Here is a 111,600-nt window from a genome sequence, read left to right as displayed (position 1 = left end):
ATCTCCGGCACGCAACTGATCGCGATGGGATACCACGCCTGTTGAGCCCTGGCTGACACGGAAAGGGCGCTGCCAAGCGGGCCTTTCGCCGTGTCTTTGAGGCGTTGCACGCGGTCAGGCGTTCGCGGCGCGGATCTGGTCGGCGCGGCTCTTGTCATAGGCGATGCCCTTGTCGTCGAAGAGCTTGTCGAGTTCGCCCGAAAGCGTCATCTCGGTAACGATATCACAGCCCCCGACGAATTCGCCTTTCACATAGAGTTGCGGGATCGTCGGCCAGTCCGAGAAATCCTTGATGCCCTGACGCACCTCTGCATCGGCAAGAACGTTCACGTCCTTGTAGGTGACGCCGAGGTAGTTGAGCACCCCCGCGACGCGGCTCGAAAAACCGCATTGCGGCATCTCCCGGGTGCCCTTCATGTAAAGAACGATATCGTTGGCTTCGATGTCTTCCTTGATCTTGTCGATCGCACTCATGGTGATGTCCTTCTGGTCAGGCGGGGAGGGGCGGGTCATTCCGCCTTGGTGGTCAGCGCGAGCGCATGCAGCGGCGCTTCGGGCCCGTCCATCGCGCCCTTGAGAGCAGCGAAAACGGCGCGTTGCTGCTGCACCCGGTTCAGGCCCTTGAAGGAGGCATCGATCACTTCGGCCCCCCAATGATTGCCATCGCCGGCAAGATCGGTGATGGTGATCTTCGCATCGGGGAAGCCCGCGCGGATCAGGGCTTCGATGTCAGTGGCTTCCATCGGCATGGGGCACTCCTTGTTGCTGCTTCAATCTAGGGGGCAAGACCCGGGGCGGCAAGGGGGATGCGGGGACCTCGTGCCAACTGCCGCGTCGGGGTCAGCGCAGCGCGGGCGTGAGCCAGCGCACCGGCGAGGCGGTGGCAAGGGAAAGCAGATCTTCGGCATAGCTCTCGGCAAAGAGCGCATGTTCCTCGATGCTCCAGGGGTCGAAACGCGGAGTGTTCGGGCCGAGCGGGGCCACCCTGCGCGCGCGGCGCAGCGCTACCTTGTGATCGCGCTCTGGATCCTCGGTCATGCGGGTATGGAGGATCTCGGCCGCGCGCTGGCTCAGCCCGGGGCGCGGGGCCAGTTCATAGGGGGTGACCGTCGCGCCAAAGCCCTTCAGCCCGGTCGCCCAGTCGATGATCTGCGGCAGCACCGCGGGATAGTCCTCGTAGGTCCAGATTGTCAGATCATCGGTCGCTTGCAACATCCGGTTGGTCAGCCACAGCCAGCGCGGCAGATCGGGGGGAATGCCCGCGACATAGTCCCGAAACGGTTGCCATGGCGCGTTCAGCAGATGTTCGCTCCAGCAGGAGGCGAGGAAGGTCGCGGGATTGCGGATCGCCAGCCCCACGCGCACCTCGGCGCCGCCGAAACAGGCGAGCGCCTCGCGCAGGCGCCGGGTGGCGAAAGGGTAGATCAGCCCGCCTTCGCCCAAAAGCAGGTTGCGGGCGGTCACGCCCAACGTGTTTTCTTCCATCACCACGACATGCCGCGCGCCGGGGCAAAGCTGGGAGAGCGCGGCGTGCGCGAGCGCCACCGTTTCGATGGGAGAGCGCGTTTCGGGCTGTATCGCGGGGCGCAGGAAATCGCGTACCTCACGCGGGCCGACCACGCCGACGCCCTCGGGCGCGAGCCGCTCGCGCACCGACAGGAGCGTCGTTTGCAGATGCGTCGAGGCGGTTTTATGCGCCCCGACGAGAAGCGTGATCGAGGCGAGATGGGCCATCCGCCCCCTCAGCCTGCCACCGCCGCGGCAAAGGCGGTGCGATAGAGGGTGGAGAGGTCGGCCATCGGTGCACGGTCGGCGCCGAAAATCACCTCGGTTCCGCCGAAGATCCCGACACGTTCGACGGGCACACCCGCAGCCGCGGCAGCGGCCTCGAGCGCTTGCGCGCCCGCCTCGTCGCAGGCCACAAGGTAACGCGCCTGATCCTCCCCGAAGAGCTGGTCAATCGCGGATTCGTCAAGCTGGATGCCAAGCCCCGCGGCTTCCGCCATCTCGAAGGCGGCAAGCGCGAGCCCGCCATCGGCAAGGTCGGTCGCGCCATGCACGAGCCGGCCATTGGCACGCAGGAACGCGCCATGCTTGCGCTCCGCGGCAAGATCCACCGGCGGCGCATCGCCGGCCTCGATGCCGAAGGCCTCGGCGGCGAGCGCCGATTGGCCAAGATGACCCGCGGTGGTGCCGATGAGGAGCGCGATGTCGCCATCGGCAGGCAGGCCCCCGATCAGCTCGTCGAGCGATGTCAAGAGCCCCACCGCGCCAATGGTCGGGGTGGGCAGGATGCCGGAGCCGTCGGTCTCGTTGTAAAGTGAGACGTTGCCGGACACGATCGGGAAGTCGAGCGCGCGGCAGGCCTCGGAGATGCCTTGAATGGCGCCAACGAACTGGCCCATGATCTCGGGTTTTTCGGGGTTGCCGAAGTTCATGTTGTCGGTGGTGGCCAGCGGCAGCGCGCCGACGGCGCAAAGATTGCGGTACGCCTCGGCCACCGCCTGCTTGCCGCCCTCAACCGGGTTCGCTTTCACGTAGCGCGGCGTCACATCGGAGGTGAAGGCGACGGCCTTATTGGTGCCGTGGATGCGCACCACACCCGCGCCAAGGCCGGGGCGGCGCACGGTATCGGCCATCACCTGCGTGTCATATTGTTCGAACACCCAGTTTTTCGCCGCATAGTTGGGCGAGCCGATCAGCGCCTTGAGCGCGGCGATGGGGGTGATTTCGGGCAGGGCCTCAAGCGGCGCGGCGGCGGGCGTCGGCACCCAGGGGCGGTCATATTCGGGCGCGGCGGACGAGAGCTTGGAGAGCGGGATATCCGCCTTGACCTCGTTGCCGTGCAGGATGAGGAAGCGATCCTCGGCGATGGTCTCGCCAACGATGGCGAAATCGAGATCCCATTTCTCGAAGATCGCGCGGGCTTCCGCCTCTTTCTCGGGTTTGAGCACCATGAGCATCCGCTCCTGGCTTTCGGAGAGCATCATCTCATAGGCGGTCATGCGCGCCTCGCGCTGCGGCACGGCATCGAGGTTGAGCTTGATACCCAAGCCCCCCTTGTCGCCCATTTCGACGGCGGAGCAGGTCAGCCCCGCGGCGCCCATGTCCTGAATCGAAATGACGGAGTCGGTCTGCATCAGCTCCATGCAGGCTTCCATCAGGCATTTTTCCACGAAGGGGTCGCCGACTTGGACGGTCGGGCGTTTCTCCTCGATCGTTTCGTCAAATTCGGCCGAGGCCATCGTCGCGCCGCCGACGCCGTCGCGCCCGGTCTTGGCGCCAAGGTAAACCACCGGCATGCCCACGCCCGAGGCGGCGCAATAGAAGATGTTGTCGGTCTGCGCGAGGCCCGCGGCAAAGGCGTTCACGAGGCAGTTGCCGTTGTAGGAGGGATGGAAGCGCACTTCACCGCCCACGTTCGGCACGCCAAAGCAGTTGCCGTAACCGCCCACGCCCTCGACCACGCCTTTCACCAGATGCGGCGTTTTGGGGTGAGAGGTCACGCCAAAGGAGAGGCTGTCCATCGCCGCAATCGGGCGCGCGCCCATGGTGAAGACATCGCGCAGGATGCCGCCCACGCCGGTCGCTGCGCCCTGATGCGGCTCGATATAGCTCGGGTGGTTGTGGCTCTCCATCTTGAAGATGATCGCCTGCCCGTCGCCAATGTCGACCACACCCGCATTCTCGCCCGGCCCGCAGATCACTTGCGGCCCGGTAGTGTGCAGCGTGCGCAGCCATTTTTTCGAGGATTTGTAGGAACAATGCTCGTTCCACATCGCCGAGAAAATGCCCAGTTCGGTGAAGCTCGGGGCGCGCCCGAGGATCTCGAGGAGGCGCTCGTATTCATCCGGCTTGAGCCCGTGGGCGGCAATCAGGTCGGGGGTGATTTGCGGCTCGGTCATCGGTTCCTCCGGCATCGGCGCGTTGCGCTTCCCTTAGTGCATGTGGGCCTTCGGGGAAAGGGGCGGGATGCGAAAAGGCGTGGCGCGCCATTTCGCGCGGAGGTTGTTGGCCTGTGCTGTTCGGGGCGCGAGGTCGGGGAGGGGGGATCGGGGCGGCGAAGGCGCCCGAGTATCCTGCTGCGCAAAAAAATGGCCGAGACAAGCTCGGCCTTAGTCCAACAGGGAGGTAGAAGGTGATGAGAGTTTCCTCGAAGCATCCCCTTCAGCGCTCGATTTATGAGCAGAGTGAAAACCGTTCAAGGGGAATCATGCTGCAGATGCGGCATGGCCGCCATGCGTTGGGGGCATGGCTTCAATGCCAATCCCTGCGGAAAACGCGGCCCACCCGCGGCGGGGCCGGTTTGCCTGCAATCAGGAGTGGAACGGCCAGCTTCCGGGCGCCATGACTCGGGAAGCCCCGGGCTCAGTCGAGCGCGCTATCGCCGGTCTGGGCGCGGCGATAGGCGAGGATCTCTTCCTGTACGAAATCGCGAAACGCGTTCACCCGGCGCGAGGAGCGGAGCTCCTCGGGATAAGCGAGGAAGACCGGCACTTCGACCGATTCGATCTCCGGCAACACCCGTTCAAGAAGCGGGAAATCAGCGGTGAGATAATCGGGCAGGACGCCGATGCCGACATGGTTCAGCACCCCCTGCAGCACGCCGAAATAGTTATTCACCATCAGCGTCGAATGGATGCCCTGCGCCATCACGCTTTGCGTTAGCTGTGCGCCCGCTTGCACCTGCGGCGTGGAGGGGTTCTGACAGATCAGCCGATGCGTGCCCATGTCGGCGAGCCGTTCGGGCCGTCCCGCGAGGTCAAGATATTCGGGGGTCGCGTAAAGCCGCATGCGGATGTTGAGGAGCCGCTTGCGGATCAGGTCGGCCTGCGCGGGCTCCTTCATGCGGATCGCCACATCGGCCTCGCGCATCGGCAGGTCGAGCACGCGCTCCTCAAGCAGAAGGTCGATTTTCAGCTCCGGGTAGCGCTCGTAAAGCTTCACCAGCCGCGGCGCGAGCCACATCGTGCCAAAGCCCACCGTGGTGGTGACGCGCAGCTCTCCGAACACTTCTTCTTCGCTGTCGCGGATGCGCGCGGCGGCGGAATCAAGTTTTTTCGCCATCGTCGAAGTGGCGTCGAACAGGAGCTCGCCCTGTTCGGTCAGGATCAGCCCGCGGGCGTGGCGGTGAAAGAGCGTCGTGCCGAGAGATTCCTCAAGTGCGCGAATTTGCCGGCTGACGGCGGATTGCGACAGGTGCAGCGCATCTCCGGCATGCGTCAGCGAGCCGGCATCGGCCACCGCATGGAAAATTCGCAGCTTGTCCCAGTCCATTCCGTTCACATCGACACCCGTTCATAGCAGTCTTGCGCTCGCTGCATACCTAAACCCTCTCGCCTTAACAAATGACTTTCGCTCAAATTCTCTGTTAGCGCCCGAACTTTTCCCGCGGCGCGACCGATCTGCACCGCTCCGGGCGGTGCTGTCGCTTTCGTGCGCGCAATAGGCGTTTATTTCCGCAGGCGAGAGGCTTAGAACCGGAAAGAGGACCGCTCGAACGGCGGCGAGAGGGAGGCAGGCATGGCGGTTGGGGTGTTCGACAGTGGGCTCGGCGGGCTGACCGTGCATCGTGCGGTCTCGAAGCGTCTGCCCGAAGTGGCCTTTTGCTATTACGGCGACAATGCACATGCGCCTTACGGGGTGCGCGACGCCGAAGACATCTTCAATCTCACCTGCAGGGGCGTCGAGCGGCTCTGGGACGAGGGGTGCGATCTGGTGATCCTCGCCTGCAACACCGCCTCGGCGGCGGCGCTCAAGCGCATGCAGGAGCGCTGGATTCCGAAGGACAAGCGCGTGCTCGGCGTCTTCGTGCCACTGATCGAGGCGCTCACCGAGCGGCAATGGGGCGACAACTCGCCCCCCCGCGAAGTGGCGGTGAAGCATGTCGCACTTTTTGCCACGCCCGCGACAGTGGCAAGCCGGGCGTTCCAGCGCGAGCTGGCCTATCGCGCGATTGGCGTGGATGTCGAGGCGCAGCCCTGCGGTGGTGTGGTGGATGCGATCGAGGCGGGGGATGAAATTCTCGCCGAGGCGCTGGTGAAAAGCCATGTCGAGGCGCTGAAGCGGCGCATGCCGCATCCCGAGGCGGCGATCCTTGGCTGTACCCATTATCCGTTGATGCAGGACACGTTCCAGCAAGCGCTGGGCGCGGAGGTGAAGGTTTACAGTCAGGCCAATCTGGTGGCCGAAAGCCTTGCGGATTATCTTGCGCGGCGCCCCGAATTCCTCGGGTCCGGCACGGTGTCGAAATATCTCACCACCGGCGATCCGGCCTCGGTTTCGGTGCATGCAACGCAATTCCTGCGCCAACCGATCCGTTTCGAGGCGGCCTGACGTCGGGAACGCTCCGGCGCGCACAGGGCAGGCGCCGCGGATGAAGGGCAGGATTTGCGGCACATGTGCCATTTCTTGCCCGCTTCCTGCCGCAATCTCGCCCAATGTCATGGTTAAGCAATCGTCACCAACCTTTTCCACATGCGGTGCAGGGCGCCTGCCCGGACCGCATCGGCCAACGCATGGGGTGTTGTGATGAACATGAAATACTGGATCTCTGCTGCCCTGATCGCGGCGGCACTTCCCGCGGGCGCGGCGACCGTGACCGAGAGCGGCAGCGGTGAATTCTCCTCGGTCTGGACCAGCCCGACGGTGATCGCCGCGGGCACCGACACGGTAACCGGCTCCGGGTCAGGCGGCGACGTGGATGTCATCGAACTCACGGGGCTCGATTCGAGTGTCACCGGCATCACCATCGATTTCTCGGCGGCGAGCTACTACAGTTCGGGCTGGTATGGCGCGGGCGGCTCCGTGCTCTACAGCACCGAACCTTTCGAATGGGCCTGGGACGGAACTTCGGCGGGTGGTTTCTCGATCGGGTATCTCTCGTCGATCTGGGGGACGATTGGCTCGCTTGAAGATACGTTGACGATTGCGCTTTCGGGGGTCACGACGCTTTATATTGCGATCGTCAACACCTATGGCTCGAAGCTGGACTATACGCTGAGCGTGAACTCGGTCGAGAGCGATCAACAAGAGCCTCTCGCTGCCGTGCCGCTGTCGGCGTCGGCCGGACTTCTGCTCACCGGGATGGCGGCTCTGGCGGCCTTCGGGCGTCGCCGCAAGGCCCGGCTGGCCTGACCGGGCAAGACGCCCAATCCGCTCCGCCATGCGGGGGGCACAGTTGCACAAGGCCGGGGCGCCGGGCGCTCCGGCCTTTGGCGTTTGAACTGCCATGCGGATTTGCCCGAAGCCGCCATCCGCTCTGGAAAAATCCGGATCGGCGCAGTATGGGCAGGTGACCTTAATGCATCGGAGCCGATCATGCAGAGCATCGCCATTCTCGGAGCTTCCGGCTATACCGGCGCCGAGCTCGTCCGGATCATCGCCACCCATCCCGGGATGAAGATCGTGGCGCTTTCGGGCGACCGAAAGGCGGGGATGAGCATGGGCGAGGTGTTTCCGCATCTGCGCCACCTCGGCCTTCCCGATCTGTGCAAGATCGAGGAGATCGATTTCTCGGCCGTGGATCTCGCCTTCTGCGCGCTGCCGCATGCCACCTCGCAGGCGGTGATCAAGGAGCTGCCGCGCACGCTCAAGGTGGTCGACCTTTCCGCCGATTTCCGGCTGCGCGATCCGGCGGAATACGAAAAGTGGTATGGCAAGCCCCATGCCGCGGTGGAATTGCAACAGGAAGCCGTTTACGGGCTGACCGAGTTCTACCGTGACGAGATTCGCGCTGCGCGGCTGTGCGCAGGCACCGGCTGCAATGCCGCGGCCGGGCAATATGCGATCCGGCCGTTGATCGAGGCCGGCGTGATCGAGCTTGACGAGATCGTGATCGACCTCAAAGCGGGGGTTTCGGGGGCAGGGCGCAGCCTGAAGGAAAATCTTCTGCATGCTGAGCTTTCGGGCGGCACCATGCCCTATTCGGCGGGCGGCAAACATCGGCATTTGGGCGAGTTCGATCAGGAGTTTTCCAAACTCGCGGGGCGCCCGGTGCTGGTGCAGTTCACCCCGCATCTGATGCCCTTCAACCGCGGTATTCTGGGCACGGTCTATGTGCGCGGGAATGCTGAGGAAATTCACGCCACGCTGGCGGCGCGCTATCAAGGCGAGGTGTTCCTCGAGGTGCTGCCCTTTGGCCAGCTTGCCTCGACCCGTTCGGTTGCGGGCTCGAACTTCGTGCATCTGGGCGTGACGGGTGACCGGCTGCCGGGGCGCGCGCTTGTCACGGTGGCGATCGACAACCTCACCAAAGGTTCCTCGGGGCAGGCAATCCAGAACGCCAACCTGATGCTCGGCCTGCCCGAGACGATGGGGCTGATGCTCGCCCCGGTCTTCCCTTGATCCCGGTCAGGGAATATCTCTCGCATATGTGCCTTTGATCGCGGTGCGAACGGAAGCGGAGGAAGCGCGATGAAGAACCTCAAGAAGAAGCGGCGGATCCAGATCCTGTTGATGACGGGTTTCGCGCTGGCGCTTTCCACCGCGCTCATTGGCTACGGCATGCGCGATGGCATCAACTTCTTCCGTGCACCCTCGCAGATTGCGGCCGAACCGCCCAGCCCCGATGAGGTGTTCCGGCTTGGCGGCTTGGTTGAGGCAGGCACGCTCCAGCGCGGGCAGGGCGAGACCGTGACCTTCGCGGTGACCGATGGCGGCGCCACGATCCCGGTGCGCTTCACCGGCGTGCTGCCCGATCTCTTTGGCGAGAACAAGGGCATGGTCGGCACTGGCTCGATGGTCGATGGCGTCTTCGTGGCCAGGGAGATCCTCGCCAAGCATGACGAGAATTACATGCCCAAGGAAGTGACCGACGCGCTGAAGGAACAGGGCGTCTACCGCGCCCCGAACAGCTGAGCGCACGGCGCGTCTGCGCGCCGTTAATCTGATTTCGCGAGCCTCTCCCCACCAGTTCGGGAGAGAGGCATGAAATCGGTTGAAGAGATTGCACGGGAAATCGTCGTCCGTGAGGGCGGCTATGCGGACGACCCGGATGACCCGGGCGGGGCGACGCATCACGGTGTGACGCTCGCCACGCTGCAGGGGCTCGGGCTTGATCTGACCGGGGACGGCACCGTCGATACCCGCGATCTGCGGCGGTTGAGCGCGGACCAGGCGGTCGAGATCTTCGTCAAGCACTACTACCACCGCCCGAGGATCGACCTGTTGCCGCAGGCGGTGCAGGCGTCGGTCTTCGACATGCAGGTGAATGCGGGCGCGCAGGCGATCCGGATCCTGCAGGAGCTTCTGGGAAGCCTGGGCGAAACCGTGGCGGTCGATGGTGCCGTCGGGCCGAAGACCGTGGCCGCGGCGCGCGCGGCCGCCGCGCCCGACCCCACGCTTTTTGCCGATGCCTACGGGATCGCACGCCGCAACTATTACTACGCGCTCGCCGACCGCCGCCCGGCGAGCCGCAAATATGCCACCACCCGGCGCGGCACCAAGGGCGGCTGGATCCTGCGCGCCGAGGAGTTCATTTCGCCGCGCTTCCATCTGAGCGCGGCCCAGCATCGCGAACGGGTGGCGCAATGGGGCTGATCGGCCGGGTTCTGGGCGGGGGCGCGGCCACAACTGCGCTGGGCGGCGCGGTGACCTCGGTCGCCGAGGTCTTCACGCCGAATGCCACGAAAAAGCTCGAGGCCGATGCGGCCGCTTATCTCGCGGCGCTCAACGAGCACGGGGCGGAGTTTCAATATGCAAGTCCCGGTCTTTTCGACCGCTTCGTGAACGGGTTGAACCGGCTGCCGCGGCCGATGCTCGCGCTCGGTACGCTCGGGCTCTTCGTCTATGCCATGATCGATCCGGCGGGGTTTTCAGCGCGCATGGTGGGCCTCAACCAGGTGCCCGAGCCGCTCTGGTGGCTTTTGGGGGCGATCGTCAGTTTCTATTTCGGCGCCCGCGAGGCCTATCATTTTCGCAACCGCACGCCTGTTGCCGCGGCCTCGTCACCCGCGGCGCCTCCGCCCGGTGCGGAAAACGCCGCGCTTGCAGAGCTGCTGGCAAAAGCGCAGTTCTGATCAGAACTGCCGGGTGGGGCGGTCGAACACTTTCCGCCCCATCAGGGAAGCGACCAGATCGACCATCAGCCGCGCGGTGCGGCCGCGTTCGTCGAGAAACGGGTTCAGCTCCACGAGATCGAGCGAGGAGACAAGCCCGGATTCGTGCAAAAGCTCCATCACCAGATGCGCTTCGCGGAAGGTGGTGCCGCCGGGCACGGTGGTGCCGACGGCTGGCGCGATCGAGGGATCGAGAAAATCGACATCGAGCGAGACATGGAGGAGGCCGTTTGCCGCCGCCACCTTGGCAAGAAATTCGCGCAAGGGGGCGCCGATGCCGCGCTCGTCGAGCACGCGCATATCGGCGATCTCGACGTCTTCGGGGATCAGCGCGGCCTGTTCGGCCTCATCGACCGAGCGAATGCCGAGCATGCAGATCCGCTCTCCGGGCACTGGCGTGGGGAAGGGGGGGAACATCTCGAAGCCGCTGCGCCCCGAGATATAGGCGACGGGCGTGCCATGCAGATTGCCCGACTGCGTGCTGGCGAGCGTGTGAAAATCGGTGTGCGCATCGAGCCAGAGCAGGAACAGCGGCCGCCCGAGGGCCCTGGCATGCGCGGCCACACCGGCGACCGAGCCGAGCGAGAGCGAATGATCGCCGCCGAGAAAGATCGGGAAGCCCTCGGCCGCGGCGGTCTGCCCGGCGGCGGCGAGCACTTCGGTCCAGCCGACCGTCTCGGCCAGATGGTGCACGGCGGGGTTTGCATGCGCCATCGGCGGGTGAGGAACGGGCGCGCAATCGCCGCGGTCGATCACCTTATGGCCAAGCGAGGTGAGCGTCTCGGCGAGCCCGGCGACGCGATAGGCGGCCGGGCCCATCAGACAGCCCGCCCGTTTCTGCCCGCTGTCGACAGGCGCCCCGATCAGGATACAGATCTGGCTCATGGCGCTCTCCTTTGGCTCTGAACTAGAGCGGTCGGGCAGAGAAAAAAGGGGCGCGCCCGCTCAGTCGCGCCGCCCCGCGAACCGTTTGGCCCAGTCTTCCCGTTCCTCGTCGGTGATCTTGCGGAACAGGTTTTCGGGCACGGTGAACCTGTGCCCGGCCGGAAGCGCGCGAATCGCGGTATCGAGATCCTCGGGCCAGGACCAGTCCTCGCAATCAAGCGCGGTCATGATCGCCTGCGCCGCATCGGGAATGAAGGGGCGCGAGAGCACCGCGTAAAGCCGGATCAGATTGAGCGCGAAGGCGATGATGCCGCGCGCGGCCGCCTCGTCGGTCTTCACCACGCTCCAGGGCGCGGCGGCCTGCAGATATTCGTTGCCCAGCACCCAGAGCGCGCGCAGCTCTTCCGCCGAGCGGCGCACCTGAATCGCGTCCATCGCCTTGACGTAAGCCGCGAGGCCTTCGCTGAACTGGGCCATCAGTGCCGTCTCGCGCTCGCCCAGCACCACCTCGCTCGGCACTTCGAGCCCGAACTTCGCGTTGCAGAACTTGGTGACGCGGCTCACGAGGTTGCCGAGCACATCGGCCAGATCCTTGTTCACCGAGCTTTGGAAATTCTCCCAGGTGAATTCGGCATCGGCGCTTTCGGGCGCGTGGGACAAAAGCCACCAGCGCCAGTAATCGGCGGGCAGGATACTGAGCGCCTGATCCATGAACACGCCGCGACCGCGCGAGGTGGAGAACTGGCCGCCGTCATAGTTCAGGTAGTTGAAGGACTTGATGTAATCGACGAGCTTCCAGGGCTCGCCCGAGCCGAGGATCGTCACCGGGAACCCGAGCGTGTGGAAGGGCACGTTGTCCTTGCCCATGAACTGGGTATAGGTCACGTCTTCTGCGCCTTTGTCGGTGCGCCACCAGCGCGCCCAGTCGCCGCCTGTCGCATCGGCCCATTCCTGGGTGCCGGCGATATATTCGATCGGCGCGTCGAACCAGACGTAGAAGACCTTGCCTTCCATGCCTGCCCAGGGGGCGCCCTCGAACTGCGCGGGCACGCCCCAGCTCAGATCGCGGGTGATGCCGCGATCCTGCAGCCCCTCGCCGTCGAAGAGCCATTTCCGGGCAATGGAGGTGGTCAGCACCGGCCAGTCGGTTTTCGAGTCGATCCAGTCCGCGAGCTTTGCTTTCATCGCGGATTGGCGCAGGAACAGGTGCTTCGTCTCGCGCATCTCGAGATCGGTCGAGCCCGAGATCACGGAGTGCGGGTTGATCAGATCAACCGGGTCGAGCTGCTTGGTGCAATTGTCGCACTGGTCGCCGCGTGCGGATGTATAACCGCAGTTCGGGCAAGTGCCCTCGATATAGCGGTCGGGCAGGAAGCGGCCATCGGCCACCGAATACATCTGCTTTTCCGTTACTTCGCGGATCAGCCCCTGTTCGCCCAGCACGCGCGCAAAATGTTGCGTCAGCGCGTGGTTTTGCGGCGAGGAGGAGCGGCCGAAATGGTCGAAGCTGAGCCGGAAGCCGGCGGCGATCTCCGCCTGCACGTCATGCATTTCGGCGCAGTAATCGGCGACCGGTTTGCCCGCCTTGGCGGCAGCAAGCTCGGCGGGGGTGCCATGCTCGTCGGTGGCGCAGATGAACATCACGTCATGGCCGCGCCCGCGCAGATAGCGCGCATAAAGGTCCGCAGGCAGCTGGCTCCCCACGAGATTGCCCAGATGCTTGATGCCGTTGATATAGGGAATCGCCGAGGTGATGAGATGCCGCGCCATGACCTTGCCTCGCAGTTTCGAACCCGTCGCGTCGGCCCCGTTTGGGGTCCGCGCCGCGATGGTTGTCGCCGTTTAGCCTGCAAGCGCGCCCGAGGCCAGCGCCTTTTGCCCGAAATCGGTGCATCAAAGCCACGCCCGCCCCCTGCGACAGCACGTCGGATCAAGAGAACACGAATTCGTTTGCGCTCACGGAGGGAACCAGTCACAACCCTAGAGTGTGCTTGACGAGTGTATCGGACCCCACCCGGATACTTGCAACGGATCCAACATGGATATCACCTGGCCCTTCCGTGGCGCGCCCGCCGACGGTGTGATTGGCGTTGACGCATTCGGGCGAATCGACTTCGCCAATGCCGCTGCGGCGGCCATGTTTGGCTATCTCGAAAGCGAGATGCTGGGACAGATGATCAATGGCCTCGTCCCCGAATGCACAGCCGATCCGCGCGCGGGCTCTCCGGCCGCCGAGCCTTTCGCCAATGCGACCACCCCGCGGCTCAGCCGCTTGCCCTTCCTGCCGCATCCGGCGGCAAAGTCCGGCTATGGCGCGAGCCCCTTGCGGCTGTTGCAGGCGCGCCATCGCGATGGGCATGATTTTACGCTTGAGGTGAGCGTCCGGCACAACCCCGCAAGTGGGCGTCTTTTTGCCTTCGTGCAGCCCGCCGAACCCGCCGAGGGCCGGATCGGGAACGAGATCGAGGCGCAGTCCCGGCGCCCGACCCCGCCCCGGCAGGTCACGACCCGGCTGCCCACGGCAGAGGCGTTGCGGGCCGATCTCGACAGGCTTCTGGAGACCACGAAGACGCGCGGCGATGCGGTCTGCGTGGTTCTTGTCGATGTGGCCCAGCTTGGCCGCTACCGGGCGACGGAAGCGCGGCGCAATGCCGAGATGCTTGACCTCGCCTGCGCCACCCGGTTGCGCGGCGCGCAGACGGAGCGGATCCGACTGTATCAGACTGGGGAAAACCGCTTTGCCTATCTCGTTGCGCTGAGCGAAACCCAGCAAACACCCGAAGCGGCGCTGGCCGCGATCGGTGCGCTCATGCAGGAGCCGTTGCGGCTCGGCGCGCATATGTTGCATCTTGAGGCGGCGATCGGTCATGCCAGCGCCCCCGCGGCCGAGGCCGATGCCGAGGCGCTGCTCTCCGATGCCGGGCTCGCGCTCACGGCTTCACAGGAAAACTGCAACCGTCCCGTAGCCTATGATCCGGCGCTGCGCCGCCGGGTGGAGCATTGCAACCGCGTGCTGCTCAATCTGCGTCAGGCGATCGAGGCCGGCGAATTTGAGTTGCATTATCAGCCGCAAGTCGCGCTTGAGACCGGCGCTGTGGTGGCGGTGGAGGCGTTGCTGCGCTGGCGTCATCCCGACTGGGGGCTTCTGATGCCGGGCAGCTTCATGGAGGTGCTCGGCGCAAGTGATTTGTCCATTCAGGTTGGCGAATGGGTCTTGCGCGAGGCCTGCACGCAGGTGGCGGAATGGAACCGCCGTCTTGCGCATCCGCTGACGATTGCCGTCAATGTCTTCCCGCGCCAGTTCGACCCGGCGATCTTGCCCGCGCAAGTGCGCTCCGTGCTTGCCGAGACCGGGCTTGAGCCCTCCCGGCTCGAGGTGGAAATCACTGAAGACATCGTTCTTGCCAGCGCCGCCGAGCGCGAGGTCGAGGTGCTGGCGGCGCTGCGCGGGCTCGGCGTCGGACTGGTGCTTGACGATTTCGGCACGGGCTATGCCTCGCTCGCCTCGCTTGCGCGCCACAAGGTCGACAAGATCAAGATCGACAAGAGCTTTGTCGATGGACTCGGTGCGGGTATGGCCTATCGCGCGATCCTCGAATCGATGCGCAATCTCGCGGTGACACTCGGGCTCGGCACGGTCGTCGAGGGGGTGGAGAACGAGGCCGCGGCGGCGCAGATGCGCGCGCTTGGCTTTGATGTGGGTCAGGGCTATCTGTGGGGGCGCCCCTTGACGGCACGGGCCTGTGCCCATCGGCTCGGCCTCGTCAGGGGAGGCGCACTCATCGACGTGCAGGACGACGGCTTTCAGGACTGACCCGGGCCCCGAGGGTCAGAACAGCAGCTTGTAGCTGTTCCCGCGCGTATCTGTGACGGTGCCGGTGCCGCTTTGCGTGCCCGAGCCCATCACGAACGTGCCCTCAAGCCGGGAGCCGTCCTTGCAGACCGCGTAGAACTCACCCGAGTTCACACCGCCCACATCGGAGGTGGAATTGGTGTATTTGCCGCCAAGGCTCTTGATCCCCAGCGAGAAGCCACGCTCGTGCGTGGTCACCCGCGGTGCCACGCTGGTCCAGGTGCCGGTGCAGCGCGTTTTCGAGGGTTTGGGAAGGCGGAAGGCAATCTCGCCCGAGGTCTCGGTATTGTTGCTCAGCGTGACCGGGATCAGTTTGGAGGGATTGGCGGCCGCAATCGGGCCAGAAAGCGGGTAAAGCCGCATGTCGTCGCCACCGCCACAGGCCGCCAGAATCAGGATCGGAGCGAGAAACAGGCAAAAGCGGCTGGGGCTCAAGTTATCCTCCTGCATGGACCCGGCCTCCGGCCGGAGGCCCGGGGAAGGTTGGCGCGACTTAGAATTCGATCACCCGGAGCTGTCAACCGTCAAATCCATGTTCCCGCAACCGTGACGATAGCGCCCCGGGCACGGGGTTGATAAGAGGGGGAGGGGAGGTGCGGATGGACCAAGCCGATCAGATGATGTGCGCGATGTTCGAAGCGGCGGTGGCCGCGGCGCAACCTGCAATCTGCCTGCCGCCGTTTCTGCCGCCCTATCCTGCCGCGGGGCGGCTTCTGGTGATCGGTGCGGGCAAGGCCTCGGCGGAGATGGCGCGGGTGGCGGAAGCGCATTATGACCGCCCGCTCGAAGGGCTTGTGGTCACCCGGTATGGCCATGCCGTGCCCTGTGCGGGCATCGAGGTGGTTGAGGCGGCCCATCCCGTCCCAGATGCCGCCGGGGCCGCGGCGGCGGCGCGGATGCTGCAGATGGTGCAGGGCCTGCACCCGCAAGACAGGGTCCTGTGCCTGATCTCGGGCGGCGGCTCGGCGTTACTGGCGCTGCCCGCCCCGGGGGTGAGCCTTGAGGAGAAACAGGCGATCAACCGCGCGCTCCTGCGTTCGGGCGCGACGATTTCTGAAATCAACTGCCTGCGTCGGCATCTCTCGGCGATCAAGGGCGGAAGGCTTGGGGCCGCCTGCGCGCCCGCGCAGCTTGTCACGCTCCTGATTTCCGATGTGCCGGGCGATACGCCGTGCGATATCGCGTCGGGGCCGACGGTGGCCGATGCGAGCACCTGTGCAGACGCGCTCGCCCTTCTTGAGCGTACCGGTATTTCCGTCTCGGACACGATTCGCACCGGACTCGGGACGGGGCGGCTCGAAAGCGTGAAACCGGGCGATCCGCGGCTCGCGGGGAACACGGTGCATCTGGTGGCCACACCTCAGGCCGCGCTGGAGGCGGCTGCCCTGCAGGCCCGCGCGCAGGGGTATGCGGTGCATATTCTTGGCGATGCGATCGAGGGCGAGGCGCGCGAGGTGGCACGGGTGATGGCTGGCATCGTGCGGCAGATCCGCCGCCGCGCGCAGCCGTTCGAGGCGCCCTGCGTGCTTCTTTCCGGCGGGGAAACCACGGTGCGGCTCACCGGTTCCGGCATGGGCACCGGCGGACGCAATGTCGAATTCCTGCTTGCCTTCGCGCTCGCGCTTGAAGGGCTTGCGGGAGTGCATGCGCTCGCTGCCGATACCGACGGGGTGGATGGTTTGGCCGAAGTTGCCGGTGCCCGGATCGGCCCCCGTACGCTTGCACAGGCCCGCGCGCAGGGGCTCGACCCCCGCGCCATGCTTGAGGCAAATGATGCGCACAGCTTTTTTGCCGCGCTCGGCACGCAGTTGATCACCGGTCCGACGCGCACCAATGTCAACGACTTTCGGGCCATCGTGATCGATCCGGCGCCCCCCTGCTGAGCAGCCCCGTCCCGGCGAACTTATCGTTAAGGATCCGCCGCTACTATGGCCCGCGGAACCCTTCGGGAGCGTGATATGTCCATTCTGGTTATCGATGACGAAGCCTCTGTCCGCGAGGCGTTCCGATTGCTGTTTTCCGCTCCGGCCCGAAGCCAGGCCGCCTCGCGCGCGGATGCGCTGGCAGAGGAGTTGTTCGGGGGGCCGGCCGCGGCGGCAGGGCCGGGCGCCGGCGCGACGGAGGAGCCGCCCTTCTGCCCGCCGATCGCCTTTGCCGCGCAGGGCCTTCAAGGGGTGGAGATGGTCGCCGCCGCATTGCAGGCGGGCACGCCCTTCAAGGTCGCTTTCATCGACATCCGCATGCCGCCGGGCATCGACGGGCGCGAGACCGCGCGCCGGATCCGCGCGCTTGACCCGGATCTGAATATCGTCATCGTCTCTGCCTGGTCCGACCATTCGGTGACAGAAATCACCGCCGTCGCCGGCCCGGCCGACAAGATCTTCTACATCTGCAAGCCCTTCGAGGCCGAAGAGGTGCGCCAGATGGCGCGCGCGCTGATCGAGCGCTGGGACAATGACACGCGCCAACTCACGCTTCTGCGCAGCAAGATCGCCGAGCTCGCCGCCAGCGAGGCACGCGCACAGCACATGGCCAACCATGACTTCCTGACCGGGGCAGCGAATCGCATGGCGTTTCAGCGCACCCTGTCCGACCGGCTCGACTTGGGGCCGCGCGCGATGTTCGTGGCCTTCCTCGATCTCGATCACTTCAAGCATGTCAACGACACATTCGGCCATGATGCGGGCGATGCGCTCCTCAAGCTCGTCTACGCCGCGCTCAACGAGGCGGCGCCGCAAGGGACGCTTGTGGCCCGGCTCGGGGGCGACGAATTCGGCATCCTGTTCGAGGGCATGACGCCGGAGGCGGCGCAGGCGGCCTGCGGGGATCTCGTGAGTGCCTGTTCGGGCAGTTTCACCGTGTTCGGAAATTCGGTGCATATCGGCGCCTCCTGTGGGCTCGTCGATTGCGACAGCCATGCCGATTACGAAGCCGCGGACCTGCTGCGCTATGCCGATCTGGCGCTTTTTGCCGCCAAGGCCGATGGGCGGCAGACGGTGCGGCTTTTTGACAAGCAGCTCGATGCCTCCCAGCAGTTCCGCCAGCGCATCGAGGCGGGGCTCTTCTATGCGCTCGCGAATGACGAATTGCTGATCCATTACCAGCCGATCGTGGCGAGCGGTTCGCTCGACGTGATCGGTTATGAGGCGCTTTTGCGCTGGAACAGCGCCGACTACGGCGCGGTGCCGCCGAGCGTCTTCATCCCGATCGCCGAAGAAAGCCCGGTGATCATCGCGCTGGGCGACTGGGTGGTGGAGCGGGTGTTGCGCGAGGCGCGCGGCTGGCCCGACAAGTTCACCTCGATCAACTTCTCGCCGCGCCAGTTCAAGCGCCTCGATTTCGTCGAGCGGCTCGCGGCGCAGGCGCGCGCCAATGGCATTCCGCCCGCCATGATCCAGATCGAAGTCACCGAAACGGCGCTTCTGTCGCATGTCCGGCATGCGCAGAAGATTGTCACCGAGCTGCGCGCGCAGGGCTTCCGCATCGCGCTCGACGATTTCGGGACAGGCTATTCCAGCATCTCGCATCTGAAAGATTTCGCCGTCGATTGCATCAAGATCGACCGCAGCTTCGTGGATGGCATGAGCAGCGACCGTCAGTCTGCCGCGATTGTCAACGCGCTGGCCCAGCTTGCCAACGGGCTCGGGATCCAGATCGTTGCCGAAGGGGTGGAGCGCGAGGATCAGATGGAACGATTGCGGGCGCTCGGTTGCTCGCATCTGCAGGGGTTCCTGTTCGGGCGCGGCGCCGAACCCGAGGCCCTGGGGCTCGACATCCGCGCGCAGGGCGCGTGAGGCAAAACCGATGACCGGGGACCGGAGCGCAGCGACCTCTTCGCGCCGCTGGCACTGGCGGGGCTGGCGTGGCGGCAACCTGCGCGCAGCGCTCCTTGCCGATCTGGCGCTGGCGGGGCTTTTGGCGACCTTGATGATTGCGGCGGTGCTCACCGTGATCGTGCAGCACAGCATTGGTACGCTGGAACGCGCCGAAGTGGCGCGCAGCATCGAGCGGGTGCAGGCCGCGCTGGCGACCGAGCGCATCGGCACCGAAGCCCATGCGCGCGACTGGGCGATCTGGGATGAGAGCTACGATTATCTGCGCGGGTTCGACCACGGCTTCGAACAGCGCAATCTGAACGATGATTCGCTGCGCAACGCCGAGATCAGCTGTGCCGCCTTCGTGCGGTTCGACGGGCGCGGGGCGCATGCGCTGTGCTACGATTTCGCGACAGAAGTGGAAGGGATCGAGGACGAGGCAGAGGAAGAGCTTGTCGATCCGGATCTCACGGCGGCCTTTATGGCGCGGTTGCGCGAGCCCGGCGTGATCGAGACGGCGCAAGCCGGGCCGTCGAACTCTGGGTTCTGGGCCGTGGGGGGGCAGCTTTACAGCCTCGCTTTTGCCAAGGTGCTCCGCTCCGATGGTTCGGGGGACGAGAACGGGTTTCTGGCCTTCGCGCATCTGATCACGCCCGAACATGTGTCCGAAGCCCTTCAGATGAAGGCGCATTTTGTCTTCGACGGCGTTTCCGACCTGTCCCACGAGCACGCGCAAAAGGACTGGTTGCTGGTTTCGACACCCGTGAACGGAAGGGCCGGGCAGCCGATCGCGATGGTCCATTTCGAGATGCCGCGCAGCCTGTTGCACGCGGGTCAGCAACTGCGCAACCTGCTGATTGCGGTGCTGATCGCGCTGATTGCGGCAAGCATGACGCTGCTTGGGCGACGTCTTTCCACTCACGTGATCGGCCCGATCCAGGCATTGCAGACCCATGTTGCCGACAATCGCGCCAGCGGGGTTCTGACGCCGTTCACGGGCCCGCCACGGCGCGACGAGATCGGGGCGCTGCTCGCCGAGTTCAACGCGATGGCGCGCGAGATCGAAGAGCTGCGCACCGCCCATGCCGCGCAATCTTTTGCGCTCGGGCGCGAGCAGAGCATGATTGGCCTGCTGCACAATCTGCGCAATTCGCTCAGCCCGGTGAAGGTGATCTTTGCGACGCTGGGCACCCGGCTCGACACCGGCTTGCCACCTCAGGCGGCGCGGGCGCTCGCCGAGCTCGCCGATCCGCAGACCGCGCCGGAGCGTCGTCGCAGGCTTGCCGATTTTCTGACTCTCGCCCATGAGGAGGAAGCCCAGGCCCGGGCCGAGCTGCGCCAGATGGTGGCGGACGGGGCGCGCAATCTCACCGAGGCGCTGGAGATGATCCGTGCCACCCGCGATCCGGCGCCCCCCGATCAGGCCGAGCGCTGCGATCTGGCGCCGCTTCTGGCGCATGCGGCCACCGTGGCGCGCTTTGCCGATGGGGCGCAGGTCGCGGTGATGGTCGATTGCCCCGACGGGGTGACGGTGCGCGGCAACCGGGTGCTGCTCGGGCAAGTGTTCGAAAATCTTGTCGTCAACGCGACCGAGGCGATCACGGCGGCGGGGCGCGGCAGCGGCCGGATCGAGATCGTGGTGACGCCTGAACCGGAAGCGCGGCGCTGTCTGGTGCGGATCTTTGATGACGGCGACGGATTTGACACCGAGGGCGCAAAGCGGCTCTTCGAGCGGGGGTTTTCGACCCGTTCCCAAAAGCGCGGCGGGATGGGCCTGCACTGGTGCGCCAATACGCTCACCGCGATGGGCGGGCGGCTTGAGTTGACGAGCCCGGGGGCGGGGCAGGGGGCGCTGGCGCGGGTGAGCCTGCCGCTTCTGTCGGCCGGAACCTCGCGGGAGCGGCATTGACCGCGCCGGAGCCCCGCCGCCCTGTTCTCGCATACTTGGAGCCGCCACTTGCCCGGGGACACATTTGCGCGCAGGCTGGCGGTGCAGCTTGAGGTTGTGCCCGCCACGTGACGTGGCGCGGAACCGAGAGGAGGGCGCCGGATGGCAGAGAGGGAAGGCGCCGGGGAGACGGGCCGGGGCACACATATTGTCCGCGCGGTCTTCCTGACGCTCGGGCTTGGTTTCGTCGCGCTTGGGTTCGTGGGTGTGTTCCTGCCGGTGCTGCCGACGGTGCCGTTCCTGATTCTTGCGGCGGGATGTTTCGCGCGTTCCTCCGAGCGGCTTGAGGCCTGGTTGCTCGGGCATCGCCATTTCGGCCCGATGCTGCGAGACTGGCGCGCACGCGGGGCGATCCCGATGCGGGGCAAGCTGATGGCGCTAGCGGGCTCGACGCTCGGCATGGTGCTCTTTGTCACGCTGCGTCATCCCGGCCCGGTGCCGATCGCGCTGGTCGCGGGGGTGATGCTGGGCGGGCTCGGTTATGTCTTCACGCGCCCGACCGCCTGAGCCCGGGCCCGCCGCGCAGTCCCCGCGACAGATCGCGCTCTTGACCGGCCCGCGTGCAACGTGGAGCCATGAGAAAAGGTGTATCCAGGAGAGAGGTCAGGCGATGAAACAATACCTGCTGATGGAGAAATACCCGGTCTTCGATCTGACCGTGCCGAAAGCCGAGACGAGCTGTGCAACGATCGACGATGTGATGGCCAAGCTGAAGGAAAAGATCGACGCGCATCCGAAAGTGGCCTTCATCGCGCTCTTTGACCATTACGCCCATACCACCGCCATCGAGGGCACGATCGACCGCTCGATCTTCGCGGCGCAGAACATCATCTTCTGCTTCGGCGTGGCACTGCCCAATGCCCATGTTCTGGCCGTGCGCCCGCGCGCGATCGGCGTGGCCGATCTTGGCGATGCCTTCCACCTGACCTTCCTGGAGCCGCCGATGGAACTGGCGACGAAGGAAATGGAAGCCTGGTGCAAGTCGCTCGCCGATCTGAAGGCTTGAGCGCAATCGATTTCGGGAGCCCGCCGTCCGGATCTGCCGGGGCGGGCTCACGTTTTTCTCGCTCAGCGGTGATTTGCCCGAAGCCGGCGGCTGGCGCAGTCTGATCCCAACGCTGGAAGGAGTCGCCGATGCCCACCCTCACCGATACTGCCCGTGCCGCGCTGCTCAGCCCGCTCGCTTTTGCGCTCGCCTTCGGGGCCTACGCCGATGAGCCCGCGGCGATGCACATGAACCACGAGATGCCCGCCGCCATGGCCACCGCCGATGCCGCCCCCTCGACGGCGGCCTTTCTGGCGGCGAATGCGAAGATGCATGCGGGGATGGATATTCCCTTCACGGGCGACGCCGATGTGGATTTTGTCCGGGGCATGATCGCCCATCATCAGGGCGCGATCGACATGGCGCAGATCGAGATCGACAATGGCGATGATCCGCAGGTGCGCAAGCTCGCGGAAGGGATCATCGACGCGCAGCAGGCAGAGATCGACTGGATGGTGGACTGGCTCGAGAAACACGGCCAGCCCTGATCAGCTCAGGCCTCGGCGGCGATCACCGCGGCCGCGGCCTGAATGCCGCCTGCGCCATGGGGAATGGCGAGGGCCTGCATTCCCGCTTCCATCACGGCAAGCACGCCGAGCGTCATATGCGCGTTGACATGGCCCATATGGGCGACGCGCAGGAAATCTCCCGCCTCTGCGCTGCCCGGCGCCGCCATGCCCAGTCCGATCCCGAGCGTCACCCCCGCGCGGTTCTCGCACCAGGCGCGCAACCGCTCGGCACCGCCCGCGCCGATCCGCGCCGCCGTGACCGAGGCCGCCCGGCAAGATGGATCGGCGACATTGAGCCCGATGTCCCCGTCTTGTCCCCAAGTCTCGAAAGCGGTGGCGACCGCGCGGGCCAAGGCGCGATGGCGCGCCCAGACCTGCGGCAGCCCCTCTTCGTCGAGGATCATTTTCAGCGATTCCGCCATGCCAAACAGATGATGCGTCGGTGCGGTGCCGCAAAAGTGCTGGTAATAGAATTCGGGCGCGAGCCGCGGGCCCCAATCCCAATAGGGGGTGCGCAGATCCGCCGCACGCGTTTGCGCAAGCGCCTTTTCCGAGACCCAGAGGAAGCCGAGCCCGGGGGGCACCATCAATCCCTTCTGGCTCGCCGCCAGCATCACATCGACGCCCCAGTCGTCGAACCGGAATTCGTCGCAAGCCAGCGAGGCAATGCAATCGACGGCGAGAAGGGCAGGGTGCCCGGCCGCATCCAGCGCAGCACGCACAGCCGCCACATCGTTGCGGATCGAGGTTGCGGTATCGACATGGGTGAGGAACACGCATTTGATCTCATGGCCCTTGTCGGCGCGCAACGCGGCCTCGACCCGGCCCGGATCGACCGGGGTCTTGAGCCCGAAATCGAGCGCTTCGACCGTCACTCCCATGGCCGCGGCATGCGCGGCCCAGCCATGGCCGAAGCGACCGGTCTGGAGCGACAGAACCTTGTCGCCGCGCGAGACCAGGTTCGCGACCGAGGCCTCCCAGGTGCCGTGTCCGTTGGTGATATAGATCGCCACATGGCCCGTGCTCATCGCCACGCGGCGCAGATCCGCGACCACCTGTGCGGTCAGGTCAACCAGATCGCCTTCATAGATATTGGGGGCAGAGCGGTGCATGGCCGCCAACACCCGCTCGGGCATCACCGAGGGGCCGGGAATGGCAAGATAGGAACGACCATGCGCGAGGCTCATCTACATTCTCCGGTTTGGGATGGACCAGCCCTAGTCCTGCGCGCCCGGAGGGTCAACGGCGCGGGTTGTAACCGTCACAAAGCGGCGTAAGGCCCGCGCGCCTTGCTGGGAAAGCGCATTCGCGCTATGCCCGTCGCGATCCAGCCAGGCCAGAGGACAGCGTGACCGATCAGACCGACCCCGCCTATGGCTCGCGCGCGCTCTTCTCGCGGATGTGGCGGGGCTATCTGGGCCGCCACTGGCCGAAGATGGCGCTTGCGACTGTGCTGATGGCAATCGAGGGCGGGTGCCTTGGTGTGCTCAGCTGGATGCTTGAGCCGCTGTTCGACAAAGTGTTCACGCAAGGGGAATCGGGGCTGATCTGGCTTGTCGGCGGCGGCATCCTCGGGCTTTTCCTGCTGCGAGCGATCACTTCGGTTGCCTCCAAGGCGCTGCTCACCGATGTGGCGCAGCGCTCCTCGACGGCCATGCAGGTCGATCTGCTGCGCCATATCCTCAAGCTCGATCAGAGCTTCTTTCAGGAAAACCCGCCCGGCGCCCTGATCGAGAGGGTGCAGGGCGACACGCTGGCGGTGCAGGGCGTGTGGTCAACTTTCATCACTGGGGCGGGGCGCGATATCGTGGCGCTCGTGTCGCTTTTCGCCGTTGCCGTGGCGATTGACTGGCGCTGGACCGCCGCCGCGCTGATCGGCGCGCCGCTCCTGATTGTGCCGACGTCTCTCGCGCAGCGCTATATCCGTCGCAAGACCCGGCAGATGCGCGCCGAGGCGGGGGCCCGTGCGACCCGGCTCGATGAGGTTTTTCACGGCGTCGCGGCCGTGAAACTTTACCAGATGGAGGCCTATCAGATCGACCGGTTTGACCATCTGGTCGCGCGGATCCGCCAGCTGATGGTGAAGATGGCCGTGTCGCAATCGATGGTGCCGGGGATGATCGACGCGGTGACCGGGCTCGGCTTCTTTGCGGTGCTGATCCTCGGCGGTCCCGAGATCGTCGAGGGCAAGCGCACGGTGGGCGAGTTCATGTCCTTCTTCACGGCGATGGCGCTCGCCTTCCAGCCATTGCGCCGTCTTGGCGGGCTTGCGGGCACATGGCAGACCGCGGCGGCCAGCCTTGAGCGGCTTTACCGCGTGTTCGATATCTGCCCTGCCGTCGCTTCTCCGGCGTCTCCCGCCCTGCTTCCCGCCACCACCGCGGTGCGGTTCGAGAATGTGCGCTTCGGCTATGGCGCAAAACCCGTGCTGCGCGGCCTCAGCTTCACCGCCGAAGCGGGCAAGACGACGGCGCTCGTCGGTCCCTCGGGGGCCGGGAAATCGAGCGTGTTCAACCTGCTCACCCGGCTCGTCGATGCACAATCGGGCTCGATCTCGGTGGGCGGTGTGCCGGTGACGGCACTCGCTTTGCCCGCCCTGCGCCAGATGTTCGCCACGGTGACGCAGGATTCGGCGCTTTTTGACGAGACCATCCGCGAGAATGTGCTTCTGGGCCGCAAGGATGTCGATGAGGCGACGCTCGCGCGCGCCCTCGACGTCGCCCATGTGAGCGAATTCGTCGCCGCCCTGCCCGAAGGGCTCGACACACCCGCCGGGCCGCGCGGCTCGGCGCTGTCGGGGGGGCAGCGCCAACGTGTGGCGATTGCACGCGCGGTTCTGCGCGATGCGCCGATCCTGCTTCTCGACGAGGCCACCTCGGCGCTCGATACCGCCTCCGAGGCGAAGGTCGCGCAGGCGCTTTCCGAGCTCTCGCAAGGCCGCACCACGCTGGTGATCGCGCACCGGCTCTCGACCGTGCGCGATGCCGACAAGATCGTGGTCATCGTCGAGGGGCAGGTGGTGGAAGAAGGCACGCATGACGCGCTGCTCGCCCGCGGTGGTGCCTATGCGGGGCTGTGCCGGATGCAGCTTGTCGAATGAACGCCCCGTGCCATATCGGGTGGAGGAGGTATCCATGCGCAAGATCTATGATATCGCTGGGGCGGACCGCGCGCATTTCCTGCAAGGTCTCGTCACCAATGACGTGAAGAAACTGGCCGAGGGGCCGATTTACGCCGCACTGCTCACGCCGCAGGGCAAATATCTGGCGGATTTCTTTCTGGTGCCGCGAGGCGATGTGGTGCTGCTCGACATCGACGAGAGCATCGCCGAGGCGACCGTCAAGCGGCTGATGATGTATAAATTGCGGGCCGATGTCACGATCACCCCCTCCGCGTTTCAGGTGTTTCGGGGTACCGGCCCGGCGCCCGAAGGCGCGGTGACGGATCCGCGTGCCCCCGCGATGGGCTGGCGGCTCTATGGCGCCGAGGCGGGCGAGGATGGCAGCGACTGGGACGCGCTGCGCGTTGCCAATCTGATCCCTGAAACCGCGATCGAGCTCACTCCCGAGACCTATATCCTCGAGGCAGGGTTCGAGCGGCTCCAGGGCGTAGATTTTCGCAAGGGCTGCTATGTCGGCCAGGAGGTCACGGCCCGGATGAAGCACAAGACCGAGCTGCGCAAGGGACTTGTCAGGCTGGCCATCGAGGGGGCGGCGCCGGTCGGCACGCCGATCGAGGCGGAAGGGCGGGTGGTTGGCACGCTGTTCACGCAGGCGGCAGGGCATGCGCTTGCGCATATCCGCCATGACGCGCTTGCAGGCCCGCTTGCCGCGGGGGCGGCACAGCTGCAAGCGGAGGCTGCATGAGGTTGTCACATTCCCGTGAGATCGGGGCGCGCAGCCTTAACAGGCTCTTGCATCCGCGCGCACACGTCCGCGTGAAGGCGTTCCGGCCTGGCACATCTTTTGTCGTCAAAAACCTTGAACGACTGGTCAAACATACCATATATGCGCGGTTGTTCTCGTTAACAGCCGCTAAATAAGGCCTCTCCCCATCACAGCTATGCGTTTTTCGCATGGCGGCCATGCCTTCTAGGGCATATCGAATCGGCGCCCAAGCGCCCTACATGGCCGCCACGCCAGGAAACGCAAGAGCAATAAGAAGGACGAAAAATGCGCGATTTCGTTGACGGCTCCGCATTCAACTATGAGCAAGGACAGCGGGCGCGAAAGCTCTTCGCCGCCGTCGTTCTGGCCGCGCTCGATGATGCGATTGCCGATGACAAGAAATACGGCAACGGACCGGAGCAGATCGCCCGCTGGGCGCGCTCGCGCGATGGGCGCGAGGTGCTCTCCTGCGCCGGGATCGATCCGAACGAACGCGTGGTGAAAGGCCTGATGGAATTCGTGTCGAAGGGCGTGCGCACCTCTGTGGCGCTCTCGCGCGAGGAAAGCGAACGGCGCATTGCGGCCGAAGAGGCCGAGGCGGCCTGAGGCCTGCTCGGATCTCAACAGACGAATGGCGCGCCTCAGGCGCGCCATTCGTGTTTTCGGGGAAGAGGTTCGGAGCCGGATCAGTCGTAGGCCTGACCCGTCAGCGCGCGCTGAATTTCGCGGCGCACGAGCTTACGCACGTTCTGGGTGATGCGTTCGCCGAGCGTTCCGCGCAATTCCTCGCGCACCAGCTGCCCGACCATCGCCCGCAGCGCCGCCTCGTCGAGCCGGGGGGCAATGGCCGCCGGCGCCGGTTCCGCTTCGTGCGTCGGGGGATCCGCCGCGATCTCTTCGGCAGTAATTTCGTCGACCGAAAGCGTCGCTTCCGAAAGCGTCTGCTCCTCCGCGATCTCGCGGGCGCACTCCGCCTCGGCGGCGATCTCCGCCTCTACCTCGGCGTAGATCTCGTCTGAGCCGTCCGCCTCCAGGCTTTCGTCGAGATCGTCATAGTGCGACGGGTCTGTGACTTGTTGATCCAGCACTTCCGCCTCTTCGAGCGCGTGCAGAGGCCCCGCCGCGCCGCGCGCAAGGTTCAGTGTCGCTTCCGCCCAGTCCATGCCAACCGAGGTTTCCGCGCCCCAGGCCGCATCGCGCAGATCCGGGTCGACGCAGCCTTCGGTCTCGGCATCGGCCTCGGCGGCGCAGTCCTCGATCTCAAGCTCTTCTGTCTCGACCGCTTCCACTTCAAGCTCTTCTGTCGTTACCGCGGCCTCTTCGGCGCTTTCTTCGACGGCCCAAGCAGCCTGCGCCTCCTCTTCGGCAGCGGTCTGTTCGGCCAGCGCCACGAGCATCGCCTCGGCCTCCGTCTCGGTCGGCAAATCATCCACCACAGCCGCCAAATCCGCATCTTCCGGCTCCGGTTGGGCGCTGACCTGCAACACCTCCTCGTCGAAAGCCTCGGGCAGTTCTGTCAGCGGCGCCGCCCCCTCGGCGACGAAGGGATGCCCTTCCTCGGGCTCGAAGTCGATGCCGCTCTCGGCAACGGCCGCTTCAAGCTCGGCGATGGTGTTTTCGAGCCGGCTCAGCTCGTCACCCAGATCGAGCGGCCCGGCCTCGGGCTCTTCCTCCGGCGCGGCCGCTTCGGCGTCGAGCGCGCTCGAGGCATCTTCGAGCACCGCACCGGTTTCGGCCAAAGCGGCTTCCGCCTCGGCCAGCAGCTGCTCCGCCTCGGTCATGGGCCGCGCCGCTTCGGGCGCTGCCTCGACGCGCAGCGAAGGCGTCAGAACCAGGAAATGATCAGGTGCGGGCGGGGCGGTCACCGCTTCGGCGCTTTCGTCATCCGCACCGTCATCATCCGCAATTTCATCCGATTCGGCGGCCATCTCGATTTCGGCGTCCGCTTCCGCCTCGGGCTTCGCGTCCGCTTCCGCTTCCGGCTCGGCGTCGGTTTCGGCCGGTTCGGAGAGCGCCGGACCGGCCAGATTCATGGCCGCGCCGGTCTCCTCGATCTCTTCCGCCTGCGGAGCGACGACGGGCGCCACCTCGGCAGGAGCGGCGTCGGAGAGATCCGGATCGGCAGGGGCATCCATCAGGGCCGAAGCTTCCAGCGCCGCGGCCTCGGGAGCCGGGGCTTCGGGAACCGGCATCGCGGGCATGATCATTTCGGAAACGGGCGCCTCGGACACCGGCCGCTCGGCGAGCAGAACCCCGCTCAGCGCCGCTCCTGGCGCGAGATCGGGGGCGATCTCCTCGGGGAGCGGGCGCCGGGCCACGGCGAGCGCGCTGCGATGGGTTGTAGCGCCCGCAGCGCGGGGCGCGTCTCGCGACACCAGCCGCCGGATCGACGCCAGCACATCTTCGATTTCGATATTCGTCTCGGTTTCCGACATCATGCCCTCAATCCTGCGATCTGGCTGCACTTCTGTCCAGCCCGTTGATGAAAGCAGAATCCCTCAGATTCGGGCAGTTGCCCGATCGGCCCAGGTCGGCACCCATGATGCGCACCTCCGCGCAAGCATCACTGCTTGCCGATGGCTCGCAAAACGCGATCAAGGCGTTCGCCCTGGACGCTCAGAGGCGCTTTCTGCACCGCATTGTAGTAGGCTGCGGGGTCATAGGTGGGGATCCCGAGCTTGAGGTCTTCTACCGTCAAGAGTCCCATATCGGATAAAAGTTGATAATATCCTACCTGCAGATCAGCTTCCGCCGTAATCAGCGAGGCGCGGGCATCCAGAAGGTTCTGTTCGGCATCAAGAACGTCAAGCGTGGTGCGTGCGCCGAGTGTCGCTTCTTCCTTGACGCCACGATAGGCGATATCGGCGGCGCGGATCTGTTCCTGATAGGCGCCGATCTGGGCGCGGTAGACATCGATCATCGCATAGGCATTGGCGACCGCTTGCGCCACGGTCACCCCCTGTTGACGCAAGGTCGCGCGCGCGCCCTCGCGGTTGACGATCGCCTGACGGCGCGCGGAGGAAATAGCGCCCCCCGAATAGATCGTCTGGCTCATCGTCACGCTGGCCGCACCGGAATGGCCATAACCGTCGATATTGCCATAGCCGAGCGAGCCGGTGATCGTCGGGTTGCGCTGCGCATCGGCGAGCGCCACGCCGAGGTCATAGGCGGCGACCTGGTGTTGCGCCTGTTTGATCGCGGGGTGCAGCCGCAGCGCGGTCTGCGCGGCCTCGTCGGCGGATTTGGGCAGCTTCGGCGCGCGCGGCAGGCCCGAGAGCCGGTCCGGGTAATGGCCGATCGCAGCCTTGTAGGACTCGCGGGCGGCTTTGTAATTGCCCTGCGCGGCCGAGAGCGAGGCGCGAGCCCCCGCGAGCGACGCTTCCGCCTGCGCCACATCGGTGCGCGTCACCTCGCCGACGTCGAACTTGTCCTGCGTGGCCTTGAGCTGTTCGCCGATCACCCGCACCGAATTCTCGTTGATCGCCACCTGCTCGGCCGTGGCCTTGGCGTCGGCATAGGCCGCGACGGCGGACAGCAACACGCTTTGCTCGGTGGAGCGCAGCGCCTCGCGGGTGGCGAGCACGGTCTCTTTCTGGATACCGATGTTGAACTGGGTGCGGCCGAAATCATAAAGCGTCCAGCTGGCCGAAAGCGTCAGCGTAGTCTCGATATCCGTCCAGTCGCGCATATAGGCGCAGGAGGTGGTCTGATAATCGCAGCGCTGCGAGGCGAATTCGAGGCCCCATTGCACCACCGGGCGCAGATCGGCGACTGCCTGGGCGACATCCTCATCCGCTGCGGCCAGCGTGGCGCGGTATTGCTCGATCAGATGCGAGTTGCGATAGGCCGAAACCAGCGCATCGGCCAGCGTTTCGGCGCTTGCCGCACCCGGGCCCACAATCAGCCCAAGCCCCGCCACCGAGGCCAGGAGAAGGGGTTTCAAAGTCTTGCGCGTCATGCTCGGTCCTCGCTCTGTTGCCTGTGCCGCGTTACGGCCGGCTTTGCCCCGGTGCCACGGAGAGATATTCAGTTCCGTCGATGTGATCCGGATAACACCGTTTTGCAATCAGAGTACGAATTCTTTCGCCAAAGTGAAGCCTTCGAGCACAGGTGCTGCCGCATTGAAGATATCGCGCCACACTACCACGCCGTCGATCTTGCGACCGAGCCGGGCGGTGCCAAGCGCGCCTTCCATGAAGATTGCAACGATCCGGCCCTCTTCCTTGAGCTGCGCCGCGAGGGCGGCCGGCACCTGCTCGACGCCGCCTTCGATCACGATCGCGTCATAGGGGCCGTGCTTGGGCGCGCCTTCGGCGAGCGCACCTACCACCACCGCGGCGTTGTCGACATCGTGGATGGCAAGCTGCGCCTCGGCCTTGGGCGCCATCTCGGCGCTCTCGACGGCGACAACCGCCTCGGCCATGCGTGCGATCACCGCCGCCGAATAGCCCATGCCGGCGCCGATATCGAGCACCAGATCGCCGGGCTGAATATTGATTGCGTCGAGCATCTTGGCGAAGTTGCGCGGCTCAAGCAGCACCCGCCCGCCCTCGAGCGGCAGGGTCTCGCCCACATAGGCCGCCTCACGCCGCGCCGCGGGCACGAATTCTTCGCGCGGCACGCTCAGCATCGCCTCGATGATCGGGAATTTGGTCACGTCGTTCGGACGCACCTGGGTGTCGACCATCATGGTGCGGCGGGTGGCGAAATCCTGCATGGGTCAACTCTCTCATTGGGTTGCGTTGCGCGGTTTTGCCACAGAAACCGGGGCGGGGCAACGGCGGAGCGGCGCGCTGCGGCGCTTTTGCATACCGTGGTGCACCGGGTCTTGCCGCGCCTCAACAGCAGTGATGTTCGAGATGATAGAGCAGCGCCAAGGCCTCTTCGTCGTCCTCTTCCTCGAAAAAGCTCATCAGCGCATTCACCTGCGCGCCGACAAAACGCAGCATATCATGCCCCATGCGCTCGTTCTCGGTCAGTTTCTTCTCGAAATAGGCGACCCAGCGCGAGTCGTTTCCCGCCATTCGCGCTTGCAGCATCTGATAGAGGCGGTCCGCCTTGGCGTCGCAATCGAGGCCGAGAAAGGTCACATAGCGGTCGGGCGTCTCGTCGTTCATCTCGCAGTCCTGTCATGCTCGGCCCGGCCACGGTTGTCGCGGTGCGGGCGCGGATTCTGTCGGCTCCGCGACAATTTCCCCGCGCATTGGGGGGAGGTGTCGCATCCCGCGGAGGGCGCAGCAAGAACCGCGCCAATCGGGTTCAGAGATAGCGCCCGCCGCGTTCGAGCACCTCAATCTGGTAACCGTCTGGGTCGGCGATGAAGAAGAACCGCGCGATCACCGCGCCCGCAGGCGCGAAATCGACGATCTTGCGTGGGCTGAGGCCCGCGGCTTCCAGCCGCGCATGCTCTGCGGCCACATCGGGGACCGAGACCGCAAGGTGCCCATAACCCTCACCGAGCGGATAGGGTTCGGTGCGGTCCTTGTTCACGGTGAGCTCCAGCTCGAAGCTCGTCTCTTCATTGGAAAGATAGATCAGCGTGAAGGTCGGAAAATCGAGCCGGTCCGCGACGGTGAGCCCGAAAGCGGTTTCATAGAAGCTGAGCGACCGCGCCTCGTCGAGAACGCGGATCATCGAGTGGATCATTCTGGCCATGCTGCCCTCCGTTTGAGGCGAGCCTCGCAAGCGGGGCGCGCCGATGCAAGAGGGAGGCGCGCGGGTCAGCCGAGGAAAGGGAGCGCAAAGCCAAAAGCGCTCGCCAGCAGCACGAAATTGAGGCTGAGCACCAGCGCCGCGCCGATCCCGGCCACCGCAAGCGTCGCCTGTCGGGGCACGAAACTGCCCATCACCTCGGGTTTGCGAATGAGCCACAGAAGTGCCAGCATCGGCACCGGCAGCGCGATGGACAGCACCACCTGGCTCATCACCAGCGCCTGCGTGGCATTGACGCCTGCGAGCACCACCGCGAAGGCGGGCACCATCGTCACCGCGCGGCGTATCCAGAGCGGGATGGTGAAGCGCAGGAACCCCTGCATGATCAACTGCCCCGCCATCGTGCCAACGACTGAAGACGAGATCCCCGAGGCGATCAGCGAGACAAGGAAGGCCCCCGCGGCAGCCGCGCCCAGAAGGGGGGTGAGCGTGTGATAGGCGGTCTCGATCTCGGCCACCTCGGCATGGCCGTTGTGGAAGGCAGAGGCGGCCATCATCACCATGGCCATATTGATCATGCCCGCCACAGCGAGCGCCACGACGACCTCGGTGTTGGAGATCTTCACTACCCGGCGGCGTTCCTCGTCGTTATGGAGCACGGCGCGGTTTTGCGTCAGGCCGGAATGGAGGAAAATCGCATGCGGCATCACGGTCGCCCCGATGATCCCCACTGCAATCGTGAGCGCCTGTGCATCGGGGAGGTCGGGGCTCACAAGGCCGATCCCGGCAGCTTCCCAGTCGATCGGGGCAATCAAGATCTCTGCCATGTAGCACAGCCCGATCAGCCCGACGAGCGCACCGATCACGATCTCCATTGGCCGAAAGCCCCCACGCTCCATCATCAGGATCGCATAGGTGATCACCGCGGTGATCGCCATGCCCCAGACGAGCGGAATGCCAAGCAGCAGCGAAAGCCCGATCGCGCCGCCGAGAAATTCGGCCAGATCCGTTGCCATCGCGGCGATCTCGCTGACAAACCACATCGCCAGCACGACCGGGAAGGGCAGATGGTCGCGGCTGAGTTCGGCAAGGTTGCGGCCGGTGACAATGCCGAGGCGGGCGGAAAGCGCCTGAAACAGCATCGCGATCATGTTGGCGACAAGCACGACCCAGAGCAGCGTGTAGCCATAACCCGCGCCCGCCTGGATGTTCGTCGCGTAGTTCCCCGGGTCCATGTAAGCGACCGAGGCGATCACCGCCGGACCAACGAAAGCCAGGAAGGCGAGCGGCCCCCGACGTTCGCCGCCGATCACCGCCGCCATCGTGGCGCGGGTGCGTCCGCTCATTGTGCGATCGTCGTTCATGCCGGTTCCCTTCGTGTCTGCCCCAGATTTATAGCCTTGGCTACATTTCTGTCAAACGGCATCGAAACGCATCTTTGTGAACAGTTTGCAAAACATCGGCAAAGTTGTAGAAAGGCCACCGGAGGACGCAAGATGACTGAGGACACCCCGCTCGAGGGGCCGAATGACGGACCGACTGCGGAGCGGTTCTGCCAGGCACGCGCGGCGCAGAGCGTGGCGGTGCTGGAGGATTATGCCGAGATGATCGATGACCTCGCGCAGGAGATGGGTGAGGCGCGGATTACCGATATTGCCGCGCGCATGGGGGTGACGCATCCGACCGCAACCAAAGCCGTGGCGCGGCTCAAGCGCGAGGGGCTCGCCGTTTCGCGACCCTATCGCGGCGTGTTCCTGACCGAGGCGGGCACGGCGCTCGCCGCGCGCGTGCGAATGCGCCACCGGGTCGTGGTCGATCTCTTGGTCGCCGTCGGCGTGCCGCAGGACACAGCCGAGATCGACGCCGAGGGGCTCGAGCATCATGTGTCGGACGTGACCCTGCGCGCGTTCGAAGCGTTTCTGGCGCGCCGCTAACGGCCCTCCCGCTGCGCCGAAATTGCCCGAAGGCGACGTTGCAGCTTTGGCCCCGGAGCGGCCGCTTCGGCGGCCCGCATCGCCGCCACGCGCTCGGGGGCGGTGCGGATGAGATCCGGGATCAACGCGGCTTCGGGCAGGTTCTTCCATGTCTTGCGCGGCATATGCGATGTCATCGCGTTCACCATCAGCCGCGCCGGGTTGAAAATATTGGCAAAATAGACCCGCCACAGATCCTCTGTCGCATCCACGGGCGGTGTGGCGCGGTTTGCGGTTTCAAGGATTTCGAGTTCTCCCGCCTCGAAACGCGCGGTAAGCGTGGGCGTGGCGATCAGCCAATCCATGTCGCCAAAGCGGCGCGCAAAGAAGGGGGCTGCGGCCTCAAGGATGTGATGCGCGGGCTCGAACCACGCGGCGAAGGCGCGCCGGTTCGCCCCCGGCGGGGTCACCTCGCGAAACCGCACAAAGCCATGCATCTGATGAATGTCACGTCGGACGGCCTTCTCCTGTTCCAGAAGGCGGTGCAGGGCCGGGTCGGATCGGTCGCCCCAGATGGCCTCCTGCCGCGCCAGTCGCAGAACCAGCACATAAGCGCGTGCGAAACGCTCCGGGTCGGCATGCATCAGTGCGGTCTCGATGCTCTCCACCGCTACCCGGGGCAGCCGGAACGCGACCGAGGCGGCGCGCGGGGCAGGGCTCGCTGCAAAGAGATCGGGTGCGGCCTCGCCCACCGACCAGAGCACCGTCTCGGGCAAAACGCCTGCGGCAGCCAGCCGACGTGCCTCTGCTCGCCAAGCGGCCACAGTGCCGATGCGAGGCAAAACCACCTGCATCAGAACAGGCTCAACTGTTCCGGCGGTGGCGCAAAGCGCGCCCGCAGGTTCTCGGCATCGGGCAAGGCGCGGGGGGACCAGCCCGGCAGGCTGATGAACGGTTCGGCCTTGCCGATCACGCAACCGATCGCCTTGAGATCCTCGTAGCGCAGGCTCCGGTAGCGACGCGCGGCCAAAATCCGCGCCACGCTGCGCGGGCCAAGCCCGGGCACGCGCAAGAGCAATTCGCGTGGCGCCCGGTTCAGATCGAGCGGAAAGAGCGCGCGATGGGCCAAAGCCCAGGCCAGCTTCGGGTCGATTTCGAGGTCGAGCATCGCCGTTTCGGGCGTGATTTCGTCGGCCGCAAAGCCGTAATTCCGCATCAGCCAATCGGCCTGGTAAAGCCTGTGCTCGCGCATCAGCGGCGGGCGGATGAGCGGCAGTGTGCGGGCGGCATCGGGGATCGGCGAGAAAGCGGAATAATAGACCCGGCGCAACGCGAAATCGCCATAAAGCCGGGCCGAACGGCGCAGGATCTGGCCATCGGTCGCGGGATCGGCGCCGATGATCATCTGTGTCGATTGCCCGGCAGGCGCAAAGCGCGGCGCACGGGTGCCGCGGGCGGTGCAGTCTTTCGCCGCCTCGCCGCGCGCCTTCACCTCGGCCATCGCGCCATGGATCGTTCGCAACGACTTTTCAGGCGCGAGCCGGGTGAGCGCCGTCTCGGTCGGCAGCTCGACATTGATCGAGAGCCGGTCGGCCCATTTGCCCGCCGCGGCAATCAGTTCGGGAGCGGCATCGGGGATGGTCTTGAGATGGATATAGCCGCGGAAATGCTCGCGCTCGCGCAAGGTGCGCGCCACCCGCACCATTTCGGCCATCGTCTCGTCAGGCGAACGCAGGATGCCCGAGGAGAGAAAGAGCCCCTCGATATAGTTGCGGCGGTAAAACTCGACCGTCAGCGTGACGACCTCATCAACCGTGAACCGCGCGCGGGCCACCCCGCTTGAGGCGCGATTGATGCAATAGGCGCAGTCGTAAATGCAGAAGTTCGTCAGCAGGATCTTGAGAAGCGATATACAGCGCCCATCGGGGGCCCAGGCGTGGCAGATCCCGGCGCCACCGGAAGAGCCGAGCCCCGAGCCATCGCGCGACTGCCGCCGCTCGCCCCCCGACGAGGCGCAGGACGCATCGTATTTCGCCGCATCGGCGAGCAAAGCAAGCTTTTCGGAGAGTGTTCGCGGGGCCATATGTTCACATTATGTTCTGATCACCCCCGAGGCAAGCGTGATCCTGCACTTCGCGCCAGGTAACTGGAAGATGAAGTTTTCATGACATCCTTATCCCGTTCAATCTTGGTTTACGGCTCGCCGTCACCCTGCGCGCGAGCGACACTTTCCCTTCTTTGTCTTCAACCGTGCAAGGATTGCCATGTCGGCTGTGCAACATTTCTTCGGCAAGATCGGGGTTCAGGTCGGGCTCTGCGCCGCGCTTTTCGCGGTGCTGCTGTCCGTGCTTGGCTGGACTTCGCATGACGGCTTTGCCGGGCTCAAGCACCAGAGCGCCGTATTGGCGGAGGTTCAGGTGCCCGAGTTGCGGCGCAGCTCTGCGATAGTGGCGCAGATTTCCGAGCTGCCGCTGGGCTTTGCGCGGCTTTTGCAGTCGGAGAACCCGGCGGCGCTCCGTCAGGCGCAGGCCGCGCTTGCCGCGCGGATCGACCGCTTCGCCGCGGATAACGGGCAGGGTGACGGGGGGCAGATGGGCGCACTTTTTGCGGCGCTGCACGGCGAGCTTGATGCATTGGCACAGACGCTCGGCGCACAGATGCAGGCGAAGGCAGATCTGCAAGCCGCACTCACGGATGTCGACAAGGTGCTCGCCACGGTAGTGACCGGCTTCAACACTTACGAGCCTAAAGATGTGATCCGGCTGCGCTCGGAGATCATCCGCATCCTGACAGAGACCGACCCCACCGCGTTCGGGCCGCGGCAACGCAAGTTTGCCGAGGCCGCGAAACGGGTGGCCGCCTCGGTGCCGCAGCGCAATGCGGACGGGCAGGCGCGGCTTCTGGCGCTGGCAGAGCCCGAAACCGGGTTGGTGGCGCTCCGGCTGCGCGAGCTTGAAACGGCGCAGGCGGGCGAGGCGCTCTCGGCCGAGGCGCTGCAGACGACGCAGAAGATCACTGCCACGGTCTCGGAGAACGGGCTCGCCGTACTCGAGACGGTGAAGGGCGGGATCGACCGGCTCGACACCACCGCGGCGCGCACGAACCGGCTCTTCAGCGCGCTTCTCGGCCTTGCCGGAGGCGCGCTCGTGGTGGTGCTGTTTTACCTGCGACAAATGATCGTTCTGCCGCTGCGCCGACTTGCAGAGCGCACCCATGCGCTCTCGCAGGGCGGGCGCACGGCGCTGGACGGTATGCGCCACCGGCACGGCGAAATCGGCGCGATGCAGGATGCCTTGCGGGTGTTCCGCGCCAATATGGAGGAAAACGACCGGCTTGCGGAGGCGGCACAGGAAGCGGCCGCAGCGCGCGAGGCCGAACATCTGGCCCGGCTGGAAAAAGAGCGCGCGGTCGAGCGCGTCGAGGCGGAGCGGCGTGCAGCCGAGCTTGCGGCCGAACGCGCCGCCGAGGCGGACCGTGCCCGCGCCGATCAGGCGATGGCGGCGGAGCGCGCAGATCAGATCGCCGCGCAGCAGGCGGTGGTCGCGGCGCTCGAAACCGGGCTGCACCGGCTGGCCACCGGGGATCTGACGGCCGAAATTCGTGTGGCTTTCCCGCCGCAATACGAGGGGTTGCGGGCCAATTTCAACGCGGCCCTTTCCGGTCTGGCCGCGCTGGTTGCCACGATCCGCGACAATACCGAGGGCATTCTCGCGACCGCGACCGCGCTCGATGGCAATGCCGCCGCGATGTCGGCGCAATCGGCGCGTGCAGCGGCCACGCTCGAAGAGACCGCGGCCGCGATGACCGAGCTTGCCGATTCTGCCTGTACCGGCGCCGAACGCGCGGGCGCCACGGCACAGAACACCGAGGCGATGCGGCGCGACATCCTTGCCGCGCGCACCGCTGTTCAACGCGGGGTCGAGGCGATGGGGCGGATCTCCACCTCCTCCGAGGCGATCGCCCGGATCATTGATGTGATCGACGAGATCTCGTTTCAGACCAATCTTCTGGCCCTGAACGCCGGGGTGGAGGCGGCGCGGGCGGGCGAGGCGGGGCGCGGCTTTGCCGTTGTCGCCTCGGAAGTGCGCGAGCTTGCGCAGCGCACCGCTTCCGCGGCGGGCGAGATCACCGGGTTGATCGCACAGTCGCGCGGCAATGTGGGCGAGGGGGAGAAGCTGGTGAGCGCGGCCGATCGCGGGCTAGATGCGGCAGTGGCGGTGATCGATACGATCGCCGCTCATGTCGCTGAGCTGGCGCAGGTGAGCCGTGAGCAATCGACGAGCATCGCCGAGGTGACCGCCGCCACCGAGGGACTCGATCTGACGACGCAGCAGAATGCCGAGATGGTGGAGCGCACCGCGCAATCCGGCCGCGGGTTGCTGGGGGCGGCCGAGGCGCTTTCGCAGGCGATCGCGCGGTTCCAGCTTGTTTCCGCGCGCCGCGCCGCGTGAGCCACCCCGCGCGGCTGAGTCCGGGGCCGAGCTGCGGGGTCCGTCGCCTCGGCCCTGCCGAGGCGACGCCGCATAATCAGAGGGTCACATGGCGCACCCGCGCGCCCCATTCGATCGCCACGGCATGCAGCCGGTCGATCGCCAGTTCAGAGCGCACTTCCTCGAGCATCCGCAATTCCGGTTGATGCAGGATCCCGTCTGCTGCCGCCACATCGCAGGCGAGCGCATAGGCGGTTTCAAAATATTTCGCGGGCAGCGCCTCGCGCACGAGGCCGAAAAGCGCTTCAAGCCCCTCTTCCTCCTCGAACAAAGCATAGACCGTCTGCGCCACCACCGCGATGCGGTCGATGTCGTAGCTGGCGAAAATCGGCATGTGGTTGACCATGCGCTCGATCGCGACCAGTTCCGAGGTGCGGATCGTCTCGTCTGAGGCCGAAACCGCCACCATCACGGCGACGAGCGCATCTTGCGGCGAAAGCGAGGGAAGGGTGTCGGACACGGTTGGGTTCCTTTTACTGTGCCACCAAGAATTATTGACCTTGGCGCGCCCGTTCAATAGGTCAGGCGCGGGGCGCATGGGGCGCCCGGATGAGGACCAATCATGACCACCCTGCGCGACGCTGCGATGAACTCCAAAGCCTGGCCTTTTGAGGAAGCGCGCCGGGTGCTCAAACGCTATGAAAAGGAGCCGCCGAAGAAGGGCTATGTGCTCTTCGAGACAGGCTACGGTCCCTCGGGCCTGCCGCATATCGGCACCTTCGGCGAGGTGCAGCGCACCACGATGATCCGCCGCGCCTTCGAGATCATCTCGGACATTCCGACGAAGCTTCTGTGTTTCTCCGACGATATGGACGGGATGCGCAAGGTGCCCGAAAACGTGCCCCAGCAGGATCTTTTGAAGGCCAATATCCAGAAGCCGCTGACCGCTGTGCCGGACCCGTTTGGCGAATTCCCGAGCTTTGGCGATCACAACAACGCCATGCTGCGCCGCTTCCTCGACACTTTCGGGTTCGAGTATGAATTCGCGTCTGCCACCGAATACTACACATCCGGCAAGTTCGACGACATGCTGATGCTCTGCGCCGAACGCTACGAGCAGATCATGGCAATCATGCTGAAGTCGCTCCGCGAGGAGCGCCAGCAGACCTATTCCTGCTTCCTGCCGATCCACCCCGAAACGGGGCGTGTGCTTTATGTGCCGATGAAGAATGTCGACGCGAAAAACGGCGAGATCACCTTTGACGACGAGGACGGGCGCGAATGGACGCTGCCGGTCACCGGCGGCAAGGTGAAGCTGCAATGGAAGCCCGACTTTGGCATGCGCTGGGCCGCGCTCGATGTCGATTTCGAGATGTATGGCAAGGATCACTCGACGAATACGCCGATTTACGATGGCATCTGCCGGGTGCTGGGCGGGCGGGCGCCCGAGCATTTCACCTACGAGCTTTTCCTCGACGATCAGGGCCAGAAGATCTCCAAATCGAAGGGCAACGGCCTCACCATCGACGAGTGGCTGACCTATGCTGCCACCGAGAGCCTCGGATACTTCATGTATCAAAAGCCGAAAACGGCGAAGCGGTTGTGGTGGGACGTGATTCCGAAGGCGGTGGATGAATACCACCAGCAATTGCGTGCCTTCCCCGATCAACCGGTGGAAAAACAGATCGACAACCCGGTTTGGCATATCCATGGCGGCAAACCCCCGGTCTCGAACATGGTGGTGCCCTTCGCGATGCTGCTCAATCTCGCCTCGGTGGCCGGCGCCACCGACAAGGCCGGGCTCTGGGGCTTCATCAAGCGCTATGCGCCCGAGGCGAGCCCCGAAACTCATCCCGATCTCGACGCCGCGGCGGGCTTCGCTGTGCGCTATTTCCAGGATTTCGTGGCGCCGGGGCTGACCTTCCGGCTGCCCTCTGATCAGGAACGCGCGGCAATGGAAGACCTGCTCGCCCGACTCGAGGCGCTGCCCGCGACCGATCTGCACGAGCAGTTCGAAGATCCCTCCGAGGGGCTGCAAACCATTGTCTTTGCCGTGGGCAATGAGCACGGGTTCGAGCCCCTGCGCAGCTGGTTCACCGCGCTTTACGAGGTGCTCCTTGGCCAATCCCAGGGGCCGCGGTTTGGTGGCTTCATCGCGCTTTACGGGCTTGCCGAGACCATCGCGCTGATGAAACGCGCGCTGGCGGGCGAACTTGTGAAGGGCTGATCAAAGCCCACCCTTCAGGCAGTCTTCGCGCCAGAGCGCATACCATTTGCCCCAGCGCGTCGCGAGCGCCTCGGGCGGCTCGGCCAAAAGGCGCGCGCCCTGCGCGAAGGCGCGCGCTTCGAGCGTGGCCTTGCGCGTGGCGATCGCCGCGCCGAGCGCCTGCGCCGCCTCCGGCGAAAGCGGGCCGGGGAGCGTTGCCTGAAGTACGCACAGGTCGTGGTGATCACCGAGCATTTCGCCCAGGGCATCGGCGGTGCTGACATGGGCGCCCATCACCTCGGGCCAGATCGGCGTGAGCAGCCGCGCATGGTACCAGTGATGCTTCACCCGCGAGCGCCAGGCGTGCAGATGTTCGGGGCTCGGCTTCTTCGCCGCGGTCTTCATCCGGCGCTGCGCCTGATGCAGCGTCCGGGTGAGGCCGGGGGCGAGCGCCTCCCAGCCCTCGGCCTCGAACCGCCACTGCGGGAGCCGTGCGAGCACCGCTTCGATCTTGGCCGCGAACTCCGCGAGCGCCTGCGGATCGGGCTGCACAACCGGCGGCGGAAGCGCGGCGGCCAGGGTGCGCGCGGCATCGCCTGCCGCATTTTCGCCGGTGAGCCGCGCCAGTGTCACATGCAGCACCTCGGCATCGCGTAGCCCCGAAATACCCAGAGCCGCCTCACGCAAGGCTATGTTTTCAGAGTCGAAATCCGGAAATACTGGGGCCACGAGCCGCAGCAGGCCGCGGGTTTTCTTGATCCGCTTGCGCAGGGCGTGGAGTGGCGAGAGATCGGCTGCGGGTGCGCGCGCAAGATGCAGCGCGGCGGTCAGTTCGGTCTGGGCGAGCGCGCGGATCGCCGAGGTGACGGGCAGCGTGTCGGGGGGCAGCATGAACGCCATGTCTCTTCCTTTGACGATGATGCATCTGCAGCATGGGGATGCGACAGCGATGTGACAAGATCCGCGAAAGCCGCAACCCGAAGCAGCGCGCGGCCCTCTCAGCGGTTCTTCAGCGATCCGGGCTAGCTCTGACCCTTCGCGAGGGGGCCTGTCCGGCGGCGACCGGCGGGCCGAACGGAGGACACGGATGAACATCGCAATTACCGACGGGGTGAGCCTGATGCCGCCCGCCTTCGAGGATGGGCTCGATCTGTGGTCGAGCGAGAACGGCACGGCGGGATCGGCCAGCTATGACGGCGCGAGCAACGCGGCGCTGGTTCCGGCGGATGCCGATTTCGGCGCCTGTCTTGAGATGACGAAGACGCAAACGACGCAAAAGCTGCGCTCCATGGGGCAGACACCGATCCGGCCCGGCATTTATCTGCAGATCCGCGCAAGGGTGAAGGCCATCGCGGGCAATCTGCCGGCGGTGCGGATCGCGGGTTACGCGATGAGCGCCGCGAATGTCCATGTGGGCGGGCTCGTCGAGGGGGGGCCGAGCGTGGCTCTGAGCGCTTACGGCAAGGTCGAGACGATCACCGCCATCGTCGGTTCGGGCCCGCGCGGCGGGGTCGACATGGTCTGGGGCACCGCGCCCGCCTATGGCCATTTCGGCCTCGATCTGACCGGGCAGACCGGCGGCGTGGTGCGGATCGAGGATCTTGAGATCATCGACATCACCGAGGCCTTCCTGCGCGAGATGATGGACAGTGTCGATGTGCGCGATTTTGGCGCAGTGGGCGACGGGGTGACGGACGACCGCGCCGCCTTCGCCGCTGCCGACGCGGCCGCCGCGGGGCGTACCATCGTGGTGCCGGAGGGGCGGTATCTCATTGGTTCCTCGATCCTGATCGAATCGCCCATCCGCTTCACCGGCACGCTCACCATGCCCGTTGCCGCCCGGCTCGCGTTGCAGGGGAATTTCGACTTTCCGAGCTATACGCGCGCCTTTGGCGACGAGGAACTGGCGCTGAAGAAGGGGCTTCAGGCGCTTCTGGGCTATACCGATCACAACAGCTTCGATCTTTGCGGGCGGCGGGTCGAGCTTTCCGGCCCGATCGACGTGGCGGCGATTTCTCCCGATGTGACAAGCTTTTCCAACCGTCGGGTGCTGACGAACGGGCAGATCAACGTGATCGCGAGCAGCGCCTGGACAAGCGCGGTCGTCACCTCGCAAGCGACTTATGCGGTGGCGCAGCCCTACCAGCTCACCGGCGTCGCGAATATCGCCAATATCCCGGTGGGCGCGCGGATCACCGGAACGGGCGTGGGTCGCGAGGTCTATGTGCGGGCGAAAAACCTCGGCGCGGGCTCGCTGACCCTCTCCGAGCCGTTCTATGGCGGCTCGGGCACGCGGACCCTCACCTTCACTCGCGACCGTTACATTCTTGATTTCTCGGGCTTTGAGGCGCTTTCTCGCTTCACGGTCGATAATATCGAGTTCCTCTGCAACGGCTATGCCAGTGTGGTGATGCTGGCGCCTGCGGGCGAGAATTTCCAGATGCGCGATTGCTGGGTGGTGAAGCCGAAGGACCGGGGGATCACCTCGCCCGGGCGCGGCTGCCAGAACCTGACGGTGGACCGGTGCAACTTCCTCTCGAATGAAATGACGGTGCGGGCGCAGGATCGCAGCTCGGTTTGCCTCAACGTCAATGCCAATGACGCCAAGATCCGCGAGTCGATCTTCGTGCGCTTCGGCCTGACCATGATCTTCAACGGCTCGGGGCATCTCATCGTCGGCAATCACTGGTTTCAGGGCGATGATGAAAGCGCCGCCACGCGGATGCCCGGCCTCGTCTTTTGCCAGACCAATGTGCAATCGGCGGTGACGGGGAATTACATCGACGACAACATCATCGAATGGACGAATGAATATTCCCCCGACCCCGATTTCGGCACCGGCTATTCCTTCGGCGGGTTGAGCGTCACCGGCAACACCTTCGTGCATATCAACTGCGCGCCCTGGGTGACCTGGTTCTCGGTCAAGCCCTATGGCTCGGGGCATTTCCTGCATGGGCTGAGCGTGACGGGCAATGTGTTCAAATCGCTCAACGGGTCGATCGAGCGCATCGAGAAGGTCGATACCACTTTCGCCGCGCTCGACAATGCGCGCATGCGCAATGTCGTCTTCGAAAACAACATGTTCAATGCCGTCAACCAGATGACCGTGAACCCGGTGATGGTGCAGGCGACAATCTCGAGCGCGCAATCGGTCTGGACCGTGGATGGCGCAGCCTTCCTGCCCTTTGGCGGCTGGGCGCGCAATGTCGAAAGCGTGGTGACAGTGGGGGCAATCACCAACAGCGGCGGCGGCAAGGTCTATACGCTGCCCTACGCCACAGTCGAACAGGGCGCGACCAAGGATCAGATCACGCTGAGCTGGTCCGAGGCGGTGAAGGGCAAGGTGAATGTGAGGCTGCGCATGGACACGCCGAACTGACCCGGCGGGCAGACGCTTGACAAGGGGGGGAGCGGGGCGTCTTGTCTCCTCATCCTGAACCAAAGAGATGCCATGCGCGAAGCACGCCTGCCCAAGGGGGAGGGGAGCGAGCCCCTGTTGCCGATGTCCGCCACCGTACTGGGTGAGGGCTACGGCCTCGCCGGGCTCCGCGCCGATCTGCTCGCGGGGCTCACTGTTGCCATTGTTGCCCTGCCGCTGTCGATGGCCATCGCCATCGCATCGGGGGTCGGGCCGGAGCGGGGACTTTATACCGCGATCGTCGGCGGCTTTCTCGTTTCGGCGCTCGGGGGCTCGCGGTTCCAGATCGGCGGGCCCGCGGGCGCCTTCATCGTGCTGGTGCTCGCCTGCGTGCAACAAACGGGTGTGAGCGGGCTGGCGCTCGCCACCTTCCTCTCGGGGGCGATGCTCGCCGTTCTGGGGCTTTTGCGCCTCGGCCAGACGATCCGCTACATGCCCTACCCGGTTACGGTGGGGTTCACCGCGGGCATTGGTGTGATCATCTTTGCGAGCCAGATCAAGGACATGATGGGGCTGCATCTCGCCAGTGCCGAGCCCGGACCGATTATCGAGAAACTCGCCGCACTCTGGGCCGCACGTGATACGCTCTCCCCGGCCGCCGTCGCCGTGGCGCTGGCGACGGTGGGGGTGATCGAGGCGCTCAAGCGCTTTGCGCCGCGCTGGCCCAGCCTGCTTCTGGGGATTGCGCTGATCACGGCTCTTGCCACGCTCCTGCATCTTCCGGTCGAGACGATCCAGTCGCGCTTTGGGGCCTTGCCGCGGCTTCTGCCCGCGCCGCATCTGCCCACCTTCAGCCTTGAAGCGATCCGCGCGGCGCTGCCTTGGGCGGCGAGTTTCACGTTGCTCGGCGCGATTGAATCGCTTCTCTCCGCGATGGTGGCCGATGGCATGTCGGGCAGCCAGCACCGCTCCAACACAGAGCTCGTGGCGCAAGGCGTGGCCAATATGGGCGCGGCGCTTTTCGGCGGTTTTTGCGTCACCGGCACGATCGCGCGCACCGCCACCAACGTGCGCGCGGGCGCGCATGGACCGGCGGCAGGGATGTTGCATGCGCTCTTCGTGCTGGCCTTCCTGCTCGTGGCCGCGCCGCTGGCGGGCTATATCCCGCTTGCCGCGCTGGCGGGGCTTTTGGGCATCGTCGCCTGGAATATGGTCGAGCGGCACGAGATGGCGGCCCTGATCCGCGCCTCGCGCGGAGATGCGCTGGTGCTCATCGTCACTTTCCTCGTCGTCACTTTCCGCGATCTCGCCGAGGGGATTGTGATCGGCTTTGCGCTCGGCGGGCTCGTCTTCATCCGCCGCATGGCGGAGATGACGCGGCTCGCGCCCGGCGCGCCGGTCGGAGCGGCGGATGCGCAGCGCGCCGATGTCGTCACCTATCATCTGCGCGGTGCGGTCTTCTTCGGCTCGGTCGCCCGGCTTGGCTCGGTGCTCGATCACATCGTACAGAGCCCCCGCGCGATCTTGCTCGACGTCTCCGAGGTGGGCTTTGTCGATTCGACCGGCGCGCGGATGATCTTGCAGCTTTCGCAGAAGATGACGCGCAAGGGGGGGCGGTTGATCGTGGTCGGCGCGACGGCGCCGCTTGAGGCGGCGATGCGCGCGCAGGGGCTCACCCCCCCGGCGCTGACCTATTGCGCCGATACCGCCGCGGCGCTGGCCAGCCTCGACGCCTGAGGCTCGAATCACCCGATTTCGCTGCTTTGCAGCATGTGCCGCCTCCGAAAGCCGGGGCAGGTGCGGTGCGCTGCCGCAGCCGGGCGGGCCGCCGCGCCTGATGGCGCTAACGCGCCTGCCGGGCCCGCCCCAAGCAATTGAAACCATGCGCCAAATCCCCGCCTCTGTCAGGAAATTTACATAGTTATCGCCCCCAGAGTAAAGTAATTTACAAAAAAATCCATTACAAATAGGGGGTTATCAGGTGCCTCACAAATGGTTTACACTGTCTTCGGGGTAGAGTGCTGCGGGGGTGACTTCGCGGCGAGAGGCGGCCGGGAGCCGCGATGATCTTGGGAGGAGAGGCCATGAACACCCAGTCGCAACCTGTTGCCGCGCCGGAAATGCGTGACGTGCCCGCGGGCTTTGAAAACGCGCATGCGAATAACCAGAAATATCTGGAGATGTATCGGGAATCGATCGAGAACCCAGATGCGTTCTGGGGCCGCGAGGGCAAGCGTCTGGACTGGATGACGCCTTACACCAAGGTCAAGAACACCGATTTCACCTTTGGCAAGGTCTCGATCAAATGGTTCGAAGACGGGGTTCTGAACGCCTCGGTCAACTGCATCGACCGCCATTTGCGCGACCGCGCGCTGCAAACCGCGATCATCTTCGAGCCCGATGATCCGAGCGAACCCGCCCAGCACATCACCTACAAGGAGCTCTCCGAGAAGGTGAACCGGATGGCGAACGTGCTGCTCAGCCAAGGCATCATGCGCGGCGACCGGGTGGTGATCTATCTGCCGATGATCCCGGAAGCGGCCTATGCGATGCTCGCCTGTGCCCGTATTGGCGCTATCCATTCGATCGTCTTTGCCGGCTTCTCGCCCGACGCGCTCGCCAACCGCATCAACGACTGCGGCGCGAAGCTTGTCATCACCGCCGATACCGCGCCGCGCGGTGGCCGCCGCACGCCCTTGAAAGCGAATACCGATGCCGCGCTGCTGCACTGCTCGGACAAGGTGCGCTGCCTCGTCGTCAAGCGCACCGGCGACCAGATCTCCTGGGTGCATGGCCGCGACGTCGACCTGCTCTACCTCATGGAACACGTCTCGCCCGAATGCCCGCCGCGCCCGATGAACGCGGAAGATCCGCTCTTCATCCTCTACACCTCGGGCTCGACCGGCAAACCGAAAGGCGTGGTGCATACCACCGGCGGCTATCTTTGCTATGCGGCGATGACGCATCAATACACCTTCGACTATCAGGACGGCGATGTGTTCTGGTGCACCGCGGATGTGGGCTGGGTCACGGGCCACAGCTACATCATCTACGGCCCGCTTGCGAATGGCGCGACCACGCTGATGTTTGAAGGCGTGCCGACCTACCCGGATGCGGGCCGGTTCTGGGCCGTGTGTGAAAAGCACAAGGTCAACCAGTTCTACACCGCCCCCACCGCGATCCGCGCGCTTATGGGGCAGGGCACCGAATGGGTCGAGAAATATGATCTCTCGAGCCTCAAGGTGCTCGGCTCCGTGGGGGAACCGATCAACCCCGAAGCCTGGGTCTGGTATGACAAACATATCGGCAAGGGCAAATGCCCGATCGTCGACACGTTCTGGCAGACCGAGACCGGCGGCCACATGATCACGCCGCTGCCCGGTGCGACGCCGACGAAACCGGGCTCGGCCACCAACCCGTTCTTCGGCGTCAAGCCCGTCGTGCTCGACCCGCAAACGGCGGTCCGTATCGGTGAGGTGGAATGCGAGGGGGTGCTGTGCATCTCCGACAGCTGGCCGGGCCAGATGCGCACCGTCTGGGGCGACCATGACCGCTTCCAGGAGACCTATTTCGGCCAGTATCGCGGCTATTACTTCACCGGTGACGGCTGCCGCCGCGACAAGGACGGCTACTACTGGATCACCGGCCGCGTCGATGACGTGATCAACGTCTCGGGCCACCGGATGGGCACGGCGGAAGTCGAAAGTGCGCTTGTCGCGCATCAGCAAGTGGCCGAGGCCGCCGTGGTGGGCTACCCGCATGACATCAAGGGGCAGGGCATCTACGCCTATGTCACGCTGATGAACGGGGTCGAACCCAGCGAGGAACTGCGCAAAGATCTCGTCAAATGGGTCCGCACCGAAATCGGCCCGATCGCCTCGCCCGACCTGATCCAATGGGCGCCGGGCCTGCCGAAAACGCGCTCGGGCAAAATCATGCGCCGCATCCTGCGCAAGATCGCCGAGAACGATTACGGCGCGCTGGGTGACATCTCCACGCTGGCCGACCCCTCGGTGGTGCAGGAGCTGATCGACAACCGCATGAACCGGGCGTGAGCGATGGAAGCCCTGGTTGACCGTCAACAGGGCGCCGCCACCATCCCCGCCGTGCTGATCCTGCTCGGGCCTCCGGGCGCGGGCAAGGGCACGCAGGCGCGGATGCTGGAAGAGCGCTTCGGGCTGATCCAGCTCTCCACCGGCGATCTGTTGCGCGCGGCCGTCGCCGCGGGCAGCGAAGCGGGCCTTGCCGCCAAGGCGGTGATGGAAGCGGGCGGGCTCGTCTCCGACGAGATCGTGCTGGCGATCCTGAAAGACCGCATGGCCGCGCCCGATGTGAAGGCGGGTGTCATCCTTGATGGTTTTCCGCGCACCGCAGGCCAGGCTGCCGCGCTGGATGCGCTTCTGGCCGAAGCGGGCCAGCGCGTCACCGCCGCGATCAGCCTCGAGGTCGATGACCTCGCGATGATCGCGCGCGTCGCAGGCCGCTATACCTGCGCCGACTGCGGCGAGGGCTATCACGATGCCTTCAAGCTGCCCGAAACCTCGGGCACTTGCGACAAATGTGGCGGCACGGCCTTCAAGCGCCGCGCCGACGACACTGCCGATACGGCGCGGGCCAGGTTGGAGGCCTACCACGCGCAGACGGCGCCGCTGATTGCCCATTATCGGGCGCTCGGCGTTCTGGAGACGGTCGACGCGATGGGCTCCATCGATGCGGTCGCTTCCGATCTCGGGTCGATCGTCTCGCGCGTCTCGGCCTGAAGGGGAGGAACGGGCCTCTGGAGGGGGGCCCGTTCGGAGAAAAACAAACAGGGAGTAACGCTCATGGCGGACAATTCTTCGTCCAATGCCTATTGGAAAGCGAACATCCAGACGATCCTGATCTTTCTCGTGATCTGGTTTGTCTGCTCGTTCGGTTTCGGCATCTTGCTGCGTCCGATGCTGGCTGGCATCGGCATCGGCGGCACCGATCTCGGCTTCTGGTTCGCCCAGCAAGGGTCGATCCTCGTCTTTCTCGTGCTGATCTTCGCTTACGCGTTCCGCATGAACAAACTCGACCGCGAACACGGCGTGGATGAGTAAGGGAGGTTATTGAAAAAATGGATCAATTTACCCTCAACCTGATCGTTGTGGGCGCCACTTTCGCGCTCTACTTCGGCATCGCGATCTGGGCCCGCGCGGGCTCGACCGCAGAGTTCTATGCCGCGGGCGGTGGCGTCCACCCCGTTCTGAACGGCATGGCCACCGGCGCGGACTGGATGTCGGCCGCCTCTTTCATCTCGATGGCCGGGATCATCGCCTTCGGCGGTTATGACACCTCAGCCTATCTGATGGGCTGGACCGGCGGCTATGTGCTCCTTGCCATGCTGCTCGCCCCCTATCTGCGCAAGTTCGGCAAGTTCACTGTGCCGGAATTCATTGGCGACCGCTTCTACTCGGGCACGGCCCGCGTGATCGCGGTGATCGCGCTCCTGATCATCTCGATCACCTATGTGATCGGTCAGATGTCGGGTGTGGGCGTGGCCTTTTCGCGCTTCCTTGAGGTGAAAGCCTCGACCGGCCTCTATATCGGTGCGGCGATCGTGTTCGCCTATGCCGTGCTCGGCGGCATGAAGGGCATCACCTACACGCAGGTGGCGCAATATGTCGTGCTGATCATCGCCTACACGATCCCGGCGATCTTCATCTCGCTCAACCTGACCGGCAACCCGATCCCCCCGCTCGGCCTGTTCTCCGACGCGACCGCGACCGGCACGCCGCTCCTGGAAACGCTCAATGGTCTGCTCGCCGATCTGGGCTTCAAATCCTACACCGCGCAGTCGGACAACACGCTGAACCTGTTCCTGTTCACCGTCTCGCTGATGATCGGCACCGCGGGTCTGCCGCATGTGATCGTGCGCTTCTTCACCGTGCCGAAAGTGGCGGATGCCCGTTCCTCGGCCGGCTGGGCGCTCGTCTTCATCGCGCTTCTCTACCTCACCGCGCCTGCGGTGGCGGCGATGGCGCGCGTGAACCTGATCAACACCTTCTTCCCGAACGGCCCGCAAAACGCGCCGCTCGCGATGGCGGACACGCCGGAATGGGTGGACAACTGGACCAAGACCGGGCTGCTGAAGGTCACCGACCTGAACGGCGACGGCATGATCCAGTACTACAACGACGGTGCCACCAAACAGGCGACCGCTCTGGCCGATGCCAAGAAAGCCGGGGATGAAGCCGCGATCGCCGCTGCGCAAGCTGCGTTCGACGAAGCTGCCGCCGCTGGCGCTGCGAAACTTGCCGCCACCAACCCGCAGGCTGCGAGCTGGAAAGGCAACGAGCTCACCGTGAACAACGACATCATGGTGCTTGCCAACCCCGAGATCGCGCGGCTTCCGTCCTGGGTGATTGCGCTTGTGGCCGCCGGTGGTCTGGCCGCCGCGCTCTCGACCGCTGCGGGCCTTCTGATGGCGATCTCGTCCGCCGTGTCGCACGACCTGATCAAGGGCCAGATCAACCCCTCCATCTCGGAAAAAGGCGAGCTGATGGCCGCCCGGATCTCGATGGCGGTGGCGATCGGCGTGGCGACTTGGCTCGGCCTCAACCCGCCCGGCTTTGCCGCGCAAACCGTGGCGCTCGCCTTCGGTCTGGCCGCCTCGTCGATCTTCCCGGCGCTGATGATGGGCATCTTCTCGAAGAAGGTGAACTCGACTGGTGCGATCGCGGGCATGCTCGCCGGTCTGATCGCGACGGTGGTCTACATCTTCCTGCACAAGGGCTGGTTCTTCGTCGCCTCGACCGCCTCGTTCTCGGACTCGGCGCCGCTCTTCCTCGGCATCAAGTCGACCGCCTTCGGGGCCGTGGGCGCGCTGATCAACTTCGCCGTGGCCTTTACGGTGACGGCGATGACCCGGCCGGTTCCGGCGAACGTGGTCTCGCTCGTCGAGTCGATCCGTGTGCCGAAAGGTGCCGGTGCGGCGACTGGCCACTGAGCCAAATCCTGAAAACCGCGGGCGGGGATCTTTCCCGCCCGCACCCCGCCCGCTACAGCTGCGGGGATCCCCTGCGAGGAGATTGTCATGGAAACCGATCGTCAGGCCATCATCGCCTTTCTGGAAACGGTGCACCCCTACGACACCCTGCCGCGTGACGAGCTGGCCGATGTGGCCAGTTCCTTCCGCCGCATGGAATTTCGCCCCGAGGCGCTGATCTATGTCTACCAGACCCCGATCGGGGGGCTTTACCTGATCAAGCAGGGCGCGGTGGAAATCACCGATGGCAATGGCGGGCTGGTCTCCCTCCTCGGTCCGCGCAACTCCTTTGGCGAGCGCGGGATTTTGCGCGACGGGCTTGCCGCCACGCAGGCGAAGGCAAGCGAGCAGACGATCTGCCTCGTCCTGCCCACGCCCACCTTCAAGCGGCTGATCGAGACCTATCCGTCGTTCGAGCGCTTCTTCAACCGCAAGCGCGGCGAGAAGGTCTCCAATGACATCGCCACCCAGAAAGTGGCCGATCTGATTGCCCGCAAGCCCTTGTTCTGCGGGCCGGAAACCACGGTGGTGAGCGCCGCGCAGATGATGCGCGATGCGCATGTCTCCTCGCTGGGCGTGGTGGCGGAGGCGGAGCGACTTCTGGGCATCATCACCGTGCGCGATCTGGCGAACAAGGTGCTCGCCTCCGAGATGCCCGGCACCACCCCGGTGGCCGAGGTGATGACCGCCGATCCGGTGAGCCTGCCGCCCACCGCGCTCGGCTCGGATATCTTGCATATCATGCTTGAGCGGCGCATCGGCCATCTGCCGATCACCGAGCAGGGCCGCTTTGTCGGCATGATCACCCAGACCGATCTGACGCGCTTTCAGGCGGTCTCCTCGGCGGTGCTCATCCGCGACGTGGTGAGCGCCGAGACCGTGGCCGAGATGGCCGCCGTCACCGCGCGGATCCCGCAACTGCTCACTCAGCTTGTCGGCGGGCATCACAGCCACGAAGTCGTCACCCGCCTTGTCACCGATATCGCCGATGCGGTCACCCGCCGCCTTCTGGTGATGGCGGAACGCGAACTGGGCGCGCCGCCCGTGCCCTATCTCTGGCTCGCCTGCGGCTCGCAGGGCCGGCAGGAACAGACCGGCGTTTCCGATCAGGACAATTGCCTGATTTTCGACGATGCCGCGACAGCGGAAGACATGGCCTATTTTCAGGCGCTGGCCAAGATCGTCTGCGACGGTCTTAACGAATGTGGCTACGTCTATTGCCCCGGCGAGATGATGGCGATGAGCCCGCGCTGGTGCCAGCCGGCGCGTGTCTGGCGTGACTATTTCCTCGGCTGGATCAACACGCCCAACCCGGAGGCGCAGATGCTCGCCTCGGTGATGTTCGACCTGCGCCCGATTGGCGGAGGTGGCATTGCCATGTTCGAGGCGCTCCATGCCGAAACCCTCGCCATGGCTGCGAAAAACTCGATCTTCGTGGCGCATATGATCTCGAATTCGCTCAAGCACACGCCGCCCCTTGGCCTCATTCGCGGCTTCGCCACGATCCGTTCGGGCGAGCACCGCAACCATATCGACCTGAAGATGAACGGCGTGGTGCCGGTGGCCGATCTGGCGCGCATCTATGCGCTGCAGGGCAAACTGCCCCCCGCCAACACCCGTGCCCGGCTGAAGGCCGCCGAGGAGACGGGCGTGATCTCGCCCTCCGGCGCGCGCGATCTGATCGAGGCCTATGATCTCATTGCCACGATGCGGCTTGAAAATCAGGCCACGCTGATCCGCGCGGGCCGCAAGCCCGACAATTTCCTCGCCCCCTCCGATCTGAGCGATTTCGAGCGCTCGCATCTGCGCGACGCTTTCGTCGTGGTGCGCACGATGCAATCGGCGGTTGGGCACAGCAAGGCGGTGGTGAGCTGAATGGTCAATGACTTCATCACGATGATCGCGGCAGGCCTGCTGGCCGGGCTGATGGTTTTCGTGTTGCGCCACGCCACGCGCAAGCTCTCCGGGCGCGAGTTGCCGCGCTGGCTGATGCCGACGGCGGCGGGGCTTGCGATGCTCGGCGTGACGATCTGGGGCGAATATGCCTGGTTTGCCGAGGCAAAATCGCGCTTGCCCGAAGGGGCGGTGGTGGTGCAGGCCAATGCCGAGGCGGAGGCCTGGCGCCCCTGGACTTATCTCTGGCCGGTGACGAACCGGTTTGTTGCGCTCGACACCGGGGCCGCCACCCGGCCCGAACCTGATCTTGTTGCGGTCAACCTCTATCTTGTGGCGCGCTGGCAGCCCGTGCAACCGGTTGCCGTTGTTTACGATTGTGCGGGGCGCCGGCAGGCGATCCTGGGGGGGGGCGGGCTGGATGCGGCCAACTGGATGGCCTCGTCCCAGAACGATGCCGGGCTCCAGGCCGCCTGTGCGGGAGGTTGAGATGAATGAGCCGGGCAGAAAGCGGCGCGTGCTGATCATCGAGGACGAGGACAATATCGCCATCGCGCTCGACTATCTGATGAGCCGCGAAGGGTTCGACCATGACCGTCTCGCGACCGGCCGCGGAGCGCTTGACCGGATCCGCGCCGAACAACCCGACCTCGTGCTTTTGGACGTGATGTTGCCCGAGGTTTCGGGCTATGAGATCTGCCAGGAGGTTCGCGCCGACCGCGGCCTTTCCGAAGTGAAGATCCTGATGATGACAGCGCGCGGCTCGGCGATGGAGCGGCGCAAGGGGCTGGCGCTCGGCGCCGATGGATTCATCGCCAAGCCTTTCGAATTGAAGGAATTGCGCGACGAGGTGCACCGGCTGCTCGACGCGGGAGGGGCGTGATGCGCCTTGCCCGTCTCAGCCTGCGCCTGCGCGTCTTCCTGTTTTTCGCGGCGCTGGCTCTGGGCAATATCGTCGCGCTGGTAGCGGGGCTTGTGTTCGGCTTCGAGAAACTGGGAGAGCCCGAAGCGCTCGATGGCTTCATCATCGGCGGCGTGGTTGCGGGCTTCGTCATCACCGGGTTGATCACGGCGGTCTGGTTTCTCTTCGACGAAAACGTGGCCAAACCCATCGAGCGGCTCGCAGGCGGGATCCGGGCGCGCACGCATTCCCAGATCGAGACCGATCTCGACGCCGAGGCGGGGCGCTATCTGGGCGATCTTGCCCCCGCCGCCGCCGCGATCACACGCCATCTGAACGAGACCCGCTCCGCGCTCACTGAATCCGTGCAACGCGAGACCACCCGGCTTGCGCAGGAAAAAGACCGGCTCGAAACCCTGCTCAGCGATGTGCCGGTGGGCGTTTTGCTCTGCACCGCGGCGCATCAACTTGTGTTTTATAACGGTCAGGCGACCGATCTTCTGGGCGGCACCCATGCGCCGGGGCTTGACCGGCGGGTGTTCGATTATCTCCACCCGGCGCCGATCCTGCATGCCTATGCGCGGCTTCTGGAGACCGACGACCCCGACGCTGCCTCCGATCTTCTCTGCGCCACCACCGCCGATGGCAAGACGCTCGCGGCGCGGATGCGGCTCATCTCCGAGGGCGAGGATCACCACGTCACGCGCCGCGCGGGCTATGTGCTCACGCTGCGCGACGTGTCGGCCGACATGCGCGCGCACGCCCGGCGTGAGGCGCTGATGGACGAGCTTTTCGACCGCATCCGCCGCCCGGCGGCGGCGCTGCAATCGCTCACCGGGGTGCTCATCGCTGATGACGGGCCGAGCGAACCCGCGGCGCGGGCCCGGTTGCGCGGTGCCGCGCGTGAGGAGGCGGCCAATCTCGGCGCGGCGATCCATACGCTGTTCGAGCGCCACGAGGCCATGCGCAGCGACTGGGGCGCGCTCTCGATGGTGCGCGCCTCCGATCTGGGCGAGGCGGTGCGGGCGCGGCTCGCCGCCTCGGGCGAGGAGATCACGCCGGTCACCGCGCCGCTCATCCTGCGCATTGAAGGCTTCGAGATGGTCTCGCTGCTGGCAATGCTCGGGCGCGAACTTGGCCCCGAGCGGCATGAAAAACGGCTCGAGATCATCGAGGAGGGGGCGGGGGCGCTGATCGCGCTTGAATGGCGGGGCGAGCGGGTGCCGATCTCCGTTCTCGAGCGCTGGCTCGACCAGCCGCTCGAAGTCGGGATGGAAGATGTGACCGGGCGGCGGGTGATTGCGGCCATGCCTCCGAGATCTGGCCCGAGGATCTGGGGCCGGGCCGCGGGCGGATCTGCATTCCGTTGCGCGAGGCACGCCGCGCTTCGAAACGGCCGCCGCCGGTACCGCGCGCGGTGGTCTATGATTTCGACCTGCTGGGCCGGGCGCGCGAGGGCGAGGTGGCCCAGACCCCGCTCGACCGGCTCACCTTCGTTGTCTTCGACACCGAGACGACGGGGCTTTTGCCCTCCGAAGGCGATGAAATCGTGCAGATCGCCGCGGTGCGCATCGTCAATGGCCGGCGTGTGGAGAGTGAGGTGTTCGACACCTTGGTCAATCCGGGACGGCCGATCCCCGCGGTCTCGACTGCGGTGCACGGGATCTCGGAAGCGATGGTGGCCGAGGCGCCCGGTATCGTCGAGGTCGGGCGACGGTTTCACAAATTCGCGGAAGGGGCGGTGCTCGTCGCCCATAACGCGCCCTTCGATCTGGAATTCCTGCGCCGCAAGGAGGGGGTGATCGGGCTCAGCTTCGACCATCCGGTGCTCGATACGGTGCTTCTTTCGGCCGTGGTTTTCGGGCAGTCCGAAGGTCACAGCCTTGACGCGCTCACCCACCGGCTCGGCATCACCATCCCCGAAGAGGCCCGCCATACCGCGATCGGCGATACGGTGGCCACGGCGGATGCCTTCCTGAAACTGCTCCCCGCGCTCAAGGCGCGCGGGCTCGTGACCTTTGGCGATGTCGTGGCAGAAGTGCGCCAGCACGGGCGGCTGCTCAAAGATCTCAACGGGTGAGGGGCCGGTCGCTGGCGGCAGTGTGCGCCCCTGAGAGGTCAAGGCCGGAGCTTCCGGGTCTTGCCCGGTCGTAGCCTCTTCATGTGGCCGCGGTCTCGCGACAGAGCCTTCCCCACCGGGGTACGAATGCCGGTTTCCAAAAGCGGTTGTTCCCCGTAAATACGCAACAGGTGCCGCAAGGCCACTGGTCACCGGCCGCGGATCCGTCCGGTGACCAGAGTTCTTCCCGCCCTTTCCCTGTGTTTTCAATTCGATCGTCTGCCCCGTGACCCCTGCTGCCCAGCTCCAAGCCACCCTTGATCTGATGTCTGAAATCGGCCTGACCGCGCGCCCCGCGGATGCTGTCGTCTCTGCCTGGTTCCGGGCACGCCGCCAGATTGGCGAACGAGACCGGGGTGAGATCATCGCCTTGCTGCAGGCGCTGCTACGCCATCATGCGCGGCTGGGCTGGTGGCTTGAGAGACACGGGCGCCGGGACACGCCCCGCAACCGCCTTCTGACATGGCTGACGCTTGCCGAGCGCAGGTCGCTCACGCAAATGCAGCGGCTCTTTTCCGGCGCGAAATTCGCGCCCGCCGCGCTGACGGAGCCGGAACAGACGCTCATGGTCAAGCTGCATGGCGGCACGATCAACCACCCGGCCATGCCTGAAGAGGTGTGCCTCGAATGCCCGGACTGGGCGGCCGAGGCGCTGCGGCGGCGTTTCGGAGAGGATTTCGCGGCCGAGATGACGGCGCTGTTGACCCCGGCGCCGCTCGATCTGCGTGTCAATACGCTCAAATCGACGCGCGCGGCGGCGCTGCGAGGCTTGCAGGAGCTTGGCCTGAGCGCCGAGCTTTCGCAGCGGGCCCCCCATGGCATTCGGGTGCGGGAGCGCCCCTCTCTCGCGCGTCTTGTCGCGCTCAAGAACGGCGAGATCGAAATTCAGGACGAGGGCTCGCAGCTGGTCGCGCTTCTGGTTGATGCCCGGCCCGGCGATCGCGTGGTGGATTTTTGTGCGGGAGCGGGCGGCAAGACGCTGGCGATGGCGGCGCAGATGACGAACAAGGGCCGGATCATCGCCTGCGACATCAACGAGGGTCGGCTGAAACGCTGTGCCGAACGCGCCCGGAGGGCCGGGTTGCAAAATGCCGAGACCCGGCTTCTGACGAGCGAGACAGACCGCTGGGTGAAGCGCCACAAGGGCAGTTTCGACCGCGTTCTGGTCGATGCTCCCTGCTCGGGCACCGGCACCTGGCGGCGCAATCCCGATGCCCGCTGGAGCACTCCGCAGGAGCAGGGGCTCGACGGGCTCGCGGCCTTGCAGGCCCGGATCCTTGCCAGCGCGGCGCGCCTCGTGAAGTCGGGCGGGCGGCTCGTTTACGCGACCTGTTCTTTGCTGTCGGAGGAGAACGAGGTCCAGGTGGCTGCGTTTCTCGCGACGCATCCGGAATTTCGGGTCGTGCCACTGTCGGAGGCCGCGCCGCAGATCAGAGGCTCGGCGCATCCGGACTATCTGTCGCTGACGCCCGCCCGCCACGATACCGATGGCTTCTTCGCCGCGGTGTTGAGCCGGCAGGTGCAGCCCGAGGCCGGGCCTGCCTGATCCGCCGGAGCTCATTTCTTCGGAAACGGCACGCCCTTCGTGGTGAAAGTCTTCCCCCCCGGGCCGGGGCGCGAGGAGCTGCGCTTGGGCGCCGCCTTTGCGGTTCCGGGCGGCTGATGGGCGGGCACCAGCTGGTGAGCGCCCGGGCCGATCAGGTCGGCGCGCCCCATCGCTTTCAGAGCCTCGCGCAGAAGCGGCCAGTTCTCGGGGTCATGGTAGCGCAAAAAGGCCTTGTGCAGCCGCCGCTGCCGTCCACCCCGCACCGTGCCCACCGGCTCGGAGGCGCCGCGGCGCACCCCTTTGAGCGGGTTGACGCCAGTGTGATACATCGCCGTCGCCGTCGCCATCGGCGAAGGCAGGAAGGTCTGCACCTGATCGGCGCGGTAGCGGTTCTTTTTCAGCCAGAGCGCGAGGTTGAGCATGTCCTTGTCGGTCGTGCCCGGATGGGCGGCGATGAAATAGGGGATCAGATAGTATTTCTTGCCCGCCTGCTTGGCTGCCGCATCGAACATTTCCTTGAACCGGTCATAGGTGCCGATGCCGGGCTTCATCATCACGTCAAGGGGGCCCCGCTCGGTATGTTCGGGCGCGATCTTGAGGTAGCCGCCCACGTGATGCGTGACGAGTTCCTGGATATATTCGGGGCTGCGCACGGCGAGATCATAGCGCACGCCCGAGGCAACCATCACTTTCTTCACCCCCTTCACCTCGCGCACCTTGCGGTAAAGCCGGATCAGGTCGTCATGCGAGGTGTCGAGGTTGGGGCAGATCTCGGGAAAAACGCAAGAGGGCAGCCGGCAGGCCGCCTCGATCTTCGGATCCTTGCAGGCCATCCGGTACATGTTGGCGGTAGGGCCGCCGATGTCGGAAATCACCCCCGCAAAGCCGGGCGTCTTGTCGCGGATCTGTTCGATCTCGCGCAGGATCGAGGCCTCGGAGCGGCTCTGGATCTTACGGCCCTCATGTTCGGTGATCGAGCAAAAGGTGCAGCCGCCAAAACAGCCGCGCATCACCGTGACCGAGGTCTTGATCATGTCCCAGGCGGGAATCTTTGCCGCGCCATAGGAGGGGTGCGGTGCGCGGGCATAAGGCAGGTCGTAGACCGCGTCCATTTCCTCGGTGCTCAGCGGGATCGGTGGCGGCGTGAGCCAGAGGTCGCGGTCGCCATGACGTTGCACCAGCGGGCGGGCATTGCCCGGGTTGGCCTCGCGGTGCAGCACCCGCGAGGCGCGCGCATAGGCCTCGCGATCGGTCTCGACCTGCTCGAAGGAGGGCAGCCGGATCACCGTGTCGCCAGAGGTGCGGCTGGCGCCCTCGTCTGCGGAATCAAGATCGTCGGCGGGCAGTTCGGTGACCGTTTCGGGCACGGGGCGGAACAGGGCAATGCCCCGGATGTCGCACAGATCGCGCGGCGCCTCGCCGGCAGCCAGACGATTTGCGACCTCGACGACCGCCCGCTCGGCATTGCCATAGATCAGCAGATCCGCCTTGGCATCGGCAAGGATCGAGCGGCGGACCTTGTCCGACCAGTAGTCGTAATGGGCGATGCGGCGCAACGAGGCCTCGATGCCCCCCAGAACCACCGGCACATCCTTGTAGGCTTCGCGGCAGCGCTGGGTATAGACGATGGTACAGCGGTCCGGCCGCTTGCCGCCTTCGCCGCCCGCCGTATAGGCGTCGTCATGGCGCAGCCTGCGGTCCGAGGTGTAGCGGTTGACCATCGAATCCATATTGCCGCCAGTGACACCAAAGAAGAGCCGCGGACGGCCCAGTGCCCGGAACGGCTCGGCCGACTGCCAGTCGGGCTGCGAGATGATACCGACACGGAACCCCCGGGATTCGAGCAGACGCCCGATGATCGCCATGCCGAAGCTCGGGTGGTCGACATAGGCATCGCCGGTGACAAGGATGATGTCGCAATCTTCCCAGCCAAGCGCCGACATCTCGGCGCGGCTCATCGGCAGGAACGGCGCCGCTCCCGCGCCACAGGAAGGCGCGCATTCGCGCGACCGGAGGGGGGAATTTTCAGAGGAAGTGATCATTGCCCTTTTTAAGCTGTGCTTGCGCTGAATTCAACTCGACTCGCAGCGGGCTCGGAGGCGCGCCGCGCGCCCGCTGCGGCGCGCCGGTACACAGGGGCTGCACCGGTTCCTCCGGCCCGTATAGTCGGACGTTCAGGGGCGGGCGCGCAAAATTTGATCATCTTTCGCCAAGCGGCAAAAACGGCTACTCTGCAGGTGATCAACAGCCCGAAAGGACACAGGTGGACAACCTTGTCGTACGAGAGCCCGCGCATTTGAGCGTCTATCGCGGTATCCGCGACCTGATCCTGTCGGGCGATCTGGCGCCGGGGCATCCGGTCACGATTCAGGGGCTTGTGGCGCGGCTCGATGCCGGGGTCACGCCGGTGCGCGAGGCGATCCGGCGGCTGACCTCGGAGGGGGCGCTGCAGTTTCATGATAACCGCCGCGTCACCGTGCCGGTGCTGAGCGTCGCGCAGGTGGACGAGCTGATCTTCGCGCGCAATGCGCTGGAACCCGAGCTCGCGCGGCGTGGTGCCCTGCGGGCCGCGGCCTCAGACATCGCTTTGCTCGCGCGTATCGACGCGGCCCATACTGCCGCCATCGCTGAGGGCAACACGCGCCAATACATGGTGCAAAACCACCGCTTTCACATGACGCTTTATGCGCTGGCGGGGACCGAAGTCATTTTGCCAGTGGTCGAGGCTTTGTGGCTGCGCTCGGCCCCGGCGCTGCGGGTGATGTGCGGGCGGTTCGGCACCTCGAACCTGCCCGACATGCATCAGGCGGCGCTTGCCGCGATGCGGGAGAACGACCCGGCGGGCGTGGCCGAGGCGATCCGGCTCGACATTCTGCAGGGGATGGAAAACGTCCGCGAGCTTCTCGCCGCGGCGCAGCCCGGCTGAGGGCCGGGCCGCCGCCCTTGCCTCAGGCGCTCTTGTTCAACCCTTCCTCAGTGATGCGCTCAAGCGTTTCATCGAGAGATTTCAAGGCTCTCTCGATCAGAATGTCGATCTCGGCGGGGGTGATGACAAGCGGCGGCGAGATGATCATGCGGTCGCCCACATGGCGCATCACGAGGTTGTTGGCAAAGCAGCGCTCGCGGCAGATATAGCCCACCGTCCCCGATTTCGCGGCAAACTTTGCGCGGGTTTCTTTGTTCGGCGTCAATGCGATCGAGCCCATCATGCCGATGATCCTGGCCTCACCCACGAGCGGATGCGCGGCGAGGCTCTCCCATTTCGCCTTGAGATAGGGCGCGGTCTCGGCGCCGACGCGGGCGACGATGCCCTCCTCGTCGAGAAGCCGCAGGTTCTCAAGCGCCACGGCCGCCGCGACCGGATGGCCCGAATAGGTGTAACCATGCGCGAATTCATCCGAGCCATTGATCACCGCCGCGACCTTGTCCGAAACGATCGAGGCGCCCATCGGGATATAGCCCGAGGTCAGCCCCTTCGCGACGGTCATGATGTCGGGGGTGATGCCGAAGGTCTGGCAGCCGAACCAGTTGCCGGTACGCCCGAACCCGGTGATCACCTCGTCGGCAATCAGAAGGATGTCATATTGGCGGCAGATGCGCTGGATCTCGGGCCAGTAGCTCGCGGGCGGAATGATCACGCCGCCTGCGCCCTGCACCGGCTCACCGATGAAAGCCGCGACGTTCTCGGCCCCGATTTCGAGGATCTTTTCCTCAAGCTGACGGGCGCGGGTGAGGCCGAACTCTTCCGGGCTCATCTCGCCGCCCTCAGACCACCAGTCGGGTTGGTCGATATGGACGATGCCCGGGATCGGCAACCCGCCCTGCGCATGCATCCCCTTCATGCCGCCGAGGCTGGCCGCGCCCATGGTCGAGCCGTGATAGCCGTTCCAGCGTGAAATGATCACATTTTTTTCGGGCTTTTCGAGCACCTGCCAATAGCGGCGCACCATGCGGAGATTGGTGTCGTTCGAATCCGAGCCCGAGCCGTTGAAGAAGACATGGTTGAGATCGCCCGGCGCGAGTTCGGCCAGCCGCTTCGCCAGCTGGATCGCGGGGATATGCGAGGTCTGGAAGAAGGTGTTGTAAAAGGGGAGCTGGCGCATCTGCTTTGCGGCCACCTCGGCCAGTTCTTCGCGGCCATAGCCAACGTTGACGCACCAAAGCCCGGCCATGCCGTCGAGAATTTCCTCGCCCTCGCTGTCGGTGATCCAGACCCCTTTGGCCTTGGTGATGATCCGCGCGCCTTTCTTCGCCAACCCGTCGCCATCGGTGAACGGGTGCATGTGATGCGCAGCGTCGAGCGCCTGCAGTTCAGCGGTGGGGAGGTGGTTCTCGAACATCGGCTGTCCTTTCCGGTCTGGAGGCCGCCGGGCGGCTCTTCTCAAGATATGATCAAATTAAGAGGCAACGTCAATCCGATCCCGGATCGCGGGGAAAACCGCGTTTCGTGCGCAGACGATTCGTCCACCGCCGCTTCGGACCCGGCTCTCGCCCGTGACGCTGCGCAGACCCGGGGCGGTAGTGATGAAATTATGTGCATTCGATCAAGGATTTCGCGTCAGGCGCAAGAAACCCTTGCCAGCACGCCGGATCGCCACAAAACTCGACTCAATATGATCAAATCCGAAGGGATCTGGTGTGGCCAAACACATCATCTCGGCACGCAATCTGGTGAAGGCTTTCGGCACGGGCGAATTCGCGGTGCGCGCGCTCGACACCGTTTCGCTCGACATCCGCCCCGGCGAATTCTTCACGCTTCTTGGCCCCTCGGGCTGCGGCAAGACCACGCTTTTGCGTCTCTTCGCGGGGTTTGAGATGCCCAGCGCCGGTACGATCCTGCTCGATGGCGAGGATGTGACGGTGCTGCCGCCGAACCGGCGCCCGATCAACACGGTGTTTCAGAGCTATGCGCTCTTTCCGCATCTGACCGTGGCCGAAAACGTCGGCTTTGCGCTGAAGATGCAGGGCAAGCCCCGCGCGGAGATCGAGGCGACCGTGGCACGGATGCTTGCGCTGGTGCGGCTCGAGGCGATGGCCGGGCGCAAGATCACCCAGCTTTCGGGCGGGCAGCAGCAGCGCGTGGCGCTCGCGCGCGCGCTGGCCCCGCATCCGAAGGTGCTGCTCCTCGATGAGCCCCTTTCCGCACTTGATCTCAAGCTGCGCAAAGAAATGCAGGTCGAGTTGAAGCGGCTGCAGAACGAGACCGGGATCACCTTCATCTTCGTCACCCACGATCAGGAAGAGGCGCTGACGATGTCGGACCGGATCGCGGTGATGAGCGCGGGCAAGTTGCAGCAGGTGGGCACGCCAAAGGAGATCTACACCCATCCGATCAACCGTTTCGTTGCGGCCTTCATCGGTGAGACGAACTTTATCGAGGCCGTGGGCGAAACAGGCGGCGCCCGGCTGAAGACCGGCGATCTGATCCCGGTCGAGGGCGTGTTGCACGGACCCGTCACCGTGGCGATCCGGCCCGAGCAGCTGCGCCTTGTGCCGCCAGAGACCGAAGGCGCCATCGCCGCCACCGTGCGCGATCTGGTCTATTTCGGCACCGGCACCCATTGCCACATGGCTCTGGCCGACGGCACCGCGCTCACCGCGCGGCTGCAAAGCCCGGCGAGCGGCGAGATCGGCCTGGCTCTGGGCGAGAGTGTCGGCGTTTTGCCCACCCCGGGCGCCGCACAGCTTTTGAGGGAGTGAGATGAGCGCCGCAGAAGAGGCTGAGCGCGCCCGCACCACCCGAAACGCCTGGGCGCTTGTCACCCCCGCGCTGATCGTGCTGATGGCCGCGGCAATCGGCCCGCTCGTTCTGGTGTTGATCTATTCCTTCCTCACGCCGGGCGATTACGGCAACGTGGTCTGGAGCTTCTCGCTCGAAGGCTGGCAAAAGGTCGTGGTCGAGCGCGACATTTTTGATGAGACCCTGCATCTGGCGCAGGCGCATCTGACGATCTTCTGGCGCTCGGTCAGCCTGTCGCTCGTGACCACGCTGCTCTCGTTCTTTGCGGGGTTTCCGACCGCATGGTTCATCGCGACCCGCCCCGCAAGCCAGCGCGCCTTCTGGCTCTTCCTGATCACCCTGCCGTTCTGGACGAACCTGTTGATCCGCACCTTCGCGATCAACCAGATCATCCGTAACGAGGGGCTTTTGAACACGATCCTTCTGAAGCTCGGGATCATTTCGGCGCCGTTGCAGATGACCTATACCGAGGGCGCGCTTCTGATCGGCATGGTCTATGTCTACCTGCCGCTGATGGTGCTGCCGCTTTACGCCGCACTCGAACGCTTCGACCGGCGGCTCCTTGAGGCGGCCTATGATCTTTACGCCTCGCGCTGGCAGGTGCTCCTGCGCGTTGTGCTGCCGATTGCGCGGCCGGGCATCGTGGCGGGCTCGATCCTTGTCTTCGTGCCCTGCCTCGGCGCCTATGTGACGCCGCGCATCCTCGGCGGCGGCAAGCTGATGATGATCGGCAATTTCATCGAGCTGCAATTCGGTCAGGGGCGGAACTGGCCGCTCGGCGCGGCGCTCTCGATCGTGCTGCTGGTGATCGTGATGGCGGCGCTTCTTATTTATGTGCGGGCAATCAACGGGGAGAAACGCGGTGTCTGAGCAGCGCTCCTTCGATGTTGCCGACCTGCCGGGTGTCGGCCCGACCGCGCTTCTGGTCTTTGCCGGGCTCTATGCGCCGATCGTGACGCTGGTGGTCTATTCCTTCAACGCCGCCCCCTCGGTCGCCACCTGGGATGGCTTCACCTTCGATTGGTATCTGAAGGCCTGGCACAACAGCACGGTGATGAATGCGGCCGCCAATTCGCTGATCATCGCCACCCTGGCCGCGCTCTTTTCGACCGCGCTGGCCACGCTGGCAGCCCTCGGCACCACCCGCCGCCCCGCCTTTTTCGGCATCACCGCGATCTATGCGGCGATCAACCAGCCCTTGATGGTGCCCGAGATCGTCACCGCCGTGGCCCTTCTGATCGTGATTGCCGCGATCAAGGCCGCCACCGGCTATGCGGGGCTGGGCTATCTGGTGATCGCGCATACGGCCTTTTGTATCCCCTTCGCCTATCTGCCGATCCGCGCGCGCCTCGAAGGCATGGATCTGACGCTCGAGACCGCCGCAGCCGATCTTTACGCAAGCCCGTGGCAGAGCTTTCGTTTCGTCACTCTGCCGCAGCTCACGCCGGGCATTCTGGCAGGCTGGATGCTCGCCTTCGTCACCTCGCTTGATGACGTGGTGATCACCGAATTCATCAAATCCCCCGGGCAGGACACCCTGCCCACCTACATGCTCGGCCAGCTGCGCCGCGCCATGACCCCCGACATCAACGCGCTCTCGGCGGCCCTTCTGGGGCTGACGCTGGTGCTTTTGTCGGGATTTTTCCTGCTCAGCCGCCGCAAGAGCTGAGACGCATGAACGAACCAACCGGGAGACTGACAATGAAAAGACTGCTTGCCGCCTCCGCGATGCTTCTGTGCAGCGCGACCCTTGCCGCCGCCGAGGGAGAACTCTTCCTCTACAACTGGGGCAACTACACCAGCCCCGAACTGATCAAGAAGTTCGAGGAGACCTACGACGTCAAGGTCACGATCACCGATTTCGACAGCAACGATACCGCGCTGGCCAAGGTCGAGGCGGGGGCCTCGGGCTTTGACCTTGTGGTGCCCTCGGCGGGGTTTGTCGGGATCTATGCCGACAAGGGGCTGATCGAGAAGCTCGACCTGAGCCGGCTGCCCAATCACGCCAATATCGCCGCGCAATGGATGAATGTGGACTGGGACAAGGGCCGGGAATGGTCGATCCCGTGGCTCTGGGGCTCCACCGGGATGACCGTCAACACCAAGGTCTATACGGGCGACATCAACACCTCGGCGATCTTCATGGACCCGCCGGCGGAGCTTGAAGGCAAGGTCAACGTGATCCCCGAGATGGGCGACGTGATGGCGCTTGCCACGATGTATGCGGGCGGCAATGTCTGCTCGGACGATCCGGCGGTGATGAAGAAGGTGCGCGATCTGATGGTCGCCGCGAAGCCGAAATGGCTCTCGATGGATTATTCGACCGTCGAGAAGATGACGAACAACGATTATGGCGCGACCGTGGACTGGAACGGCTCGGCGATGCGCGCGCGGCTCGGCAACCCCGATGTGGCTTACGGCTATCCGAAGGAAGGCTATGGCCTCTGGATGGACAACGTGGTGCTGCTGAAAGACGCCAAGAACGTCGAGAACGCCTATCTCTTCATGAACTTCATCATGGAGCCGGAAAATGCGGCGATGCTCTCGGCCTTCGCGCGCTACGCAAACGGGATCACCGGCTCGGAGGCATTCCTGCCCGAGGACATGAAGGGCGCGCCCGAGCTGAACCCGCCGGCGGAATTTGCCAATAACGGGCAGTTCGTGACGATCTGCACCGGCAAGGCACTCGACTACCAGAACGCGATCTGGACCGAGCTGCAGAAGTAAGTCTGCCCGACCGCTTGCCAACCACGCCCCCCGGGGGCGTGGCCCTTTTCCTTGCGAAAGCGCCCCCCATGCAGAGCCCCGATCTGATCCTGACCAATGCCCGCATCCTGACGATGGATGATACCTGCCCCAGAGCGGAGGCGATTGCGCTTGCGGGCGAGCATGTGCTGGCGCTTGGCACCACGGCCGAGATGCTGGCGCTGGCCGGCGCCGAGACCCGCGTGATCGACGCGGCGGGGCGCAGTGTCCTGCCCGGCTTTTTCGAGGGGCATGTGCATCTGGGCCTTGGCGGGGCAGAGCTCTCGCATCTCCATCTCGACTATCTGCACGGCACCGAGGCGGTCGCGGCGGCCTTCCGTGCCTTTGCGAGCACTCATCCTGACCGGCCGCTCCTGATGGCGCAGGGGGCGGATTACGGCATGCTCGGCCATCCGATCACCCGCCACGACCTCGACGCGATGATCGCTGACCGCCCGATCGCGATGATGTCACACGACCACCACACGGTCTGGGCGAATACTGCCGCGCTTGAGGCCACCGGGCTCATGCGGGGCGCGCCCACCCCGCACGGGCATGAGGTGGTGCTGGACGGCACCGGCCTCGCCACCGGCGAATTGCGCGAGTTCGAGGCCTTCGCGCCGATCATCGCACTTGGCGGGGAGACGCGGATCAACCTCGGCATCGCCACGGGCGAGGAACCCTCGCCTGCCCCCACGCCCGCGGAGCGCGCCGCCGACAAGGCGATGCTGCTCGCGGGCATGGAGCATTGCGCCAAACACGGCGTCACCAGCCTCGTCAATATGGACGGCAACCGCTACACGCTAGAGTTGCTTTCCGAAATGCAGGCCGAGGGCCAGCTCCCCCTGCGCGTCAAGGTGCCCTTCCATTTCAAGCCGCAGATGGGGCTCGAGGCGCTTGAGCGCGCCACGGCGATGACGCGCGATTTTGACAGCGACTGGCTCAGTTCGGGCTTCGTGAAGATGTTCATGGATGGCGTGATCGACAGCCGCACAGCCTATATGCTCAACGACTATATCGACGAGCCCGGGCATCGCTCGGAGCCGCTCTTCGCCACCGAGACCTTCAAGGCGATCGCCACCGAGATCGACCGGCGCGGCCTGCAGATCGCGGTGCATGCGATTGGCGATGGGGCGGTGCGCACCACCATCGACGGGATCGAAGCGGCGCAGGAGGCCAATGGCGTCCGGGATGCGCGCCACCGCATCGAGCATATCGAGTTGATCGACCGCGCCGATATTGCCCGCCTCGGGGCGCTCGGCATCACCGCGAGCCTGCAACCGCCGCATCCGCCCGGCGCGATGGAGTTTCCGCTGGAGCCGACACTGAGCCGGATCGGCCGCGCCCGCTGGCCCGATGCCTATCTGTGGCGCACGCTCAGGGCCGAGGGCGGTGCCCATATCGCCTATTCGAGCGACTGGCCGGTGACGGATGTCTCGGTCTTGCGCGGCATCCATGCCGGGGTGACACGGGCGCCTTATGAGGGCTGCACTGACGAGCGGCTGAGCCTGATGGAGACGCTCCACGCCTACACCGCGGGCGGCGCCTGGGCCGCGCATCGCGACCATGTGACCGGCACGCTCCGCCCGGGCCTCGCGGCTGATCTGGTGATGCTGGGGGGCGATATCGAGGCTTGCGGACCCGAGGTGATCCCCGATCTCGGCATTGCGCTCACGATTTGCGGCGGGCGCATTCTGTGGGAGGCGGAAGCCTGACCCCGCGCCCTTCCGAGATCAAGCAGGGCTGCGCGGAGGGAGCGCCGCCGTTCCCGGAGTTCAGAGCCAGCGGTCGCGACCGGTGCCGACTGCCTCCGAGACATGGGCGAAACCATCACGGGCGCAGAGTGCCTCGAGGCCCCGCGCCACATCGGCAGCGAGGCTGAGGCCCCGGTAGACCATGGCGGAATAAAGCTGCACCGCGGTGGCGCCGGCGCGGATCTTCTCATAGGCCTCCTCTGCCGAGGAGATCCCGCCCACGCCGACAAGGGGCAGTTTGCCCGCCGTCAGCCGGGAAAGTTGCGCGAGCACACGCGTGGACTTTTCGAACAATGGCGCGCCGGAAAGCCCGCCCGGCTGCGCTGAATTTACACTTTTCAAACCTTCGCGCGAAAGTGTCGTATTCGTCGCGATGATCCCGTCAAGCCGGGCGTCCAGCGCCACTTCGGCCACGTCCTCAAGCTCTGCCGGGCTCAGATCGGGGGCGATTTTCAGGAAAACCGGGATCGGTCTTGCGAGCCCGGCCCGCGCGGTCATCACACCTGCAAGAAGCGCTGCGAGGGCCGCCTTGCCCTGCAGGTCGCGCAGCTTCTCGGTATTGGGGGAACTCACGTTGACGGTGGCAAAGTCGATCGTGGCGCCAGCATGCGCGAGCACCGTGGCAAAATCTGCGGCGCGGTCGACGCTGTCCTTGTTCGCGCCGAGGTTGAGCCCGACCGGGATGCCCCGGGGCCTGGCCGCGAGCCGCGCCGCGATCGGATCGACGCCCGCGTTGTTGAAACCGAAGCGGTTGATCACTGCGCGGTCTTCCGTGAGCCGCCACAGCCGCGGTCGCGGATTGCCGTCCTGCGGGCGCGGGGTTGCCGCACCAACCTCGAGAAAGCCGAAGCCAGCGCGCATCAGCGCGGGCAGCGCGACGGCATTCTTGTCAAACCCCGCCGCAAGCCCCACCGGATTGGGCAGCGCGAGCCCGGCGAGCGTCGTGGCAAGCCGCGCGCCCGTCACCGGACCGGGCAGCGGCACAAGCCCCATGCGCAGCCCCGAGAGCGCAAGCCCATGCGCGGTCTCCGGATCGAGCCGATGAAAGATCTTCAGACCCAAGGACTCGATCCCGCTCACAACAGCGCCTCCGGAAAGATGTGGCCCGAGACGCCAAGCGGCAACGCGGTGTCCCACACCACGTCAGCCCGGCGCAGTGGCCGGTAAAGATGCGGGAAGAGCGCGCCGCCGCGAGACACTTCCCATTTCAGCTCGGCCCCCAGCCGCGCGACGGCCACGGCAACCAGAACGAGATCGCTCTCTGCGGAAAAGTGCTTTGCCGCCGTCTCCACCACCTGCGCGGCGGTCGAAAAATGGATGAAACCGTCGGCTAGATCGACCGGAGCCCCCGCGGTTTCACCCGCGGCGCAAAGCGCATCCCATTCGGGGCGGCGGAAGATCTTGTAGATCAGCATGGCCCGTTCATGCCCCGGGGCCGGGGGCGCGTCAATCCCGCCTGTACGAAGGAGCGCCGATCCGTTTTGACAGAACCGCGGCTTCGCGCCACACTTCCCCCGTTTCGACCGCTCCGGAGGATTCCATGACCGCCCGATTTTTCGCCCCCCGTCTGCTGCTCGGTACGGCAGCCATCGCCTTGTCTGCGGGCAGCGCCGAGGCCGATTACACGCTTCATGTGCTGCATACGAACGATCTGCACAGCCGGATCGAATCGATCAACAAATATGACAGCACCTGCTCGGCGGAAGACGAGACCGAGGGGAACTGCTTTGGCGGCATCGCACGGGTCGCGGCCGAGGTGGCGAAGCTGCGCGCCGATCTGGCCGGAGAAAATGTGATCCTGCTCGATGCGGGGGACCAGTTTCAGGGGTCGATGTTCTATACCACCTATAAGGGCAAGGACTCGGCCGAGTTCATGACGGCGATCGGCTATGATGCAATGGCGGTGGGCAACCACGAATTCGACGACGGGCCCGGGGCGCTTGCCGCCTTCATCGGCGCTGTGCCCTTTCCGCTCGTGTCCGGCAATCTCGATGTAAGCCGCGCACCCGAGCTGAACGGCAAGCTGCACGGAACGGTGGTGCTGACGGTCGGCGGCGAGAAGATCGGCATCGTTTCCGCGCTCGCGACCGACACGGTGGAGACCTCCTCGCCCGGGCCGAACGTGGTCTTTCAGGACGAGATCGAAAGCCTGAAGGCCGATGTGGCGGAGCTTGAGGCCGAAGGGGTGACAAAGATCATCGCGCTGCCGCATACGGGTTTTCTGAAGGATCAGCAGATCGCGGCCGCCGTGCCCGGGCTCGATGCCGTGGTGGGGGGGCACAGCCACACGCTTTTTGGCCCCGGCGGTGCGGATTATCCGACGATGGTGGGGGGCGTGCCGGTCGTCTCGGCCTATGCCTATTCGAAATTTCTTGGCCATCTCGTGCTGACCTTCGACGACGACGGGTCTTTGAAATCCGCGACCGGGGCGCCGATCCTGCTCGATGCCTCGGTCGCGCCGGATCCGGCGATCGCGGCGCGGGTGGCGGAGCTGGCCAAGCCCATCGCCGCGGTGCGCGAAAAGGTGGTGGCCGAGTCCGCCGGCGAGATCAATGGCGCGCGCGAGGTCTGTCGCCAGCAGGAATGTGCGATGGGGGATCTTGTGGCCGATGCGATGCTCGACCGGGTGATGGAGCAAGGCATCACGATTGCCATCGCGAACGGCGGCGGGCTGCGCGCCTCGATCGACGCCGGTCCGGTGACGATGGGCGAGGTCTATACCGTGTTGCCGTTCCAGAACACGCTCTCGACCTTTGATGCGAAAGGCTCGGTGATCCTTGCCGCGCTCGAAAACGGCGTGAGCCAGATCGAGGAGGGCGCGGGGCGTTTCCCGCAGGTGGCGGGGCTGAAGTTCACCTTCGATCCCTCCGCCGCGCCGGGGGCACGGGTCAGCGATGTGATCGTGATGGCGGGGGAGGATTGGGCGCCGCTCGACCCGGAAGGAACCTATGGCGTGGTCACCAACAATTTCATGCGCGCGGGCGGCGACGGCTACAAGATGTTTGCGACGGAGGGCACGAACGCTTATGACTTCGGCCCCGATCTGGCCGATGTGACGGCAGAATATCTGGCCGCGCATTCCCCCTATCAGCCCATGACACACGGGCGGATCACGCGGAAATAGCGAGATGAAGCGTTCCGAGGTCAACCGTATCATCTGCGAGGCGGCGGAGTTCATCGCCGGTTTTGGCCATGTGCTGCCGCCTTTTGCCTGGTGGTCTCCCGAGGAGATGCGGGCGCGCCGGAGCGACATCGAGGCGATCGTTTCGGCCCGCCTCGGCTGGGACATCACCGATTACGGGCAGGGGGAGTTTCGCCGTCTCGGGCTCTTCCTCTTCACGCTGCGCAACGGTCGGGCGGCGGACCTGATACAGGGTTCGGGCATGTGCTATGCCGAGAAGCTGATGATTTCGCGCGAAAACCAGCTTTCGCCGATGCATCGTCACATCGTCAAGGCGGAAGACATCATCAACCGCGGCGGGGCGACGCTGGCGATCGAGATGTTTTCATCGGATGCTTCGGGCGCGCTCGATCCCGCAGCTGAAGTGGTGGTGACCTCCGATGGGCTCACGCGCCGACTGCCCGCAGGCGGCGTGTTGCGGCTCGCTCCGGGAGAGAGCGTCACCCTGATGCCGGGCAACTGGCACGCCTTCTGGGGCGAGGGGGGAGATGTGCTGATCGGCGAGGTCTCGACGGTGAATGACGACCGGACCGACAATATCTTTCGAGATCCGATCGGGCGCTTCGCCAAGATCGAGGAAGACGAGCCACCGCTGCATCTGCTCGTGTCCGATTACGATCGCTGGGTGTGAATGCGGCCCGGGTGGTGGCCCGGGCCGGTCGCTCAACGCCCGAGCACGCCGCCCAGCTTCGCGTGGCGGTTTACGTCCTTGTAGAGCAGGTAGCGGAAAGGCCCGGGCCCCGCCGCATAGCAGGCCTGTGGGCAATAGGCGCGTAACCACATGAAATCGCCCGCCTCCACCTCGACCCAGTCGCGGTTGAGCTTGTAGACCGCCTTGCCCTCGAGCACGTAGAGCCCGTGCTCCATCACATGCGTCTCCTCGAAAGGAATGAGCCCGCCCGGCTGGAAGGTGACCACGTTCACATGCATGTCGTGGCGCAGATCTTCGGGGTCGACAAAGCGGGTGGTGGCCCAGCGACCCTGGGTCTCGGGCATCGCGACGGGGGCGATCTCGCGCTCGTTCGTCACGAAAGCCTCGGGCAGGGCGAGCCCCGGCGCGGGCTCATAGCGCTTGCGGATCCAGTGGAAGCGCAGGGCCGTATCGGCGCCGTTCTTCACCCGCCAGTCGCAGCCCGCCGGAATATAGGCATAACCGCCCGCGGCAAGCTCATGCTCCTGCCCGTCGAGCGAGAGCCACATCGCCCCCTCGGTGACAAAGAGCACATGCTCGACGCCCTTCTCGGTTTCCGGCGCATCCGAGCCGCCATCGGCGCCCACTTCCATCACATATTGGCTGAAGGTCTCGGAAAAGCCGCTCATCGGCCGGGCGATAAGCCAGAGTTTCGTCGCCTCCCAGCCGGGCAGGCAGCTCGTGACGATGTCGGAAAAGCAGCCCTTCGGGATCACCGCATAGGCCTCGGTGAAGACCGCGCGGCCCGTCATCAGCGCGGATTGCGGCGGCAGGCCGCCCGGGGGGGTATAATAGCCGCTCATGCGAAGACCTCCTGAAGCCGGTGCCAACCGATGCGCTCGACCTGCGCGCAGGCCTCGGCAAATTCTGCCTCGCGGCTCTGCTCGAGGCGGCGGTAGAAAGCTTCGAGGATCCCCGCCTTGTCATGGTCGCGCACGGCGATGATGAAGGGGAAGCCGAATTTTGCCGTATAGGCGGTGTTGAGCGCCGCGAATGTGTCGCGCTCGACATCGGTGAGCGCGTCGAGCCCGGCCGAGGCCTGTTCGGCGGTGCTTTCCGCGGTGAGACGCTTTGCCTGCGCGAGCTTGCCCGCAAGGTCGGGGTGGGCCTTCAGAACGCCAAGCTTTTCTGCCTCGGAGGCAGAGCGGAAAGCTCGGGCGAGCAGGCTTGCCACGCCTTCATGACAATCATGAGCCGGGCCGAGTTCCAGATCCCAGGCGCGTTCCGCCACCCAGGCACTGTGCTCGTAAATGCTGCCGAAGGCCGCGACGAAGGCCTCTTTGCGCATTTCGCTTGGCCGGTTTCGCCTGTTCGGTGGATGGGTCGCGGCCCAATGTGCGGCGATCTCGCCGCGCGTGGCAAACCAGACCCCCTCGAACCCTTTGGCATAATCGAGGAAACGCTTGAGCCCGGCAATCTTGCCCGGACGCCCGATCAGCCGACAATGCAGGCCCACCGAGAACATCTTGGCCGCGCCTGCCGCACCTTCGGCATAAAGCGTGTCGAACGCGTCCTTGAGGTAGGTGAAGAACTGCTCCCCCTCAATATAGCCCGGCGCGGTGGCAAAGCGCATGTCATTGGCTTCGAGCGTGTAGGGGATGATCAGTTGGTCGCGGTCGCCCACCTGCTTCCAATAGGGCAGATCATCGTCGTAAGTGTCCGAGATCCAGTCAAAACCGCCCTCTTCGGCAGTGAGCCGCACGGTGTTGAAGGAACAGCGCCCGGTGTACCAGCCGCGCGGGCGGCTGCCCACCACTTCGGCATGGAGCCGGATCGCCTCGGCGATCTGGCGGCGCTCCTCCTCTTCAGGCATGTCGCGGTGCTCGACCCATTTCAGCCCGTGGCTCGCAATCTCCCAGCCCGCCGCTTTCATCGCGGCCACCTGCTCGGGGCCGCGGGCAAGTGCGGTGGCCACGCCGTAGATGGTGACCGGGATCGCCATAGAGGTGAACAGCCGATGCAGCCGCCAGAACCCGGCGCGCGCGCCATATTCGTAAATCGATTCCATGTTCCAGTGGCGCTGGCCCGGCCATTGCGCGGCGCCAGCCACATCGCTCAGAAACGCTTCGGACGCGGCATCGCCATGGGCGACGCAATTCTCGCCGCCTTCCTCGTAATTGAGCACGAGCGAGATCGCCACCTTCGCCCCGCCCGGCCAGCGTGCATCGGGCGGTGTGGCGCCATAACCGCGCATGTCTCTGTCGTATCGTTTCATCGCTTCCTCCGTCGCCGCGGCGCTTTCGGCCCGGCCGTCTTGTGGCGGCGAGGATTTCAGGTTTTTCTCGGAAAGGAAATCAACAGTTTCGCGCGCTTGCAGCGGCGCGGCAGGAGGGACGATGACCGGATATCTGACAACCCATGTGCTCGATACGGCGAAAGGATGCCCGGCGGCAGGGCTGCGTATCGTGCTCACGCGGATCACGCCGGAGGGGGCCGAGGTGCTGGCCGAGATGCGCACCAATGCAGACGGGCGCACCGACAGCCCGATCCTGCCCGCGGCGGATTTCGCCTGCGGCACCTATGAGCTGACCTTCTTTGCGGGCGATTATCTGCGGGGGTCCGGGCAGGCGGGGGCAGCGCCGCTCTTTCTTGATGACGTGCCGATCCGCTTTGGCATCAATGATGCAGGGGCACATTTTCATGTGCCCCTGTTACTCTCGCCTTACGGCTATTCAACCTATCGCGGCAGTTGAACGGGATCAGAAATCTTCCCAGTCGTCATGCGTGGGCGCGGCTTTCAGCGCGGCTGCGCTCAGCCCGCCGCCCCCCGCGCGGCGTGCCGGGGCAGGCATCGGCGCCGGCGCCTTGTTCGCGGGTTTGGGGGCCGGGGCCGCCGGTTTCGGCGCCTCCGCCGTGGGGGCCGCCGGTTTCGGCGCTGCCGCCGGTGCCGGTTTCGCTGCCGTCACGGGGGCGGGTTTGAGGGTCGGTTTTGCGGCTGCCCCCTGCTTTGCCGAAGAAGCACCGAGACGGAACCGCCCCATCGTCGTGGTCAACCCGTCTGCCTCGCGCACCAGCGATTGGCTCGCGGCCGAGGTTTCCTCGAACATCGCGGCATTGTGCTGGGTCACCTGATCGAGTTGCAGGATCGCGGTGTTCACTTCGCTCAGGCCGGTCGATTGCTCGGTGGTCGAGGCGGTGATGTCCGACATGAAGGTGACGATCTGGCCGACCGACCCCTGGATGCCTTCAAGCGCATTGCCCGCCTGGCCCACCAGATCCACGCCGCGTTTGACCTGCGCCGAGCTGTCGGAGATGAGCCCGGCGATTTCGCGCGCCGCCTCCGAAGAGCGCTGCGCCAGCGCCCGCACCTCCGAGGCGACCACGGCAAAGCCGCGCCCGGCCTCGCCCGCACGGGCAGCCTCGACCCCGGCGTTGAGCGCCAGAAGGTTGGTCTGGAAGGAGATTTCCTCGATCACCGAAGTGATGCGGGAGATCTTGTTCGAGCTGTCGGCAATCTCGCCCATCGCCTGCACCGCCTCGCGCACCACCTGGCCGCTTTCTTCGGTGTTGCGCCGCGCGGTCGTGACCATGTCATTGGCCTTGAGCGTGCGTTCGGCGGCCGATTTCACCGAAGCGGTGAGCTCGTTGAGCGCCGCAGCGGTTTCCTCAAGCGTTGCGGCCTGCTGTTCGGTGCGGCGCGACAGATCCTCGGCCGCGCGCGAGATACTGCCCGACTCGGTGTGGATCGTCTCGGAATTTTCCAGCACCATCTGCATCGCGTCGCGCAGCTTGCCGGTCGCGGTGTTGTAATCGGCGCGCAGCGTCTCGTAATCGCCCGGGAAGGGCTGGGTGATGGTCTGGGTCAGGTCGCCATCGGAAAGCGCACTGAGCGCGGCCCGCAGGGCATCGACCACCTGGCGCTGTTCGGCCGCGGCCCGGTCGCGTTCCGCCCGCGAACGGGCCTCGCGGGCTTCCATCTCACTCACATCGGAGGCAATCATCACCACGCGTTGCACCCTGCCTTTGCGGTCGCGCACCGGCGACATTGCGCCCGTCAGCAGCAGGGTCTGACCGTTGAAGCTCAGCACCATGCGACCAATCATGTTCTCGCCGCGGGCAATCGCCGCGAAGCAGGATTCGCCACTCGCTTCCGCCGTGATCGCGCCCGCGAAATCCTGCCCGATAAGCGCGGTTTCCTCGCTGCCGAGCGTCATCGCCATCGCCAGGTTGACCGTGGTGACCCGACCATCGGGGGTGAATTCGGCACGCAGCTGGGTGGCGTCGATTGCTTCGGTCACGGCGGCATTGCGTTTCTCGCCAGTGACATTCTTCCATTCCACCGCGAAACCGATCGGAGCCCCTTTGGCATCGGTGATCGCGCTGATCGAAAGCGCATAAAAGCCCGAGCCGATTTGGAACTCGCTCGTCATCGGCAGCCGGTCCGGATTGAGCGTGGCCTCCTGCTTCGAACCTTCGGGATGGAAATAGGTGAAGGGACGGCCGATCAGGGTTTCCGGGTCGAAATCACGCTTCACGGAGCGGAAATCGGCAAGATTCTCCGCATAGAGCTTTTCGAGCGAGGGGTTCACCGCCTGAACTTTGCCTTCGGCGCTCAGCAGCATCATGGCCGCGGAAGAACAATTATAGGCGGCGCCGCGGAACAGCCCCTCGCGGCTCGCCAACTCCGATTGCTCAAGCTGATCGCGAAACGATTCGAGCGATTTCGCGATCATGCCGATCTCGTCCTTGCCCTTGGTCTCGGGCACCTCGGTCTGCAGCGCGCCCCCGGCAATCGAAGCCATCGCGGCGCTGATCCGGGTAAGGCGCTTGGCGATCATCGCGCGGAACACGAGCGAGGTGACGACCATCGCGACAAGCAGGATCGAGATGGCGACGATCAGGCTCTTGCGGTTCGAAGCCGCGATCGCTTCGACGGTCGGGTCATCCGACCAGGTCGAGGCGAAATAGCCGACCGTGGTGCCATTGGGCATTTTGACCGGATGGACGAGCGTCAGCATGTCATCCGTATAGGCCTCTTCGCCCGTCGCGCGTGACTGCTCGATCAGCGCATGCATCGGCGCCAGATCGGAATCGTGGATGACGTAGCTGGCGAGTTCCTTGCCCTCGGTATCGGTGGCAATCACGCCATTGGCCGGGTTCGACGGATCGTCGATCACATCCTTGAAGATCTGCGAGATCACCTTGCTGTCGCCAAAGCGCACCGGCGCGGCGAGCTGCTTGATGATGATCTCGCTCGAGCCATGTGCCTGATCTTGCAGTTGCTTCATGGCGATTTCGGTGGTCGAGCGCAGGTTCAGCGCGGTCATCGCCACGACGATGGCAGAGGCCGAGAGCAGAACCAGAAGCGCTGCCTTGAAGAAGCTCGAATGGAAGAAACGGACGGATCCGGTCGATTTGGCGCTCATGACGGGCCTCTGCTACTGCTATTACTCGATCATTTCGGCGTTGAGGCCGACGGTCATCGCGCCGATCGGCGCGCCGGTTTCGGGGTCGGTCACGGTGAAGGAGGCCTGCACCTGATAGGTCTGCGAGGATTCGTCGAATTCGATCGCGCTGACGTGGATCGCATCGGCGCCCTTGAGATAAGTGTCCTGATATTTCTCTTCGTCGCCCTGCCAGAAGTCCGAGGTCGCACTGGCTTGCGCGACGTTGAGGCCGCGGTCGTCCATCACGATGATCTCCGAGATCCGGCCAAGCGAGCTTTCGACCTTTTCATGCAGGGCCTTCGATTCCGGCGTGCCGAGGATCGCATCGACCGTCGGCTGCGTCGCGGCGTCGATCTCGGCGCGCCAGGTCTTGTCGAGGGCGAGAATGTCTTCTTCGCTCAGATCGTGATGGGCGACGTTGCTGGCCTTGATCGCGGCGACGAGCGCCGGATCGGCGGCCCAAGCACGGAATTCGCCCTCGACTTTGGCCGCGATCTGGGCATTGAGATCTTGCGCATGGGCCGGAACGGCAGCAAGGATCAGGGAAAACAGGGCGGCAGGCACTCGCATGTTTGATACTCCGGACGATGGGTGTTCTGTGACGATTTGCCCGAACATTAGCCGCGAGTTCTTTACGCTGAGTGAATCCTCAAGAATCGTTCCAAAACGCTTTTGCCATGCCCCGCCCTTGCAGGGGGGGCTGCGCGACACTAAGACTCGGGTAAGCACCTCGCGTTTAGGCTGTGCGGACATCACCAGGAGAGGCAGCAGATGAAAGATCCGGTCGACCTTTACATGAACACGCTCGTGCCGATGGTGGTCGAACAGACCTCCCGCGGCGAGCGCGCCTATGACATCTACTCGCGCCTTCTGAAGGAACGGATCATCTTTCTGGCCGGCCCGTTCCACGACGGCATGTCGAGCCTGATCTGCGCGCAGCTTCTGTTTCTTGAGGCCGAGAACCCCTCGAAAGAAATCTCGATGTATATCAACAGCCCCGGCGGTGTCGTCACCTCGGGTCTCGCGATCTATGACACGATGCAATACATCCGCCCGAAGGTCTCGACGCTGGTGATCGGCCAGGCCGCCTCGATGGGCTCGGTGATCGCCTGTGCGGGCGAAAAGGGGATGCGCTTCTCGCTGCCCAATTCGCGCATCATGGTGCACCAGCCCTCGGGCGGGTTCCAGGGCCAGGCGACCGACATCATGATCCACGCCCGCGAAACCGAGAAGATTCGTCAACGTCTTTATGAAATCTACGTCAAACATACCGGCCGCAGCATCGAGGAAGTTGCCGAGGCGCTGGAGCGTGATCGCTTCATGTCGCCCGAGGAAGCGCTCGAATGGGGTCATATCGACGAAATTCTGAGCGCGCGGCCCGGTCTCGACGGCGACAAGTGACATCCGCATGACACCCCTTAACCGGAAAGGGGAATTTGCGATTGAGATGAACCCGGCGCTGCCCTAGACTTTGGTCCGGGACAGCCCACCACCGCCCAAAAGGGGCATTTTGAGGATGACGATGGCGAACAATTCAGGCTCCGACAGCAAGAACACGCTCTACTGCTCGTTCTGCGGCAAGAGCCAGCATGAGGTGCGCAAACTCATCGCCGGCCCGACCGTGTTCATCTGCGACGAATGCGTCGAGCTGTGCATGGACATCATCCGCGAGGAAACCAAGACCACGGGGCTCAAGGCCACCGATGGGGTGCCGACACCGCGCGATATTTCCAAGGTGCTCGACGATTACGTGATCGGCCAGATGCATGCCAAACGTGTGCTCGCCGTCGCCGTGCACAACCATTACAAGCGCCTCAACCACGCCTCCAAGCAGGATGTGGAACTGGCGAAGTCGAACATCCTGCTCATTGGCCCCACCGGCTGCGGCAAGACCCTGCTGGCGCAGACGCTCGCGCGCATTCTCGATGTGCCCTTCACCATGGCCGATGCCACAACGCTGACCGAGGCGGGCTATGTGGGCGAGGATGTGGAGAACATCATCCTGAAGCTTTTGCAGGCGTCCGAATACAACGTCGAGCGGGCGCAGCGCGGCATCGTCTATATCGACGAGGTCGACAAGATCACCCGCAAGTCGGACAACCCTTCGATCACCCGCGACGTGTCGGGCGAGGGCGTGCAACAGGCGCTGCTCAAGATCATGGAGGGCACAGTCGCCTCGGTGCCGCCGCAAGGCGGGCGCAAGCATCCGCAGCAGGAATTCCTGCAGGTGGACACGACCAACATCCTCTTCATCTGCGGCGGTGCCTTTGCCGGGCTGGACCGGATCATCGCGCAGCGCGGCAAGGGCTCGGCCATGGGCTTCGGCGCCGATGTGAAAGACCCCGATGCCCGTGGCGCGGGCGAGCTCTTCAAGGAGCTTGAGCCGGAAGACCTTCTGAAATTCGGCCTCATTCCCGAATTCGTCGGCCGTCTGCCGGTGATCGCCACGCTTGAGGATCTGGACGAACCGGCGCTGGTGACCATCCTCACCGAGCCGAAGAACGCGCTTGTGAAGCAATATCAGCGCCTCTTCGACATTGAGGGCGTGAAGCTTACCTTCACTCCGGATGCGCTCCACGCCATCGCCGCGCGCGCGATCAAGCGCAAGACCGGTGCGCGCGGCCTGCGTTCGATCATGGAAGACATCCTGCTCGACACGATGTTTGAACTCCCCGGCATGGAAAATGTCCGTGAGGTGGTGGTGAACGACGAGGCGGTCGAGGCGGGCACGGCGGCAAAACCGCTGCTGATCTACGCCGACGACGCGAAGAAAGAGCCGAAATCGGCTGGCTGATCCCCGTTGAGGGCATGAAGGGCGGGGAGACCCGCCCTTTCCTTTGGTCCGCGCGCCGTGCCTTGCGCTGCGCGAAAGACTGGACCTTATTGTCGCACCCGCTATAAGGGGGTGACTGCTGGGAGAGATGAGATGAAATTCCTGCTGCGCCTGCTGACCTGGTGGAACGACCAGACGCTCGGCACCCAGATCTACACCGCCCGTTTCGGCGTGAAGGTCGGCGAGGATGCCGAGGGCAACCGCTATTTTCAAAGCAAGGACGGCAAGCGCCGCTGGGTGATTTACAACGGTGAATGCCAGGCGAGCCGGATCCCGCCCGATTGGCATGGCTGGATCCATCACACCTGGGACGCGCCGCCGACCGCGCAACCGCTCGCGCACAAGCCCTGGGAACTGCCGCATCAGGAAAACCAGACCGGGCTGGCCACCGCCTATATCCCGCCGGGCTCGCAGCGCCGTCTTGCGCCGGTCGAGCGGCACGATTACGAGGCCTGGCAGCCGGAATGATCCGGCCTGGCGAGGTATGACATGAGCGAGAATCGCGTCGAAGTGCTCACCGGGGCGGCCGTGCTGGCCGTGGCGGTGGGCTTTTTTGTCTGGGCGGGGCAGGGGCATGGCCTCTCGGCGGGCACGACGAGCTATCCGCTGAAGGCTTCCTTCCGCTCGGTGGAAGGGGTGAGCCTGGGCACCGATGTCCGCATGGCCGGGGTGAAGATCGGCGCCGTCTCCGATATCGCGCTGAATCCCAAGACCTTCTTTGCCGATACCACGGTGACGGTACGCGAGGGCATCGAGATCCCCGAAGATTCGCAGATCATCGTGGCCTCGGAGGGGCTTCTGGGCGGTGCCTTCATCGAGATCCTGCCCGGCGGCAGCCTCGACAATCTTGGCCCGGGCGATGAAATCGTCGATACCCAGGGCGCGATCTCGACGCTGGGCCTGCTGATGAAATTCGCCGGTGGCGGCGACAGCAAGCCGAGCAGCACGAGCGGTTCGGAGAGCGGTGAATGATTGGCAAAGTGCTGGCGATGCTTGCGCTGTCGACGGGGCTCGCGAGCGCACAGGAGGCGCCCGAAGGGCTGGCCGAAGCGCCCGGAGCCTATCTGCGCGGCCTTGACAAGATCGCCGCGGCCTCGACCGATCTCACGCTGTCTGTGGGCGAGGCGGTGCGTTACGGGGCGCTCTCGGTGCGGCTCGACGACTGCCGCTACCCCGCCGATGACCCGGCCTCCAATGCCTATGCCTTTCTCGAAATCACCGATACCACGATCGACAAAGTGATGTTCCGCGGCTGGATGATCGCCCAGAACCCCGCGCTTTCCGCGCTTGATCACCAGCGCTACGATGTCTGGGTTCTGCGCTGCAAGATCGACTGAGCGGGCGGGATCGCGGGCGCCGCGAAATCGGCGCGGATCCGCAGCGCCTCGGCCAACCGCTTGCGGTAGAGATGGCGCGGGATCTCTACCCCTCCAAGACTTTTCAGGTGCTCCGTCAGATATTGCGTATCGAAGAGCACGAAGCCCGCGCGAATGAGCCGGTCTACCGTATAGGCGAGCGCGATCTTTGACGCATTGGCGCGGCGCGAGAACATGCTCTCACCGAAGAACGCCCCGCCGAGCGTGACACCGAAGATGCCGCCGGCAAGTTCCTCTCCGTCCCAGACTTCGAGCGCATGCGCGGCGCCCATCGCGAAGAGCGCATCATAAAGATCGAAAAGCGCGTCGTTGATCCAGGTCTCGGGCCGCGCGGCGCACCCCTCGACCACGGCACGAAAGGCGGTGTCAGTGCGAATAATGAACCTTTCTCGGCGGATTTCGCGTGCGAGCGAGCGAGAAATGTGGAAATTCTGCAAGGGGATAACGCCGCGCAAACGCGGTTCAAACCAGTGCAGCTCTGCGGCATCGCGCGCGGCGGCCATCGGAAAGATGCCCTGCGCATAGGCCGAGAGCAGCAGGTCCGGGCTCAGCTTCACTGCCATTTGTTGCCAATCGCCACCATTGCCCCTAGTCTTTTCGAGATAGACAGGAAAATGCGGCAATGCCATGGGATTTTTCGATTTTCTGCAAGGGCTGGAGCGCTACGCCGAGGATGCCTCGGGGATTGCGCGGCTCAACCTGCGCCATGATTTCCTGATTGAACCGCTGCGCGATGCGCTTGAAGGCGCACGTGTGCTCGACCTTGCCGCACATGACGGGCGCTGGTCTTACGCCTTTGCCGCGGCGGGGGCGCGCGAGGTGGTGGGCATCGAGGGGCGCCCGCATCTGGTCGAACGCTTTCAGCAATTCCCCGACGGACCCGCGAAGGAGCGGGTGACGCTGCGCGTCGGCGATATCTTCGAAGGCATGGAAGAGGCGCTCAAACGCGGCGAGCGCTATGATGTTGTGGGAGTGCTGGGCATCTTCTACCACATCATGGATCACTTCCGGCTGATGCAGCTTGTGACCCGCTTCGCGCCGAAGCTGATCGTGATCGACAGCGAATTTGCCCTGCGCCCCGGCCAGATGATCATGCTGGTGCGGGAGGATCCGGCCAAGGATCTCAATGCGCTGCCCCAGACCGAAGGGCAGGAGAAGGCGCTGATCGGCATTCCGAGTGCTGCCGCGCTGGAGGCCATGGCCGATGTGCTCGGCTATGATGTCACCTGGGCGGATTGGGAACAGGTGCCGCGGGGCAAGCGCGGTTCGGTGGGGGATTATTTCCGCGCCGAAACCAAGCGGCGCGCCACCGCTTACCTTACGCCAAAGCTCTGGTGAGACGTAAACGCCCCCTCGCGGGGGCGTTTGCTCAGCCGTAGGTGCGGGCGAGCCACTTTTCGAGCCAGTGGATCGAATAGTCCCCGCGCTGGATGTCGTAATCCTCGAGCAGGTCGCGGAAGAGCGGGATCGTGGTGTCCACGCCATCGACGATCAGCTCGCCGAGCGCGCGGTTGAGCCGCGCAAGTGCCTCTTGCCGGTCGCGCCCGTGCACGATCAGCTTGCCGATCAGGCTGTCGTAATAGGGCGGGATCTTGTAGCCGTCATAAAGCGCCGAATCGATCCGCACGCCAAGGCCACCGGGCGCATGGTATTGCGTGATCTTGCCGGGGCAGGGGGCAAAGTTCGGCAGCCGCTCGGCATTGATCCGCACCTCGATCGCATGGCCGCGGATTTTCAGGTCTTCCTGACGGAACTCCATCTCCTCGCCTGCCGCGACGCGGATCTGCTCGCGCACGAGGTCAACGCCGAAGATGCCCTCGGTCACCGGATGTTCCACCTGCAAGCGGGTGTTCATCTCGATGAAGTAGAACTCGCCATCCTCATAGAGAAATTCGATCGTCCCGGCGCCGGAATAGCCAAGCTCGGCCATCGCATTCGCGCAGATGCCCCCGATTTTCGCGCGTTGCTCGGGCGTGATGCAGGGGCCTGGGGCCTCCTCGAACACTTTCTGGTGGCGGCGCTGGAGCGAACAATCCCGCTCGCCCAGATGCACCGCACGGCCCCGCCCGTCGCCAAACACCTGCACCTCGATGTGACGCGGCTTCTGGAGATATTTCTCCATATAGACCTCGTCATTGCCGAAGGCGGCCTTGGCCTCCGAGCGCGCGGTGCGGAAGGCAATTTCCAGCTCATCCTCGGATTGCGCAACCTTCATGCCGCGCCCGCCGCCGCCCGCGGTGGCCTTGATGATCACCGGATAGCCCATCTCTGCCGCGGCCTTCTTGGCCGAGGCAAAGTCGGGCACGCCACCATCCGAGCCCGGCACCACCGGGATGCCAAGTTTTTTGGCCGTGTCCTTGGCGGTGATCTTGTCGCCCATGATGCGGATATGTTCCGCTTTCGGGCCGATGAATGTGATGCCGTGATCCTCGAGCACCTGCACGAAGGTCGCGTTTTCGCTCAGGAAGCCATAGCCCGGGTGGATCGCTTGCGCGCCGGTGATCTCGCAGGCGGCAACGATCGCGGGGATCGAGAGATAGCTCTCGGAGGAGGGGTTCGGGCCGATGCAGACGCTTTCATCGGCCATGCGCACATGCATGGCATCGGCATCGGCGACGGAATGCACCGCGACCGAGGCGATCCCCATCTCGCGGCAGGCCCGGATCACGCGCAGCGCGATCTCGCCCCGGTTGGCGATCAGGATCTTGTCGAACATCTGGCCCTCACTCGACGATCATCAGGGGCGCGCCGAACTCGACCGGGGTGCCGTCGTCGATCAGGATGCGCTTGACCGTGCCCGAGCGCGGCGCGGGGATGTGGTTCATGGTTTTCATCGCCTCGACGATGAGGAGCGTCTGGCCTTCCTTCACCGCATCGCCGATTTTCACGAAGGCCGAGGCGCCCGGCTCGGGGGCCAGATAGGCCGTGCCGACCATCGGTGAGGTGACAGCGCCCGGATGGCTCGCCGGATCGGCATCGACGGCGACAGCGGTCGGGGTCGCCGCCGCCGCCACCACGGGGGCGGCCATCGGTGCGGCGGCATAGACGGGGGCGGGCGCCGCGGCCACGACGGTCGCCTGTTTCACCACCCGCACCTCGAGGCTGTCGTCCTCGCCATATTCCCGCACCACGGCGATCTCGGTCAGGTCATTCTGGTTGAGAAGCTCCGCCAGCGCCTGAATGAAGGCGACGTCGTTCTCGTGCGATTGTTTGGTCATGCGGTCCTCGAGGTCTCTCGGTACGCCACGCGGGGAGGCCGGCGGCAATCTTCTCCTGGCCGCTTATACGCGAGCCCGGCGGGCGAGGAAAGCGTGAACGGATGACGCAGGGGAAGTGCCGGAAGGCCACGACGGAAGGCCGCCCGATCGAAGATCGGCGGCGATCGCGCGTGAAAACGCGCAAGCAAGCGGGCGCGGGCTCCGGGGGAGCACACGGTAAAAAGGCGCTTCGGGCATGACCTCGTCATCGCCCGCCGGCGCGAAGCCGTGCGGGGTGGCCGGTCCGGCCGATGCGGAGCAGGGCGGGCGGTGCCGCCCCGCTTAACGGATGAGGTCGAGGCTCGGAGGGGCGCTTTCGCTGCCGGCTTGCCAGGACTGCGCGCTGGCCGCGGTCGCGGTCGGTTCGGACGATGCGGGCTCGCTCACCGGTTCGCGCGCTTCCGCGGTGGCCGGCTCGGCGGTTTCGGCTCCGGAGTCCTGCGCTTCGGATGCGGTGGCTGCGGCCTCATCGGAGCGCGTCGGGCTGCGCAATTCGACTGCGCGCGCTTCCAGCGGCGTCACGTCGAAAGTCGGCGGCGGGCCGGTGGGCGCATCCGGATCCGGCGAGGCCTGGCTGCGGCTTTGCGCGAGCACCGCGGTTTCCACCGCCAGGTCGCGGCGCGCCTGAAGCTGCACGATCCGGTCCTGCTGGGACTTCGCATCGGTTTCGGCGCCGAGGCCCGAATTGGTGTTGGCAGCCGTCGATGCCGGTTCAACAGTCGTTGCCGGAGCGACTTTCGGTGTCGCCGGGCTGAACAATGGTGACCATCCGGTCTGGGGCATCAGCCCCGATATAAGGTCCATTTCCCACTCTCCTCACTAATAATGATACCCCCATGATCAGGATGCGCGCTCAAAGTTACCCAAGCGTTACGATCCGGGGGTTTCGTGGGGGAGGGTTAACGGCGCCGGGCAGGCTCAGTCTTCCGCCGCATAGGCGAGCCGCACCAGCGCGGCGAGATCGGCCTCCCAGAGCCCTGCCGCCGCGGCCGCGGGCGCCTGGGCGGCAAAGCGCTCGAGCGTTGGCGCCGCCTGGCCGTAGCTTGCGAGGATGGCGCGAAAGAGCGCATTGTCTTTCATCACACCGCTCACCGGAAAGCCGACACCGGGATCCGACCCGAGGATCTTCGCCATCCGGTCCTTCAGCATCGGCAGGCCCGCGGGGCCTCCTGCAAGGATCGTCAGTACGGTTTCGAGCGGCAGGCCCGCCGCGCGCGCCATTGGCAACAGATCGGCGAGGCCGCTGAAATAGGCCTGCAACATGCCATTGTTGATCACTTTCATCACGAGGCCGGTGCCAAGCGGCCCGGTGTGGAAGACCCGCCCGGACAGCAGCGCCATCACCTCTTGCGCCTGCGCCGCGGCCGCGTCTTCGCCCCCGATGAACACACCACAGGCGCCCGCCCGCACAAGCTCGGGCCCGCCCGAGATCGGCGCATCGACGATCTGCGCGCCTCGCGCCGCAAAGGCCGCCGCACGGTCGCAGAGCAGATGCGGATCGGCGGTGCTGGTATCCGCGACAAGCTTGCCGGAAAGATCGCGTTTCAGCAGCGCGTCAAGCACCGCGGCCACTGCGGCGTCATCGAGCAGGCTCAGTGCGATCACCTCGCTTTGCGCGACAAGGCTTTCCATGTCGGGCGCGCTGTCGATACCCGGGACGGTTCGGCCAGAGCGGGTCCAGCCGCAGACCTGCGCCCCTTGTGCCACAAAACGCTCGGCCATCGCCGCGCCCATCCGCCCCAGTCCGATCACCCCGATCCGCGTCATGCTCATCTCCTTGCGCCGCGCCTAGCTCAAAAGCTTGCGGAACCGCCGCAACACGAGGGCCAGCGCCACCGCCGCCATCGCCGCCATCGCCGCCAGCTCTGCCACAACGAGCCACAGCCCTGCGCCGCGGTAAAGCACCGCCTGCGCGAAGGCGACAAAATGCGGTGTCGGGCTTACCGTCCGCATCAGGATCTGCAGCCATTGCGGCATCGATTCCATCGGCGTGATGCCCCCCGACAACAGCAGCATCAGGATCATCACCGGGATCACCAGCAGCCCGTATTGCCCCATGTTGCGGGTATAGCTCGCCATCATCAGTCCGAGCGAGGCGACCGCGACCACATAGATTGCCGCCCCCGCGACATAAAGCGGCAGCGAGCCTGCGATCGGCACGCCCATCGCGCCCTCGACCACGAAGACGAGGCTTAGCACCGAGGCGATGAGGATTACCCCGCCATTCGCGAAGACCTTGGAGAGCACCACCTCATGCGGATGCACCGGCATCACCAGCACATGTTCGATCGTGCCCCGCTCGCGTTCGCGCAGCAGCGACGCGCCCGAGAGGATCAGCATCAGGATCGTGACATTGTTGATGATCTGCATCACCGCGGTGAACCATGTCGCGCTGAGGTTCGGGTTGAAACGATTGCGCACGACCACGTTGAGCGGGCTCTCGGCGCCTGTCCCCGGGGCGAGGTAATCGCTTGCGGCTTCGGCCAGAGCCTGGGTGACATAACTCGTGCCATTGCCTGCGAAGGCCACCGCGGTGGCATCGACGAGCACCATCACCGCGCCGCCGCGCCCCGCGCGCAGGTCTTTTTCCAGATCGGGGGGGATCGAGACCACGAGCACCTCCTTACCCGCGATCTGCGCGCGTTGCGCCGCTTCGGGCGTCAGCAGGTCGGGGGCGCGGAAGAGCGGCGGGCGGATCGCGTCGATCAGCCGGGCGGAAAGCTGCGAGCGGTCGTCATCGACCACGGCGACGGTGAGATCGCGCACCTCGGTCGAGCCCGCTTGCGAGACGAGCCAGACCGCGGCGGTGAAGACATAGGCGATCAACACCAGCATCACCGCATCGCCGCGGATCGCGCGGAGTTCCTTCAGCGTCAGGTTGCCGATATTGCGCAGGCTTCTCAGCATCGCTCACCGCTCCTGCTTGCGCAGCGCAACCGCAGCAAGGGTCACGTAACCCACCGCGAAAGCGCACAGAATGGCGAGCGGGCGCGCCACATCCGCGGCACCGAAGCCTTTGAGAAACACCCCGACCGTGACCGGCTGGAACCACGCCGCCGGAAAGGCCTCGCCAAAGATCCGCGCGCTGTCGCCCAGAATGGACACCGGCACGATCAGGCCGGAAAAGTTCACCGTGGGGATCACGGCAATCACTGCGGTGGCGAAAACGGCCGAAACCTGGGTGCGGGTGAAGGCGGACAGGAAGAGCCCGAAAGCGGTGGTGGCGGTGACATAAAGGAGCCCGGCCAAGGCCAGAACGGGGAGGCTGCCGGTGATGGAAAGGCCGAAAACGGTGAGCGCGAGCCCGATCAGCACCCAGAAGGCGATCCAGGAAAGCGCGAGATAGGGCAGTTGCTTGCCGATCAGGAATTCGATCCGCCGCACCGGGCTGGCATGAAAATTTGCCATCGTGCCCGCCTCCTTCTCGCGGACCACGCTCACCGCTGACATGATGGCCGGGATCAGCATCAGGATCAGCATCAGCATCGAGGGCACCATCGCATCGGCCGAGCGGAACGCCTGATTGAACAGGAACCGCGGCGTGAAGGTCAACCCGGCGGCGCTGTCGTTGCCGCGCGTGATCTCGCTTTCAAGCAGCGCCAGCACGCCGGATGCGTAGCCCTCGGCGGTTTCGGCGCGAAACGGCATCGAGCCGTCAAGCCAGAGCGAGACCTCGGGGGGCTCTGTGCCGCGGTGCAGATCGCGCCCGAAACCTTCGGGAATTTCGAGCGCGAGAGTGGGCGTGCCGCGCTCCATCCGGCGGCTGAGCGCATCGGGGCCGCTGAAATCCTCCTGCCGCGCGAATTGCGGGATCGAGGAGAAGCCCTCGATCAGCGCCCGGCTCTCGGGGGTGCGGTCCTGATCGTTGACGGCGAAGGTGATCCGGTCGACATCGAAGGAAATCCCGAACCCCATCGTCAAAAGCAGGATCACCGGACCCATCAGGGCAAAGAAGAGCCGGATCGGGTCGCGCAGAAGCTCGCGCGTCTCGCGCGTGCTGTAGGCCCAGGCGCGGCCAAGCGCGCGAGCAAGGGCCGAGGGCGGGCGCGTTTCCGGCGCGCCCATGGTGGCGAGTGGGGGGGACGCGGCTTCCTCGGGGGGCAATTCCCCCTCAAGACAGGCGATGAAAGCCGCCTCAAGCGAAGTGGCACCGCGGCGCGTCACGATCTCGGCGGGAGCGCCCACCTCAAGCACGCGGCCCGCATGCATGAGCGAGATCCGGTCACAGCGCTCGGCCTCGTTCATGAAATGGGTTGAGATGAAGATCGTCACGCCGCGGTCGCGCGAGAGCGAGATCAGCTTGCGCCAGAACGCGTCGCGGGCGAGCGGGTCGACGCCCGAGGTGGGCTCGTCCAGGATGAGGATGGGCGGTTCGTGAATGAGGGCGACGGCGAGTTGCAGCCGCTGGCGGATGCCGAGCGGCAGGCTTTCGGGCATCTTGTCCGCGACCTCGCCCAGGTCGAATTCCGCGAGCACCTCGGCCACACGGGCGGCGCGGCGCGCGGGCGGCACCGCATAGAGCCGCGCGTGCAGGTCGAGGTTTTGCCGCACCGTCAGTTCGCCATAAAGCGAAAACCCCTGCGACATGTAGCCGATGCGCTGGCGCGCCGTCATGTCGGAGCTTTTGAGCGGCTCGCCGAAGAGTTCCGAGCGCCCAGAGCTTGGTTCCAGCAGCCCGGTCAGCATCTTCATTGTGGTGGATTTGCCGCAGCCGTTCGAACCGAGAAAGCCGAAGATCTCGCCCTCGGGAATGGTGAAGCTGACATGATCGACCGCGGTAAAATCACCAAAGCGCTTGGTCAGCCCCTCGGCGACGATCGCGGGCACGGCGTCGGGGCGCGCGGCGCGCGGGCGCAACTCCACGCCCGCCTCGTCCGCGGCGCCGGGCAGCAGGCGGATGAAAGCCGCCTCAAGCGTGGCGGCGCCGCTTTGCACGCGGATCTCCGCGGGCGCGCCCGTGGCGATGATCTTGCCGTCATTCATCGCGGCGAGCCAGTCGAAGCGCTCCGTCTCTTCCATATAGGCGGTGGCGACAAGCACGCTCATGCGCCCGTTTTCGCCGCGCAGCCGGTCGATCAGATCCCAGAACTGGCGCCGCGAGAGCGGATCGACGCCGGTGGTGGGCTCGTCGAGGATCAGCAGTTCCGGGTCATGGATCAGCGCCGCACAGAGCCCGAGCTTTTGTTTCATCCCGCCCGAAAGCTGGCCTGCGGGGCGGTCGGGGAAGGGGGCGAGGCCGGTCGCTTCGAGCAGCATGGCGATGCGCGCTTCGCGTTCGCGCGCACTCTGGCCAAACAGCCGCCCGAAGAAATCAAGGTTCTCGCGCACGCTCAGTGTCGGGTAGAGGTTGCGCCCGAGCCCCTGCGGCATATAGGCGATGCGCGCCCCAAGCGCGGAGCGCTCGCGCACCGAGCCCATATCGTGGCCGAGCACCTGCAAAGTGCCGCTCTGCAGCTTGCGCACCCCGGAAATCAGGCCCAGCAGCGTGGATTTTCCGACTCCGTCGGGGCCGATCAGCCCGACCATGCAGCCCGCCGGGATCTCGAGCGCCACATCGTCGAGCGCGGTCAGCTTGCCATAGCGATGCGTCAGCCCTGCGATGCGCGCGGCGATCTGCTCCCCCATCGCGCTCACCCGGGCAGGTTGACGGTCAGTCGCGCAGGCCAGGGGGTGTCGGCGCGGGTGCGCACATAACCGATGCCGCGCACCCCCGATTTGATCTGCGCCTCGAATTTCGCCAGCAGCGCGCGCGGCACGCTCAGTTTCACCCGGAACACCAGTTCTTCGCGCTGTTCGGCGGTTTCCACGTTCTTCGGCGTGAACTGCGATTGCGGCGAGACGAAGGTGACAGTTGCAGGGATCACATATTGCGGCACCGGGTCGAGGATCATCCGCGCCTCGTCGCCCACGGTGAGCGTGCCCACCACCGAGGCGGGCAGATAGACGTTCATATAGACATTGGAGAGGTCGAGCATGGTGATCACCGGCGTGCCCGCGGCGATCACCTCGCCCGGCTCATGGAGCCGGTAGAGCACACGCCCGCGCAAGGGCGCGGTGATCGTCAGATCCTCGAGCGCGAGCGTGACCTGCTGCTGATCGGCTTCGGCGGCGGCGATCGAGGCCACCGCATCGCTGATCTGCGCGCGCGCCATCTCGACCGTGGCTCTGGCGCTGTTGAGCGCATTCGTCGCATCATCAAGCGTGCTTTGCGCCGAGGTGCCGCTCTCGTGCAGCTTCACCGTACGGTCATAGCTCGTCTGCGCAACGGCGAGCGCGCTTTGCGCTTGCATCAGCGTGGCCTCCGCCACCGCCTTCGCGGCCTGGGCCCGCATCACCGCCGCCTTGGCCGCGGCGAGCTGGGCCTTTTCATCGGCCGTATCCATCTGAGCGACCGGCGCACTGGTCGCGAGCAGGTCGCCCTCCTCGGCGCTGACCGCTTCGATCCGTCCGGCATATTTGCTCGCCACATCGACGGTCTGCGCCTCGATCCGCCCGTTCGAGCCGTAGATTCCGTCTTCTTCGGGGGTCTGGCGCAGCTTGTCGAGCAGCGCGGCAAAGCTCGTTTCCGCCTGTGCGGGGAGGGCGAGGGGCGGGGCCAGCGCGAGCGCAAGGAACGGGGCGAGCGTGCAGGGCAGGGCGAGGCGGCGAAGGACGGGCATGCGGGCTCCGGAGCAATGACAAATCGAACGACTCGGTTCAGGCTAGCGCGATCAATCGCGCGGGGAAAGCCACACCGCGCCCCCCGCGTGCAACAGATCGTGTGTCGCGAGGGCCCGATGCGCGGCTTTTTCATCGACCGGTGCTGGAAAAACAGGCGATTGCCCCTGTTCGTCTGCGCCTCGCATGGTTTTCCGGCTCTGCGGCGCCTTGACACATACTAAAATACTCGGGATTGGCGGAGTAGTTGACGTCAACAGTCGGAATACTGGACCCCATCGTTGAACCCGAGAGGTGCGAGACCATGAACATGCCCTTCCATCCAGATCTTCAGGCCTTGCCCCTGGCCCTCGCGCCCCTCGGCGTCTCGCTTGAAGTGCGCCGTCTCGCGGGGGGGCAGGCCTTCACCCAGCGCATGCTGGCGATGGGACTCGGTCCGGGCCGGGTGGTGCAGCTGATCCAGCGCGAGGGCAGCCATGTGGTGCTGGCGATCGGTGAGACCCGTTTCGGCATCGGCCGCGGTGTGGCGCAGAAGATCCTTGTGACCGAGATCGGGGAGGGCCGGGAATGATGCAGGCACCGGTTCAGGGGCAAGGCACGCCGGCGGCGGGCACTCTGAAAGACATGAAGGTGGGCGAGACGGGCCGGGTGCTGGGGTTGCGCCCGGGGGCGGGGAGCTACCGCAAGAAACTCCTGTCGATGGGGCTCACGCCGGGGGCGCTTTTCACCGTCCAGCGCGTCGCGCCAATGGGCGACCCCGTGGAAATCGCTGTGCGGGGCTTCCGGCTCACGCTGCGCAAGGCCGAGGCCGACGCGATCGAGGTCGAAACGCTGCGGGGAGACGGGCAATGACAAAACGGATCATCGGGGTCGTCGGCAACCCCAACTGCGGCAAGACCACGCTTTTCAACGCTTTGACGGGGGCGCGCCAGCAGGTCGGCAACTGGCCCGGCGTCACGGTCGAACGCAAAATCGGCCGGTTCCGCCATGAGAGCGCCGAGATCGAACTGATCGACCTGCCCGGCACTTATTCGCTCGATGCCGCCGAGGGCGATCTCTCGATCGACGAGCAAATCGCGCGCGATTTCGTGGCCGGGCACGAGGCGGATATCGTTCTCAACATCGTCGATGCCTCGAACCTCGAGCGCAACCTTTACCTCACCGCGCAACTCCTCGAGATGAAAGTGCCAATGGTGCTCGCGGTGAACATGCTCGACATCGCCGAGGCGCGCGGGCTGAAGCTCGATCTCGCCGCGCTTTCCGAGAGCCTCGGCTGCCCGGTCTTTGGCGTCGTTGCGGCCGAGGGGCGGGGCGTGGGCGCGCTGAAGGCCGCGCTTGCGGCGGCGGAGGCGCTTCCCGCGCCGCGTCGCGCTTCTTTCCATGGGCCGCAGGTGCTGGCCGCCGCCGAGACGCTGCGCCCGAGCATCGAGGAACTTGCCACTGCGCGCCATGTCGATGCCGGCTGGGCGGCGCTTTCGCTGCTGGAAAGCGACAGCCTGCTCGGGCCACGCCCCGATCCGGTGCTGGCGCGGCACCTGGCCGCGATCCGCGCCGATCTGACCGACACGCTTGAGGAAGATATCGACATCGCGCTTGCCGATGCGCGCTACAGCTTCATCGGCACGGTGATGGGAAAGGTGCAACGCGATGCGCGCCGGGTCTCGGTCACCGCCTCCGACCGGATCGACCGGGTGGTGCTCAACCGCCTCTTCGGCGTGCCGATCTTCCTGTTCCTGATGTATCTGATGTTCCTCTTCACGATCGACATCGGCGGCGCCTTCATCGACTTTTTCGACATCGGCGCGGGGGCGATTTTCGTCGATGGGCTCGGCGCGCTGATGGACAACCTCGGCAGCCCGGACTGGGCGCGCGAGCTTTTCGCCACCGGCCTTGGCGGCGGCGTCCAGACGGTTGCCACGTTCATTCCGATCGTGGTCTTCCTGTTTCTCTTCCTTTCGGCGCTCGAGGATTCGGGCTACATGGCGCGGGCGGCTTTCGTGATGGACCGCGCGATGCGCGCGATCGGCCTGCCCGGCAAGGCCTTCGTGCCGCTGATCGTCGGCTTTGGCTGCAACGTGCCCGCGATCATGGCCGCGCGCACGATCGAGCGGCACCGCGACCGGATCCTGACCATCGTCATGGCGCCCTTCATGTCTTGCGGCGCACGGCTCCCGGTCTATGCGCTCTTTGCCGCGGTGTTCTTTCCGGTGCAGGGCGGGCTGATCGTGTTCAGCCTCTATCTCGCCGGGCTCGCGGTTGCGATCCTGTCGGGGCTCGCGCTCAAATCGACCCTGCTTTCGGGCCCCGTCACCCCCTTCGTGATGGAACTTCCGCCCTATCACCTACCGACGCTGAAGGGCGTGGCGATCCGCACCTGGGAGAAGACCCGCGGCTTCACGCTGCAAGCGGCCAAGATCATCGTGCCGATGGTGATGGTGCTCAACGTGCTCAACTCGCTCGGCACCGATGGCAGCTTCGGCAATTCCGACAGCCGCAACTCCGTCTTGAGCCAGATCGGCCGCACCATCACGCCGATCTTCGCGCCGATGGGCATGACCGAGGAAAACTGGCCTGCCGCGGTGGGCGTGTTCACCGGGGTGCTGGCGAAAGAGGCCGTGGTGGGGACGCTCGACGCGCTTTATGAAGAGGCCGGCAAGGCGGATGCCGCCGATGCGGCCGCGGCGGCGGGCGAAGAGGTCGCGGCGGAAGAGGACGCGCCCTTCGCGCTGGCCCCCGCGCTCCTCGAAGCAGTGGCGACGATCCCGGCCAATGTGGGCGATGCGCTCGCGAACTGGGCCGACCCGCTCGGCCTTGGTGCGATCGACGACGAGGCGGGGGCCGATGCCACGCCCACCGGCCAGGCGATGCTGGCGCGGTTCGACGGGGCGGCGGGCGCCTATGCGTACCTGATGTTCATCCTGCTTTACTTCCCCTGCACGGCGGCGCTGGCGGCGATCTGGCGCGAGGCCGGTCCGGGCTGGGCCGTCTTCATCGCCGGCTGGGCGACGGCCATCGGCTGGGGGCTTGCAACGGGCATCTATCAGGGCGCGCGCTTCGGCCTGCACCCGGCCAGCTCGGCGGCCTGGCTCTTCGGGCTCGTGATTGCCGCGGCGGCGATGTTTGGCGGCCTGCGGCTCTGGGGCCGCTGGCAGGATCGGCGCGCCCATGCGCTGGTGGCGGAATAGGGGGCGGTCATGGCTTTGCGCGAGATCGAGGATTATGTCGGCGCCCGTGGCAAGGTGAGCCTGCGCGACATGGCGCTGCATTTTGACCGCGCCCCGGAGGCGATGCGCGAGATGGCGGCGCGGCTGGTGCGCAAGGGGCGGCTCGAGCTGCACCTCGGCGCGGCGAGCTGCACCGCCTGCGCCGCCAAAGGCGGCTGCGTCAATGCCGATACCTATTGCCTGCCCGGCGGCATGGCGCAGGACGGACCCTCCTCGGGCGGGGGGCACCCCGCTCAGGCCGGAACTCATGCCGGAGAGGCGGCCTGCGGCAAGAGCCAGATCCCCTCGTTCGGGGCGGTGTTGAGGCAGAGTTGACAGCGATAGGCACGCGAAAGAAGCGGCGCGGTCATCACTTCGGGGGGCCGCCCCGCTGCCGTGATGCGCCCGCCCTCCATCAGCACCATCCGCGCCGCATTCATCGCCGTCAGGTTGAGGTCATGCATCACCGCGACGACGCCACCGCCCGCCCGCGCGAAGCGGCGCAGAACCCCCATCACCTGCAACTGGTGCCCGATGTCGAGCGCGGCGACGGGCTCATCGACGAATAACCAGGCCGGGCGGCCGTGATGCACCGGCGCCCAGACCTGGGCGCGCACCCGGGCCAGATGCCCGCGCGCCTGCTCGCCCCCCGACATGTCCTGAAATGGCGTGTCGATCTTGGAGAGGAGCCCGACCTCGGCAAGTGCTGCCTCCACGATGCCCGGCAGATGCGCCGAGGCGCCCGCGGCATGGCCCATCGCCACCACTTCGCGCAAAGTGAAGGGAAAGCCCACCGCCGTTGCCTGTGGCAGCACTGCGCGGCGTTGCGCCAGAACGCGCGGCGAGAGGCTGGCGAGCGGGTCGCCGTCGAGGATCACCAGACCCGGGCCGGGCAGATCGCCGGTGAGGCGGCGCAGGAGCGTTGTCTTTCCCGAGCCGTTCGGCCCGACAATGGCGGTGATCTCGCCCGGGCGTGCCTCGAAATCGACGCCCGCGAGCACTGACCGCCCGCCCAGTTTCGCGCCAAGCCCCTCGGCCAGAAGCATGATCAGACCTCCAGTTGCCCGCGCCGCGCGAGCAGGATCCACAAAAAGACCGGCGCGCCGATCAGCGCCATGATGATGCCGATGGGAAGTTCGGCCGGGGCGACGACGAGCCGCGCGATGGTATCGGCGGCCACAAGGAGCGCCGCGCCGAACAGCGCCGAGAGCGGCAGAAGGAGCCGGTGGCCGGGGCCGATGGCGAGGCGCAGGATATGCGGCACGACGATGCCCAGAAAGCCGATGCCGCCCGAAACCGCGACAGCCGCCCCGGTCATCGCGGCCACGGCGAGGATCGCGCCGCGCTTGATGCGCTCGACCGGCTGGCCAAGATGGCGCGCGACCGCCTCGCCCAAGGCCATCGCATCGAGCCCGCGGGCAAGGAAGGGGGTGAGCGCCATGCCCGCGAGCACGATCGGCGCGGCGGCCATGAGTTTGGCCCAGCTCGCTCCCGCGAGCGAACCGAGCCCCCAGAAGGTGAGGTCGCGCAGCTGCGCATCATCGGCGATGAAGATGAGGATGCCGGTGAAGGCGCCCGCCAGCGCGCTCAGCACGATGCCCGCCAGCAAAAGCGTGGCAATCGAGGTCTGGCCGCGCAGATGCGCGACCCGGTGCAGCACCAGCACCGCGACCCAACCGCCCGCAAAAGCGCTCACCGGCACCAGATGCGTGCCAAGTGCGGTCTGCAGGCCGAGCGGCAGGAGGCCGCCCAGCACGATGGCCAGAACCGCACCGAGCCCAGCCCCCGCGCCCACCCCCACAAGGCCCGGATCCGCGAGCGGGTTGCGAAAGAGCCCCTGCATCAGCGCGCCCGACATCGCGAGCCCGGCGCCGACGAGCAGGCCCAGAAGCAGCCGGGGCAGACGGATCTCGAAGAGGATCGCGCGTTCGGAAGGCGAGAGGTCGCGGCTCCAGATCTCCCAGGGCCGGATGCCGGAGGCGCCGAGGCTGAGGCTCGCCACCGCGCTCAGGCCAAGGATCACCAGAAGCACCGCCGTGACCGCTGCCGCGGGCAGCCGGTGGCCCGGGCGGGGGGCGCGGGGCAGGGGGGCGGCGAGGCTCGCCTCGGTCATCTCAGCCCTCGCCGGGGAAAAGCGCGGTATGAAGCGCGCGGATCGCCGGCGCCGTGCGCGGCCCGAAGCCCAGAAGGAACATGCCGTCCATCTCGATCAGCCGCTGCGCTTGCCCGGCCGGGGTAGCGGCAAGGGCCGGATGGTCGAGATAGTCCGCGCCTTCGGAAGGGGCATTGCCGCTGCGCGTCATGACAAGGAGCACATCGGGCGCGGCGGCGGTGATGGCCTCGTCGCCGAGCGCCTTGTAGCCCGAAAAGCCCGGCAGCGCATTCGTGCCGCCCGCAAGCGCGATCATCGCCGCGGCAGAGGTGTCTGTGCCCGCGCCGGTGAGCCGCCCGCCGGAATTCGAGAGCAAAAACAGCACCCGCGGCTTTGGCCCGCCGGTTGCGGCCTCTGCCGCCGCGGCCGTGATCTCGGCATCGAGCTTTTCGGCCAGCGCGGCGCCCTCTGCCGCCATCCCGAGCGCGGCAGCGATCACCCGCACCTTCTCGGCCACGGCGCCGGTGTCGTGCCCTTCGGGCACTTTCACCATGCGCACCCCAGCACCCTCCAGCATGGCGAGCGTTTCGGGCGGGCCCGCGCCTTCGCTCAGCAAGATCAGATCGGGGTTGAGCGACAAGAGCCCCTCGGGCGAAAGCGCGCGCATGTAGCCCACATCGGGGAGCGTGGTGAGTTCGGGCGGATAGGTGGTGGTGGTGTCGCGCCCCACGAGCCGCCCCGTGGCGCCGAGTTCGGCAACGATCTCGCTCACCGCGCCGCCGATCGACAGGACGCGCTCCTGCGCGGCCACCATGAACGGAGTGAGGGTGATCCCCGCGGCAAGGAGAAGCCCTTTCATTGTGCGGCCTCCACGAGACCTGCCTCGGGCAGGTCGGCCACAAGCGCGTTCCAGCCTGCCACCGCAGCGGCATCGGCGCGCAACACGCCGAAGATCTGCGCGATCAGGGCGCCCCGCGCGTCAAAGAACTCGACCGAATGGGCCGGGCCGCGGGCAGTGTTTTTCACCACTGCATAGATCTCGGCGATATGGTCCATGCGCAGATGCAGGTCGAGCCCGTGATCGTAAAGCGTGATCCAGGGGCCCATGTCGCCCACCCGGCCAACGGGGCCGGTATGGATCTCGATGCAGCCCATATTGCCGACAAAGATCATGATTGGCAGGTCCGCCTCGGCGGCGCGGTAAAGGAGCGTTTCCACCGCGCCCGGCGCGAGGCGGCGCACGAAAGGCGCGCCGGCAAGCCGGTAGGCGCCGAGCCGGTTCATCTTCAGCTTCGAACAGAGCCGCAGGAACTGATGCGTATCCTCAAGCGCCGCCCAGCCCTCGTGCAGCGCATCGCGCCGATCGGGCTGGAGCCGCGCAGGCTCGGGCGGGCGGCGGGGCGCAAGCGCGAGGGCCGCATCCTGATCGGGGAGCCGCCGCGCGGCGACGAGCGGCGCCCAGGCGCCTGCATCGCTGTCGGGGCGCAGGTGGATCTTGTGCACCGCATCGCCCGCCGCATCGAAGATCTGCAGCGAGCGCTTGAGCCCCTGCGGTGTTTCCTCCTCAAGCGCGAAGCCATGCACCCAGTGGCTCGGGAAAATCCGCAGGTCGATCGCCTCATTGACCACCAGCGCCGCATGCGGGCCGGGGCGGTAATCGTCATAGATGCCGATCTTCTCGATCACGCAGGACTCGTTGCGGGTGAGCGCCTTGAGCGGCCCGAGCGCGGTCAGGCGCGGGATCAGCGCATCGGGATGCGCGTCGATCCTTGTCGCGCCATGACCCAGCAGGGCGGCCATGATCTCCGCCTCGGCGATGCCCAGCCGGGCCGCAAGGTCGCGGGTATGCGGGCGCGGATCTTCCGCGCGCGCGGCGCGGATGTCTTCGGGGCTGGGCAGGGTCATGGCGGGTCCTTTCTCGGGTCTCAGAAGCGCAGCGTGGTGCCGATGTGGAAGGTGCGGCCCTGGCCGTTCTCGGTGGCCGAGGCGGAGAGCCAGGGCGCATAGACCTCGTCGAAGACATTGGTCACCTTGGCATAGAGCACGGCATTTTCGGTCAGATCGTAGCTCGCGAAGAGATCGACGAGCTCGTAGCTCTCGTCCTTCTGGTAGGGCGTGGTGGTGTAGGTATCGGTGAAGAGCCCGCCCGAAACATAGGTGTACTGCGCGCCGAGCGTGAGCCGGTCCTCCATGAAATCACGCGAGAGCCGCAGCGCGAGCGTGTCATCGGGCAGATACTGCCCCGCGCCGAGGCCGGGCATCTGGCTCGGCAGATGCGAGTCGTTGTGGGTGTAGCTCAGTCCGAGATCGAACTCGGGGTGATCATAAGTGAGCTCGATCTCCACCCCCTCGGTGCGCGAGGTGCCCGCGATATTGGCAAAGGCATAGCCGCTCTGACCCCAGGCATTGGTCATATATTGCGAGACAACGTAATTCTCGACATCCATGTGGTAGTAGTTCACCCGCCCGGTGAGGCTGTCGCCCTGCGTGAAGAGCCCCTCGCGGGTCAGGTTGAAGCCGATCTCGTAGCCTTGCTCGGTTTCCGGTTCGAGCGCGGGGTTGGCGATCATCCCCACGCCGCCGCCCGGATGGGTGCCGCCGAGCATGGTTTCTTGCAGCGTCGGCGCGCGCATGCCGCGCGAGAGCGTGACATAGGGCTGGACCCAGTCGGTGAGCTGATAGGCGACGGTCAGCTTCGGGTCGAGCGACTGATCGGAAATGTCGATCGTGCCCAGGGAAGCCTCGCCGTCGAGGCTGTAGGAGCTTGCGCGCAGCCCGGCGGTGATCTCCCATTTGCCTTGGGTGAAGACGTTTTCGGAAAAAAGTGCGGCCCGCGTCGCCTTGCCGGTGGTCGGGTTCACGCCGCCGGTTTCCCCGCCGAGCCGATCCTGCGAGGCCTCGAGCCCGTTCGCGCTGGTCAGGGTCCAGGCGCCAAGCGCGATCTGCGAGGTGTTGGTGAGGTCGAGCCCCGTGGTGCGAGTGGACATCTCGCGCCCGACATAGGAGCCGCTGCCCGAGACCCATTCGGTATTCGTGCGACCGGTATAGAGATTGGCGCGCAGATCGACGAGCGCGGAGCCCGGCGCATAACGAAAGCCCAGTTTCGCAATGTCGTTGACAAGCTCCTGACCATAGCTCGTGGCGAAGAAGTCGGTCTCGTAATGCATCAGCGAGAAAGTGATCCGCGTGGTCTCGCTCAGGTCGTAGCCCACCTTGAGAAGCTGCGAGGAGATGTCCTCGTAGGTATTGGCGACTGTCGTGCCATCGCCATCGGCGTAATCGTCACCGGTGTGGCGCGAGGCGGCGAAGAGGAGGTCGAAGCGGTTCGTGCGCATCGCCGCCGCCGCCATGCCGGAGGTGGCATGGCCGTTGTCGGTCTGCTCGAGCCGCAGCATGCCGCCCTGGCTGGCGCCCTCTTTCAGCACGTCGCCTGCCTCGAGAGTGCGGAAATCGGCCGCGCCCGCATAGCCGGCCCCCCCAAGCGCGGTCACCGGGCCGCGCGTGATATCCACCCCGGCGAGAAGGTTTTCATCCACGAAAACATACCCCTGTGCGGCATGGCCGGTAAGGCGGTAGGTTTGCGGGACGCCATCAACCGACATGGCCACGCGCCCCGAGCCCTCGAACCCGCGGATGTTGACCGACACGCCGGGGTTGCCCGGATCCTTTTGGGTGAACACGGACGTCTGCTGGCGCAAAAGCCCGTCGAGGTCGGTGGTGGAGCCCGCGCCACGCAGATCCTGCTCGCCCAGATGCGTGGCGTTTTCGCCCGCAAAGATCGGCGTGCCATCCTCGGCATAGCCGATCACGATCTGGCCAAGATAAAGCGGCGTGTCGAGCGCCTCGGCCCATGCGGAGGACGTGGGCAGGGTGAGGGCGGTGCAAACGAGAAGAGCGGCCCGAAGCCGCGGTGCATGGCGCATAGGGATCTCCCAGATCAAGCGGTCTGTGCTTGCTGGCAGGGCGCTGGCATGCGGTTTTCCCAGATCTCCGATATCTGAGTTATTAAGTCAAGATTTGAAATGAGAATGCTGACGCTGCGGCAAGGCCTTGCCGGAGGCCTTGGCGGCGCTAAGCTTGGCAGGCCAGCCCGCCTTGCGCCAGCCCTCCCCTTCTCCTACTCCGGAAAGACCCGATGTTTCTTGCCATGAACCGATTCACCGTGCCGCTTGAGAATGCGGCGGATTTCGAAGCGCTGTGGCTGGGCCGCGAAAGCCGCCTGAGCGAACTGCCCGGCTTTGTCGCCTTCCACATGCTGCGTGGCCCTGAAGCCGAGGATGGCACCCGGCTTTATGCGTCGCATACCGTCTGGGAAAACGAGGCCGATTTTCGCAACTGGACCACGTCGGAGCAGTTTCGCGCCGCCCATGCCGGGGCAGGAGAGAGCCGAAAGCTCCATTCCGGCCAGCCGCGCTTTGAGGGCTTTACCGCTATCCAGAGCCTCGTGGCCGCGGGCTGAGCCCTAGTTGAGAACGAGGGCCCGGGTTTCGAGCAGAACGGCGGTGTCTCCGGGGGCATCGCCCTGAAGGCGGCAGAAATCGTGCCCGGCCTGCCAGAGCATCGGGCAGAGCCTGTCGCCGCAGCGCAGTTGCGCCTGGCCCGAGATCTCGAACTCCTCGGACAGGGTGCCGAGCCCCTTTGCGGTCTCGAGTGCCTGGGCAAGCTGGCGCAGGAACGCGAGCCCCGGCGCGCAGGGGCCATTGCAAAGCTTGCAGGGGCGTGCCTCAACGAGCCGATGCGGCCCGGCCGCGGGCGCAAGAGGAAACGCACCGTCAGCCATCGTCTTCCACCTGAATATGGCCGGGTACGCCGGGCGTCGCGGATGCCTCCGATTGTGCGGGGCGCGGCCGCAAAGTTGGCGGATCAGTTTGCGGCTTACCGGACCAGACCTGCGGATAATCGAGCCATTTCTGGATGAAGTTCCAGGATTGCTCGTAGCCGTCATGGGGCAGGGTGCAGGCAGAGCAATCCTTGCGCGTCAGGCCGTTGCGGTCGGTATAAGTGGCATAGGGCCCGGGACATTCATAGGCGATGAGCGGGCAGTAGCAAAACAGGCAGTTGAAGGCGCGCTTCACCCCGGGATGGCAGGGCAGGAACGGGCAGGCCGCATTGGTGAAGCCCTTGAAGGCCGTGTTGGTGGTGGTGTCTTTCGGCTCCATGGCTTCTCCTGGGGCATAGGCTCGGGCCGGAGAGCGGATGGGGCAGGGCGCGCGGCTCTGGACCGCGCGCATCCATGCCGCCGGGCCCGCCGCCCGGGATGGTCTCTTGGCCCGGCAGGTTTCCTGGCTTGCGGCTCACGCGCCCGATGCCCCTTCCCGGCCCGGAGGCCAGTGGCTTGGCAGAAGGCTCGCCGCTTACAGTTGCGGGGGCAGCGCCGGAATTGCACCGGCTTCCCTCTTGCGCCCGCGGAGAGCTCCGCGGGGCCTGGGCGCCTAAAGCATGAGGGGCCGGGCCGGGTGTGTCAACCGCCTTGGTGACGCCGGAGGCCAATCTGACGCGCCCGGAGCGCTTGACGCCCGCGCCGAATTCCTCTTGATTGGGAACGTTCAAGTTCCGGTGAGCGCCGGATGAAAAGGGAATGCGGAACGGCCCCCGGGCCAGAGCCGCAGCTGCCCCCGCAACTGTGAGCGGTGAGCGACGTCGACACGCCACTGGGCCAAAGCCCGGGAAGGCCGACCGAGCGAAGACCCGCGAGCCAGGAGACCTGCTTGGACGATCACCCTTTCCGGGCGCGGGGCGTGCCACGGAAGCGGCCTGATCCGCAGTGGTGAGTTGTCGCCGTCTGCGGGAGGTTTCTGCCTTTCCGCGACTCTCTCATTCCGGGCCTGCGGGTCCGAACGGAAAGGTTTTGCCGATGCCGACCCTGTCGCGCTTCGCTTTGCTCTCTGCTCTCCTGGCCACGATACCGGCTGTTGCTGCCCCTGCGCAGGAGACCGACGAAGTCTTCGATCTTGATACGATCTCGGTCACCGCCGCCTCCGAGCCTGTGCGGCTGAGCCAGACCGGCGCCGCCGTCACCGTGCTCACCGCGCCCGATCTCGCGGCGGCGCCGCTCTCTTTCTCGAGCCTTCTTGCCACCCAGCCGGGCATTTCGCTAAGCGCGAACGGCGGGCTCGGCACGCAGACCGCGCTGCGCCTGCGCGGTCTGCCCGCCTATTACCTCGGCACCCGGATCGACGGGATGGATGTGACCGACCCTTCTTCCACGCAGCTTTCCTATAACTTCGGCCCGCTGCTCACGACCGGCCTCTCACGCGTGGAGATCCTGCGCGGTGCGCAATCGGCGCTTTACGGCTCCGAGGCCGCGGCGGGCGTGGTCGATGTCACCACCTGGCGGCCGGAGGAGGAGGGCCGATCCGGGGCGCTGGCCGTGGAGGCCGGAACCTATGGCACCTATGCGGGCACGGCCTCGGTCGGTTACCGGGACGCGCGCACCGAGCTTGCGCTCAGCTTTGGCCGCGCGGTGAGCGAGGGCTTTTCGGCCCATTCCGCCGGCAGCGAAAAAGATGGCTTCCGCGGCAGCCAGATCAGCGCCTCCGCGCGGCACGCGCTGAGCGAAACGCTCACATTGGGGGCCACGGTGCTGGCGCAGGACAGCTTGACCGATTTTGACTCCAGCACGGGCGATGCCGACAACTGGACCGACAGCCAGCTGCGCGGCGCGCGTGTTTTTGTCGACTTCAGCACGGGCACGGTGACGCATGAGCTCTCCTATGCCCGGGTCGATGTTCGGCGCGATGTGTATGAATATGCGAGCCACACCTATTTTGACGCCACCCGCGAGACCCTCGCCTATGACGGGCGCTGGGATGCGGGCGGCCCGTTCCGGCTGAGCTGGGGCGCCGAGCACAAGACGGAGGATTTCTCAGTCGCGTCCGCGTGGTCGACCACGGTGGGCGACATCACCACCGATGCGGTTTACGCCGAAGCGCTCTGGGCGCCGCGCGACGATCTCGATCTCGCGCTTGCTTTGCGCCATGATGACCACGAAATGTTCGGGGCCGAAACCACCGCGCGGCTTGCGCTCGCATGGCGCCCGGATGCAGACTGGATCTTGCGCGCCGTGGCCGCCAAAGGTTTCCGCGCGCCCTCGCCCTATGAGCTTTGGAGCAGCTACGGCAACCCCGGCTTCCAACCCGAAGAAAGCCGCAGTTTCGAGCTTGGCGCCGAGCGGGTCTTTGCCGCGGGGAGCCTGCGGGCGACGGTCTTTGACACCAAGGTTGAGGATCAGATCCTGTTCGACAGCAACACCTTCCTTTACTATCAGGTGGATGGCTCCAGCCGCTCAAAAGGGCTGGAGCTTGCGGGCACGATGGATCTGGCCCGCGGCTGGTCGCTTTTCGGCGCCTATACCTACACCGATGCCACCGTCGATGATGGGGCTAATACACGCCCGGCGGCGCGCGCCCCCCGCCACAACCTGACACTTGGCGCCGAAGGGCCACTGGCAGACCGGCTCACGGCGCGGCTGAGCCTCAGCCATGTTGCCGATCTGCGCGACGAATATGTGGATTATGCGAGCTTCCCCTATGCCACGACGCAGGTGAAGCTTGACGATTACACGCTTGCCAACCTCGCCCTGCGGTATGAGCTGACCGAAACCGCGCAGGCGTGGTTACGCATCGAGAACCTGTTCGACACCGACTATCAGACCGCGCGCAATTATGCCCAGCCGGGCCGCGTGGTCTCGCTCGGCGTCGGGCTGCGGTTCTGAGCCGATGCGGCCCCGCCAGATACCGCTTGGCCGTGGCGCCTGCCGTCGCCTCGCCCGCGGCCTCCCGGGGCTGGCGGCGGCGCTTTGGCTCGCGGGGCCGGGCCTTGCCGACCCCGCGGCACCGCAGCGCGTGGTCTCGATCAACCTCTGCACCGATCAGCTTGCCCTGATGCTTGCGGCCCCGGGGCAGCTGCGCGCACTCACCCGTCTGGCGCAGGATCCGGAAAGCTCGGTGATGGCGGCACGGGCACGCTCCTACCGCATCAACCACGGCCGCGCCGAGGAAGTCTATCTCGAGAAACCCGATCTGGTGTTGGCCGGACGGTACACGGCATCCGCCACGGTGACGATGCTGCGGGGTCTCGGCATCCGGGTCGAAACTTTTGCACCGGCCGAGAGCTTTGCCGAGCTGCGCGCCAGTATCCTGCGGATGGGTGCGCTTTTGGGGCGCGAGGCGGAGGCGGCGCGGATCGAGCGCCGCTTTGCCGAAAATCTCGCCCGGCTGCAGCGCCCGTCGCGCGGCGCTCCCCCCGTTGCCGCGACCTGGGCGGCGCATGGCTATATGGCCGGAAGCGCAAGCCTGACCGGCGAGATCATCACCGCCGCAGGTTTCAGGCCGCTCGCGCGGCTCATAGGGCACGGCGCGGGCGGGTTCATGCCGCTTGAGGCGCTGGTGATGGCGGATCCGGACCTCGTGATCCTCTCGCGCGCCGATCCCGCCCCCGCGCATTCCGAAGCCGTGCTTGATCATCCGGCGCTCACGGCCCTCACCGGCCGCGCCGCGGTGATGCAGGATCGTGACTGGATCTGCGGCCTGCCCGCGGTGCTCGATGCGGTGGACCGGCTCGCCGCGAATCGCCCGGACGGAGCGCGCGAATGACACCTGCACGTCTCTACACTCTGCTCGGTATCCTCGTTGCCGGGCTCTTTCTCGCCGCGCTGCTGACCGGCGTTGCCGCCGTCGACCCGGTCACGGCGCTGCGCGCGCTGATGACCGGGGGCGAGGGGCCGGTCGGCATCGTGATGCGCGAGATCCGGTTGCCGCGCGCGCTTCTCGCCGCCATGGTGGGGGCTTGCCTCGGCCTGTCGGGCGCGGCCTTGCAGGGGCTCCTGCGCAATCCGATGGCCGAACCCGGGGTGATCGGCATCTCGGCCGCCGCGGGGCTTGGCGCGGTGCTGGCGCTGCAAACGGGGCTTGCCGCGGCTTACGCCTTCGCCCTGCCTGCCGCGGCGCTTGTGGGGGCGCTCGCCGGTGTTGGCGCAATCCTCTTTCTTGCCGGCGCGGGGGGGGGCACGCTGGCACTGATACTTGCCGGGATCGCGCTTTCGGCGCTCTGCTCGGCGGCGACGGCACTGGTGCTGAACCTCTCGCCCAACCCTTTCGCGGCGCAGGACATCGTGTTCTGGATGATGGGCTCGCTGGCCGATGTCTCCTTCACCCATGTCCTGCTCGCCGCGCCGCTGATGGCGCTCGGGGCGTTTTTGCTGTGGCGTACGGGGCCGGGGCTCGAAGCGTTGACCCTAGGCGAGGAGGCCGCCGCCTCGATGGGGGTGAACCTTGCCCGGCTCCGCCTCTCGGTTGTGCTCGGCACGGCGGCGGCGGTGGGGGCGGCGACGGCAGTGGCGGGAACTGTGGGGTTCGTCGGCCTTGTCGTGCCGCATGTGCTGCGCCCGCTTGTCAACGCCCATCCGTCACGGTTGCTGCCCGCCGCAGCGCTCGGCGGCGCGGGGCTTGTGCTTGCCGCCGATATTGCGGTGCGGCTGGTGCTGCCGGGGCAGGATCTCAAGATCGGCGTGCTTCTGGCGCTGGTGGGGGCGCCGGTCTTCCTGCATCTGATCTGGCGTATGCGGGGGGCGGCGTGAGCGTGCTTGTCCTTGATCATCTGAGCGTCAGCCGCGGAACGCAACGCCCGCTTGCCGAGGTCTGCCTCACCGTTGAACCCGGCGAATGCATCGGCCTCATCGGCCCCAATGGCGCGGGGAAATCGACGCTTTTACGCGCGACACTCGGTCTTGTCGCGGCCACGGGGCGTTCCTCGCTTGCGGCTCTGCCGGCCGCTGCGCGCGCCCGCACCGCGGCTTTTTTGCCGCAGGGGCGCGAGATCGCCTGGCCTTTGCCGGTGATCGACCTTGTCGCGCTGGCGCAGGGGGGGCGGCGCACCGCGCCCGAGGTCGGCGCGGCGCTTGCCCGCATGGATCTCGCCGCGCTTGCCCAACGTCCGGCCTCGGCGCTTTCGGGCGGCGAGCAGGCGCGGGTGCTGATCGCGCGGGCGCTTGCACAGAACACGCCCCTGCTTCTGGCCGACGAGCCGATCGCCGGGCTCGACCCTGCGCATCAGATCGCCTGCATGCAGCTCTTTGCCGATCTCGCCGCCAACGGGCGCAGCGTCATTGTCGCACTGCATGATCTCGCGCTGGCGGCGCGCTTTTGCACCCGGCTCGTGGTGCTTGCGGGCGGGCGGATCGTGGCGGATGGCACACCGCGCGCGGTGCTGACGGCGGCACTGCTCGAGGAAGTTTTCGCCATCCGTTGCCATCTGGACGAGATCGAGGGGGCACCGGTGGTCTTCCCGCTCGCGCCGGTCCCGCGCGGGGAGCGCTGAGCGCGTGCCTGCCCGGGATGACGCCCCTCAAGGGGCGTTATCCCGCCCGGGCAGGCGCAGGGGACCAAAGGTTCGCGCGGTCGCGGCCGGTGCGGTGAAGAGTGCAGCCGTCAAATTGGCGCCCGCAATCAGGCGACCGTTCCGAGGTTTCAGAAATCGGCCGCCACCTCGTACATCACGGGCTCGAAACTGCGGCAGAGCGTGGCGATCACCTTGTTCCGCGCAATCATTTCGGGGCTGCGCAGCATCGCCTGATAATCGCCGCGCTTGGCCCATTTCGAATAGGTGGCGATCCGGGTCTGGGCGTCGTTCATGTGCAGCCCGGCACCGATGAAGCCTTCCGACTTGCTGATGCATTCCGTATAGGCCGATTGCAGATGCTCCATCAGTTCGCTCGCCGTCGCGGGGGTCATCTCGAAGGTGCAGATCACCGTCTGGCCACTGAAAGCGGCTGAAATATCCGTCATGCTCTTTCCTCCTCTTGTCGCGACAGGATGCCATAGGGCGGCGCAAAAACCAGCCCTTTCCGCGGAGCCTGCGGCAGATCGGCCCTGGATGATTCAGGATGACGAATGCGTAACAGAATTGTTGCAAGCGCGCAGATTTCGCGCAAGTCTTGCCCGGTCGGTCAAATCCGACCATGCCTGAGGCGTCCGCGTCGCAAGACTGTCACAGAACGCGCCTAGGTGCAGGATGCGCCCACAGTGGGCCCAACCTTCCGACAACGGGGAGAGACTGAATATGAAACCGATGCACATCCTCGCCGGCGCCGCTGCGCTTCTGGCCTCCACGGCGCTTGTCCATGCCGAGGATATGGCCACGCTCGAAGCCGCCGCCAAGGCCGAGGGCATGCTCACCACCATCGCGCTGCCGCATGACTGGTGCGGTTATGGTGCCGTGATCGAGGGCTTCAAGGCGAAATATCCCGAGATCACCGTGAACGAGCTGAACCCCGATGCGGGCTCGGCCGACGAACTTGAAGCGATTCGTGCCAACAAGGGCAACACCGGCCCGCAAGCGCCCGACGTGATCGACGTCGGCCTCGCCTTCGGCCCGCAAGCCAAGGACGAGGGGCTGATCCAGCCCTATAAGGTCTCCACCTGGGATGACATCCCGGATGCGGTCAAGGATGCCGATGGCTACTGGTATGGCGACTATTACGGCGTGATGTCCTTCATGGTGAACAAGGATCTCGTGACCGAGACCCCCGCCGACTGGTCGGACCTGCTGAAAGCCGATTACGCCGGTCAGGTGGCGCTCGCGGGCGACCCGCGCGCCTCGAACCAGGCGATTCTTGCGGTGCTCGCGGCCGGTATGGCCAATGGCGGCGCGGCTGGCAAGGAAGCCGGCGAGAAGGGCCTCGAGTTCTTCAAGGAGCTGAACGCGAACGGTAACTTCGTTCCGGTCATCGGCAAGGCGGGCACGCTTGCGCAAGGCGCCACGCCGATCGTCGTGATGTGGGACTATAATGCGCTCTCCGCGCGCGACACGCTCGCGGGCAACCCGCCGGTTGAGGTGGTCGTGCCGGAAACCGGCGTGCTGGCCGGCGTTTACGTGCAGGCGATCTCGGCCCATGCGCCGCATCCGAATGCGGCGAAACTCTGGATGGAATACATCTATTCGGACGAGGGCCAGAACCTTTGGCTGAAGGGCTACTGCCACCCGGCGCGCTTCAACGCGATGGCCGCTGCGGGCGTGGTGCCGCAAGAGCTGGTCGACGCGCTGCCGCCGGCGGAAGCCTATGCGAAAGCCTATTTCCCGAGCATCGACGAGCAGGGCGCCAACAAGGAAGCCGTGACCGCGGGCTGGGATTCGGTCGTCGGCGCCAACGTCCAGTAACGGACACCAGATGAGATCCGCCGCCTCCGGCCCGGCCGGGGGCGGCTTTTCACCGAACGGACCCTCCCGCGTGACCGATCATTCGCCGCCCGCCCCGCGCCGCCGCCTGAACCTTGCCTGGCTCGGCATCCTGCCCTTCGCAGCCTTTGTCGCGCTGTTCCTGATCGCGCCGACGATGAAAATCGTGATCGGGGCTTTCCAGCGCGTGGATGGCAGCTTTACCTTCGAGAATATCGCCGGGCTCTTCACCCCCTCGATCCTCGCAAGCTACTGGATCTCCATCAAGATCTCGGTCGCCTCCGCAGCCCTTGGCGCGCTGATCGGCTTTTTGATGGCGGCGGCCATGGTGCTCGGCGGGCTGCCCCGCTTCATCCGGGCGCCGCTCCTGACCTTTTCGGGCGTCGCCTCGAACTTCGCGGGTGTGCCGCTCGCCTTTGCCTTTCTGGCCACGCTCGGGCCGCTCGGCCTTGTGACGATGTGGCTGCGCACCGAATTTGGCATCAACCTGCGGGCGCTGGGGTTCAACATCCTCAGCTTCTGGGGGCTGACGATCACCTATATCTTCTTCCAGATCCCGCTGATGATCCTGATCATCACGCCCGCGCTGGATGGCCTCAAGCGTGAGTGGCGCGAGGCGGCGCAATCGCTTGGCGCCTCGGCGCGGCAATACTGGATGTCGGTGGCGCTGCCGATCCTTGCGCCCTCGATCCTCGGCACTTTTGCGCTTCTCTTTGCCAATGCTTTCGGCGCCGTCGCCACCGCCATCGCGCTGACGGGCTCCTCGCTCAACATCGTGCCGATCATGCTCTTTGCGCAGATCCGCGGCGATGTGCTTGGCAATCCGCATCTGGGCTATGCGATGGCCTTTGGCATGATCCTTGTGACCGCGCTCGCCAATGTCCTCTATATCTGGCTCCGGATCCGCTCCGAGAGGTGGTTGAAATGAAACGTGCCGCCGCTTGGGCGATCCTGCTTCTGGGGATGGCCTATTTCATCCTGCCGCTGATCGGCATGGTCGAGTTCTCGCTCTCGATGAAGCGGGGCATCTACAGTTTCGAGGCGTATCGCGTTGTCTTTGCCGATCCGCGCTTTCGCGAGACCTTCACCTATTCGGTGGTGATGGCCGTTCTGACGATCCTGTTCGGCATTCTCCTTGTGGTGCCCACCGCCTTCTGGGTGCGGCTCAAGCTGCCGGGGCTCCGGCCCTATATCGAATTCGTGACGCTTTTGCCGCTCGTCATTCCGGCGATCGTCGTCGTCTTCGGCTATATCCGGCTTTACAACACCTCGAGCTGGCTGCCGCTCACCGGCACGATTGGGGGCACCAACCTGCTGTTGCTCTTCGGCTATTCGATGCTGAGCCTGCCCTACATGTACCGCGCCATCGACACCGGGTTGCGCACGATCGACGTGGCGACGCTGACCGAGGCGGCGCAAAGCCTCGGCGCGGGCTGGGTGACGATCCTCGCGCGGATCATCCTGCCCAATGTGCTTGTGGCCGTGCTTTCGGGCGCCTTTGTCACCTTTGCCATCGTGATGGGGGAATTCACCCTTGCGGCGCTGCTCAACCGCCCCGCCTTCGGCCCCTATCTGCAATTGATGGGCGCCAACCGCGCCTATGAGCCCTTTGCGCTCGCCACCATCGCCTTCCTCATCACTTGGGCCTGCATGGGGCTGATCCAGCTGGTGACCCGGCTTTCCAAATTCGACAGGGCCCCGAAATGAGCTATCTCACGCTTTCTCACCTCGAAAAGAGCTTCGGCACCCTGCGCGTGGTGAAGGATTTCAACCTTGATGTGGCGCAGGGCGAGTTCATCTCGCTGCTCGGCCCCTCGGGCTGCGGCAAGACCACGGTGTTGCGCATGGTGGCCGGGTTCGAGCTGCCAAGCTCGGGCGGTATTTCGATTGACGGCAAGGATGTCACGCATCTGCGCCCGAACCAGCGCAATATCGGCATGGTGTTTCAGGCCTATGCGCTCTTTCCCAACCTCACCGTGGCGCAGAACGTGGGCTTCGGGCTGAAGGTGAAGGGCGCGCCGAAAGACGAGATCGCGCCGCGGGTGAAGGAGATGCTCGATCTGATCGGGCTGGCCGATCTCGGCAACCGGTATCCGTTCCAGCTTTCGGGCGGGCAACAGCAACGCGTGGCGCTGGCGCGCGCGCTCGCGCCCAAACCCTCGGTGCTGCTGCTTGACGAGCCGCTCTCCGCGCTCGATGCCAAGGTGCGCGTCTCCTTGCGCAACGAGATCCGCGCGATCCAGCGCGAGCTCGGCATCACCACGATCTTCGTCACCCATGATCAGGAAGAGGCGCTCTCGATGTCGGACCGCGTGGTTGTGATGCATGAGGGCATTGCCGATCAGGTCGGCACGCCGTTTGACATTTACAACCGCCCCGCCACCCGCTTTGTGGCGGGCTTTGTCGGCACGCTGAACACGATCGAGGCGCCGGTGGTCGATGCCGCCACCGGCACGGTGCGAATCGGCCTGCGCGAGGTGCGGCTTGGCCGGACGCTGCCTGCGGGGCGCGTCACGCTGGGGTTGCGCCCCGAGGCGGTGAGCCTTGCGCCCACGGGGCGCGAGATCGCACTGCACGGCAAGATCCGCGAGGTCGATTTTCTGGGTTCGGTGATCCGGTTGCGCGCCGATCTCGACGGCCAGATCCTCGCGTTTGACACGTTCAACACGGCGCATAGCGCACCGCCCAAAGTGGGCGAGGAGGTCACACTCGGTCTCAATGCGGCCGACCTGCTGGTGATCGGCGCATAGGGCACCGCGGGGCAGAGTTCGGGACGGCCTGAGGCGCCTGCAACCTGGGCACATACGTCGGGGAGAACTCTGGCTTGGCACAACGGGGGGCCTTCGGAGGGCCTTCGGCCGCAAATCCAGTCCCGAAAACGAAAACGCCGGGCAGGGCCCGGCGTTTCCAGAGTCTCGATCCTCTCAGCGGCCTCCGGCAGACCACCAGCCGCGCTTTTTCGGCTTCGGCTCGCCGGGCTCTTCCTCAACCATAGGCGTCGGCTCCGGCACGGGGTCCGGTTGCGCTTCTGTCTCGGGCTCCGGCGCGCGGTCGGGAGCGACCTCCGCGACCGGCTCGGCCGCAACATCTTCCACAACCGGGGCCGCTTCCGCCTCGGGCTCCGGCGTCTCGATGGCGACGGCCTCCGCCGCGGCCTCGGGCAGGGGCTCGCTCCCCACTACCGCCTCGGCGGGGAGGGGGGCAGCCTCCTCTGCCACCGGCTCGGCCTTCTTGCGCGACCGCGCACGGGGCTTCTTCGGCGCGGCGCCATCGCTCTCATCCGTCTCGGCGGGTTTCTTTTTCGCGCGCGAGCGGGGTTTCTTCGGCGCGGGTTCCGGCGCCTCGTCGGCCGGTGCAGCCGCGGCAGGCGGTTCCGTCCCCTCGCTCAACTCCGGCAGATCAACCGCAGCAAGCTCGGCGGCTGCCGCGGCGCGCGCGACATCCTCTGCGGCGTCCTCGTCAGAGAGTTCGTCGCCGTCGTCT

At 65.6% G+C, this 111,600-nt stretch carries 103 protein-coding genes and 2 riboswitches (2 of these 105 cut by a window edge); of the genes, 59 read left to right on the top strand and 44 right to left on the bottom strand.

All coding sequences use genetic code 11. The annotated features are described in order from the left end of the window. On the top strand, positions 1-45 hold the 3' portion of the coding sequence (locus CRO22_RS01550) for a hypothetical protein (RefSeq protein WP_097068345.1). The gene continues 474 nt to the left of window position 1, outside the view; only the last 45 of its 519 coding nucleotides appear in the window; its start codon lies off the left edge, out of view; it ends in the stop codon at positions 43-45. Positions 46-114: 69 nt separating this feature from the next. Here the strand turns inward: CRO22_RS01550 and grxD are convergent, their stop codons facing one another. From grxD to CRO22_RS01525, 5 genes are all read right to left on the bottom strand, one after another. Next, the gene (gene grxD, locus CRO22_RS01545) at positions 115-474 is read right to left on the bottom strand and encodes a Grx4 family monothiol glutaredoxin (protein ID WP_097068344.1); all 360 of its coding nucleotides are present in this window, start codon (positions 472-474) and stop codon (positions 115-117) included. 35 nt (positions 475-509) lie between these two features. Next, on the bottom strand, positions 510-749 hold the full coding sequence (locus CRO22_RS01540) for a BolA/IbaG family iron-sulfur metabolism protein (protein WP_097068343.1): 240 nt from the start codon (positions 747-749) through the stop codon (positions 510-512). Between the two features lie 91 nt (positions 750-840). Further along, the gene (locus CRO22_RS01535; RefSeq protein WP_097068342.1) at positions 841-1,734 is read right to left on the bottom strand and encodes a hypothetical protein; all 894 of its coding nucleotides are present in this window, start codon (positions 1,732-1,734) and stop codon (positions 841-843) included. A gap of 8 nt (positions 1,735-1,742) precedes the next feature. Beyond that, positions 1,743-3,905, bottom strand: coding sequence for a phosphoribosylformylglycinamidine synthase subunit PurL (purL, locus tag CRO22_RS01530; RefSeq protein ID WP_097068341.1), 2,163 nt, complete (start codon positions 3,903-3,905; stop codon positions 1,743-1,745). 463 nt (positions 3,906-4,368) lie between these two features. Then, on the bottom strand, positions 4,369-5,277 hold the full coding sequence (locus CRO22_RS01525) for a LysR family transcriptional regulator (RefSeq protein ID WP_097068340.1): 909 nt from the start codon (positions 5,275-5,277) through the stop codon (positions 4,369-4,371). Between the two features lie 246 nt (positions 5,278-5,523). Here CRO22_RS01525 and CRO22_RS01520 point away from each other — a divergent pair, with 246 nt between their 5' ends. The 6 genes from CRO22_RS01520 (at position 5,524) to CRO22_RS01495 (ending at position 10,019) form a co-directional block, all read left to right on the top strand. Next, positions 5,524-6,336 (top strand): glutamate racemase, encoded by an 813-nt coding sequence (locus CRO22_RS01520; RefSeq protein ID WP_097068339.1) that lies wholly within the window; start codon positions 5,524-5,526, stop codon positions 6,334-6,336. A 195-nt stretch (positions 6,337-6,531) separates the two neighbouring features. Next, the gene (locus CRO22_RS01515; RefSeq protein ID WP_097068338.1) at positions 6,532-7,137 is read left to right on the top strand and encodes a VPLPA-CTERM sorting domain-containing protein; all 606 of its coding nucleotides are present in this window, start codon (positions 6,532-6,534) and stop codon (positions 7,135-7,137) included. A 180-nt stretch (positions 7,138-7,317) separates the two neighbouring features. Then, positions 7,318-8,346 carry an N-acetyl-gamma-glutamyl-phosphate reductase gene (argC, locus tag CRO22_RS01510; protein WP_097068843.1) on the top strand — a complete coding sequence of 343 codons (1,029 nt, stop codon included), beginning with the start codon at positions 7,318-7,320 and terminating at the stop codon, positions 8,344-8,346. A gap of 69 nt (positions 8,347-8,415) precedes the next feature. Then, a complete protein-coding gene (gene ccmE, locus CRO22_RS01505; RefSeq protein WP_097068337.1) occupies positions 8,416-8,859 on the top strand; it encodes a cytochrome c maturation protein CcmE in 444 nt (147 codons plus the stop codon). A 69-nt stretch (positions 8,860-8,928) separates the two neighbouring features. Then, on the top strand, positions 8,929-9,540 hold the full coding sequence (locus CRO22_RS01500) for a holin-associated N-acetylmuramidase (protein WP_097068336.1): 612 nt from the start codon (positions 8,929-8,931) through the stop codon (positions 9,538-9,540). After that, positions 9,531-10,019, top strand: a complete 489-nt coding sequence (locus tag CRO22_RS01495; protein ID WP_097068335.1) for a holin family protein — start codon at positions 9,531-9,533, stop codon at positions 10,017-10,019. The genes CRO22_RS01500 and CRO22_RS01495 overlap by 10 nt, the downstream gene beginning before the upstream one ends. On the opposite strand, the gene rocF is transcribed toward CRO22_RS01495, so the two are convergent. Beyond that, complete coding sequence (gene rocF, locus CRO22_RS01490) at positions 10,020-10,943, bottom strand: arginase (protein WP_097068334.1); 924 nt, start codon at positions 10,941-10,943, stop codon at positions 10,020-10,022. 60 nt (positions 10,944-11,003) lie between these two features. Further along, positions 11,004-12,713: a methionine--tRNA ligase gene (gene metG / locus CRO22_RS01485; protein ID WP_097068333.1), complete on the bottom strand. Its 1,710-nt coding sequence runs from the start codon at positions 12,711-12,713 to the stop codon at positions 11,004-11,006. Between the two features lie 268 nt (positions 12,714-12,981). Here metG and CRO22_RS01480 point away from each other — a divergent pair, with 268 nt between their 5' ends. Beyond that, positions 12,982-14,757 (top strand): sensor domain-containing phosphodiesterase, encoded by a 1,776-nt coding sequence (locus CRO22_RS01480; protein ID WP_097068332.1) that lies wholly within the window; start codon positions 12,982-12,984, stop codon positions 14,755-14,757. A gap of 15 nt (positions 14,758-14,772) precedes the next feature. Here the strand turns inward: CRO22_RS01480 and CRO22_RS01475 are convergent, their stop codons facing one another. Next, on the bottom strand, positions 14,773-15,231 hold the full coding sequence (locus tag CRO22_RS01475; RefSeq protein WP_245860849.1) for a hypothetical protein: 459 nt from the start codon (positions 15,229-15,231) through the stop codon (positions 14,773-14,775). A 164-nt stretch (positions 15,232-15,395) separates the two neighbouring features. Here CRO22_RS01475 and CRO22_RS01470 point away from each other — a divergent pair, with 164 nt between their 5' ends. The 6 genes from CRO22_RS01470 (at position 15,396) to copM (ending at position 22,092) form a co-directional block, all read left to right on the top strand. Next, the gene (locus tag CRO22_RS01470) at positions 15,396-16,679 is read left to right on the top strand and encodes a glycerate kinase type-2 family protein (RefSeq protein WP_097068330.1); all 1,284 of its coding nucleotides are present in this window, start codon (positions 15,396-15,398) and stop codon (positions 16,677-16,679) included. 75 nt (positions 16,680-16,754) lie between these two features. Continuing rightward, on the top strand, positions 16,755-18,590 hold the full coding sequence (locus CRO22_RS01465) for a GGDEF/EAL domain-containing response regulator (protein ID WP_176518513.1): 1,836 nt from the start codon (positions 16,755-16,757) through the stop codon (positions 18,588-18,590). A 10-nt stretch (positions 18,591-18,600) separates the two neighbouring features. Next, positions 18,601-20,520 (top strand): sensor histidine kinase, encoded by a 1,920-nt coding sequence (locus CRO22_RS01460; protein ID WP_097068328.1) that lies wholly within the window; start codon positions 18,601-18,603, stop codon positions 20,518-20,520. A gap of 141 nt (positions 20,521-20,661) precedes the next feature. Beyond that, positions 20,662-21,066 carry a YbaN family protein gene (locus CRO22_RS01455; RefSeq protein ID WP_097068327.1) on the top strand — a complete coding sequence of 135 codons (405 nt, stop codon included), beginning with the start codon at positions 20,662-20,664 and terminating at the stop codon, positions 21,064-21,066. Between the two features lie 103 nt (positions 21,067-21,169). After that, the gene (locus tag CRO22_RS01450) at positions 21,170-21,565 is read left to right on the top strand and encodes a DUF6858 family protein (protein WP_097068326.1); all 396 of its coding nucleotides are present in this window, start codon (positions 21,170-21,172) and stop codon (positions 21,563-21,565) included. Between the two features lie 128 nt (positions 21,566-21,693). Next, the gene (gene copM, locus CRO22_RS01445; RefSeq protein WP_217991859.1) at positions 21,694-22,092 is read left to right on the top strand and encodes a CopM family metallochaperone; all 399 of its coding nucleotides are present in this window, start codon (positions 21,694-21,696) and stop codon (positions 22,090-22,092) included. A gap of 5 nt (positions 22,093-22,097) precedes the next feature. Here copM and CRO22_RS01440 read toward each other — a convergent pair whose 3' ends face one another. Next, complete coding sequence (locus CRO22_RS01440; RefSeq protein WP_097068325.1) at positions 22,098-23,300, bottom strand: pyridoxal-phosphate-dependent aminotransferase family protein; 1,203 nt, start codon at positions 23,298-23,300, stop codon at positions 22,098-22,100. A gap of 212 nt (positions 23,301-23,512) precedes the next feature. Between CRO22_RS01440 and CRO22_RS01435 the strand changes: the two genes are divergently transcribed. The 3 genes from CRO22_RS01435 to CRO22_RS01425 all read left to right on the top strand — a co-directional run bounded on the left by CRO22_RS01435 (position 23,513) and on the right by CRO22_RS01425 (position 26,606). Continuing rightward, complete coding sequence (locus tag CRO22_RS01435; protein WP_097068841.1) at positions 23,513-25,213, top strand: ABC transporter ATP-binding protein; 1,701 nt, start codon at positions 23,513-23,515, stop codon at positions 25,211-25,213. A 34-nt stretch (positions 25,214-25,247) separates the two neighbouring features. Beyond that, positions 25,248-25,979, top strand: a complete 732-nt coding sequence (ygfZ, locus tag CRO22_RS01430; protein ID WP_097068324.1) for a CAF17-like 4Fe-4S cluster assembly/insertion protein YgfZ — start codon at positions 25,248-25,250, stop codon at positions 25,977-25,979. A 306-nt stretch (positions 25,980-26,285) separates the two neighbouring features. Continuing rightward, positions 26,286-26,606: a DUF6280 family protein gene (locus tag CRO22_RS01425; protein ID WP_013068809.1), complete on the top strand. Its 321-nt coding sequence runs from the start codon at positions 26,286-26,288 to the stop codon at positions 26,604-26,606. A gap of 80 nt (positions 26,607-26,686) precedes the next feature. Here the strand turns inward: CRO22_RS01425 and CRO22_RS01420 are convergent, their stop codons facing one another. From CRO22_RS01420 to CRO22_RS01395, 6 genes are all read right to left on the bottom strand, one after another. Next, positions 26,687-28,438 (bottom strand): hypothetical protein, encoded by a 1,752-nt coding sequence (locus tag CRO22_RS01420; protein ID WP_097068323.1) that lies wholly within the window; start codon positions 28,436-28,438, stop codon positions 26,687-26,689. 125 nt (positions 28,439-28,563) lie between these two features. Beyond that, the gene (locus CRO22_RS01415) at positions 28,564-29,958 is read right to left on the bottom strand and encodes a TolC family outer membrane protein (protein WP_097068322.1); all 1,395 of its coding nucleotides are present in this window, start codon (positions 29,956-29,958) and stop codon (positions 28,564-28,566) included. A gap of 108 nt (positions 29,959-30,066) precedes the next feature. Then, complete coding sequence (locus tag CRO22_RS01410) at positions 30,067-30,717, bottom strand: protein-L-isoaspartate O-methyltransferase family protein (protein WP_097068321.1); 651 nt, start codon at positions 30,715-30,717, stop codon at positions 30,067-30,069. Between the two features lie 121 nt (positions 30,718-30,838). After that, the gene (cowN, locus tag CRO22_RS01405) at positions 30,839-31,117 is read right to left on the bottom strand and encodes a N(2)-fixation sustaining protein CowN (RefSeq protein WP_097068320.1); all 279 of its coding nucleotides are present in this window, start codon (positions 31,115-31,117) and stop codon (positions 30,839-30,841) included. A 142-nt stretch (positions 31,118-31,259) separates the two neighbouring features. Beyond that, positions 31,260-31,655: a VOC family protein gene (locus CRO22_RS01400; protein WP_097068319.1), complete on the bottom strand. Its 396-nt coding sequence runs from the start codon at positions 31,653-31,655 to the stop codon at positions 31,260-31,262. A 65-nt stretch (positions 31,656-31,720) separates the two neighbouring features. Then, positions 31,721-33,016 carry an Nramp family divalent metal transporter gene (locus CRO22_RS01395; protein ID WP_097068318.1) on the bottom strand — a complete coding sequence of 432 codons (1,296 nt, stop codon included), beginning with the start codon at positions 33,014-33,016 and terminating at the stop codon, positions 31,721-31,723. 132 nt (positions 33,017-33,148) lie between these two features. On the opposite strand from CRO22_RS01395, the gene mntR reads away from it, so the two are divergent. After that, the gene (gene mntR, locus CRO22_RS01390) at positions 33,149-33,586 is read left to right on the top strand and encodes a manganese-binding transcriptional regulator MntR (RefSeq protein ID WP_097068317.1); all 438 of its coding nucleotides are present in this window, start codon (positions 33,149-33,151) and stop codon (positions 33,584-33,586) included. On the opposite strand, the gene CRO22_RS01385 is transcribed toward mntR, so the two are convergent. Continuing rightward, entirely contained in the window at positions 33,583-34,419 is an 837-nt protein-coding gene (locus tag CRO22_RS01385; protein WP_245860848.1) for a TIGR03915 family putative DNA repair protein, read from the bottom strand. The two genes, mntR and CRO22_RS01385, sit on opposite strands and share 4 nt — an antisense overlap. Then, positions 34,419-35,648: a putative DNA modification/repair radical SAM protein gene (locus CRO22_RS01380; protein WP_097068316.1), complete on the bottom strand. Its 1,230-nt coding sequence runs from the start codon at positions 35,646-35,648 to the stop codon at positions 34,419-34,421. The genes CRO22_RS01385 and CRO22_RS01380 overlap by 1 nt, the downstream gene beginning before the upstream one ends. Positions 35,649-35,829: 181 nt before the next feature. Between CRO22_RS01380 and CRO22_RS01375 the strand changes: the two genes are divergently transcribed. Continuing rightward, positions 35,830-38,016: a methyl-accepting chemotaxis protein gene (locus CRO22_RS01375; protein ID WP_097068315.1), complete on the top strand. Its 2,187-nt coding sequence runs from the start codon at positions 35,830-35,832 to the stop codon at positions 38,014-38,016. Between the two features lie 76 nt (positions 38,017-38,092). Here the strand turns inward: CRO22_RS01375 and CRO22_RS01370 are convergent, their stop codons facing one another. Beyond that, positions 38,093-38,515: a tellurite resistance TerB family protein gene (locus CRO22_RS01370; protein ID WP_097068314.1), complete on the bottom strand. Its 423-nt coding sequence runs from the start codon at positions 38,513-38,515 to the stop codon at positions 38,093-38,095. 102 nt (positions 38,516-38,617) lie between these two features. Here CRO22_RS01370 and CRO22_RS01365 point away from each other — a divergent pair, with 102 nt between their 5' ends. Continuing rightward, positions 38,618-40,222, top strand: a complete 1,605-nt coding sequence (locus tag CRO22_RS01365) for a lysine--tRNA ligase (RefSeq protein ID WP_097068313.1) — start codon at positions 38,618-38,620, stop codon at positions 40,220-40,222. On the opposite strand, the gene CRO22_RS01360 is transcribed toward CRO22_RS01365, so the two are convergent. Beyond that, positions 40,223-41,101 (bottom strand): CHAD domain-containing protein, encoded by an 879-nt coding sequence (locus CRO22_RS01360; protein ID WP_176518512.1) that lies wholly within the window; start codon positions 41,099-41,101, stop codon positions 40,223-40,225. It lies immediately after the preceding gene. Between the two features lie 187 nt (positions 41,102-41,288). Here CRO22_RS01360 and CRO22_RS01355 point away from each other — a divergent pair, with 187 nt between their 5' ends. From CRO22_RS01355 to CRO22_RS01305, 11 genes are all read left to right on the top strand, one after another. Then, entirely contained in the window at positions 41,289-43,580 is a 2,292-nt protein-coding gene (locus CRO22_RS01355) for a glycosyl hydrolase family 28-related protein (RefSeq protein WP_097068311.1), read from the top strand. A 72-nt stretch (positions 43,581-43,652) separates the two neighbouring features. Continuing rightward, positions 43,653-45,296, top strand: a complete 1,644-nt coding sequence (locus tag CRO22_RS01350) for a SulP family inorganic anion transporter (RefSeq protein WP_097068310.1) — start codon at positions 43,653-43,655, stop codon at positions 45,294-45,296. 347 nt (positions 45,297-45,643) lie between these two features. Next, positions 45,644-47,614, top strand: coding sequence for an acetate--CoA ligase (acs, locus tag CRO22_RS01345; RefSeq protein WP_176518511.1), 1,971 nt, complete (start codon positions 45,644-45,646; stop codon positions 47,612-47,614). Positions 47,615-47,617: 3 nt separating this feature from the next. Then, positions 47,618-48,319 (top strand): adenylate kinase, encoded by a 702-nt coding sequence (locus tag CRO22_RS01340; RefSeq protein ID WP_097068309.1) that lies wholly within the window; start codon positions 47,618-47,620, stop codon positions 48,317-48,319. A 63-nt stretch (positions 48,320-48,382) separates the two neighbouring features. Continuing rightward, positions 48,383-48,640, top strand: coding sequence for a DUF4212 domain-containing protein (locus CRO22_RS01335; protein WP_097068308.1), 258 nt, complete (start codon positions 48,383-48,385; stop codon positions 48,638-48,640). Between the two features lie 17 nt (positions 48,641-48,657). Further along, the gene (locus CRO22_RS01330) at positions 48,658-50,529 is read left to right on the top strand and encodes a sodium:solute symporter family protein (RefSeq protein ID WP_097068307.1); all 1,872 of its coding nucleotides are present in this window, start codon (positions 48,658-48,660) and stop codon (positions 50,527-50,529) included. Between the two features lie 87 nt (positions 50,530-50,616). Next, complete coding sequence (locus CRO22_RS01325) at positions 50,617-52,443, top strand: DUF294 nucleotidyltransferase-like domain-containing protein (protein ID WP_097068306.1); 1,827 nt, start codon at positions 50,617-50,619, stop codon at positions 52,441-52,443. Continuing rightward, positions 52,444-52,950 carry a hypothetical protein gene (locus CRO22_RS01320; protein WP_097068305.1) on the top strand — a complete coding sequence of 169 codons (507 nt, stop codon included), beginning with the start codon at positions 52,444-52,446 and terminating at the stop codon, positions 52,948-52,950. Between the two features lies 1 nt (position 52,951). Further along, the gene (locus CRO22_RS01315; RefSeq protein ID WP_097068304.1) at positions 52,952-53,344 is read left to right on the top strand and encodes a response regulator transcription factor; all 393 of its coding nucleotides are present in this window, start codon (positions 52,952-52,954) and stop codon (positions 53,342-53,344) included. A gap of 1,222 nt (positions 53,345-54,566) precedes the next feature. Continuing rightward, positions 54,567-55,442, top strand: coding sequence for a 3'-5' exonuclease (locus CRO22_RS19110; RefSeq protein WP_245860847.1), 876 nt, complete (start codon positions 54,567-54,569; stop codon positions 55,440-55,442). Positions 55,443-55,746: 304 nt separating this feature from the next. Further along, entirely contained in the window at positions 55,747-57,027 is a 1,281-nt protein-coding gene (locus CRO22_RS01305; RefSeq protein WP_245860846.1) for an RsmB/NOP family class I SAM-dependent RNA methyltransferase, read from the top strand. A gap of 11 nt (positions 57,028-57,038) precedes the next feature. Here the strand turns inward: CRO22_RS01305 and CRO22_RS01300 are convergent, their stop codons facing one another. Next, entirely contained in the window at positions 57,039-59,069 is a 2,031-nt protein-coding gene (locus CRO22_RS01300) for a YgiQ family radical SAM protein (protein WP_097068302.1), read from the bottom strand. A gap of 221 nt (positions 59,070-59,290) precedes the next feature. Between CRO22_RS01300 and CRO22_RS01295 the strand changes: the two genes are divergently transcribed. Next, complete coding sequence (locus tag CRO22_RS01295; protein WP_097068301.1) at positions 59,291-59,953, top strand: GntR family transcriptional regulator; 663 nt, start codon at positions 59,291-59,293, stop codon at positions 59,951-59,953. A 22-nt stretch (positions 59,954-59,975) separates the two neighbouring features. On the opposite strand, the gene CRO22_RS01290 is transcribed toward CRO22_RS01295, so the two are convergent. Further along, complete coding sequence (locus CRO22_RS01290; RefSeq protein ID WP_097068300.1) at positions 59,976-61,367, bottom strand: aspartate aminotransferase family protein; 1,392 nt, start codon at positions 61,365-61,367, stop codon at positions 59,976-59,978. 298 nt (positions 61,368-61,665) lie between these two features. On the opposite strand from CRO22_RS01290, the gene CRO22_RS01285 reads away from it, so the two are divergent. The 5 genes from CRO22_RS01285 to CRO22_RS01265 all read left to right on the top strand — a co-directional run bounded on the left by CRO22_RS01285 (position 61,666) and on the right by CRO22_RS01265 (position 67,227). Then, positions 61,666-62,727: an ABC transporter ATP-binding protein gene (locus CRO22_RS01285; protein WP_097068299.1), complete on the top strand. Its 1,062-nt coding sequence runs from the start codon at positions 61,666-61,668 to the stop codon at positions 62,725-62,727. Position 62,728: 1 nt separating this feature from the next. After that, complete coding sequence (locus CRO22_RS01280; RefSeq protein ID WP_097068298.1) at positions 62,729-63,637, top strand: ABC transporter permease; 909 nt, start codon at positions 62,729-62,731, stop codon at positions 63,635-63,637. Beyond that, positions 63,630-64,436 (top strand): ABC transporter permease, encoded by an 807-nt coding sequence (locus tag CRO22_RS01275; protein WP_245860845.1) that lies wholly within the window; start codon positions 63,630-63,632, stop codon positions 64,434-64,436. Before CRO22_RS01280 ends, CRO22_RS01275 begins: the two co-directional genes overlap by 8 nt. 32 nt (positions 64,437-64,468) lie before the next feature. After that, entirely contained in the window at positions 64,469-65,494 is a 1,026-nt protein-coding gene (locus tag CRO22_RS01270; RefSeq protein WP_097068296.1) for an extracellular solute-binding protein, read from the top strand. A 68-nt stretch (positions 65,495-65,562) separates the two neighbouring features. After that, the gene (locus tag CRO22_RS01265) at positions 65,563-67,227 is read left to right on the top strand and encodes an amidohydrolase (RefSeq protein ID WP_097068295.1); all 1,665 of its coding nucleotides are present in this window, start codon (positions 65,563-65,565) and stop codon (positions 67,225-67,227) included. Between the two features lie 60 nt (positions 67,228-67,287). Here CRO22_RS01265 and CRO22_RS01260 read toward each other — a convergent pair whose 3' ends face one another. Next, positions 67,288-68,346: a quinone-dependent dihydroorotate dehydrogenase gene (locus tag CRO22_RS01260; protein ID WP_097068294.1), complete on the bottom strand. Its 1,059-nt coding sequence runs from the start codon at positions 68,344-68,346 to the stop codon at positions 67,288-67,290. After that, positions 68,343-68,681: a DUF952 domain-containing protein gene (locus CRO22_RS01255; protein ID WP_097068293.1), complete on the bottom strand. Its 339-nt coding sequence runs from the start codon at positions 68,679-68,681 to the stop codon at positions 68,343-68,345. The genes CRO22_RS01260 and CRO22_RS01255 overlap by 4 nt, the downstream gene beginning before the upstream one ends. A gap of 125 nt (positions 68,682-68,806) precedes the next feature. On the opposite strand from CRO22_RS01255, the gene CRO22_RS01250 reads away from it, so the two are divergent. Then, positions 68,807-70,390: a bifunctional metallophosphatase/5'-nucleotidase gene (locus CRO22_RS01250; protein WP_097068292.1), complete on the top strand. Its 1,584-nt coding sequence runs from the start codon at positions 68,807-68,809 to the stop codon at positions 70,388-70,390. Between the two features lie 4 nt (positions 70,391-70,394). After that, positions 70,395-71,078: a D-lyxose/D-mannose family sugar isomerase gene (locus CRO22_RS01245; RefSeq protein ID WP_097068291.1), complete on the top strand. Its 684-nt coding sequence runs from the start codon at positions 70,395-70,397 to the stop codon at positions 71,076-71,078. 32 nt (positions 71,079-71,110) lie between these two features. Here the strand turns inward: CRO22_RS01245 and CRO22_RS01240 are convergent, their stop codons facing one another. Together CRO22_RS01240 and puuE are read right to left on the bottom strand one after the other, a co-directional pair. Continuing rightward, positions 71,111-71,941: a bifunctional allantoicase/(S)-ureidoglycine aminohydrolase gene (locus CRO22_RS01240; RefSeq protein WP_097068290.1), complete on the bottom strand. Its 831-nt coding sequence runs from the start codon at positions 71,939-71,941 to the stop codon at positions 71,111-71,113. Further along, positions 71,938-73,353, bottom strand: a complete 1,416-nt coding sequence (gene puuE / locus CRO22_RS01235) for an allantoinase PuuE (RefSeq protein ID WP_097068289.1) — start codon at positions 73,351-73,353, stop codon at positions 71,938-71,940. The genes CRO22_RS01240 and puuE overlap by 4 nt, the downstream gene beginning before the upstream one ends. 121 nt (positions 73,354-73,474) lie before the next feature. Here puuE and uraH point away from each other — a divergent pair, with 121 nt between their 5' ends. Beyond that, the gene (gene uraH, locus CRO22_RS01230; protein WP_097068288.1) at positions 73,475-73,831 is read left to right on the top strand and encodes a hydroxyisourate hydrolase; all 357 of its coding nucleotides are present in this window, start codon (positions 73,475-73,477) and stop codon (positions 73,829-73,831) included. 6 nt (positions 73,832-73,837) lie between these two features. On the opposite strand, the gene CRO22_RS01225 is transcribed toward uraH, so the two are convergent. Together CRO22_RS01225 and CRO22_RS01220 are read right to left on the bottom strand one after the other, a co-directional pair. After that, positions 73,838-76,504, bottom strand: a complete 2,667-nt coding sequence (locus CRO22_RS01225) for a methyl-accepting chemotaxis protein (protein WP_097068287.1) — start codon at positions 76,502-76,504, stop codon at positions 73,838-73,840. A gap of 21 nt (positions 76,505-76,525) precedes the next feature. Continuing rightward, positions 76,526-77,095, bottom strand: coding sequence for a hypothetical protein (locus tag CRO22_RS01220; protein WP_097068286.1), 570 nt, complete (start codon positions 77,093-77,095; stop codon positions 76,526-76,528). Positions 77,096-77,296: 201 nt separating this feature from the next. Here CRO22_RS01220 and CRO22_RS01215 point away from each other — a divergent pair, with 201 nt between their 5' ends. The 5 genes from CRO22_RS01215 to CRO22_RS01195 all read left to right on the top strand — a co-directional run bounded on the left by CRO22_RS01215 (position 77,297) and on the right by CRO22_RS01195 (position 80,695). After that, on the top strand, positions 77,297-77,926 hold the full coding sequence (locus tag CRO22_RS01215; protein WP_097068285.1) for an ATP-dependent Clp protease proteolytic subunit: 630 nt from the start codon (positions 77,297-77,299) through the stop codon (positions 77,924-77,926). Positions 77,927-78,047: 121 nt separating this feature from the next. Then, positions 78,048-79,319, top strand: a complete 1,272-nt coding sequence (gene clpX / locus CRO22_RS01210) for an ATP-dependent Clp protease ATP-binding subunit ClpX (protein WP_097068838.1) — start codon at positions 78,048-78,050, stop codon at positions 79,317-79,319. Between the two features lie 132 nt (positions 79,320-79,451). Further along, a complete protein-coding gene (locus tag CRO22_RS01205) occupies positions 79,452-79,826 on the top strand; it encodes an NADH:ubiquinone oxidoreductase subunit NDUFA12 (RefSeq protein ID WP_097068284.1) in 375 nt (124 codons plus the stop codon). Positions 79,827-79,847: 21 nt separating this feature from the next. Next, positions 79,848-80,330: an outer membrane lipid asymmetry maintenance protein MlaD gene (gene mlaD, locus CRO22_RS01200; RefSeq protein WP_097068283.1), complete on the top strand. Its 483-nt coding sequence runs from the start codon at positions 79,848-79,850 to the stop codon at positions 80,328-80,330. Continuing rightward, complete coding sequence (locus CRO22_RS01195; RefSeq protein ID WP_097068282.1) at positions 80,327-80,695, top strand: DUF2155 domain-containing protein; 369 nt, start codon at positions 80,327-80,329, stop codon at positions 80,693-80,695. Before mlaD ends, CRO22_RS01195 begins: the two co-directional genes overlap by 4 nt. Here the strand turns inward: CRO22_RS01195 and aat are convergent. After that, positions 80,659-81,291 carry a leucyl/phenylalanyl-tRNA--protein transferase gene (gene aat, locus CRO22_RS01190; protein ID WP_097068837.1) on the bottom strand — a complete coding sequence of 211 codons (633 nt, stop codon included), beginning with the start codon at positions 81,289-81,291 and terminating at the stop codon, positions 80,659-80,661. The genes CRO22_RS01195 and aat overlap by 37 nt on opposite strands. A gap of 70 nt (positions 81,292-81,361) precedes the next feature. Between aat and CRO22_RS01185 the strand changes: the two genes are divergently transcribed. Beyond that, positions 81,362-82,072 carry a class I SAM-dependent methyltransferase gene (locus CRO22_RS01185; protein WP_097068281.1) on the top strand — a complete coding sequence of 237 codons (711 nt, stop codon included), beginning with the start codon at positions 81,362-81,364 and terminating at the stop codon, positions 82,070-82,072. Positions 82,073-82,103: 31 nt separating this feature from the next. Here CRO22_RS01185 and accC read toward each other — a convergent pair whose 3' ends face one another. The 7 genes from accC to CRO22_RS01150 form a co-directional block, all read right to left on the bottom strand. After that, positions 82,104-83,450, bottom strand: coding sequence for an acetyl-CoA carboxylase biotin carboxylase subunit (gene accC / locus CRO22_RS01180; protein ID WP_097068280.1), 1,347 nt, complete (start codon positions 83,448-83,450; stop codon positions 82,104-82,106). A gap of 7 nt (positions 83,451-83,457) precedes the next feature. Further along, positions 83,458-83,952: an acetyl-CoA carboxylase biotin carboxyl carrier protein gene (gene accB / locus CRO22_RS01175; RefSeq protein ID WP_097068279.1), complete on the bottom strand. Its 495-nt coding sequence runs from the start codon at positions 83,950-83,952 to the stop codon at positions 83,458-83,460. 321 nt (positions 83,953-84,273) lie between these two features. Next, positions 84,274-84,795, bottom strand: a complete 522-nt coding sequence (locus tag CRO22_RS01170; RefSeq protein ID WP_141399398.1) for a hypothetical protein — start codon at positions 84,793-84,795, stop codon at positions 84,274-84,276. Positions 84,796-84,909: 114 nt separating this feature from the next. Further along, positions 84,910-85,758: an NAD(P)-dependent oxidoreductase gene (locus tag CRO22_RS01165; protein ID WP_176518510.1), complete on the bottom strand. Its 849-nt coding sequence runs from the start codon at positions 85,756-85,758 to the stop codon at positions 84,910-84,912. 21 nt (positions 85,759-85,779) lie between these two features. Continuing rightward, the gene (locus CRO22_RS01160) at positions 85,780-86,898 is read right to left on the bottom strand and encodes an ABC transporter permease (RefSeq protein ID WP_097068276.1); all 1,119 of its coding nucleotides are present in this window, start codon (positions 86,896-86,898) and stop codon (positions 85,780-85,782) included. A gap of 3 nt (positions 86,899-86,901) precedes the next feature. After that, entirely contained in the window at positions 86,902-89,616 is a 2,715-nt protein-coding gene (gene rbbA, locus CRO22_RS01155) for a ribosome-associated ATPase/putative transporter RbbA (RefSeq protein ID WP_097068275.1), read from the bottom strand. Positions 89,617-89,621: 5 nt separating this feature from the next. Continuing rightward, positions 89,622-90,650, bottom strand: coding sequence for an HlyD family secretion protein (locus tag CRO22_RS01150; protein ID WP_097068274.1), 1,029 nt, complete (start codon positions 90,648-90,650; stop codon positions 89,622-89,624). Between the two features lie 302 nt (positions 90,651-90,952). Between CRO22_RS01150 and CRO22_RS01145 the strand changes: the two genes are divergently transcribed. From CRO22_RS01145 to CRO22_RS01130, 4 genes are read left to right on the top strand one after another with little or no spacing between them, the layout of a single operon-like run. Further along, entirely contained in the window at positions 90,953-91,219 is a 267-nt protein-coding gene (locus CRO22_RS01145; protein ID WP_097068273.1) for a FeoA family protein, read from the top strand. Beyond that, positions 91,216-91,500, top strand: a complete 285-nt coding sequence (locus CRO22_RS01140) for a FeoA family protein (RefSeq protein WP_245860844.1) — start codon at positions 91,216-91,218, stop codon at positions 91,498-91,500. The genes CRO22_RS01145 and CRO22_RS01140 overlap by 4 nt, the downstream gene beginning before the upstream one ends. Continuing rightward, the gene (feoB, locus tag CRO22_RS01135; RefSeq protein WP_097068272.1) at positions 91,497-93,833 is read left to right on the top strand and encodes a Fe(2+) transporter permease subunit FeoB; all 2,337 of its coding nucleotides are present in this window, start codon (positions 91,497-91,499) and stop codon (positions 93,831-93,833) included. Before CRO22_RS01140 ends, feoB begins: the two co-directional genes overlap by 4 nt. A 9-nt stretch (positions 93,834-93,842) precedes the next feature. After that, a complete protein-coding gene (locus CRO22_RS01130) occupies positions 93,843-94,187 on the top strand; it encodes a FeoC-like transcriptional regulator (protein WP_097068271.1) in 345 nt (114 codons plus the stop codon). On the opposite strand, the gene CRO22_RS01125 is transcribed toward CRO22_RS01130, so the two are convergent. From CRO22_RS01125 to CRO22_RS01105, 5 genes are read right to left on the bottom strand one after another with little or no spacing between them, the layout of a single operon-like run. Continuing rightward, on the bottom strand, positions 94,118-94,897 hold the full coding sequence (locus CRO22_RS01125; RefSeq protein WP_097068270.1) for a heme ABC transporter ATP-binding protein: 780 nt from the start codon (positions 94,895-94,897) through the stop codon (positions 94,118-94,120). The two genes, CRO22_RS01130 and CRO22_RS01125, sit on opposite strands and share 70 nt — an antisense overlap. Before the next feature lie 2 nt (positions 94,898-94,899). Next, positions 94,900-95,964, bottom strand: coding sequence for a FecCD family ABC transporter permease (locus tag CRO22_RS01120; RefSeq protein ID WP_097068269.1), 1,065 nt, complete (start codon positions 95,962-95,964; stop codon positions 94,900-94,902). Position 95,965: 1 nt separating this feature from the next. Further along, positions 95,966-96,802, bottom strand: coding sequence for a heme/hemin ABC transporter substrate-binding protein (locus tag CRO22_RS01115; protein ID WP_097068268.1), 837 nt, complete (start codon positions 96,800-96,802; stop codon positions 95,966-95,968). Continuing rightward, positions 96,799-97,848 (bottom strand): hemin-degrading factor, encoded by a 1,050-nt coding sequence (locus CRO22_RS01110; protein ID WP_097068267.1) that lies wholly within the window; start codon positions 97,846-97,848, stop codon positions 96,799-96,801. The genes CRO22_RS01115 and CRO22_RS01110 overlap by 4 nt, the downstream gene beginning before the upstream one ends. 20 nt (positions 97,849-97,868) lie before the next feature. Beyond that, complete coding sequence (locus CRO22_RS01105; RefSeq protein WP_097068266.1) at positions 97,869-99,866, bottom strand: TonB-dependent receptor domain-containing protein; 1,998 nt, start codon at positions 99,864-99,866, stop codon at positions 97,869-97,871. A 212-nt stretch (positions 99,867-100,078) separates the two neighbouring features. Between CRO22_RS01105 and CRO22_RS01100 the strand changes: the two genes are divergently transcribed. Further along, positions 100,079-100,402, top strand: a complete 324-nt coding sequence (locus CRO22_RS01100) for an antibiotic biosynthesis monooxygenase family protein (RefSeq protein ID WP_097068265.1) — start codon at positions 100,079-100,081, stop codon at positions 100,400-100,402. Between the two features lie 3 nt (positions 100,403-100,405). On the opposite strand, the gene CRO22_RS01095 is transcribed toward CRO22_RS01100, so the two are convergent. Next, positions 100,406-100,723: a hypothetical protein gene (locus CRO22_RS01095; protein ID WP_097068264.1), complete on the bottom strand. Its 318-nt coding sequence runs from the start codon at positions 100,721-100,723 to the stop codon at positions 100,406-100,408. Continuing rightward, positions 100,716-101,102 carry a cysteine-rich small domain-containing protein gene (locus CRO22_RS01090; RefSeq protein WP_097068263.1) on the bottom strand — a complete coding sequence of 129 codons (387 nt, stop codon included), beginning with the start codon at positions 101,100-101,102 and terminating at the stop codon, positions 100,716-100,718. Before CRO22_RS01090 ends, CRO22_RS01095 begins: the two co-directional genes overlap by 8 nt. Before the next feature lie 96 nt (positions 101,103-101,198). Then, positions 101,199-101,386: riboswitch (cobalamin riboswitch) on the bottom strand. 88 nt (positions 101,387-101,474) lie between these two features. Then, a riboswitch (cobalamin riboswitch) is annotated at positions 101,475-101,669 on the top strand. A 128-nt stretch (positions 101,670-101,797) separates the two neighbouring features. Between CRO22_RS01090 and CRO22_RS01085 the strand changes: the two genes are divergently transcribed. From CRO22_RS01085 to CRO22_RS01070, 4 genes are read left to right on the top strand one after another with little or no spacing between them, the layout of a single operon-like run. Then, positions 101,798-103,657: a TonB-dependent receptor plug domain-containing protein gene (locus tag CRO22_RS01085; RefSeq protein WP_097068262.1), complete on the top strand. Its 1,860-nt coding sequence runs from the start codon at positions 101,798-101,800 to the stop codon at positions 103,655-103,657. A gap of 4 nt (positions 103,658-103,661) precedes the next feature. Next, positions 103,662-104,537: an ABC transporter substrate-binding protein gene (locus tag CRO22_RS01080; RefSeq protein ID WP_097068261.1), complete on the top strand. Its 876-nt coding sequence runs from the start codon at positions 103,662-103,664 to the stop codon at positions 104,535-104,537. Next, positions 104,534-105,520, top strand: coding sequence for a FecCD family ABC transporter permease (locus CRO22_RS01075; protein ID WP_097068260.1), 987 nt, complete (start codon positions 104,534-104,536; stop codon positions 105,518-105,520). The genes CRO22_RS01080 and CRO22_RS01075 overlap by 4 nt, the downstream gene beginning before the upstream one ends. Beyond that, the gene (locus tag CRO22_RS01070; protein ID WP_097068259.1) at positions 105,517-106,260 is read left to right on the top strand and encodes an ABC transporter ATP-binding protein; all 744 of its coding nucleotides are present in this window, start codon (positions 105,517-105,519) and stop codon (positions 106,258-106,260) included. The genes CRO22_RS01075 and CRO22_RS01070 overlap by 4 nt, the downstream gene beginning before the upstream one ends. 149 nt (positions 106,261-106,409) lie before the next feature. Here CRO22_RS01070 and CRO22_RS01065 read toward each other — a convergent pair whose 3' ends face one another. Next, a complete protein-coding gene (locus CRO22_RS01065; RefSeq protein ID WP_097068258.1) occupies positions 106,410-106,727 on the bottom strand; it encodes an antibiotic biosynthesis monooxygenase family protein in 318 nt (105 codons plus the stop codon). Between the two features lie 274 nt (positions 106,728-107,001). Between CRO22_RS01065 and CRO22_RS01060 the strand changes: the two genes are divergently transcribed. The 4 genes from CRO22_RS01060 to CRO22_RS01045 all read left to right on the top strand — a co-directional run bounded on the left by CRO22_RS01060 (position 107,002) and on the right by CRO22_RS01045 (position 110,867). Further along, entirely contained in the window at positions 107,002-108,099 is a 1,098-nt protein-coding gene (locus CRO22_RS01060; protein ID WP_097068257.1) for an ABC transporter substrate-binding protein, read from the top strand. Between the two features lie 70 nt (positions 108,100-108,169). Beyond that, positions 108,170-109,045: an ABC transporter permease gene (locus tag CRO22_RS01055; protein WP_097068835.1), complete on the top strand. Its 876-nt coding sequence runs from the start codon at positions 108,170-108,172 to the stop codon at positions 109,043-109,045. Continuing rightward, the gene (locus tag CRO22_RS01050) at positions 109,042-109,824 is read left to right on the top strand and encodes an ABC transporter permease (RefSeq protein WP_097068256.1); all 783 of its coding nucleotides are present in this window, start codon (positions 109,042-109,044) and stop codon (positions 109,822-109,824) included. Before CRO22_RS01055 ends, CRO22_RS01050 begins: the two co-directional genes overlap by 4 nt. Continuing rightward, entirely contained in the window at positions 109,821-110,867 is a 1,047-nt protein-coding gene (locus CRO22_RS01045) for an ABC transporter ATP-binding protein (protein ID WP_097068255.1), read from the top strand. Before CRO22_RS01050 ends, CRO22_RS01045 begins: the two co-directional genes overlap by 4 nt. Before the next feature lie 174 nt (positions 110,868-111,041). Here CRO22_RS01045 and CRO22_RS01040 read toward each other — a convergent pair whose 3' ends face one another. Then, positions 111,042-111,600 carry the end of an Rne/Rng family ribonuclease gene (locus CRO22_RS01040; RefSeq protein ID WP_097068254.1) on the bottom strand. Its footprint extends 2,273 nt past the window's final position, so only the last 559 of its 2,832 coding nucleotides appear in the window; its start codon lies beyond the right edge, outside the window; it ends in the stop codon at positions 111,042-111,044.

Source organism: Rhodobacter maris, from assembly GCF_900217815.1.
Taxonomy (GTDB): domain Bacteria; phylum Pseudomonadota; class Alphaproteobacteria; order Rhodobacterales; family Rhodobacteraceae; genus Rhodobacter; species Rhodobacter maris.
Note: the sequence above shows the minus strand (reverse complement) of the source record. Positions and strands in the feature narration are given on the sequence as shown.

What these genes read in the sequence shown, in the direction of transcription:
- CRO22_RS01500 (WP_097068336.1), top strand. Translation starts at nt 8,929, where the DNA reads ATGAAATCGGTTGAAGAGATTGCACGGGAAATCGTCGTCCGTGAGGGC.
- cowN (WP_097068320.1), bottom strand. Translation starts at nt 31,117, where the DNA reads ATGAACGACGAGACGCCCGACCGCTATGTGACCTTTCTCGGCCTCGAT.
- acs (WP_176518511.1), top strand. Translation starts at nt 45,644, where the DNA reads ATGAACACCCAGTCGCAACCTGTTGCCGCGCCGGAAATGCGTGACGTG.
- CRO22_RS01085 (WP_097068262.1), top strand. Translation starts at nt 101,798, where the DNA reads ATGCCGACCCTGTCGCGCTTCGCTTTGCTCTCTGCTCTCCTGGCCACG.
- rocF (WP_097068334.1), bottom strand. Translation starts at nt 10,943, where the DNA reads ATGAGCCAGATCTGTATCCTGATCGGGGCGCCTGTCGACAGCGGGCAG.
- CRO22_RS01165 (WP_176518510.1), bottom strand. Translation starts at nt 85,758, where the DNA reads ATGACGCGGATCGGGGTGATCGGACTGGGGCGGATGGGCGCGGCGATG.
- CRO22_RS01150 (WP_097068274.1), bottom strand. Translation starts at nt 90,650, where the DNA reads ATGCCCGTCCTTCGCCGCCTCGCCCTGCCCTGCACGCTCGCCCCGTTC.
- CRO22_RS01425 (WP_013068809.1), top strand. Translation starts at nt 26,286, where the DNA reads ATGCGCGATTTCGTTGACGGCTCCGCATTCAACTATGAGCAAGGACAG.
- CRO22_RS01460 (WP_097068328.1), top strand. Translation starts at nt 18,601, where the DNA reads ATGACCGGGGACCGGAGCGCAGCGACCTCTTCGCGCCGCTGGCACTGG.
- CRO22_RS01535 (WP_097068342.1), bottom strand. Translation starts at nt 1,734, where the DNA reads ATGGCCCATCTCGCCTCGATCACGCTTCTCGTCGGGGCGCATAAAACC.
- CRO22_RS01420 (WP_097068323.1), bottom strand. Translation starts at nt 28,438, where the DNA reads ATGATGTCGGAAACCGAGACGAATATCGAAATCGAAGATGTGCTGGCG.
- rbbA (WP_097068275.1), bottom strand. Translation starts at nt 89,616, where the DNA reads ATGGGGGAGCAGATCGCCGCGCGCATCGCAGGGCTGACGCATCGCTAT.
- feoB (WP_097068272.1), top strand. Translation starts at nt 91,497, where the DNA reads ATGACAAAACGGATCATCGGGGTCGTCGGCAACCCCAACTGCGGCAAG.
- CRO22_RS01305 (WP_245860846.1), top strand. Translation starts at nt 55,747, where the DNA reads ATGTCTGAAATCGGCCTGACCGCGCGCCCCGCGGATGCTGTCGTCTCT.
- CRO22_RS01080 (WP_097068261.1), top strand. Translation starts at nt 103,662, where the DNA reads ATGCGGCCCCGCCAGATACCGCTTGGCCGTGGCGCCTGCCGTCGCCTC.
- CRO22_RS01240 (WP_097068290.1), bottom strand. Translation starts at nt 71,941, where the DNA reads ATGAGCGGCTATTATACCCCCCCGGGCGGCCTGCCGCCGCAATCCGCG.
- CRO22_RS01450 (WP_097068326.1), top strand. Translation starts at nt 21,170, where the DNA reads ATGAAACAATACCTGCTGATGGAGAAATACCCGGTCTTCGATCTGACC.
- CRO22_RS01245 (WP_097068291.1), top strand. Translation starts at nt 70,395, where the DNA reads ATGAAGCGTTCCGAGGTCAACCGTATCATCTGCGAGGCGGCGGAGTTC.
- CRO22_RS01395 (WP_097068318.1), bottom strand. Translation starts at nt 33,016, where the DNA reads ATGAACGACGATCGCACAATGAGCGGACGCACCCGCGCCACGATGGCG.
- CRO22_RS01130 (WP_097068271.1), top strand. Translation starts at nt 93,843, where the DNA reads ATGGCTTTGCGCGAGATCGAGGATTATGTCGGCGCCCGTGGCAAGGTG.
- CRO22_RS01095 (WP_097068264.1), bottom strand. Translation starts at nt 100,723, where the DNA reads ATGGCTGACGGTGCGTTTCCTCTTGCGCCCGCGGCCGGGCCGCATCGG.
- CRO22_RS01315 (WP_097068304.1), top strand. Translation starts at nt 52,952, where the DNA reads ATGAATGAGCCGGGCAGAAAGCGGCGCGTGCTGATCATCGAGGACGAG.
- copM (WP_217991859.1), top strand. Translation starts at nt 21,694, where the DNA reads ATGCCCACCCTCACCGATACTGCCCGTGCCGCGCTGCTCAGCCCGCTC.
- CRO22_RS01340 (WP_097068309.1), top strand. Translation starts at nt 47,618, where the DNA reads ATGGAAGCCCTGGTTGACCGTCAACAGGGCGCCGCCACCATCCCCGCC.
- CRO22_RS01330 (WP_097068307.1), top strand. Translation starts at nt 48,658, where the DNA reads ATGGATCAATTTACCCTCAACCTGATCGTTGTGGGCGCCACTTTCGCG.
- CRO22_RS01290 (WP_097068300.1), bottom strand. Translation starts at nt 61,367, where the DNA reads ATGTTCGAGAACCACCTCCCCACCGCTGAACTGCAGGCGCTCGACGCT.
- CRO22_RS01360 (WP_176518512.1), bottom strand. Translation starts at nt 41,101, where the DNA reads ATGGCGTTCATGCTGCCCCCCGACACGCTGCCCGTCACCTCGGCGATC.
- CRO22_RS01215 (WP_097068285.1), top strand. Translation starts at nt 77,297, where the DNA reads ATGAAAGATCCGGTCGACCTTTACATGAACACGCTCGTGCCGATGGTG.
- CRO22_RS01125 (WP_097068270.1), bottom strand. Translation starts at nt 94,897, where the DNA reads ATGCTTCTGGCCGAGGGGCTTGGCGCGAAACTGGGCGGGCGGTCAGTG.
- CRO22_RS01185 (WP_097068281.1), top strand. Translation starts at nt 81,362, where the DNA reads ATGGGATTTTTCGATTTTCTGCAAGGGCTGGAGCGCTACGCCGAGGAT.
- CRO22_RS01170 (WP_141399398.1), bottom strand. Translation starts at nt 84,795, where the DNA reads ATGGACCTTATATCGGGGCTGATGCCCCAGACCGGATGGTCACCATTG.
- CRO22_RS01470 (WP_097068330.1), top strand. Translation starts at nt 15,396, where the DNA reads ATGGACCAAGCCGATCAGATGATGTGCGCGATGTTCGAAGCGGCGGTG.
- CRO22_RS01110 (WP_097068267.1), bottom strand. Translation starts at nt 97,848, where the DNA reads ATGACCCTGCCCAGCCCCGAAGACATCCGCGCCGCGCGCGCGGAAGAT.
- CRO22_RS01220 (WP_097068286.1), bottom strand. Translation starts at nt 77,095, where the DNA reads ATGCGAGTGCCTGCCGCCCTGTTTTCCCTGATCCTTGCTGCCGTTCCG.
- CRO22_RS01440 (WP_097068325.1), bottom strand. Translation starts at nt 23,300, where the DNA reads ATGAGCCTCGCGCATGGTCGTTCCTATCTTGCCATTCCCGGCCCCTCG.
- CRO22_RS01225 (WP_097068287.1), bottom strand. Translation starts at nt 76,504, where the DNA reads ATGAGCGCCAAATCGACCGGATCCGTCCGTTTCTTCCATTCGAGCTTC.
- CRO22_RS01465 (WP_176518513.1), top strand. Translation starts at nt 16,755, where the DNA reads ATGTCCATTCTGGTTATCGATGACGAAGCCTCTGTCCGCGAGGCGTTC.
- CRO22_RS01120 (WP_097068269.1), bottom strand. Translation starts at nt 95,964, where the DNA reads ATGACCGAGGCGAGCCTCGCCGCCCCCCTGCCCCGCGCCCCCCGCCCG.
- mlaD (WP_097068283.1), top strand. Translation starts at nt 79,848, where the DNA reads ATGAGCGAGAATCGCGTCGAAGTGCTCACCGGGGCGGCCGTGCTGGCC.
- CRO22_RS01280 (WP_097068298.1), top strand. Translation starts at nt 62,729, where the DNA reads ATGAGCGCCGCAGAAGAGGCTGAGCGCGCCCGCACCACCCGAAACGCC.
- CRO22_RS01075 (WP_097068260.1), top strand. Translation starts at nt 104,534, where the DNA reads ATGACACCTGCACGTCTCTACACTCTGCTCGGTATCCTCGTTGCCGGG.
- CRO22_RS01300 (WP_097068302.1), bottom strand. Translation starts at nt 59,069, where the DNA reads ATGATCACTTCCTCTGAAAATTCCCCCCTCCGGTCGCGCGAATGCGCG.
- CRO22_RS01335 (WP_097068308.1), top strand. Translation starts at nt 48,383, where the DNA reads ATGGCGGACAATTCTTCGTCCAATGCCTATTGGAAAGCGAACATCCAG.
- CRO22_RS01065 (WP_097068258.1), bottom strand. Translation starts at nt 106,727, where the DNA reads ATGACGGATATTTCAGCCGCTTTCAGTGGCCAGACGGTGATCTGCACC.
- CRO22_RS01410 (WP_097068321.1), bottom strand. Translation starts at nt 30,717, where the DNA reads ATGCAGGATTTCGCCACCCGCCGCACCATGATGGTCGACACCCAGGTG.
- CRO22_RS01145 (WP_097068273.1), top strand. Translation starts at nt 90,953, where the DNA reads ATGAACATGCCCTTCCATCCAGATCTTCAGGCCTTGCCCCTGGCCCTC.
- mntR (WP_097068317.1), top strand. Translation starts at nt 33,149, where the DNA reads ATGACTGAGGACACCCCGCTCGAGGGGCCGAATGACGGACCGACTGCG.
- accC (WP_097068280.1), bottom strand. Translation starts at nt 83,450, where the DNA reads ATGTTCGACAAGATCCTGATCGCCAACCGGGGCGAGATCGCGCTGCGC.
- CRO22_RS01480 (WP_097068332.1), top strand. Translation starts at nt 12,982, where the DNA reads ATGGATATCACCTGGCCCTTCCGTGGCGCGCCCGCCGACGGTGTGATT.
- CRO22_RS01255 (WP_097068293.1), bottom strand. Translation starts at nt 68,681, where the DNA reads ATGCTGATCTACAAGATCTTCCGCCGCCCCGAATGGGATGCGCTTTGC.
- CRO22_RS01045 (WP_097068255.1), top strand. Translation starts at nt 109,821, where the DNA reads ATGAGCTATCTCACGCTTTCTCACCTCGAAAAGAGCTTCGGCACCCTG.
- CRO22_RS01100 (WP_097068265.1), top strand. Translation starts at nt 100,079, where the DNA reads ATGTTTCTTGCCATGAACCGATTCACCGTGCCGCTTGAGAATGCGGCG.
- CRO22_RS01400 (WP_097068319.1), bottom strand. Translation starts at nt 31,655, where the DNA reads ATGGCCAGAATGATCCACTCGATGATCCGCGTTCTCGACGAGGCGCGG.
- CRO22_RS01525 (WP_097068340.1), bottom strand. Translation starts at nt 5,277, where the DNA reads ATGGACTGGGACAAGCTGCGAATTTTCCATGCGGTGGCCGATGCCGGC.
- CRO22_RS01270 (WP_097068296.1), top strand. Translation starts at nt 64,469, where the DNA reads ATGAAAAGACTGCTTGCCGCCTCCGCGATGCTTCTGTGCAGCGCGACC.
- CRO22_RS01160 (WP_097068276.1), bottom strand. Translation starts at nt 86,898, where the DNA reads ATGCTGAGAAGCCTGCGCAATATCGGCAACCTGACGCTGAAGGAACTC.
- accB (WP_097068279.1), bottom strand. Translation starts at nt 83,952, where the DNA reads ATGACCAAACAATCGCACGAGAACGACGTCGCCTTCATTCAGGCGCTG.
- CRO22_RS01375 (WP_097068315.1), top strand. Translation starts at nt 35,830, where the DNA reads ATGTCGGCTGTGCAACATTTCTTCGGCAAGATCGGGGTTCAGGTCGGG.
- CRO22_RS01090 (WP_097068263.1), bottom strand. Translation starts at nt 101,102, where the DNA reads ATGGAGCCGAAAGACACCACCACCAACACGGCCTTCAAGGGCTTCACC.
- puuE (WP_097068289.1), bottom strand. Translation starts at nt 73,353, where the DNA reads ATGAAACGATACGACAGAGACATGCGCGGTTATGGCGCCACACCGCCC.
- uraH (WP_097068288.1), top strand. Translation starts at nt 73,475, where the DNA reads ATGACCGGATATCTGACAACCCATGTGCTCGATACGGCGAAAGGATGC.
- CRO22_RS01455 (WP_097068327.1), top strand. Translation starts at nt 20,662, where the DNA reads ATGGCAGAGAGGGAAGGCGCCGGGGAGACGGGCCGGGGCACACATATT.
- CRO22_RS01520 (WP_097068339.1), top strand. Translation starts at nt 5,524, where the DNA reads ATGGCGGTTGGGGTGTTCGACAGTGGGCTCGGCGGGCTGACCGTGCAT.
- CRO22_RS01355 (WP_097068311.1), top strand. Translation starts at nt 41,289, where the DNA reads ATGAACATCGCAATTACCGACGGGGTGAGCCTGATGCCGCCCGCCTTC.
- CRO22_RS01515 (WP_097068338.1), top strand. Translation starts at nt 6,532, where the DNA reads ATGAACATGAAATACTGGATCTCTGCTGCCCTGATCGCGGCGGCACTT.
- CRO22_RS01060 (WP_097068257.1), top strand. Translation starts at nt 107,002, where the DNA reads ATGAAACCGATGCACATCCTCGCCGGCGCCGCTGCGCTTCTGGCCTCC.
- CRO22_RS01380 (WP_097068316.1), bottom strand. Translation starts at nt 35,648, where the DNA reads ATGGCCCCGCGAACACTCTCCGAAAAGCTTGCTTTGCTCGCCGATGCG.
- CRO22_RS01540 (WP_097068343.1), bottom strand. Translation starts at nt 749, where the DNA reads ATGCCGATGGAAGCCACTGACATCGAAGCCCTGATCCGCGCGGGCTTC.
- CRO22_RS01105 (WP_097068266.1), bottom strand. Translation starts at nt 99,866, where the DNA reads ATGCGCCATGCACCGCGGCTTCGGGCCGCTCTTCTCGTTTGCACCGCC.
- CRO22_RS01115 (WP_097068268.1), bottom strand. Translation starts at nt 96,802, where the DNA reads ATGAAAGGGCTTCTCCTTGCCGCGGGGATCACCCTCACTCCGTTCATG.
- CRO22_RS01265 (WP_097068295.1), top strand. Translation starts at nt 65,563, where the DNA reads ATGCAGAGCCCCGATCTGATCCTGACCAATGCCCGCATCCTGACGATG.
- CRO22_RS01250 (WP_097068292.1), top strand. Translation starts at nt 68,807, where the DNA reads ATGACCGCCCGATTTTTCGCCCCCCGTCTGCTGCTCGGTACGGCAGCC.
- CRO22_RS01495 (WP_097068335.1), top strand. Translation starts at nt 9,531, where the DNA reads ATGGGGCTGATCGGCCGGGTTCTGGGCGGGGGCGCGGCCACAACTGCG.
- grxD (WP_097068344.1), bottom strand. Translation starts at nt 474, where the DNA reads ATGAGTGCGATCGACAAGATCAAGGAAGACATCGAAGCCAACGATATC.
- CRO22_RS01320 (WP_097068305.1), top strand. Translation starts at nt 52,444, where the DNA reads ATGGTCAATGACTTCATCACGATGATCGCGGCAGGCCTGCTGGCCGGG.
- CRO22_RS01140 (WP_245860844.1), top strand. Translation starts at nt 91,216, where the DNA reads ATGATGCAGGCACCGGTTCAGGGGCAAGGCACGCCGGCGGCGGGCACT.
- CRO22_RS01385 (WP_245860848.1), bottom strand. Translation starts at nt 34,419, where the DNA reads ATGCAGGTGGTTTTGCCTCGCATCGGCACTGTGGCCGCTTGGCGAGCA.
- CRO22_RS01195 (WP_097068282.1), top strand. Translation starts at nt 80,327, where the DNA reads ATGATTGGCAAAGTGCTGGCGATGCTTGCGCTGTCGACGGGGCTCGCG.
- CRO22_RS01365 (WP_097068313.1), top strand. Translation starts at nt 38,618, where the DNA reads ATGACCACCCTGCGCGACGCTGCGATGAACTCCAAAGCCTGGCCTTTT.
- ccmE (WP_097068337.1), top strand. Translation starts at nt 8,416, where the DNA reads ATGAAGAACCTCAAGAAGAAGCGGCGGATCCAGATCCTGTTGATGACG.
- clpX (WP_097068838.1), top strand. Translation starts at nt 78,048, where the DNA reads ATGGCGAACAATTCAGGCTCCGACAGCAAGAACACGCTCTACTGCTCG.
- ygfZ (WP_097068324.1), top strand. Translation starts at nt 25,248, where the DNA reads ATGCGCAAGATCTATGATATCGCTGGGGCGGACCGCGCGCATTTCCTG.
- CRO22_RS01050 (WP_097068256.1), top strand. Translation starts at nt 109,042, where the DNA reads ATGAAACGTGCCGCCGCTTGGGCGATCCTGCTTCTGGGGATGGCCTAT.
- CRO22_RS01205 (WP_097068284.1), top strand. Translation starts at nt 79,452, where the DNA reads ATGAAATTCCTGCTGCGCCTGCTGACCTGGTGGAACGACCAGACGCTC.
- purL (WP_097068341.1), bottom strand. Translation starts at nt 3,905, where the DNA reads ATGACCGAGCCGCAAATCACCCCCGACCTGATTGCCGCCCACGGGCTC.
- CRO22_RS01350 (WP_097068310.1), top strand. Translation starts at nt 43,653, where the DNA reads ATGCGCGAAGCACGCCTGCCCAAGGGGGAGGGGAGCGAGCCCCTGTTG.
- CRO22_RS01415 (WP_097068322.1), bottom strand. Translation starts at nt 29,958, where the DNA reads ATGACGCGCAAGACTTTGAAACCCCTTCTCCTGGCCTCGGTGGCGGGG.
- CRO22_RS19110 (WP_245860847.1), top strand. Translation starts at nt 54,567, where the DNA reads ATGGCGGGGCGAGCGGGTGCCGATCTCCGTTCTCGAGCGCTGGCTCGA.
- CRO22_RS01435 (WP_097068841.1), top strand. Translation starts at nt 23,513, where the DNA reads ATGTGGCGGGGCTATCTGGGCCGCCACTGGCCGAAGATGGCGCTTGCG.
- CRO22_RS01325 (WP_097068306.1), top strand. Translation starts at nt 50,617, where the DNA reads ATGGAAACCGATCGTCAGGCCATCATCGCCTTTCTGGAAACGGTGCAC.
- metG (WP_097068333.1), bottom strand. Translation starts at nt 12,713, where the DNA reads ATGGCGCGGCATCTCATCACCTCGGCGATTCCCTATATCAACGGCATC.